Here is a 115,343-nt window from a genome sequence, read left to right on the forward strand (position 1 = left end):
TTAGCAGCAATAACAGAAATGCCAAACGGTATCGAGCATATGATTGATAGCTTTAACTCAAGGAGAGAAATCCTTACTAACGGTATCAACCAAATATCAGGCTTGAGCATTTGCCCACAACATGGGGCATTCTATGCCTTCCCCCTTCTTGATGCACATCTACCAAACTCATTAGATTTTTGTAAGACTGCTTTAGAAGAAGAAGGGCTAGCTCTAATACCTGGGATTGCTTTTGGGGATGATCGTTGTATTCGTATATCATGTTCAGCATCTAGTGCAATTATTACTGATGGCTTAACTAGGTTGAATTCAGTTGTAAAAAGACTCAGTTGAATAGATGATAGATGCTTAGTTTGTTAAAATGAAAATGCTTCATATACAAAAAAAAATAAAATCAACAACAATAATACTAATAGTATTAGTGCAATTGCTACTTAGCGGCAATGCTTTCGCTAAAGAAAGGCTAGTAATAAGTGCCATCCCTGATCAGAATCCTGAGAAACTTAATAGGTTATATTCATTGCTAGCGCAAGAACTCTCAGAAAGCTTAGGTATAAAAGTCATTTATAAGCCTGTAGTTAATTATCAAGCAGCAGTAAGTGCCTTTCGAACAGGAGATTTAGATTTAGTATGGTTTGGGGGCTTAACAGGTGTGCAAGCTAGGCTTCAAAAGCCTGGTTCCAAGGTAATAGCACAAAGAGATATTGATGCTAATTTTCGTAGTGTTTTTATTGCAAATACAAAAAGTAAAATAAAATCTATAAAAGATATTTATCAACTAAAGGCTCTAGGAGGTAGACGATTCACATTTGGATCTGAAAGTTCAACATCTGGAAGATTGATGCCACAATATTTCCTGAATAAAGCAAATGTAACCATAGCTGATTTCAAAGGAGGAAAAGCAGGTTTTAGTGGTAGTCATGATGCAACTATAGCTTTAGTTAAAAGTGGCTCATATGAAGCCGGAGCACTAAACGAAGAGGTTTGGAAAGATAATCTAAGGAGTGGTCGTGTCTCAGAAAACAAAGTCATAGTGATATGGAGAACACCTCCATATGCCGACTACCATTGGCTTGCTCTACCAAATCTCGATAAAAGATTTGGTAGAGGCTTTACCAAGAAACTAAGAACTAATATTTTAGGGTTTAACCTAAAGAACCCTCGTCAAGCAAAGATATTAACTTTGTTTAATGCTAAAAAGTTTATTGAAGCTAATGAGCATCAATACAAGAATATAGAGAGTATTGGGAGGGAACTAGGGAAAATCAGATGAATACTTTGCTCGAAGCTAATGGTGTTAGTGTTAAAGGGATGACTGGGTTTAGGCTAAAGGATATAAATCTCAAAATAGATTTAGGAGATAAAGTAGCTCTTATAGGAAAAAGCGGATCTGGTAAAACAACATTATTAAACGTTCTTAATGGAGCACTAACTTGTGACGGTGACGTATTATTTAATGGGCAACATGTGAAAGGATTAAAAAGAAAGTATAGACGTAACATTGCAACATTTTGGCAGGATTTAAGACTTATCGAAGAACTATCTGTTGGTCAAAATATAAATTGCGGAGCATTAGGAAAACACAATCCAATTTGGGCACTTAGAAATTTAATGGGGGAAATAGGAACAAAGAAATGTATTACCTGCATGGACGCTGCTGAGTTATCCATAGATCTTATAAATGAAGATATAACTAAATTATCTAGTGGTCAAAGAACAAGAGTAGCTATAGCAAGACTTTTTAGGCAAGAGTCGGAAATAATTCTGGCAGACGAGCCGTTTTCTCATCTTGATAAAGTCTTAACTAAAAAAATATTGAACACCTTCTTACATTTAAAAAGCTACCAAGATTTAAATATTGCTAATACTTATTTAATAAGCATTCATCAACTAGAATTACTAGATAAATTCACTCGTGTTATAGGATTAAAGGGAGGAGAAATTGTGTTGGACTATCAAGCTACTCAAATCAAAACAGAAGATATCGAGAATTTGTACAAATAGTATTTTGAAATCATATCTGATTAGAAAGCCTGTAATTACGTTATTACCTGTATTAGGAATAATCCCTGTGGTTATTCAATTACTCCATGGTCTACATATTGGTGGCCTTAATACTTTATCTAATTTCTTTTTATCTGCGTTTCAACCATCACTAGAAAAAAGCGTACTGATTAGCAGCTGGCATGGTATTCAAGTTACTTTCGGTATAGGGTTAATTTCATGGAGCATTAGTCTCTCAATCGGTCTTATTCTTGGCATTGCCACTTCATATACATTTAACAGTATTGTAGAGATACCAGAAATTATACCGACATCCCTTAGGCGAATACTAACTATTCCTAGAGCTACACATGAATTGATTTGGGGATTACTACTTTTACAGATATTTGGACTAGCCCCATGGATTGCCATTCTTGCTATTGCTGTTCCATATTCATCTTTAATGGCAAGAGTATTTTCAGAACAGATTGACAAGATTAATTCTAAAACGTTAACTGCAATAAATCAAACTGGATGCAGCAAATTTTCAATACTCTCTACGGCTTTGTTCCCAAAAATAATTCCAATAATTGGAACATATGGGTTTTACCGTCTTGAATGTGCGATACGAGGTGCCACATTGTTAGGTGTTTTTGGGCTTGGTGGTATTGGCACTGAATTACAATTAAGCATAATGTCATTGCAATTTAATGAGGTCTGGAGCTCTATGTGGATGTTGGTTATAGCAATATTTCTATTAGAGAAAACATGCAGATGGTTACAGAATCCGGAATTATATGTTCGGAATATAGGTATGTATTCTATAGGGATATCATTGTTAATAATATTATCCTCTGCTATAAGTCTAATATGCCTAGATAAGTTAGGAGTAGAGATATTTAGTGCCTCACGTTACCATTCGTTTAACTTCCCAAGTATAATTCATCTAAAATCAGCTTTGATAAATTTACCTTGGTTTAAACTTATTATAGAAACAATAAGCTTAACATTGATTGCATCACTAGTTGCGACAGGGGTGCCCCCGCTCTTATTGATGCTAGGACCAAGTAAGATTGCCCAAAGCCTTATTAGTTTTATATGGATTTTCTTTAGAATAATACCACCACCACTTACATCAATGTTGTTATTATTAAGCACAACGCCAACAATATCTGTCGCTGCTCTAGCATTAGCAATACAAAATATGGCTGTACTTGGTAGACTATTAAAGGATAGAATAGACCAGAGTGATGATAGATACCTTAATTCTATAAAAGCCACGGGTGCTAATGATCATATTTCTTGGTTCTATGGCAAGTTATCATCAGAAAGCACTAATTATTTAACCTATGCCCTATATAGATCAGACGTTATTTTACGTGAAAGTATAGTCGTTGGAATGGCAGGAGGAACAGGTTTGGGATGGCAATTAAAAGAGTCCATAAGTTCTTTTGCATGGGAAGAAGTTATGCTCATTACAATAGTATTTATAATAATTACACTAATAGGCGAAACAGTAAGCGAAAGACTTCAAAAACGTCTACTTTACGACGAACATAAAGAAATGCACTTAATATCATAATAGACTAACCATAATGACAAATACATCCATAAGACAGTTAATAGTATTCGGCGACAGCACAGTATATGGATGGGGTGATATTGATGGAGGAGGTTGGTGTGCAAGGCTTCAACGATATTGGATGCAACTAGAAGATAAGCCGACCATTTATCAACTTGGTATTAGAGGAGACGGACTTGAAAAAGTTGCACAGAGATGGCATAGAGAATGGGAATGTCGAGGTGAGTTCAGAAGAGCTAAGCCTACAGGGTTGCTATTATCAATAGGTCTAAATGATACTGCCAAGGTAGGTAGAGAAGATGGGCGTCCACAATTATCTAAGGATGCGTTTAGATTCGGATTAGAAGAGCTTCTTAAAAAGATTAAAAAGGAAACCTACGTAATGGTTATGGGTTTAACTCCTGTCGACGAAAGTAAAATGCCATATGCCAACTGTCTCTGGTATTCCAATCAAGATTGTTTAAGCTATGAAAGACTTATCGAAGAATGTTGCTTAGAATTAGATATTCCTTTCTTGCCAACATTTCAAGAGTTGAGGAAGGAGACTCTGTATGAGGAATGGATAATGTCCGACGGCATTCATCTTAATTCACAAGGTCATCAATGGCTTTTCAAGAAGGTATTAGCATGGCATCCATTAAGCAAATGGGCATCCGAATAAGATAAGATTAACTATAAAGTGGTTACTATTAATTAATATTTATAAGTAATATAGCTATTAGCATAGAAAGTAAAGCGGCAAACAATGTCTGGATGAAATTAACGACCTCATTAGTAAGCCACGAAATACGTTGCTGAAATACCGCGCCAAAATAACTTTCCATAATCGTTGCTATAAAGCCACTTGTAATAACTATAAAAAGAGATTGAAGAGAATTAATGAATGACAATAGGAACATTACTAGTCCCATAATGAGACTGCCAAAAAAGCTTGCATATGTACCCTCAAGACTTATTGCTCCATCAGTACCTGCTTTCGCACGCTTGAGGTTAGTAATCAAAAAAGTCTTCCTGCCATATCTTTTTCCTATCTCACTTCCAAATGTATCTGCTAACTTTGCCGAGAAGCTAGAAGAAAAACCTATAAATATAAAGTATTCACCATATCCACTAAAGAGCTGATAAGCAATAGCCAAGATAGCACCTGTAGCCGCAGAGCCCCAGACATTCTCAGGTCCACGTCTACCACCACGCCCCTCAGCTATACCTCTAGACTTCTTATATGAAAATCCAATTTTAGTTACAAGAGTTCCAAGTAATAAGTAAAGAGCTACTGCAAACCAACCTGACCACCCTAAACAAGCTAAAAGTATTGTTCCTAATATTCCAGCATGAAGCCAACCTGTGTTGGTAAGGAATGGAAATCTCTGAGCAATTGCAATAATTAGAAAATTGATACAAAATGCCCAGGCCCAAGAATTATAAATAGATGGCATGGTTAATCATGCTTTGAATATTTAATATTCTATTAAAAAAATGGTCGCCGAAACAAAAGTTTAAACATTTAAGGTTCTCCATGAAGACATAATTTGCGTTGATACTACTGCAGCCGTTGAAGACCTGAGAATAGAGTTTCCCATAGTAATATTTATACAATGATGTTTTTCAGCCAATTCAATCTCATCGTCAGTCCAGCCACCCTCTGGGCCTATTGCAGTCCATATTTCATCAACATCTGTAGATGTCTTTTCTAATAATAGCTCAAATGGTTGAGCCTTATCAGTTCTGGTTGTACCAATAGTTACAAGCATACCTTGAAACGAATGCTCTAACCAATTAGAGAAACAAATTAATTCTCTCAACTGAGGTCTCCATAATCGTTCTGATTGTTCAACAGACTCATTAAGAATCACATTCCATCTTGAAAAGCGTTGAGAGGATAAATGAGTAACCACAGATCTATTGGAAACAAGTGGTTGAATAATATCTATACCTATTTCACAAGACATCCTAATTACATCATCCATTCCATATTTAGGCATGACAATCGCAAGGCAAGTTTGAATCTCAGGTCTAGAAGAAGATTCAATAGGATTAAATGCATTCGTTGTTAAGACAAGATAGTCATTATTAACAAGATTTGCATTCCAAAGGCGACCTAAGCCATCAATAACAGCTAGCTGATCATCATCTCGTAATCTAAGAACACGAGTTATATAATGTTTCTCCTTGGTAGTAAGTTTTATAAGATTATTATTTTGAAGGGAGTCTTCTATACGCTTAGATGAAATTAACAAACGCCTGTACTCAGACATAACTATATTAGGTATTGGGAAAGATTGCATCTGGATGGTCATCAACAGGCCAATCATCATTTACTCCACCTATTACCAGTTCTTTAAGTTCAACAACATCTCCATTTATTTGGATTAGACAATTGATCAATATATCAAATGCCATAGCATCTGAAGTTCCCAAATCAACCCAGCATCGTCCCCATTCATTTTGATATTCCATCGTGCCTAAATTATGCATTAAAGCGGGCATGCAAGATTCTTCTTCGTAAGTTATCCAACTGAGTTCTGCTGCAGCGTCATGAGCCTGTAGATTTTCAGAGTTAAATCCTCCTAATTTGCCGATTACATACCAACTGTCAAAAAGTCCGTCTATATATTTTTTTTCACCTTCACTAGGTGGATGAGCAAATTTGAGCCAAATCCAACAGTTAAATGGATCTATCTCTCTAAAATTAATGTCCATAAAAAAATAAAGATATTCACACCTTTAAAAAATAATGCCAGATGGTACCTTTTAAAAAGATAAATGGAGAATTCAACTAGCATCTTTATCATATATAGTTGCTGGCTATTAACAACAGAATGCTTGAACTAAAAAGAATCAATTATCATCCAGCAACTTCGGAGTATCCAGTCCTTAAAGAAATAACACTTCAGGGTACAAAAGGAAGACCCCTAATTATTTCAGGTCCTAGTGGTAGTGGTAAAACAAGTTTAATTGAAGTAATTAGTGGAATAACAGCTCAAAACAATGGGAATATCTTTTGGAACAAAATTTTAGTAAATGAAAGACAGCGTAAAAGGATATCCGGTGTTGTATTCCAGTTCCCAGAACGTCATTTTATAGGTTTAACTGTTGCTCAAGAATTACGAATAGGGCTTAGAAGATTATCCGGTGATCTTCAAACAGAAACATTAAAAAAAGTAGGCTTGGAAAATATAAACATTACAGACTCCCCTGAAAAATTGAGTGGCGGCCAGCAAAGAAGAATAGCAATAGCTGTCCAACTAATAAGAAAACCTCAAATACTCTTATTAGATGAACCAACAGCAGGGCTAGATTGGTCAGTACGAGACGAGATACTTAAATTAATCAAATTACTTTCACAAGAACAACTTTTGATTATTGTTACTCATGAACCTCAACTCTTTAAGGCTTGTGATTCAAAGAAGTATCAATTAAACAATGGGGTCCTTAATCAACTTACCAAATAAATGCATGAATGATTTACTTGTAAGAGCAACTGCTGCCAATGGAGCCATAAGACTCGTAGCCGTAACAACGACAGAAACTACCAAAGAAGCAAGAAGACGCCACTCCCTTTCCCATTTGACAACAGCACTTTTAGGAAGAGCAATGGGGTCAGCTCTAATACTTGCAAGTTCAATGAAAGTAAAGCATGGAAGAGTGACAGTAAAAATTCAATCTGACGGACCTATCAATGGACTATTTGTAGATGCTGGTAGAGATGGAACTGTTAGAGGATATTTAGGGAATCCTGATTTAGAACTTGATTTAATACTGACCAAAACCAAGAAGCATTATTTCGATTTTCAAACTGCTACTGGCAGAGGATATCTAAATGTCACAAGGGATAACGGCAAAGGAGAACCATTTTCAAGTACTGTTGAATTAGTAAATGGTTGTATCGGCGAGGACATCGCCTCATACTTATTCCAATCAGAGCAGACTAAATCTGCGGTTTTTGTAGGAGAAAAGATTAGCAATGGAGAACTTGTTTGTTCAGGAGCCTTAATAGCACAAGTATTGCCAAAAGAAGTTGATAACGATAGCCTTCTAGATTTCGTAAATAAAGAATGCTTTAATATTGATAATTTCAGTGAAGAACTTTATAGATGCAAAAATAATCTGCCTAATCTATTTAATTCATTATTTCCAAAATTAAACCCATATGTTATAAAGGATAGAGACAATTTTCAAAATATTAGTTTTAAATGTCGTTGTTCAAGATCACGAAGCATCTCGGCACTAAAACTGTTAGGCAAGAAAGAAATATTAGATATATTAAACACAGAAAAAGAGTCCAAACTTACATGCAAATTTTGTAATACTGTATATTCTATAGATGAAAAAGAACTAATGCGTATTAGCGATGAAATAGGGTAGACATATTAATTTAATACTAAGGAGCCTATCCATAATAAAATCAATGCGGGCAAAGCCTCAATCTTATCTATGGAAATAGGCATTATATTTTGTGAGTTAATTGCAAGATTAGTTACGACTAGACCGCCAAGGATGTAACCACATGAAAGAAATACAACACTCCATCCTAACGATGGCAAAATCTTTTTACCACGTTTTACTTGACTAATTACTAAAGCAAAAGTTGATAAAGAAAGAATAATTTGAATATTTTGATCAGGTGCTACTAAAAGCAAGACGATGATAAACAGTCCTAAGCAAAGTCTTATAGTTAGGCCCTGTCCTTCAGGAAGATTTAAAAAGGAATTTTCAGTTTTATCAGAATTAACAGAATCATAATTCGTAAATGTATTGATTTTTGTTAGCAATGAGCCTTTAAGATTAGTTAAATTATTCCCAAATGAATTGTTCTCTTTCTGAGAAGCATTTATAGCCTCATTACTAACTTTACCTAAACGTCTTGCCTTAAGAGAATCCATTAGTAACAGATCATATGATGATTCAATCTTTGCTTTAAGAATGAGGTCATCACCTGCTTCTTTTAATCTAATATCTCTAGCTTTCTTAATTTCTTCATAAGTAGAACCTGGTTGAATTCCTAGCTGTGAAAAAGCATCTTTAGGATCTTGCTGGTTACCAAAGTTTGTATTGGTCACAATTTAACTTATGGTTGTTTAATGAGCGTAAGTGCGAAAGCAACTTTGGTAAAGCAAAAATATTAAAGAGTTATAGGGTCAATACCACTTATAACTGGTGCGACAGAAGATAATCCAAAAGATGGTTGATCCTCTTCTAGCTGATTTAAGTTCCATTTGTTCTTAAAAAGTAGTACAGGCCTTTGCCATGAATCCTGAACAGTCTTGCAATTAAAGATTCTTCCAATCTTATCCAGCGAATCCCATCCGCCCGTTACCCAACGGGCCAATTGAAAGGCCATTGGCTCAATAATGGTCTCAACTGAATATTCACTTTCAAGTCGATGCTGCACAACCTCAAGTTGCAATTGCCCCACAGCTGCAAGTATCGGATCTCTTTTGCTTTGGTCTACATCATAAAGAATTTGGACGGCTCCTTCTTCTCTCAATTCATTGACCCCTTTTCTGAAATTCTTGAACGCAGAAGGATTAGGGTTCCTTAACCAGCAAAATATCTCTGGACTAAAGCAGGGTATACCTTCATATTCAGTACGTTCTCCTGCATACAAAGTATCTCCTATAGAAAACATACCTGGGTTATTTAGCCCAATAACATCTCCTGGGAAAGCATCCTCTACTACAGCTCTATCTTTAGCGAATATTTTTTGCGGTCTAGAAAGTCGTATTGATTTGCCTGTCCGTGCATGATATACATTCATATCCTTTTCAAAACGACCACTACAAACACGGACAAAGGCAACCCTATCTCTATGACGAGGATCCATATTTGCCTGCAATTTAAAAACAAAACCAGTAAAAGTACTTCGTAAAGGGTCTACAGGTCCATCAATAGCATTACGTGCTACAGGTCCTTGAGCCATGTCTAAAAAGCTATCTAAGAATGGCTTGACACCAAAATTAGTCATTGCCGAACCGAAAAATACAGGGGTAAGTTCTCCTTTCTTGATAAGATTTAAATCTAGGGATGAACCAGCAGCTTCTAAAAGCTCTAATTCTTCTTTAGCTTTTTCCAAGAGATCTTGTTCAACTAATTCTGATAAGAGAGGATCATTAATTCCTAGTCGTTGCTCATTTGATTGCTTACCGCGCTCTGCTCTTGAGAATAGTATGACGTCTTTGGTTTGACGATCAATAACACCACGGAACAAATCACCACTACCAATAGGCCAGTTAACTGCAAATGTCGAAAGATTTAGTTCTCTTTCAATTTCATCTAAAAGAGATAATGGTTCTTGTCCTGGACGGTCCATTTTATTGATAAACGTAAATATAGGTATGTTCCTCAGGCGACAGACCTCGAATAGTTTCCTTGTTTGAGGCTCTAAACCTTTTGCCGCATCCTCCAGCATGACGGCATTATCTGCTGCAGATAGAGTACGGTAAGTATCCTCAGAAAAATCCTGATGACCAGGAGTGTCTAAAAGGTTTACTGTGATGTTCTTGTAATCAAATTGCAAAACAGTTGAGGTAATAGAGATACCTCTTTGTTTTTCTAATTCCATCCAGTCTGAAGTAACTTTCCTTTGTTGTCCTCTGGCTTTAACTGCTCCAGCCTGCTGAATAGCTCCTCCATATAATAGAAGTTTTTCCGTAAGAGTTGTTTTCCCAGCGTCAGGATGAGAAATAATAGCGAAATTTCTACGCCTATCTACCTCCCTCTTTAATTCCTCTGTGGAACTATTGTCATCAGATGATCTTAAAGAATTTGTACCATTTGAAGAAAATGAAGTCATTGAAATAATTTTATGATTGATGTTCAGATTTCAAATGATCAATTGGAAGCAAGAAAGCACCCCTTCTAAATCTAACCGCAGCTACATCGTTAGGTAACAGAGCTATTATTTCACCTGTTTCCTCCAAAGAAACTAAATCTGGTGGTCTTAGCATCGGCATAGGGTCACTGGTTTTTAAATATGGCTGTGAAACTCTTAAATAGACTCTTTCTCCAACAGTAAATTTCATGAAAATGGAATCTCATATTAATGTATCAGTTCTTTAATAGTAAATGAAATAGCGCTCATTAATCGATTTAATTTTACTTACATATAAAGACTAGTCACTTAACAAGTACGAAGATTCTTTTTAATATTCCTATATAGCAAATAGTAAAAACCTTGAGAGCTATAAATACTTTAGTTTCATCACTGGCAAGCCTGCTTCTTATCATAGTTGGAGGAATGCTCCCATCAGCAATATTATCATTAGGAAGTGGCTATAGCCTCAAGATCTTAGACCTCCAAAGTTCATGGCAAATTCCATCAGTTCTTTTATCTGCATTAATCTGTGGACCACAATCTGCATTAATAGCAACTATTGCCTACTTAACGATAGGGTTAGTATATCTACCAGTCTTCCAAGGTGGAGGGAGTATTGGATATATGGCAAGTCCAGCGTTCGGATATCTAGTCGGTTTCGTTCCAGCTGTGTGGATAACAGGAAACTGGGCAAAAGTAGAAACGAAGAAATCAATATTTAATTTCTTTACGATCGCATGTACAGGATTGGTATTAATTCACACAATCGGAATCATAAATATAATCATTGGTACTATCACCTTAAGATGGGATAATTCAATTTTAGATCTGTTAATTAAATATAGCATTACAACATTTCCAATACAGCTATTGCTTTGTGCACCTACAATATTATTAGCCAAAACATTCAGAAGGGCACTTTTGATTAGATGAAGCAAAGACTATTTAGACGTAGCCATATATTTCTAACATCCAGTATTGTTATAACTTTGGATCAACTAACAAAGCTATATCTATCAGCCTATCCGAATTACCAAGGACATACAATAATACCAACCTTAATTAAAATCAATATTGTTAGAAACTATGGTGCAGCTTTTAACATATTTAGTAATTACACATTTTCACTAGGTGTTTTAAGTCTTATTGTTGCCATCGTATTGATACGCTACGTCACAAATAAGTTGACATATAATATATACCAGCTCATTGCATTTTCATTTTTAATTGGTGGAACAATAGGCAATGGTCTGGATAGATGGAGACTAGGATATGTCATTGATTTTATTCAACTTATACCAATAACCTTTCCTATTTTCAATATAGCTGATATCGCAATTAATCTAGCTCTGATGTTCATATGCTTAGACTACGCAAGCAGCCGGAACAATTAGCCCATAAGGGTATTGACATCAATTTTATAATGAGATTATTTATCATTCTAAAATCAGATTAATATATTCATATGCAAAATAAAAGGAAGGTAATAGGATCATTACTGTTACTAATGATAGTAGCAGCATTTCTCAGCCTGATTGGAGCAATAATTAAACTTATAAACTTACAGACAATAATATTATCAATTATACTATTAACTATTCTTACAAAGAAGAACCTAAGAACATTAATACAGAGGATATTACGTAAATTAATTTTTTCGATTAGAACTGATAATATCACAAAAAACCTTCCAAAAGATAGAAGCGATGCAGCAATTAAGAGTTTAGATAGCATAGATCAGTTAACCCAACTTATACAAGATAAGATTGCTTCTGAGGGATTAAGGCATGAAAAAAAACGAGTAGAAAAGATGCTCTTAAGAGGTGATTTAGTCGTTGTAGTATTTGGCACAGGATCAAGCGGTAAGACTTCATTAATAAGTGCTCTTCTTAACAGAATAGTAGGGGAAATTGATCCAAGCATGGGTTCTACTAAACGTACAGGTTCATATCGGCTACATCTCAAAGGCCTTACAAGAGGGATAAAGATAATAGATACTCCAGGCATACTTGAAGGAGGCGAGGATGGTCGTCTTCGCGAACAAGAAGCTCTTCTAAAAGCCAGTAGAGCCGATTTAATAATCTTTGTTGTAGATTCAGATTTAAGAGCATTTGAAATGAAAGTAATTACCAATCTTTCTAAGGTTGGTAAAAGACTAATAATTGCACTAAACAAATGTGATCTACTTAGTGAAAGAGAAGAAATGAAGCTAATATCCTTAATAAGGAATCATTGCAATGGGTTAATAGAGCCTCACGATATAACTACTATCTCTGCATCACCTCAATCAATACCGAATACAGGTAGTCGACCTTTACAGCCCAAGCCTGAGATAAATCAACTTATAAAGCGTATATCATTTGTTTTGCATAGTGAAGGAGAAGAGCTAATAGCTGACAATATTCTTCTTCAGTGTAGAAACCTTGGTGAATCAGGGAGAAAATTATTGAATAGACAACGTTTCATAGAATCAAATAGATGTGTAGATAAGTATTCTTGGATCAGTAGTGGAGTTGTTCTTATAACACCTTTACCTGGAGTAGATTTAATAGCTACTGCAGTTGTTAACAGTAGAATGGTAATGGAAATAGCAAGAATATACGGCGTAGAATTAAAGAAAGATGGAGCTAAAAACCTAGCAATATCAGTTAGCCAAACTATTGCTGGCCTCGGGATAGTAAAAGGAGGCGTATCCCTCATAAGTAATTCATTAACCTTACATTTACCTACGTATTTAATTGGAAAAACCATTCAAAGTATTACCGCCTCATGGCTAACAAAAGTTGCAGGTGAAAGTTTTGTCACATATTTCCAGCAAAACCAAAATTGGGGTGATGGTGGAATCCAAGAGGTTGTTCAATATCACTATGACTTAAATCGAAGAGAAACCAACCTAAGGGAGTTTATTAGAATTGCAATAGATAGAGTTGTCCAACCGGTTGATATGAATAAAAAGAAAAAACAACTTCCACCATACTCAAGGCTTCAGGAGGAGGAGGGAGCATAGGCCCTCTAGAATCTAATATTGTTATAATCAGCAAATATAGAGCTCCAATTAAAATAGAAAAGATACCAGTAATAATTGCCACACACTTACCACGATCCTTGTTCATGAGATTTCAAGGGGGTGATTAATGAGTTCTGCTAAACTATCAATGTGACTAATTTTAGTATGTGGATTACCCATTACAGCCTTTAGATAAGTACGGTTCTTATAACATGGCTTCGATAGCATAAAGCCATGCTCTAGTAATTTTTTTCTTAATTTTATAGCCCATACCTCTGCATCTTGTTTGGAGATATCATTAGGAGTAAAAGCTATTAAATGCAATGGGCCGGTTATAATATCAAATTTGGATTTATCAAGTCTCTCATAAAGAGAACGTCTACGATCAATAGACTTATCTAGTAAAGACTGAATACCATTAGCACCCAATTGTCTTAGTCCAAGCCATAATTTAATAACTTCTGCAGGTCTTGTACCTTGTAATCCAAGTTCACCTCCCTGATAATCGTTTCCATAAGATGGTTCTAAATATGGATAACCAGTAGAAAAGCAGGTAAAAAGATCCTTAATATCAGACACTAATAATAATGAGGAGGTCTTTGTAATCCCAAGAAGTTTTTGCGGATTAACAGTAACAGAATTAGCCCTAGAAATATCCTTCACGAGGCTTGCAGTGGATGATGACAAGCCAAAAGCTCCTCCTATTGCAGCGTCAGCATGCAGCCATATTTTTTCTTTGTGACAAAAATCAGCAATTTGAGTCAAGGGATCTATAGATCCTCGTACAGTAGTACCTGCTGTTGCTACAATCGCAAAGCATTTTTTCTCTTGAGATTTTATATTATGAAACTGTTCAGTTAAAGATTTAATAGACATACATCCAAAATTATCGGTAGGAACCCTGACTAATGCCTCTGGAGGGAGTCCCATAACTGATATAGCTCTCGCTATTGAGACATGTGCCTCTGTACTAGCTAAGACGACAGCTTTAGGATCACATAACAGATTGGCATTAGACCTTGCTACTAACAAGGCCATTAAATTAGTTAGACTTCCACCACTAACAGCAACACCACCAGCAGTCTCTGGCATCTCAAATTTATTTGCAATCCATTTACATAGACTTCTTTCTAATTTAGTAATGCTAGGTGAAAGCTCCTCAGCCAACAAATTATTATTAAGTCCAGCAGCTATCAATTCTCCAACAATTGAAGAAGTAAGAGGCGGTGGGTCTAAATGAGCAAGTGCTCCAGGATGAGATGGCTGATATGATCCGGCCATAATTTTTTGCAAATCATCTAACATCTCAGAAGAAGACAATCCATCTAAACGTGGTCCTATATCAGGCAACTCAAAATGAGATGGTAAAGGGCCTCTATTAGTTGTAGAAGACAACCACTCACAAAGATCACTAGAAGCCCCTTCTAAAAATGACTTAAATTTAGGATCAGTGCGATCAGGAGGTGCAAAAAATTCCAATGGATTTCCCTTTCAAATATTTATACCAAAGAGTTAACAAAGAACGATATTCATTATGTTCAAATTAAAAAGGTTGTTCTAGAAAAATGCAATTTTATCAACCGGTAAAACTTAAGGATACACAAACAGAAAGATGGATGGAAATTCTGCTTGAAAGAGCTAATAGAACTGGCTCTCAAGGTGAGGTACCTGTTTCAGCTGTTATCTTGAATGAATACGGGCATTGTATAGGCCATGGAACAAATACAAGAAATAAATATTTCAATCCCCTTGGCCATGCTGAATTAATTGCTCTTCGGCAGGCTTCCTGGATAAAAAGAGATTGGAGATTTAACGAATGTACATTGATAGTAACGCTAGAGCCATGTCAAATGTGTGCAGGTGCTCTTATACAAGCAAGGATGGGCAAAGTTATTTTTGGTGCCGTGGATAAAAAAAGAGGTGGACTAGGAGGCTCATTAGATCTCTCAAAACATCAAAGCGCTCATCATAAAATGTCTATTGAAGGAGGGATTTTGAATGACCAAGCTAAAGAAGCATTGTCTAAGTGGTTTGCTGATAGAAGAAATGAAATAACTAGGACTTGAATTTAGGCAATTGTGTCTCGAAAAGGTTCAAGATTCTTTCAACATTCTTTGATTGAGAGTTGTAGCCCATAAGACCAATTCGCCAGACCTTACCTGCTAATTCACCTAATCCACCACCAATCTCAACGCCATGCTTATGCAATAAATGAAGTGTGAAAGCTTTTCCATCAATGCCATCAGGTATTTTAACTGTAGTAAGAGTAGGAAGCCTTAGATTTTCATCAACATGTAATTCAATACCAAGTTGGGTTAAGCCAGTCCATAGGCTATTTGCATTTTCTCTATGGCGTTCCCATGAGTTCTCCAAACCCTCTTCAACAATAAGTTTAAGTGCTTCTCGGATTCCAAAATTCATATTTACTGGTGCAGTGTGATGGTAAACACGGTCACTACCCCAATATTTATTTAACAGGGACACATCAAGATACCAATTAGATACTTTGCTTGTCCTTGCATTCAATTTGTCTTCTGCCCTTTTATTCATAGTAAAGGGGCCTAAACCTGGAGGGCAACTTAAGCCCTTCTGACTACAGCTATAAGCAAGATCCACCTTCCATTCATCTAAAAACAAAGGGATACTTCCAAGTGATGTAACAGTGTCTAAAATCAACAAGCAATTATATTTTCGACATAAATCGCCTATTCCATCCATAGGCTGACAAACACCTGTAGATGTTTCTGCATGTACTAGAGCAAGAACAGCAGGCTTATGTTTGATTAAAGACTCTTCAAGTTCATTAAGAGAAAAGGCTTGTCCCCAGGGTTTTTGAATTGTCTGAACATTTGCCTTATACCTTGAGGCCATGTCAGCCAATCGATGACCAAAGTAGCCTTTAATGGCAACAAGGACAGTGTCCCCAGGTTCAACAATATTTGCAATTGTTGCCTCCATTGCTGCACTACCAGTGCCACTCATTGGAAGAGTTAATCTATTTGTTGTCTGCCAGACATGCCGTAATAGATTCTGAACATCAGCCATTAAATCAATATAAAAAGGATCTAAGTGACCAACAGGCTGATTGGACAGTGCTTGCAGCACTAAAGGGTGAGAATTAGAAGGTCCTGGACCTAGTAATAGCCTCTCTGGAACCGAAAGAGCTGATAGTGACGTGTCAAAAGTTTTCAACATTTCAGAGTTAGCTTTTGTTGTCGCCAAGACCTAAAAAGAATAATTACTTAACCAAGAGCCTATACATCTATAGGTATGAACGTGAAATTAATTTTAGGTATTGCAATGCTGACAACCAAGGTGAAATAGCTTCTAATAACCAAATAAAAATTAAAAAGTCGCACAAACATTAGGAATTAAAGGGAAATAGTGCGAAAAAGTACTTATTGATACAAAACTAGATTGCTATGGTAATTACTTTTGTTGGAATATATCTATAAAAAAATCCATGGGCAAATCTCCACAGGATGTACTTAGACAAATTAAAGATGAGGGTATTGAGCTCATTGATCTTAAATTCACTGACATCCACGGTAAATGGCAACATTTAACCGTTACATCAGACATGATCGAAGAAAGCTCTTTCAAGGAAGGGCTAGCCTTTGATGGCTCTTCCATAAGGGGATGGAAAGCCATTAATGAGTCAGATATGTCAATGGTCCCAGACGCTACAACTGCATGGATAGATCCCTTTTATAAGCACAAAACACTTAGCATTATTTGTTCAATACAAGAGCCAAGGAGTGGGGAGCCCTATTCAAGATGTCCAAGATTTTTAGCTCAAAAAGCACTTTCTTATTTATCTTCTACAGGTTTAGCTGATGTAGCTTTCTTTGGACCAGAACCAGAGTTCTTTATTTTTGACGACGTAAGGTATGACTCAAAAGAAGGCACTTCCTTTTATAGCGTAGACACTATTGAGGCCCCTTGGAACACAGCAAGGTTAGAGGAAGGTGGCAACCTAGGATACAAAATACAATATAAAGAAGGATATTTCCCAGTAGCTCCAAATGATACTGCTCAAGACATGCGTTCTGAGATGTTACTTCTCATGGGTCAACTAGGAATACCTATAGAGAAACATCATCATGAGGTTGCAGGACCAGGTCAACATGAACTTGGAATGAAATTTGCTTCACTTATAAACGCAGCAGATAACGTAATGACATATAAATATGTTGTTAGGAATATTGCCAAAAAATATGGCAAGACAGCAACTTTTATGCCAAAACCTATCTGGAATGACAATGGAACTGGCATGCATGTCCATCAAAGTCTCTGGAAGGATGGGCAACCACTTTTCTTCGGTGAAAATACATATGCCAACCTATCTCAAACTGCCAAATGGTATATAGGTGGCATTCTTAAACATGCACCTTCTTTCTTAGCCTTCACAAACCCAGGAACAAATAGCTATAAACGATTAGTACCAGGGTTTGAAGCCCCAGTAAATCTTGTTTACTCCCAAGGTAATAGATCAGCTGCTATTAGAATTCCTTTAACAGGACCAAGTCCAAAAGCAAAAAGGTTAGAATTTAGACCTGGTGATGCTATAGCAAATCCCTATTTAGCCTTTAGCGCAATGCTAATGGCTGGAATTGATGGTATTAAGAATCAAATAGATCCAGGCGAAGGAGAAGATCGTGATCTATTTGAACTTCCCTCAGAAGAACTTGCCAAGATTGCAACAGTTCCATCATCCTTAAATGATGCATTGGATGCACTAAATAGAGATAATAATTATTTAACTGAAGGTGGCGTGTTCGATGATGACTTTATAAATAACTTCATCGAAATGAAGTATGAAGAAGTTCAGCAATTAAGGCAAAGACCTCATCCTCATGAATTCTTTATGTACTATGACGCATAATAAATAAGCCTATTTATACATTTTTTCAAATTAAACATTATAAAATAAGCAAGGTTATATACTATCTTGCTTATTTTCTAATATGAATATTATCAGCAATCTTAGATTTATAAAAAAAAAGGTATATAAATATAAAATTATACCTATTATATTTTCATTAATAATTATAGTCCTATCAATAAAGGGGAAAGACTTGCCAAAAGACTTTAACAAAACCTATATAAATAAATTCAATAAGATGATGGTTAATATTGAAAGTAAATTAAATAGAAATGATCTTTCTGGTGTTTGTTCAAAAGCTAAAGATATAGATAAATTCATTCAAAAGGATATCAATCAATTAAGAGAAGCTGAACCAAATTATTCATGGGATGACATACAAGCTCTAATGAAGGAAATTCCCAACCAATTATGTCCCGATCAATGAAAATATTGCTTGATATACAAAAATATAATTCTCTTAGCAACAGAAAATATTTAATTCTCTCAGTTGGCTTAAAAATCTGTTGAAATAGATAAAACTTGAAAAGGTTTATGGCTCAGCCAAGCCTAGCAAAAATTGCATATAAAACTCTTCAGCAAGGCAAAGGTCTTGTTGGGATAGTACATAAGGAGATAAGTACAAAGTTGATGGAGGTTATAGCACCTGAAGCCATTCCAGAAACATCCCCAATTTCTACGGACTTACTACTTAAATTAAGACAATCTATTAAAGAGCTAGAAGATATTGACTGGCTAGAAGCAGAAAAGGGCTTTTATCCTAAGAACCTTCTTTTTGAAGCCCCTTGGATAGAGTGGTTTGCAAAGTACCCACTAGTATGGTTAGACATGCCATCAACTTGGAACAGAAGAAAATCTAGAAAATTTCAAGACATACCAAAATCAATTAATAAAGATAAATACCCTGATTATTATTTACAGAATTTCCATCATCAAACTGATGGTTATCTTAGCGATCACTCAGCAAGTATTTATGATATTCAAGTGGAGATACTTTTTAATGGAACTGCTGATGCCATGAGAAGAAGAGTTATATCTCCTATAAAAGATTGCCTTCAAAATAGCTTTAAAGATACAAGTTCATCAGAAATAAAGATTCTTGATGTAGCAACTGGAACAGGAAGAACTCTTCAGCAACTTAGATCGGCCTTCCCTTATGCAGAGCTTACTGGCTTAGATTTATCTTCTTCATATCTTAAGCAAGCAAGTAAATATTTAAATAATAGCGGGAGTGAATTAGTTCAATTAATCAAAGGAAATGCAGAAAATATATCTCTAATAGGAGAATCATTTAACGCAATAACATGTGTTTTTCTTTTTCATGAATTACCAAAACAAGCTAGGCAGAATGTTATTTCAGAATGCTTTCGTCTTTTAAAACCAAATGGAAAGTTAGTTATTGCAGATTCAGTTCAAATACAAGACTCCCCTCAATTCACACAAGTCTTAGAAAATTTTCATCGAATATTCCACGAGCCTTATTATAAAGATTATATAAAAGACGACATCACTATAAGACTTACAAATTCCGGATTTGAATCTATAAAAACAAACTCATTTTTCATGACAAAAGTTTGGTCGGCCACTAAACCATCTACCTGAATTAAACACATAAGCAAAAGAATTATTTATCTAATTTAAAAGAATATGAGAAAAATTTAAAAGTCTATAAGCTCTTCCTATCTCCTTAATTCATCCAAAACATTTCTATCTTCCAAAGTACTTGTATCTCCTATGACCTCTTCACCAGCAGCTAAAGACCTAAGTAGTCTGCGCATGATTTTTCCACTTCTTGTTTTAGGCAATGCATCAGTAAATCGAATTTCATCTGGTCTTGCTATTGCTCCTATTTCTTCTGAGACATGATTCCTTAAATCCTGCATAAGAGTTTGATCTGATACTTTTCCACTTTCTAAAGTCACAAAAGCAACTACTGCTTCTCCTTTAATCTCATCTGGTCTCCCAACCACAGCAGCCTCTGCCACATAAGAATGACTTACTAAAGCAGATTCTATTTCCATAGTTCCAAGTCTATGGCCAGAGACATTAATCACATCATCAACCCTTCCCATGATCCAAAAATATCCATCTTCATCTTTGCGAGCTCCATCACCAGCAAAATAAACAAGTTTATTATCAATAGGTTCTAGATACTCCCAATAACTTTGCCTAAATCTTTGAGAATCTCCATGAATAGTCCTCATCATTCCTGGCCATGGCCGCTTTACCACTAAATATCCACCTTGATTTGCTTCAACTGACTGGCCATCTGCCGTAACAATATCTGCTTCAATTCCAGGCAAAGGAAGGGTAGCTGAACCTGGCTTTGTAGGTATTGCTCCAGGCAATGGACTGATTAACACACCACCTGTTTCTGTCTGCCACCAAGTATCAACAATAGGGCAATTACCACCACCTATTACTTGCCTATACCACATCCAAGCTTCTGGGTTGATAGGCTCACCAACTGTTCCCAGCAATCGTAAGCTTGTTAAATCATACTTTTCAGGAATTGATCTCCCTGATTTCATAAAAGCTCTTATTGCTGTAGGAGCCGTATAAAAAATATTAATTTTATGTCTTTGAATAACCTCCCAAAACGCTCCAGGATTCGACGGTCTTGGGACACCTTCATACATAACTGTTGTAGAGCCATTTGATAAAGGTCCGTAAACAATGTAACTATGACCTGTTATCCATCCAACATCAGCTGTACACCAATATATCTCTTCTTCACGTACATCAAATATCCATTTAAAAGTCAGGTGAGCCCACAAATTATATCCTGAGGTTGTGTGAACAACTCCTTTTGGTTTACCTGTTGATCCAGATGTATAAAGCACGAAAAGTCTATCTTCACTATTCATTTGCTCTGGCAAACATTCAACAGCTTGATGAGAAATCAGCTCATCCCACCAGTAATCTCGACCATTGATAAAAGTTACTTTTTGAGAAGTACGTTTAACGATCAAAACAGATTCAACACTGGGACAACTATTTCCATCTAAAGCAGAATCAACTGCATCTTTTAAAGAGATAATCTTGTCTTTACGAAAACCTCCATCAGCTGTAATTACCGCTTTCACTTGACCATCATTAAGTCTGTCACGCAAAGCTTCAGAGGAGAATCCACCAAAAACGACAGAATGTGGGGCTCCAATTCTTGCGCAAGCAAGCATTGCAATTGCAGCCTCAGGAATCATCGGCATATAAAGCGCAACTAAATCACCCTTGGATATCCCGATGCTTTTCAATGCATTTGCAGCCCGACATACTTCTTCAAAAAGTTCTTTATAACTAATTCTCCTGATTTCACCTGGCTCCCCTTCCCAAATTATCGCGATCTTTTCTCCCTTCCCGTTGTTAACGTGTCTGTCCAAACAGTTATAAGAAACATTCGTTTTACCTCCATCAAACCATTTAGCAAAAGGTGCATTAGACCAATCAAGGACAGAATCAAAAGGTTTAAACCAATGTAGCTCTTTTAAAGCGGCATCTCCCCAGAACTTATCAGGATCATTCTTAGCAGAATCAACCATGGCTTGATATTGATCGAAGCCTCTTATAGTGGATGCCTTAACAACTGAAGAGGGAGGCTCAAAAATCCTTTCTTCATGTAATACTGTGTCTATCTTTGATGATGAATCAGAACTCATAGAAAATAATTTTTTGTATTAGTCTAATTCAAGCCAATTATCTACAAAGTAGGTGAAATGCTTATTAAAAAGAAAAGCATGCATTCGCAATGATATTACCCAAAGCATTTTTATTTGATCTTGATGGAGTCCTTATAGATAGTGAGCCATTAAATAAATTAGCCTGGAAAAAATTAGCTAATCAATTTGGTTTAAATATAAGCGATAAGAAACTAAATAAATTACTTGGCAGAAGAAAGATCGAATGTGCAAAGATTCTACAGATATTGATAAAAGAACCTGTTAGTATAGATAAATTACTGAAATACCATAGAAAGATTCATACAGAAATACTTAAAGATGTTAAAGCAACCAAAGGAGCAGAACAAATAGTAAGATGGCGTTACAAAAATAACATTAAGACAGCTCTGATAACAAGTAGCACCGAGGAATCAGTTGCTTATAAAACAAGGAGATACGACTGGATAGATTTGATACAAACAAGAATATATGGTGACAATCCCAAACTTCAAAATAGCAAGCCAGAGCCAGATCCATATATATTGGGAGCAAAGTTATTAAATGAGAATCCAAACTCATGCTGGGCAATAGAAGACTCTGAAATAGGTGTTACATCTGCACTAAAAGCTGGTTGTGTAGTATGGTTGATAACAAATAAATATATAAGTATTGAAAATATAGCAATAAAATATCCAAAAAATAATTTACATATTGTGCAAAGCTTAATTGATGTACTAAATGAAGCCGAGATAGCTAGTAAATATTAATAAAGTCTTCTAAGAACATAGTCTGGTAGGGCCAATAAAGCATCTTTTGAAGGAGATTCAGGAATCCAACGAATAGAATCAGATGCATTCTTGGCAAATTCTTGAGCCAACTCTCTGGTACGACCAATTGAATTGGAATCTCTTACAAGTTCTAAGGCTGTATCGAGATCACCATCATATGAAAATTCTCTTTTAACTAATTCTGAAAGCAAAGGCTTTTCTTCAAGGGCGTAAATAGCTGGAGCTGTTAAATATCCACTAGCTAAATCATTGGCAGCTGGCTTGCCTAATTGAAGATCACTTGCTGTGAAATCAAGGATATCATCAACAACTTGAAAGGCAAGTCCTAACTGTTTGCCAAAATTATAGAGGCATTTTAATTCTTCATCAGAAGCATTACTTAAGACTCCAACAGCTTGTGCACTATTAGCGATCAAGGAAGCTGTCTTGCAATAACTCTTCTCTAAATAAGTTTCTAAAGTTTGATTTGAATCATATTTATAAAGACCCTGTTTAACCTCTCCTTCAGCTAGATCCATTATCACTCTACTTAAAAGCTTGACGACAACTAGATTATCTAAATTTGCCAAATGCCAACTAGCCTGGGCAAAGAGGAAATCTCCTGCCAAAACAGCAGTCTTATGATCAAAAAGACTATGTACTGTTTGAACCCCACGACGTGTTGCAGCCTCATCAACTACATCATCATGCACAAGAGATGCTGTATGGATCATCTCGGTTATTTCAGCTAGTCTTCGATGTTTTGGGGAGAGTTTCCCTTCTACTGATAATGCCTTAGATAAGAGCAGTACTATCCCAGGCCTTATACGTTTGCCTCCAGCAGTAAAGAGATGTTCGGCAGCTGCCTGCAATATAGGATGCCCTGCTCCAATCAAGACACGGAGATCTTTGAGGAGATACTCAAGATCCGTATCAACTGGCTGAAGCAAATCCGTTACCGTGGCCATAAAATCCTTGCTATAGAGATATTAGTAGACGCAGGACTTGGAATGAAGAGAAACTACCTCAACCTGAGGTTTAATTTCTAACATATGAGCGACCCGAGAAGTGAAATTCATAGGGTCAGAAGTAACACAGAATTGGATGTCAACACTGTTGTCTAATGAATCTAAGGCTATTTTAGAGAAATTGAAAAAGGGATCCATTTTTTTTGCTAATCCTGACGCTGGGTTTATTACGGAGATGTGAGAAGGGATCAATTTACGTATAACCGGTTTTATGAGAGGGTAATGACTACAGCCAAGGACAATTGCCTCTACATCTGCTTTCAAAAGTGGGGCTAAATGATCATAAACTTTCGTAGTAATCTCAGGGGAATTTAAATTACCTTTTTCAATGATAGGTACAAGGTCTGGGCAAGCTTCTTCGATAACATAAGTACTTGGACTAAAGCTATGGATCTCTTTTGTATAAGCCAATGAATCCACTGTTAAAGGTGTTGCCAAAATACCAACTTTAGACACTTTTAAGATTCCAGAAAGTGATCCTATTAGATCAAATACAGGAACATTTACATTTTGCTTAATGACATCTAGGGCCAGAGAATTAGTTGTATTACATGCAACAACCACAGCATTTACATCTTGGCAATGCAACCATTGAGATATTTTAAAAGCTATGTCACGAATTTCACTAGGGGTTTTAGACCCATAAGGAACTCTAGCGGTATCAGCTAAATAAATTGCATTAAAATTATTATGACGTTCCTTAATGCTCTGTAGTACAGATAAGCCACCAAGTCCACTATCAAAAAGAGCTAAGCGTAATTTCAATAGGACTCCTTTAGATAATTTAGAATTCCCTTTGAAATTGCAAAAGCAATTTTCTTTCTATAAGCTTTTTGCGAAAGCAGCTTTGCATCGAGCCTACCAGTAAGAAAACCAACTTCTATTAATGCAGCTGGCATATTTGTATTTCTAATAACAAAAAATCTACTCTGTCTAACCCCACGATCAGGGCTCCCACCAGGTACGTCAAGAAGGGCTTTTTGGATGTGTTCTGCTAATTTCCTGCCGTATATACCAGCAAAGAAATAACTTTCTATACCACTAACTTCTCTTTTAAAACCTCGAGTAGCATTGGCATGAATGCTTATGAACGCATCTGCGTTTGAGTTATTAGCAATTCGAACTCTTTTAGCTAAACCTAAGTCAACTTCTCTATACCTCGTCAACTGAACCTTAATACCTTTTTCTCCAAGAAAACTTGATACATATTTTGAGATCTCAAGAACAACATCGGTTTCTTTTAATCCATTAATGCCAACAGCTCCAGAATCAGGTCCACCATGACCAGGGTCAATAATTACATTAAACCTTCCTCTCTGGACACTTGGCAGAGAGGAAAGATCATATTGTTCAAATCTATCTGTTGAATTAATAGCAGGTGTTCTTAAATAATTAGAAGCCTTGTAAGGCTTTAACAAATTGCCTTCACCAATACTTGTGAAGCCAATGGGCTTAAGGCCCACTAAACGTAATTCCCATAAGTTAGGCGATGTTCCTAACAATCTAAGGTTAGATGGATTAAGCGATACTGATGGATTAAATTCAACAACTAGTCTTGTATTGCCTTTATATGGTTTACCAAGCCTTATTTCCTTAATTGGTCCATTTCCATTTAGTTTTCTAGGTTTAGCCAATTCGCCAGGAAAATCTATCCAAACCCTGTCGCCTTTATTCCCATATCCAGCCTGAAAGTAAGCATCTAAATGTATACCTGATGCCGTTCTTAACTTCAATATTCCATCTGAAGTTAATATCCATGCTGCGAGAGCACTGGCTGCATTAGCAGAGCCAACATTAAATAAAAATAAAAATGCGTATAAAACAAAACCAAACCTTAAGCCAGCTTTATTTGACCACATAAATTTCAGAATAATTCCTTCTTTCTATGTTTTAAAGAAGGCATTTGATTCCTAATGCTCTGAACTCTTGAAGTAACGATTGGCGCAATCGCTTCTCCTGGTTGCACGCCAGCGTCAGCCAACACAGTTCCCCAAGGATCGATGATCATGGCATGTCCATGGCTTTGCCTCCTACGATAATGAATTCCAGTCTGTGCAGGGGCGACAACATAAGCTGTATTTTCTATAGCTCTAGCCTGAAGCAAAACCTGCCAATGATCCTTACCTGTAAATGCCGTGAAAGCAGCAGGAATCATTAATAATTCAGCTCCTTGCTCAACTAAAAACCTATATAATTCAGGAAATCTAACATCGTAACAAATAGATAATCCAACTTTGCAGAATCCAGGTATATCTATTACTGAGGGCAATTTCTGGCCAGAAATAATTGTTTCAGATTCTCGGTATTTATTTCCATCTGGCAAATCAACATCAAAAAGATGGATCTTGTCGTATCTGCCAAGAAGCTGTCCATCTTTGTCAACAATTTCAGATCTATTTAGAGTCCTACTACCATCACCAGCAGGTACTGGGAAACCACCTCCCAATAAAACGACTTGATAGCGACGTGCCATGGTCACTAAAAACTTACTGCATTTTTGAGATAATGTTGAAGCAATATTCAGCCTTTCGTCATCCGGTCCTATAAAAGCAAAATTTTCTGGTAATCCAATAAGTTCAGCTCCTCTTCTACTGGCAATTTCTATTTGTTCTTCTGCTATGGAAAGATTCGCCTCAAAGTTAGAGGTACTTGTCAACTGAATTGCTGCCGCTAGAAAATCCGACAATGGCTTATACCAATTTAGTAATGAGATGAATCAAAGAGAGAAAAGGTTAGTTTTACCTCTTTGTATTGGAACAATATCTATAGTATCTAGTTCTGAACAACATAGGAAATCATCATCATGATTTCCAAGTCTCTCTAGTCTTTGACCATGAGTAGAGTTACGTAAACATTTTTGTATATTGTCGCGCCATTGAGACCATAGTGACATAGCCGCAATAAGTTCATCATTGATAATTTGACAGGATGTTGTATCAGAATCACATAAGAATGATGCTAGTGCTCCTGCTGCTAGTGAATCCTCTAAGGAATATGATCCTTCCCATCCACTTCCAAGAATTAATACATCCTCTGGATCATCTAATAATAATTTTTCGCCAACAGCTCTTCTATTTACTAAAGACATTGTATAAAGATTGAGTGAATGTTTAACTCGCTCTAAAGAACGAGTCCCATTGGTTGTGCTCATAAATAACCTTTTACCAGATACAACCTCTGTACTTACATCAACAGGGGAGTTCCCCAAATCAAACCCCTCAAGCTTCTTGCCTCCGCGCTCACCTAAAAGCAACCGTTTAGAGGATGGCCAAAATGAAGATTCTTTCCTAAGTTCAATTATGTCAGCAAAAGTTTGTACAGCCTCTGCTCCATTATTTAGCGCACAAGCAATTGTGGTTGTAGCTCTTAGAACATCTATAACAATAGAAGTTTTTGGCTTAGCATCAAATGGAACATTATCTGCAACATGAAAATAAGAAAGCCTCATGGTCCTAATCTATGAAAACCTCAGTAAGAGTAACTAAATCACTCAACATAATGCGAGGAAAATAATGAATTTCTTTCAAAAAGTTCCTTCATCAAAAGATATGAGGGATTTTCTAAGTCTCCTTGAAGAGAAAGGGCAACTTAAAAGAATTGATAAACCTATTGATCCTGACCTAGAACTAGCAGCAATAAGTGATCGTGTACTAAGCCAGGGGGGCCCCGCTTTATTGTTTGAAAATGTAATTGGGTCATCTATGCCAGTTGCTATAAATCTTCTGGGAACAATAGAAAGAGTTGCATGGAGCATGGGTCTAAATTCAATAGATGAACTTGAAATGCTTGGTGAAAAATTATCGACTCTTCAGCAACCGGAGCCTCCAAAAAACTTAAAAAAGACCATAAAATTTGGAGGGCTTTTATGGGACATCATTAGGGCTCAACCAGATTTAGATCTACTACCACCTTGCCGTCAAAACATATTAAAAGGAGAACAGGTAAATTTAAATAATCTTCCATTAATTAGACCCTGGCCAGAAGACGCAGGAAAAATAATAACGTTCGGTCTTGTCATAACAAAAGATCCAGAGACAAAAACCCCTAACGTTGGCGTGTATAGGCTTCAACAGCAGTCTTCAACTACAATGACTGTCCATTGGTTAAGCGTTAGAGGTGGTGCAAGACATTTAAGGAAAGCAGCTGCTTTAGGAAAGAAACTTGAAATAGCAATTGCAGTAGGCGTTCATCCAATACTATTAATGGCTGCTGCAACTCCTATACCCGTAGCTTTAAGTGAATGGCTTTTCGCTGGTTTATACGCAGGCGAGGGCGTTCGTTTATGTAAATGCAAAACATTAGATCTTGAAGTTCCTAGTCATAGTGAAATCATCCTAGAAGGAACGATTACACCGGGTGACGTTATGAATGATGGCCCATTTGGAGACCACATGGGATTTTATGGAGGAGTAGAGGCGTCTCCACTTATAAAATTCCATTGCATAACTCACAGGAATGATCCTATATACTTGACAACATTTAGTGGAAGACCACCAAAAGAAGAAGCAATGCTAGCAATAGCATTAAATAGGATATATACACCAATCCTACGTAGACAAATAACTGAGATAGTCGATTTTTTCCTTCCGATGGATGCACTTAGCTATAAACTAGCGATAATTTCAATTGAAAAGGCTTATCCAGGTCAGGCAAGAAAAGCTGCTATAGCATTCTGGAGCGCGTTGCCTCAGTTTACATATACCAAGTTTGTTGTTGTTGTCGATTCTACTATCAACGTAAGAGATCCAAGGCAGGTTGTCTGGGCAATTTCAAGTTTAGTTGATCCACAAAGAGACCTTTTGATAATGGAAAATACTCCTTTTGATAGTTTGGATTTTGCCTCTGAGAATATTGGCCTTGGAGGAAGACTAGCAATTGATGCTACGACTAAAATCGGTCCAGAAAGAAATCATCCATGGGGTAAAGCTCTTGTTCATGATGAACAGCTCTCTAAAAACATTGAAGATAAATGGGATGATCTAGGCCTGTCAAATACAAAATCTACTGATCCTGATCAAAGCTTATTTGGCTACGTAATTAATGAAGTTATCAAGTTAAATCAAATCACAAATTAATAACTGCACATAAATTAAGTTTATTTATAAACGGATAGGCTAATAAGATTTAAAGAATAAAAATAAACTCAGAACCTTGAGCCTAAATAAGTGCCAGTCTTCAATACGTGAAATTAAATCAGGAGGAAGCCTTATAGGCAAAGTAAAAGTTCCAGGTGACAAATCAATATCACATCGTTCTCTATTATTTGGTGCGATAGCCGAAGGGGAAACAACTATAGAGGGCTTATTACCAGCAGAAGATCCCATGAGCACTGCAAAATGCTTAACATCAATGGGGGTACAAATTAGTCCGATTAAAAAAGGGGAACTTGTAAGGGTTCAAGGAGTTGGCTTGGATGGATTGAAAGAGCCCATAGATGTTCTTAATTGCGGCAATTCTGGTACTACGATGAGATTGCTGCTGGGTTTAATTGTGGGGAAGAAAGGACGTCACTTTGTCCTAACTGGGGATAGTTCATTAAGTAAAAGACCCATGCAAAGAGTAGGCAATCCATTGAAAATGATGGGGGCCAATGTAAATGGGCGTTGCAACGGAAATTTTGCACCTATTTCTGTCATAGGCCAAGAACTGCATGGATCAGTAATAGGGACTCCTGTAGCAAGCGCGCAGATAAAATCTGCAATTCTTCTTGCAGCATTAACAGCAGAAGGTTCAACAACTGTAATTGAACCTTCCAATTCTAGAGATCACACAGAACGAATGCTTAAAGCCTTTGGAGCAAATATTGAAATAAGCGGCGAAAGAGGTCGGCACATAACACTCAAGCCTGGTGCAAAATTAACAGGTACTAATGTTGTTGTTCCAGGAGACATAAGCTCTGCAGCATTTTGGTTAATAGCAGGAGCTCTATTACCAGGGTCCGATATAACAATAGAAAACGTTGGCCTGAACCCAACAAGAACAGGAATAATTGAAATTCTCGAAAAGATGGAAGCAAATATCAAAATATTAAATAAGAAGGAGATAGCAGGCGAACCTGTTGGGGATATAAACATAGTACATTCATCAAAACTAAAGTCATTCAGTATTGACAATCAAATAATGCCTAGATTAATTGATGAAATACCAATATTTGCTGTTGCCGCATGTTTTTGCGATGGAGTAAGTCTAATTTCCGGCGCCAATGAATTACGAGTAAAAGAGACTGATCGACTAGCAGTTATGACACGGCAACTAAAGAAAATGGGTGCTAAAATTGAAGAACAACCAGATGGATTAAAAATATATGGTGTGGGCAAACTATATGGAGCAGAGTTAGATAGCGAAACTGACCATCGTGTAGCCATGAGTCTCGCCATAGCGTCCTTATTAGCCGATAACAAGTCAACTATATCAAGAAGTAATGCCGCTTCCGTTTCGTATCCAGATTTTTGGAAAGACCTTGAAAGACTTAGAAGTTAATTTAAGCCAAATACCTGACAGTTCAGATGATCTAACAATGCATCAGACTGAAGATGGAAGCATAAGCCTTAATAGCAAATTCTTTAATGAATCATTTCATAATTCGTCTGGTGCAATAATGGAGGCTAAAGAAAAGTTTTTAAACCCGTCAGAAATTGAGCTTCATGCAAGAGATACTATGGTATTTGCCTTGGATATTTGTGTAGGAATGGGCTACAACACAGCATTACTTATCGAGTCGATAATAGCCAATAAATTGTCTCTTAATTGGTGGGGACTAGAGATAGACAAGAGACCAATCAAAATTGCATTGAAAAATCCAACATTCACCAGCCAGTGGAATCATGAGATAATTAAGTGCTTACAAATGATTCTGAAAACCAACGCCTGGAACAACTCTTTTAGCAAAGGCAAGATGCTATGGGGAGATGCAAGAGTAAGGCTAAATGAAATCCCAGAAGAGATAAAATTTGATCTTATTTACCTAGATGCCTTTTCTCCACAACACTGTCCCGAACTTTGGTCTGAAGAATTTTTAGCCTCACTTTCAAAAAGGCTTTCAAAGAAAGGAAAATTAATTACATATTCTAGAGCAGCAGCAGTGAGATCAAGTTTAAGGAGAGCTGGCTTGGAAATTAAATCACTTATGCCAAAAAAAGAAGCCTATAATGAATGGAGTCGTGGAACAATAGGTATCAATACCAAAAACAATGAAATTCAAAAAGACAAAAAGGCTTTATGGCAATGCCTCAGCAAAATGGAGGAAGAACATTTGAAAACTCATGCAGCCGTTCCATACAGGGACCCAACTGGGCAGTCATCCTCAAATGAAATATTAACAAAAAGGATATATGAACAGAGTAATAGCAATCTCAAAAGCACTAGCTTATGGAGAAAAGAGTGGTTACGGACAAATAAATGAATAAAAGCAGTAGATTTAAATTAAATAAATATTTGACATGTTAGCAATTGCAATATTAGCGGCGGGGAAAGGGACAAGGATGCAAAGTGCCCTTCCCAAGGTTCTTCAAGAACTCTCAGGGATCACCTTGATAGAAAGAGTTATAAATAGCTGCAAAGACATTCAAGCAGACCGGTACATCATTGTTATAGGTCACGAAGCTAAAAGAGTAAGGGATAGTCTAAAGAACATAGAAGGTCTTGAATTTGTTCATCAAAGTCCTCAAAAAGGGACAGGCCATGCAGTACAACAACTAATACCTATGCTAGGAGACTTTAATGGAGATTTGTTAGTACTTAATGGAGACGTACCTTTGTTAAGACAAAATACACTTAAAGATCTAATACGCAATCATCAATCTTCCAATTCAAGTGTTTCATTATTATCGGCAAGGCTTTCTAATCCCCAAGGATATGGACGAGTCTTCACTACAAAAGATAATTTTGTACAAAAGATAATCGAAGATGCTGACTGCTCCGATGCAGAGAGAGAGAATAATCTAATAAATTCTGGAATCTATTGTTTTCGTTGGAATGATTTAAAAAATGTACTTAACAATCTCTCTTATAAAAACAGTCAAAAAGAACTTTATTTAACTGATTCAATAAAAATTCTTCCAAAAGCTATCCATGTTGAGCTTGAAGATACAAATGAAATAAGTGGAATAAATGATAAGCTGCAGCTAGCAGCTTGTGAATCAATTCATCAAGAACGTTTACGAAATATACTAATGAAAAATGGAGTTAAATTTATAAATCCAGAAAGTTCAACGGTTAGTGATAAATGTAAAATAGGCAAAGATGTCACAATTGAGCCTAATACTCATATACGTGGTAAAACAGTTATAGGAGACAATTCTCATTTAGGTCCTAACAGTTTCATAGAAGATTCAATAATCGGTAGAAATGTTACTGTATTTTATTCTGTACTAAAGCAATCACATATAGGAGATGATGTAGATATAGGACCATATTCTCATATAAGACCAGAAACAAATATAAAAAATAATTGTAAGATAGGGAACTTTGTTGAGTTAAAGAAAAGTAATTTAAATGAAAAAGCAAAAGTGAATCACTTGAGTTACATAGGTGATTCAGATATTGGAGATTCAGTAAATATTGCGGCAGGGACAATAACAGCTAATTATGATGGGACTCAAAAGCATAGAACAATAGTAGGGGCAAATAGTAAGACAGGTGCAAATACAGTTCTTGTAGCGCCTCTAGTAATTGGGGAAGGAGTTACTATTGGTGCAGGCTCAACAATAACTAAAGATGTGCCAGAGAATTCTCTTGCAATAGGTAGAGCAAAACAATTTATAAAAGCTAACTGGTTAAAGAAATCTCATGAAAGTCAATAATATTCCACTAAGAGTGGCAGCAATTTCTCTAAAGAAACTTTCCGACTAGCTTTAAGTAATAAATGATCCCCTGTTTTAAGCCATTTTTTTAAATACTTAAAAGCTTCCTCAGGTTTAGAAACAAGCTCTACGTATTGCAATGGTTTTGCAGCAAGATACATCTCCTTAGATTCAGGAGCTGTAGCACAAATAACGACTCCCTTTAATCCAATTCGAACAGCATGCTTTACTACTAATTTATGATAGTCAATACTATGATCACCCAATTCATACATTTTGCCTAATACGGCAAAATGACGACCTGGCTTAGTAACCAATAGATCTAAGGATGCTATAACAGATTCGGGAGATGCATTATAAGTCTGATCTAATACAGTGATTCCACCTATACGTAAAATTGTATTACGACCAGTAGGAAGCTCAACATTAAGTTTGTTTATCCTTTGAAAAGGTAGATTAAACTCTTTAACAACAGCCATTGCCAACATGAAATTCTGGGCATTATGAAAACCTTCTAAAGGAAGAATAAAATTATTATCATTACATGTCATACTCCAATTATCTACGTTCAATAAGCCTAAGTAATCAGCATTACTATCTTGATATTCATGCATAGATATATCAACTTCAGAAGAAGTTGATCTTGCTTGAACCCCTACCCGAATTATGCGCCCTTTCCATTTGGATTTAAGAACAACTTCAAGCAAATAGTCTCCTTCTGGAATAATAACAACGCCATTAGGGTTAAGGAATGAAGTGATTTCACACTTTGCTAATGCTATATTCTTACGACTACCCAAGAGTGCTATATGAGCAGTCCCAATATTGGTAATAATTGCAATGTCTGGTTGAGCACATTTAGATAATCTTTCTATTTGTCCACGACCGCGCATCCCCATTTCAACAATAATAGCCTTATCAGCCTTAGTTGCTTTAAGCAAAGTCATGGGGACCCCGAAATCATTATTATTATTTTCTGTTGTTGTAATAACACTTCCTAAAGAACGAAGAGCCGAATGAATCATTTCTCTAGTAGTCGTTTTACCTACTGAACCAGTAACTGCAACTACCGGAATACCTAAGGATTGTCGATGAAGTAAAGCTAATTCTTGAAAAGCTTGCAAAGTATCTTGAACTCTCCAATATAAAAAGCCATCAGGAATAGGGGAAGCGCAATCATTAGAAATAACTGTTGCTTGAGCTCCTTTCAAATAAGCCTCTTCTAGAAAAGCATGTCCATCAAAATTTGCTCCTAGCAATGGAACAAAGAAATTCCCTTTAGCCAATTTTCTTGTATCTGTAACTACTTTGCCTAAGGAATCATCAAGCGAAAAGGATTCATAATTATAAGGCTCACCCCAAATATCATTAAGCTGTCTTAGTGAGATCTCCATAAATGATTGAGAAGGGCATCCATTTAAAATGATTAAATAATAGTCATTTTAAATCACTTGTTTTTCCGGTTATTTTCAATGATGGGTCTGCCGCCTGACCTACTGAAAACTTTTCCACTTCATTAACATCTGGAGAAGGCTCTTTAAAACCACTAACTTCTTTATACATAATTTCATAATCATTTGCAGATTGATCCCAACTATAAGTTTGGGACATAGCGCGTTTCTGTAGCGAAACCCAACTATTCTTATGTCGAAACGCCTCCCAGGATCTAACTAAGGCAGTATAAAAATCTATTGGCTCAAACCTATCGAAACAAAAGCCTGTCCCTAACTCATTAATTGGATCGTGTGGGGTAACTGTGTCAACAAGGCCTCCAACATTCCTAACAATAGGTATAGACCCATAGCGCATGGCTAGTAACTGACTTATTCCACAAGGCTCAAACCGGCTAGGCATTAAGAATGCATCACTACCGGCATAAATAAGTCGGGAAAGAGAATCATCATAAGTTAGAAAAACCGCGAATCTTCCAGGATGTTCAATTGCAAGTTGCCAAAGTGCTGATTCTAAAACCTGGTCACCTGTTCCAAGAACAACGATTTGAGAATCGGTATAAGCCAATAATCTTCTTGATACTTGTAAAAGTAAGTCAACTCCTTTTTGATCAACCAATCGCCCAACCATACCAAGTAAATATTTGTCAGGATTTATTTCAAGCCCCATTTGTGACTGAAGAACCTCCTTGTTTTTGAAACGACCAGCAAGATCATTTGAAGAAAAATTGGCAGGTATTGAAGAATCCGTAAGTGGATCCCACTCTTCTAAATCAATCCCATTAAGGATGCCACGTAATTTACTGGAAATATAATTTAATAAGCCATCTAAGTGTTCTCCATATTCAGACGTGCGAATTTCTTTAGCATAAGTAGGTGATACTGCATTTACTCTATCCGCATAGAGCATTGCAGCAGCCATAGTGTGATCGCCACTCATATACCACGGGCACCATGTCATGCGATCTAGCTTCCATCGCCAAGGCCCTTGATATTTAAGATTATGAATAGTAAAAACGGTACTAATATCAGGGTCTTGATGCATCCATACAGGAATCATTCCTGTATGCCAATCATGGCAATGGAGAACCTGAGGTTTCCATGAGTTCCATGCGAATTCTGCTGTTGCACTAGCAAAAAATGTAAACCGCCAATCCTCATCCTCACCACCATAAATTCGTTCAGGATCAAAAGCAGGGTGACCTACTAAATACAAAATAAGGCCATTAACAGGATGCTTAGTCTGATAAACAGAAAAATCAGATCCCATTGTTTGGGATCTAAAAACAGGTTCCTCTGGAACATCAAGTAAAGTCCAAAGCTTGCTGTATCCGGGAATTATTAAGCGAACATCGTGGCCAAGCTTTGCAATTGCTGGGGGCAAAGAGCCAACAACATCGCCCATTCCGCCGACCTTTATCATCGGTGCGCATTCAGCAGCTGCAAAAAGAACGCGCATTCCAGTCATTGTATAGAGCAATATTTAGTCTTTAACTGATATTAAATGGTCATGGCAACCAATCAAATTTAGAAAAGTCAGGCCTTCTTTTTTGTAAGAAAGCATTTTTACCCTCCTGAGACTCTTCTGTCATATAAAAAAGGTGTGTAGCTTGACCAGCCAGCTCTTGTATTCCAGCAAGGCCATCTGTCTCTGCATTAAAGGAAGCTTTTAAGCAACGTATGGCGGTTGGACTATTCTGAAGTATTTCTTTAGCCCATTTAACACCTTCGTTCTCTAATGTCTCAACTGATGTTACAGCGTTAATTAGGCCCATCTTCAAGGCATCGTCAGCGCCATATTGCCTACACAAAAACCATATTTCACGAGCTTTCCTTTGTCCTACTACCCTAGTGAGGTAACCTGCTCCAAAACCTGCATCGAAACTACCTACTTTTGGTCCAGTTTGTCCAAATATTGCATTATCTGCTGCCAAGCTTAGATCACAAATAAGTTGTAAAATCTGTCCTCCACCAATTGCATAACCAGCCACGAGAGCAATAACGACCTTTGGAAGACTTCTTATGATTCTCTGTAACTCAAGTACATTTAATTGAGGTAGACCATCATCGTCTATATAACCACCATCACCTCTAACTTTTTGGTCACCACCTGCACAAAAGGCATAACCGCCATCTTTAGCCGGTGAAACACCAGTAAATAAAACTACGCCAATATTTTTATTATCTCGTATTTTTCTGAATGCATCGCATAGTTCCCTAATGGTTAGTGGTCTAAAAGCATTTCTTCTCTGAGGTCGATTAATGGCAACTCTTGCTATACCCTCCTGACTTATATCGAGAAAAATATCTTGATAATCACCCCAATTTTCCCAAGAACATGAAATCAGCCCTGGCAAAACTCTTCTTGCTGGAATTGAAGAATTCAATTTATTAGAAGTTGATTGATTGATTAAATATTTTAATAATATAAAACTAAATTATAAGTTTATTCAACTCTTTAGTAATATTTTTTCTAAGTAAATTATCCGCTCGAGAATCTGTGGCTATATGAATTAAGACTGGTCCACGATGTTTCATACACCAATCAAATGTCAATGAGAAATCTTCAAAACTTAAGAGATGCTTGTATGGAATAGAATAAGCCTTTGCTAAAGATGATAGTTGTACTGATTGAGGCATGATAAATAGCTTATCAACATTACCTTTGGTTGGCTTATCTAGGTTTAATTGGTTAAAGATACCACCTCCTTTATTATCAATTAAAAATATTATCAATGGATGGTCTCTTGGCTGCTTCAACAAAAAAGCATTGCTATCGTGAAAAAATGAAAGGTCACCACATATTAAAACCAATGGGCCAATGGCAAGAGAAAGGCCTATTGCCATAGAAATATTTCCATCAATACCAGAAGTTCCTCTATAACTAAAGCATCTTCTTGCAAATGATGAAGAGCCTGAAAAAGTAAAGAAGTCTCTTATAGGTGAACTTGCTGAAAGCATTATTGGCATTTTAGCTGGTAAAATATTAGAAATATTATGTGCTATCTTAGGCTCATTAATAATACCATTACTTGAGAGTTTCTTATCAAGATATGAGTGGATTTGATTATTTTTAGCCATTAAGGAATTTAATAATTCTAGATTTTTTATTGAAGAATGATTTTGCAGATTTACATGTTTAGAAATAAATACTTTCAGCCAGGAATCGAAGCCAAGTGAATATTGTTTTGCCATATGAAGAGGGTCAAGAGGTCGCTTTTCGCCTTCTGTTATTAATATGTGATTCTTGTTAGACAAACTCTTGATAAATCCCTCAAGATTCCTACTAGCAGTCAAAGGACCTAATCTAAGTATTTGTAAATCTTGATCAGAATTAATATTGTTAGTTGCTATTAATAATTCCCAATAATGAATTAATCCAGGCTGATCTTTCATCAAGCCAGAAAGAGGATCTGCAAAAATTGGCCATCCAGTCAAAGCTTGAAAAACCTTAACAGAATTTCTAAAAGCTCCTATATTTTCTGGTTTCCCTCTCCATGGTCCGACTAAAATAATACCAAAGAGCAATGGGTCTAAATCTTGGAAAGGCTCAGATGTTCTCTCCAAAGGATTATGAATTAAATCAGGCTTATTATCATTATCAAAAGAATCTAACTCCCATCCCAACCATGCTTTTTTTTGTTCAGTAGTAGAAGGATGCAATGGTTCTTCTATAGGCAAATTTAAATGAACTGGTCCCGGGAAAGCATGTGCTTCATTCCAAACATTGTTTACGAGCGATATTAATGATCTATTAGTAAGGGTATGTATTCCCTTAGAAGGGGCTTTGATTACAGAACGGCAAACTGACGTTAGGAATTGTTCTTGATTAACCGATTGATTGGCTCCACAATTTTTCAGTCTTTCTGGTCTATCAGCTGTAATAAAGATTAGTGGAACACATGATTTATCTGCCTCTACTGCAGCTGGCAAAAGATTACTAACAGCAGTACCAGAAGTGGTTATTACAGCTGTAGCTTTGCCTGTTGCAGTACTTATTCCTAAAGCCATAAAAGCAGCAGACCTTTCATCAATTGCTGTATAAAGGTTGAACTGTAAATCTTCAGCCATTCCACCCAAAGCCAAAGCCAAAGGTGCCGACCTACTACCAGGGCAAAGGACTACATCTAAGAGTCCTTTATTGTATAAAGCTCTTAAAAGCTTTATAGAAATAAAAAAATTAATAAGTGATAATGACAGAGAAAGAAAAGTAACTAACGTAATCTTCTCAAAAAGAAGAATCTTTTGGGGAATTCAGTACTTTATTAAATGACAGATTCAGGAGCAAACAAATTAAATACCAAGAATTCTGGATGGATAAACCTAATCCTATGGATACTTCTTGCACTATTTCTTAGATGGTTAATCCTAGAGCCACGTTGGATACCCTCTGGCTCTATGCTCCCAACATTTCAAATTAAAGACAGAATACTTATAGAAAAAGTAAGTCCAAAAATCAATAAAATCTTTCACAAAAGCCCTGTAAGGAACAAGATAGTGATCTTCAATCCACCTAAAGCTATTACTGATCAAGGATATACAAGCAATCGAGCCTTAATAAAAAGAGTAGTTGGTATACCTGGAGATAAAATTGAAATTCATAATGGAAAGCTAGTCAGAAACGGAAAAGTTATAGAAGAGCCTTGGGTTATAGAAACAATCAGATATGAAATGGAAGAAATTGTAGTTCCGTCAGATTCTCTCTGGGTATTAGGGGACAACAGAAACAACAGTTTAGATTCTCATATTTGGGGACCGCTATCAGTAAAAAACATTATTGGCACAGCGGTTTTTAGATATTGGCCATTTAAAAGCATAGGTCGTATACGGTTCCCCGCCAAAGAAGTATTATCTTCTTTGCACATATTGCGATAAGGTCTATGTATATATAGAGCTCATTTGGATGTTTAACCCAGAGTTTCTTGCTACAGATAACAATGATGGCAACAGCAATGGTAATGACCTAATTCAATATCTACAGGAACAATCCCCTGATGTTCTTCAAAGAGTTGCCAAGTCTGCTAGCACTGATATTCAAGATATTATTCGACACAACGTACAAGGACTATTAGGGATGCTTCCTGGAGAACAGTTTGAAGTAAAAGTAACATCCTCAAGAGATAATTTTGCTAATCTCCTGGCTTCTGCAATGATGACAGGCTACTTTCTAAGACAAATGGAGCAAAGGAAAGAACTTGAAGAGTCACTCTTAACAGATGAAGAGATGTCCATCGATCCAGATGATCTTAATCTCTAAATTTCTTCAAAGGGTCCTTAGGAATTATTCCTTTATTGAATAGGGTTTCATCTACAAAACTAAGAAAAGACCAGTTCTTATTAGAAGGTGACCACTTAGTAAAATTAATGCTTGACCTTAAAGTGACACATTCTGCTTTTGTGAACTTTATTGGAGCTGAGTAATGTGCAGGGATGAGACTCTTCATACCTTCTAGTTCTTTCAATTCATCTAACCATCTAAGAATCTCAATTTTGGCTCTTGGGAATACTAATCTTTGTAAAACCGGTGCCACCTGCAAAAGGGGTTTGTTTATTCCAATAATCTCACGCGCAGATGATTCCCAGTCTTTATGCCAGAGAAAAGGGTAAATCCCAAAATGAGACTTCCAATTACGAAGTCCAGGTTTAAATGCATTCTTAAAGATAGTCAAAAGTGGAGGGATTTTTAATTGATACGGTTTTAAATATGACGCAAATAAAACCAATCTGAACCATCCTTTCCTTCTTAATTCTGGTGAATCATTGAGAGGTTCATAGCCATTATCTCTTGCATGAAATAAAAGAGCAGTTGGATCTAAATCAAATAGCTGAGGCGGTTCTGATTCAACACCAATTAAGGCATCAGTAACTATCAAAGATTGGGATTGTTTGTGATAGCAGGAAACTTCTTGAAATCGACCAAGACCAATATCAATAGGTCCTAAAGAAATCCACTGACAAGCCTCCTTATGAGGCAAGCCATCAGCAAACATAATTCTAGTTCTACTCTTAGGAAAACCTAACCAAGATAAAGGCAAAGAGAAAGGATAACTCCACTGACCAGGGCAAACCCAAAGAATTGCTTTGGAAAATATACGAGAAATCGCTGGCATTGAAATTTTGTGCTCTAATCCTGAGGCTGTAGGAAGAACAATTGAACGAATAGGTCCATATTTATTCTCTAAAATCCTTAATTGTTTAATTAAATCTATTGTCGGTGGCAAAGGGTTGATCAACATCAATCCTTTTGGGACTTTTACAACAGTCATTCTTATAGGTACTGCGACATAATAGAGACCTTGAAGTTGTTCAAAACTCCATACCAAGTCGGGTACCAATTCAGTAAAAACAGTGTTACGAGAACCGTAAGGATAAAGGGGGAATAAAGGCCACCAAAACCAGTTGTTATTCTCTCCTAAATTGTACTTAATTAGATTGGATGCCATATTTATTCTTTAGTAGTAGAGTTATTAATTTTCAAGATTCCATATCTTGGGGCAAAAAGAAAAGCAATTAAGAAGATTGTCGTTTGGACTAGAACAATAGATCCACCTGTCTCAATATCTGACCAATAACTGATATAAACACCTAAAATACTGGAAATCACACTACTTATAACTGCCAATATAGTCATTTTATCAAACCTATCAGTAAGTAAATAAGCTGTTGCGCCAGGTGTTATTAACATTGCTATGACTAAAATTATGCCAACAGTTTGCAATCCTGCCACTGCAGCTAATGACAATACTGATAACAATAAGTAATGTAATAAACCTGTATTTATCCCTATAGATCTTGCATGAGTAGGGTCAAAACAATACAGCATCAAATCTCTTCTAAATACAACTAATAGAAAAACAACAATAAGACAAATAAATAATGTTTGTCTTACATCAGAATCTGATATTCCTAATGGACTCCCAAAAAGTATATGCATTAAATCAATATTACTTTTAATCTTTGAAACTAATACTAAGCCTAGGGCAAAGAAACCAGTAAAAACTAATCCTATAACTGTATCTTCCTTAACTCTAGATTTCTGTTTAACGAAACCAATTAAAGCGACTGATCCAACACCAAAGACAAAAGCTCCTAAAGAGAAAGGCAAGCCTAAAGCATAAGCAACAACAACTCCAGGCATTACTGCATGAGAGACAGCATCTCCCATCAATGCCCAACCCTTAAGAGTCATATAACAAGAAAGCAAGCCACAAACACCTCCAACAACTGCACTAATAAGCAAAGCTCTTCTCATAAACTCATGAGCAAGAGGATCTATTAATAACGAATACGGAATTAAAGAGATAAAGGAATCATGCATATCTACTCATTAAAAGAAATTGACCCAGAAATAGGGTCTGGCATCATGCCTCCAAATGTCATTGACAGGTTTTCTGAAGTAAAAACTTCAGAGGTATTTCCATACGCAAGTACTGTTTTATTGATAAGTACAACAACATCACAAAAATCCCTTACATGGCTGAGGTCATGAGTTGATATCAATACAGATCGGCCATCCTGACGTAATTGCAGAAATAATTCCGCCATCAACTTCTCAGTCCTAATGTCTACACCAGTGAATGGCTCATCAAGCAACAAGACAGAAGCTCTCTGAGCAATTGCGCGTGCAAGAAAGGCTCTTTTTCGCTGACCTCCAGAAAGAGATCCTATTGGCCTATCAGACAATCCCAACAATTCGACCCTTTCAAGAGCATGGACTACTGCTTTTTTATCTGATTCTCTAGGGACTCTTAAGAAGTTCATTGACCCATATCTGCCCATCATCACTACATCCCAAACGCTTACAGGGAATGAGAAATCAACACCTTCGTTTTGTGGAACATAAGCTACAGCTTGATCCTTCTGAGCTAAACGGACATTACTTCCATTAATTAATATTTTCCCTCTAGAAGGTCTAACAAATCCCATTAAGGCCTTAAACAAAGTTGATTTACCAGCGCCATTCATCCCAAGAAGTCCACAAATGCAACCTGCTTGTACTTTCAAACTCGCGTCATATAATGCAACGGTACCGTTGTAATCAACGCAAATTTGATCTGCATGAATCCTTATATCTGTATTTCTAAAAGATTCCATTTGTCATTCAGTTAGTAATTAATTTAGAAAACCCATTAAGGATCAAATCCACATTGTGGCGTTGCATTTCCAAAAAGTTTGGTGCAGGTCCATCAGAAGTAGAAAGTGAGTCAACAAAAAACTTACCACCAAAAGTAGTCTTAGTAATTCTTGCTATTTCCAATTGAGCTTTTTCACTAACAGTAGATTCACAAAATACTACAGGCACTTGCGTTTTGTTAACAGTTTCTATAAGAGATTTCATCCTCCTAGGAGTAACCTGACTCTCTGCATTAACAGGCCATAAAAAGGCTTCCTGAAAACCGTAATCATCTGCAAGGTAAGAAAGGGCTCCTTCACATGTAACTAATATGCGCTTATCTGCAGGAATTGTTTTCAAAGCATTTCTTAATTGGTTATCTAATTCGTTCAATTTGTTTTTATATAGATTTCCATTCCTTATATAAAGATTCTCACCTTGAGGATCTATTGCAATAAATGCTTTAACAATCTTTTCTACATAATGAATTGCCCTCTTGGGAGACATCCATACATGAGGATTTGGTTTGCCCTTATATAAATCACTATCTATAAATAATGGTTTGATTCCATCAGATAATGTAATTCTAGGTACATTATCTGTTGAAGATGTAAATCTACTAGCCCATCTTTCTAATCCAAATCCATTTTCTATAATTAAATCTGCTTCAGAAACTCTAATCAAGTCACTTGGTGTTGGCTTATACCCATGAATTTCTGCACCAGGCTTAGTAATAGACTCAATAATTAATCGATCTCCAGATATGTTTCTAGCTATATCTGCAAGAACAGTAAAAGTTGTTATAACTTTAAGCTTTGAAGAATCATCTTTTACATTTGATTCGTAGATATTATTTCCACAAGAGATTAAAAACAATGCTATAAGAGTGGTAAAAAAAACTCTTATATTTGTGATATCAAGTTGCTTTGTATTTTGCAAAAAATTTACCTTAAAATAGTTAAGTTAAAGCCTAAATAAAGAGATAAGTAAACTAAAGTTTAACTAAATTTTGGTTTTATTTGATTAGAATCATTACTAACTTGCTCAGCAATCCAATTTTTAGATTGATCAACAAAACGTGACCAATCAACTTTTTCCTTTTCCGCTGCATTGGCTATTAACTGCGGTGCTTGAATTTTTAGCAACTCCAAGTCAGGTTGAGTTACGCCATTGTTTAAAGCCATCCAATCAGCCATTGAGGTGCCTACAACTCTAGTCATATAAGCTGCACTTAATGCTTGCATAGCTCCAGCTGCTAGCCAGGTGCCTCCATGTAATTTCGCTACGCCTAATAACGCCTGTCCACTCCACTCAACTACACCTTGCGCAAGTGCAGCGATAGCGAGTTGACGAGCTACTGCATTTAATAATTCAGGCTTTATATCACATGACCAAAGACCTCTCATCTCTTGAATCATCAAACCATTTACTACAGCTACAGATAGCAAATCAGTAGATGGTACTGGAGAGGCAAAAACAGCTCCAGCGACTAGCCATTGTGAGCGATTTTGAATGTTCCTGAATTCTTGTCTTCTTAAAATTTCTAAATCACTTTGCCATTCGCTATGGAGTCTTGAAAGTAATCTCTGACGAGTGAAATCAATATTGCGCTTAGGTTGGTTTAAACAACGTCTAACTGGACTCAAAACGTTACGCAAATCTTCATTAGACTTATCCCATTTCAGAATTCGATTCGTCCATCTATCTGGTAATTGAGATTGAAGAGCTTTGTATTGATTAGACCATTGAGCTGAATCTTCTATAGAGATTAATATCCAGGAAGCCAAATCAGCGGGTAATCTTTCCAGCCAGATCAGATCAACAGCTCTTAGCGGTACTGGTAAATAATAAATAATTAAATCCTTTTCGAAAATCTTATTAGGTAATTCCCAGGTTTCATTATTTATCGGCAGCGAAGAAGACAATGAGAGGTTGAAATCATTTGAGGAGAATGTTGCTGATTTAATAGAGTCTATATCAGGTAAATCGACACCCTCTGTGCTTATGACTGAAATAGACTGAGGTTCTTCTCTCGAAAGGATCGATTGAAGAGCATTAGTTCGCTCAGATGTTTTTTGAAAATGAACTGATGAATCTTCTAAGGCCTCAAATTGATTAAGGACAGACTTACATCGTTTAACCCAACCTTTAACTGATTCTGGTGCCTTAAAAGAGGAGGAAGAAGTTTTAGAAAAGATCCAAACACCAGCACCAGCTGCTATAAGCGCCATTCCACTTGAAGGAATATGAACGAGATCATTAAGGACCCATTCACCAGCAATTAGCGAACCAAAAACGAAACCGATCTTGCCAACTGGTAAAAATTTCTGAGTTAAAGTTGAAATAGGATTTTTCATAAAACTAGTTAAGTTCTACTTAGATAACTCTATAAATTTATTAAAGCAAACTTAATCAGTTAAAAAGCAAGCAGAATCGACGATTTGAGACAAAAATTCTCATAAAATAAAATTGACAAGATAGGAGTTGAAAATAAGAAATAATCCAAAAAGTGTGAATCTACTCAACGAGTTGCTTTAAACCTTTTCAATAAGGCCACTTATGCGGCAAAATTAAATTTTGATATATCTAGATGTCATGAGTGATTCTTATGAAAATAAACAATTTAATGGGCCACGCGATGGAGGAAGAGGAGGATTTAGAGGAGGAAGGGGTAGTAACAATCGTGATGGTGGAGGCTTCCGGATACGCCTAAGTGATAATGAAATGAGAGCCTCACGTGCAATTCAAGAAGCCTTTAACCTTAGATCAACAGTTGCAGTTTTAGGTTTTGCAGTTAGAACATTAGGTGAGATGTTAGAGCAAGGAAAACTTGACGATCTAATATCGCAATACAAATCGCAAGCACCAAGTGTGCCTAGCAATAGAAATCAATATGAAAGGGTAGCCAACAGAGACAAAAACCACTCATCCCAGAGCCTTAAAGCAAACCCCTTTGCAAGACCTGCTAAACCAGAAACTAAAACATTAGAAACCAATCATGAAAATACAGAAGAAGAAAATATGAAGACTGATTTAGGTTCAACAGAAGCCAATCCAGAGACTACAGCCAAAGTTGATAAAGACAATACGGACAATTTAAATAAAGAAGACGACAAAAAATCTAATAAAGAATAAAAATCTGTGGCCAGCAAGAGAATTCTATCAGGGGTTCAACCAACAGGATCCCTACATATAGGTAATTGGTTAGGAGCTATTCGTAACTGGGTAGATCTACAAAAACAATATGAAACTTTTGTCTGTGTAGTTGATCTCCATGCAATTACTGTTCCGCATAATCCCAAAAAATTAAAAGAAGAAACTATTTCAACAGCAGCACTTTATTTGGCTTGTGGGATGGATCCAAATGAATGCTCAATATTTATTCAAAGTCATATACCCGCTCACAGTGAACTTTGCTGGCTACTTAACTGTGTAACCCCCTTAAATTGGATGGAAAGAATGATCCAATTCAAAGAGAAAGCCTTAAAACAAGGAGACAATGTATCTATAGGCCTACTTGATTACCCTGTTCTTATGGCGGCAGATATCCTCTTATATGATGCTGATATAGTCCCCGTAGGAGAAGACCAAAAGCAACATCTTGAACTGGCTAGGGATATTGCTCAACAAAGAATTAATTCACGCTATAAGATTAGCCAAAATGACAAAATACCTATACTAAAAGTACCAAAGCCACTAATACTAGGAGAGGGTGCAAAAATAATGAGTCTTATCGATGGAAATAATAAAATGAGCAAAAGCGACCCTAATGAGAATAGTAGGATCTCACTATTAGACCCTCCTGAAATTATTAGTAAGAAAATCAAAAAGGCAAAAACAGATCAATACATGGGGCTAGAGTTTGGAAATTCAAATAGGCCTGAGGCTGATAATCTTTTAGGAATTTATTCACTTGTAAGCAATAAAAAACGAGCAGAAGTCGAAAAAGAATTTGCTAATATTGGTTGGGGAAAATTCAAACCAATCTTAGCAGAAGCAATTATATCTTCACTTGAACCAATACAATCTAAATATAATTTACTTATGAAAGATCCTAATACAATAAATAACATCTTAACTGAAGGTACTAGCAAAGCAAAAGCAGTTTCTGAGATAACTCTGAAAAGGGTTAAAACTGCACTTGGTTTTTTTCAAAATAATTAATATAATGCCTATAATCACATTACCTGATGGAAGTCAAAAGAAATACGATTATCCAGTTACTATTGATGAAATAGCTACAGACATAGGGCCTGGGCTAGCCAGTTCAGCTTTGGCTGGCAAAGTAAACGGCCAATTAATAGATACATGTATTCCAATTAATTTTGATGCAGAAGTCAATGTAATTACATCTAAAAGTAAAGAGGGTATTGATATTATTAGGCATTCATTTGCGCACTTAACAGGTCATGCAATAAAACAATTATATCCAACAGCCAAGATGGCAATAGGACCAGTAATTGAAAATGGTTTTTATTATGATATCTCTTACGACAAACCATTCACTCCAAATGATCTAACAAAAATAGAAGCAAGAGTAACGGAATTAATTAATCAAGACTATCAGGTCGATGTAGAGATCGTTTCAAAAGAAACTGCTCGAAAAGTTTTTAAAGAAAGGAACGAACCTTACAAAATCGAGATAATAGAACAAATAAAAGAAAACGAAATAATTAAGCTATATAAACATCAAGAATATATAGACATGTGTCGGGGACCTCATGTTCCTAATACCAAACACTTAAGAATATTTTCATTAATGAAAGTATCTGGGGCTTATTGGAGAGGAAACTCTAACAATGAAATGCTTCAAAGAATATATGGAACAGCATGGAGAACATCAAAAGAATTAAAAGAATATAAAACAAGGTTAGATGAAGCTGAAAAAAGAGATCATCGTAAATTAGGTAAAAAGCTGGATTTATTTCATACTCAAGAAGAAGCACCTGGTATGATTTTTTGGCATCCAAAAGGATGGGCTATATACCAAGTTCTAGAAGGATATATACGCCAGGTATTAACAATTAACAACTATCAAGAAATTAAAACGCCTCAAGCCGTTGACCGTTCGTTATGGGTTAAATCAGGTCACTGGGAAAAATTTAAAGAAGATATGTTTACTACAACTTCCGAAAACAGAGAATATGCAATTAAACCAATGAATTGTCCCTGTCATGTTCAGGTTTTCAACCAAGGTCTTAAAAGTTATAGAGATTTACCAATAAGACTTGCTGAATTTGGTTCATGCCATAGGAACGAACCTTCTGGAGCTCTTCACGGTCTAATGAGAGTAAGGAATTTTGTACAAGATGATGCACATATCTTTTGTACTGAACAACAAATACAAGAAGAAGTAAGCAGATTTATAGATTTAGTATTTCAAGTTTATAAGTCCTTTGGATTCAGTTCGATTATCATAAAACTATCTACAAGGCCAGAGAAACGCGTTGGGACAGATGATATTTGGGACAAGTCGGAAAAAGCACTTGCAGATGCTTTAAACATCAAAAAGCTTGATTGGTCATATCTACCTGGAGAGGGTGCATTCTATGGTCCCAAAATTGAATTCTCTCTAAAAGATTGCTTGGGAAGAGTATGGCAGTGTGGCACAGTGCAAGTAGATTTCTCAATGCCAGGAAGACTTGGGGCATGCTATATAGATGAAAATAGCCAAAGGAAAGAACCCGTAATGCTCCACAGGGCAATACTTGGATCTTTTGAAAGATTTATAGGAATTTTAATTGAAGAATATGAAGGGAAATTTCCACCCTGGTTAGCACCTGTTCAAGTATCAATTCTAGGAATAACAAATAGGAATACAAAAAGATGTGAGGAAATATCTGATTTACTAGTTGCAAAAGGTTATAGGTCTGTAGCCGATATAAGAAATGAAAAGATAGGTCTTAAAATACGAGAGAATACCTTACAAAAGATACCTTATTTATTAATAGTAGGTGATAAAGAAGAAGAAAATAAAACTGTTTCTGTAAGGACTCGCAATGGAAATGACCTTGGGAATATGAATTTAAATGATTTTGAGGATATACTTAGTAAATCAATATCACTTAAATCAACATCTGAATTTGAAAAATCAACAAAGTAAATTAATAAAACTATTAAACATAATATGAACTTATTAGCTGCTGATGTTGGAGGAACAAAAACACTCCTTGGCATATATGAGTTTAAGCAAAAACTTAATCTCATTAATTCTAAATCCTATAAGTCTAAAGAGTGGGATGGATTAGATTTAATTCTTAATCATTATTTGTCAAATTTATCTAGCAAGATATCGCAGCCAAAATATGCTTGCATTGGTTTAGCTGGTTATGTAAGTAATGGTTCAGCAGAGTTAACAAACCTCGGTTGGAAAATCAATGAGGAATTATTAAAGCAAGAAATAGGGGTGGAAAATATAACTATTATTAATGATTTTTCATGTTTAATATATGCAATCCCATTTTTAGAAAAGAGTCAATATGAAATAATTCAATACTCCAAAAACAAAGACCCTAAAAATATTACACCAAATATTTATGCAATTCTTGGCGCTGGTACAGGACTTGGTGTGGCAAGAGGATTAATTACAAGCACCGAAATCAAAGTGCTACCCAGCGAAGGCGGACATAGAGAATTTGCGCCAAGGAATGATAGTGAATGGGAACTAAGCAAATGGCTAAAAATAAATCTAGGACTTAAGAGACTTTCAATAGAAAGAATTGTTAGTGGAACTGGCTTGGTGAATATTGCAAGATGGAGATTGACAAAAGAGGATGCAAAATTCCATCCTCTTAATAGATTAATTAAATCAACATCATCTACCATTGATACAAAAACAGACTTAGCAGAAACGATAAACAAATCAGCTGAAGAAGGAGATCCTGTCATGAGAGAAGTATTGGACATATGGATAAGTGCTTATGGATCAGCGGCAGGGGACATAGCTCTTCAAGAGCTATGCAATGATGGTTTATGGATTGGGGGTGGTCCCGCTGCTAGACATATCGACAACTTTAAATCAGAAAGCTTTTTAAAATCATTAAGGAACAAGGGTAGATTCTCTAATTATCTTGAGGGAATTCCAGTCATGGCAATAACCGATCGAAATTGTGGACTATTTGGAGCAGCATGTAAAGCCCATCTAATGGCCTGCAGAATGCCAAACTTATTGAGGAGATAAAGTTAATGATGCAGCCTCCCTTAGGCAAAAAAGTTTTAGTGGAAGTACCATCCACAACAGCGAACCTTGGGCCAGGTTTCGACTGTCTAGGTGCCGCATTAGGTTTAAAGAATCATTTCTCAATAATGCGTATTGATGGTGATAGTGAAAGGTTCGAATTAATCATGGAAAGCACGGAAGGAAATCATCTTAGAGGGGGTCCAGAAAATCTTTTTTATCGTGCTGCACAAAGAGTTTGGCAGACTGCTCAAGTAGAACCATTTGCCTTAGAAGCAAGGGTAAGACTTGCAGTTCCGCCTGCTAGAGGCCTTGGTAGCAGTGCTACTGCAATAGTTGCGGGTCTTGTAGGTGCGAATGCACTAATCAATGATCCTTTAAGCAAGGAAAAGCTTCTTGAGCTAGCTATCGACATAGAAGGTCACCCAGATAATGTTGTCCCATCACTTCTAGGCGGTTTATGTTTTACAGCAAAAGCAAAATCAAAAAGATGGAGAGTGGTTAGATGTGACTGGGACCAATCTATAAAAGCTGTAGTTGCTATCCCGTCTCTAAGGCTTAGTACTAGTGAAGCAAGGAGAGTAATGCCAAAAACAGTTCCAATATCAGATGCTGTAATGAATTTAGGATCACTTACTCTTTTATTACATGGCCTAAGGACGGGTAGAGAAGACTTGATTACCGATGGCATGCATGATCGTCTACATGAACCATATAGATGGAAATTAATAAAGGGAGGAGCTCACGTATGCGAAGCTGCCATGGCAGCAGGAGCATTTGGATGTGCAATAAGCGGAGCAGGACCGAGTATTCTTGCCTTATGTAAAAAAGAAAAAGGCAAGGACATTAGCCAAGCCATGGTAAAAGCTTGGGAAAGCGAAGGAGTGGCAAGCCGTGCTCCTTTGCTAGACCTTCAAACTTCAGGCTCCACTTGGAAACCTGGCCTAAATTGAGTAATTTTACTCACCAAATGGAACAAAAGCTGATAAAGTCAGATTCCATTCTTTAAAAAATAAAGATGATGGACGCAAATTTAATAACACCAACAGCGTCCAACGCAACGATTCCCTGGCTATCGCTAATAGTCCTACTGCCGTCCTTAGGTGCTTTAGTAATTCAATTTCTACCTCAGGGACAAGAAGAAGGGGATTTTTCCATTAGGAACTACGCCATTGGCTTCCTTGCAGCTGATTTCTTGCTAATAATAATTGCTCTAACAAGCGTGTTTGACAGCCAAGAAAGTAACTTACAACTAATAGAAAGGATAACGTGGCTTCCATCAATAGGACTTGAATGGTCACTAGGACTTGATGGGGTGTCTGCTCCATTAATTGCATTAAGTGGATTAATAACTCTTCTAGCAGCACTTGCGAGTTGGAAAATAACAAATAAACCAAAATTATATTTTTCTTTATTACTAATTCAGGCTTCAGCGCAATCTTTAGTTTTCCTATCACAAGATTTTCTTCTCTTCTTCCTTGCTTGGGAATTAGAACTAGTTCCAGTATATCTGTTGATTGCAATATGGGGGGGCAAAAGAAGATTATATGCTGCCACAAAGTTTATATTATACACTGCACTTGCCTCACTATTAATTCTGATTAGTGGTCTTGCACTAGCACTTTCAGGTGATACTTTCACTTTAAACTTATCTGAGCTTGCAACAAGATCGCCATCTGGGACCTTTGGTTTATTATGTTACTTAGGCTTTTTAATTGGTTTCGGAGTTAAATTACCAATATTCCCTTTACACACTTGGTTGCCAGATGCTCATGGGGAAGCAAATGCACCTGTATCAATGTTATTAGCAGGTGTATTATTAAAAATGGGTGGTTATGCACTTATAAGATTTAATGTGCAAATGTTTCCACAGATACATATTCAGCTAGCTCCAGCTTTAATAATAATAGGTGTGGTAAATATAATATATGGGGCTTTAAATGCATTTGCTCAAGACAATGTTAAACGAAGAATTGCATGTAGTTCAGTTAGTCATATGGGTTTTGTTCTATTAGGAATAGGTGCAATAAATACACTTGGAATAAATGGAGCAATGCTGCAAATGGTAAGTCATGGATTAATTGCAGCAGCTATGTTCTTTGTTACGGGTTCATTTTATGAAAGAACTAACACCCTCTCAATACCAAACATGGGTGGTCTAGCAAAAGCACTTCCTATAACCTTTGCACTTTTCCTTACTAGTTCATTAGCATCATTAGCACTACCAGGGATGAGTGGATTTGTAAGTGAAATAACAATATTTTTAGGGATCACAAGTCAAAATAGCTTTACATCATTATTTAGATCAATTTCTCTGTTAATTGCTGCAATTGGACTAGTACTGACACCAATCTATCTTCTGTCAATGTGTAGAAGAGTATTTTTCGGTCCAAGGATACCCGCATTGGCAATGGTTAAAGAAATGGGATCTAGAGAACTTTTTATAGCAATAAGTCTTTTAGCCCCTACATTATTAATAGGTTTTTGGCCAAGAGTAGTAACTGACTTGGTTGGAAATTCAACTAATGCAATCGCTAATCATCTTATAGCGTAGAGACTCTTAGCTGCCTTTACGGAAACACTGATTTTAGGTTAAATACTTACTATGAAAAACACATCACCACTACTAGTCGGTAAAGGTTTACCTGATTTTACATCGATTACACATAAAGAAATAGATCATGCAATTCCCCACCTATTAAAAGGATTGAAAAAGGATTTTTCATTACTAGAAAAAAATATAGATATAGCCATGAAAGATGGCCTAGATCTAAAATGGCAGGAAATTATAGGTCCTTTGGAAGATATCGAAGAAAGGTTTCGTTGGAGCTGGGGTACTGTATCTCATTTAAATAGTGTCTCTAATTCCCCAGAATTAAGAAAATCCTACATTAAACAACAACCTGAGATTGTTCGTTTCAGCAACCTTCTCGGTCAAAGCAAAGTTCTCTTTAATGCATTATTAGCTTTATCATCTACTGATAATAATTTATTGGACAGCACACAAAAGAGAATTTTAGAATCAGAACTACTCTCAATGAAAAACAGAGGGGTGGGCTTAGTTGGAGAAGCAAAAGAACAATTTAATAAAAACAGTGAGCGTCTTGCTGAATTATCAACTTTGTTTAGCAATAATGTTTTAGATGCCACCAACGAATGGAAACTATTACTAAAAGAAAAAAAAGATATAGAAGGTCTGCCCACAAGAACACTTGAAACAATGGCAAAAGCAGCTAATGACTTAGCTATGGCCAACAATGACTTAAATGTGGAGAAAGAAGGAACAGCAGATACAGGTCCATGGCTCCTAAGCCTAGACATGCCAAATTATATATCCTTCATGACATATTCTGAAAACAGAGGTTTACGTGAAACCATCTACAAAGCCTTTATCAGTAGAGCTAGTAAAGGGAAATTAAACAACGAGCAATACATTAAAGAAATTCTTATCTTAAGGAAACAGCAAGCTAAATTACTTGGTTATCAAAACTGGGCTCAAGTTAGTCTTGCCAGCAAAATGGCAGTCAATGTTTCTGAAGTAGAACGATTATTAGAAGAACTTAGAGAAGCGGCAATGCCAGTAGCCAAAGCTGAACTCCTAAAACTCAAACAGTTTGCATCTAATTCCATTCAGTCTGAGGAAATAGAAATTGCTCCGTGGGATCTTACATTTTGGTCTGAAAAACTTAGAGGTCAGCTTTTCGATTTAAATCAAGAAGCACTGAGACCTTGGTTCCCTTTACCACAAGTTCTAGATGGATTATTTAAATTATGCGAAAGGCTTTTTGATATACATATTGAATTAAATCCAAATAATTATCCTGTATGGCATGAAGATGTTCAATTATTCAATGTGTTAAATAATGATGGAGAGGAAATTGCATCGTTTTACTTAGATCCCTATTCCAGACCAAATAGCAAGCGAGGAGGCGCATGGATGGACGAATGCCTAATCAAACGTAAACAATCTGATGGCGAGGATATTTTGCCAGTTGCATACCTAATCTGCAATCAAACGCCTCCTATAGGAACTACGCCTAGTCTTATGAGCTTTGAAGAAGTTAAAACACTATTTCATGAGTTTGGCCATGGCCTTCAGCATATGCTTACTACCGTTGAACATTCAAAAGCAGCAGGCATTAATAATGTTGAATGGGATGCAGTTGAATTACCTAGTCAATTCATGGAAAACTGGTGCTTAGACAAATCAACTATTAAAGATATTGCAAAGCATTGGCAAACAAAGGAACCACTACCTGATAACGAATTCAAAAAACTACTTAACAATCAAACTTTTAATACAGGAATTAGCACTTTAAGACAAATACACTTTGCTTTAACAGATATAAAGCTTCATAGCTATTGGGACAACGACTTGGGCGTTGAACCTGATGAACTCAGAAGAGATATCGCCAAGACAACTTCTGTAATAGAGCCAATTCATGAAGACAAGTATCTGTGTGCTTTTAGTCATATATTTGCAGGCGGATATGCAGCAGGTTATTACTCGTATAAATGGGCTGAGGTCTTAAGCGCAGATGCATTCTCTGCCTTTGAGGAGGCTGGTCTTCAAGATGAACAACAAATTAAGATTATTGGCAATCGTTTTAGGAATACAATTCTAAGCCTTGGAGGAAGCAAACCTCCAGCTGAGATATTTAAACTCTTTAGAGGTAGGCCTGCAAGTACAAAAGCCTTAATAAAACAATGCGGACTAAATACAGTCAGTTAACAAATCTCTGACAAGCAATTCAACCGCCATTGAATTTGTAACCAACGCTTTATGGTATAGAACTGGCACTGATATAGAAGGGCCCATAGGTAGAACTCCACAAGGTCCAGGTAATACCATTAAATCAAAGGGACAATAATAACTTCTACAATTAACTCTCTGAAGTTTTCTTGATTGTTTATTTAAAGTCTTAATAAAACCACTTCCTACTTTCATTTCAGCTATACCAGGAAATAAGAAATGTGGCATAGGTTGAGCTGTAAGGGTTCCATTATGAGGGCTACCTATACTAAAAAATCTTCTCGTTCTTCGGAATCCTCCAAGTTCCTGCAACCATACTCTACTAACTAATCCACCCATAGAAAAACCAAGTAAATCTATCTGATCTGTAGAGGCAAATTGTTCGTTTATATAGTCGTCGAGATTCCTAGCCAATTCTCTGATATTGACTCTTCCTGAGCCATGGGGTAGATAAGGTGTAAACAGAAGTGACTCAGGTTGTTGCATTCGCGTTAGCAATACTCTGAAAATCTTTTCGTTATTCCATAAGCCATGAACTAGTACTAAAGGGCGTTTCAATAGTGACATTAAATTACTACAGCAAATTGGAATATCTGTCCCTTTCAATTGAAACGCTTCCAGTAAAACCATCTATTGGCGGTGAACATTTTCGTAATAATATATGCATTGGAATACGTCCATATAAGCTCTCGATTGTATTAAGTATTTGCTCGCTAAAGCATTCTATTGTGAAGCATTCTATTTTAAGTGCAAGTTCCTGAATGCTTATAATAGCTAAGGAGTAATCAGTAGATTTTAAAAGGTCATCTTCTCTACCAGCTTCTTCTACATCAACCCAAATAGAAATATCTAAAAGAAAGGATTGACCTAACAGACGTTCATCTTCTAGTACTCCTACATGCGACCAAAGATTGATCGTCTCGATGTTTATACGGCTCAAGTTTGATCGACTTGACATGATTATAAATCTTTATGAGTAAAGGACCTTTTACCCGAAGAAAAATCTGCAGCTATATGACCATCACCTTCTAGAAAATATTTATAAGTAACCAAGCCCTCTAGTCCAACAGGTCCTCTTGGGGGTAATGTTTGTGTGCTTATACCAACCTCGGCACCAAAACCATAGCGAAATCCATCTGCAAAACGAGTTGAACAGTTGTGATAAACACCTGCACTATCGACACAAGACAAGAATCTCTTGGCTGTATTTTTGTTTCTAGAGGCAATAGCATCTGTATGCCTAGACCCATACTTACGTATATGAGTTATTGCCTCATCTAGATTAGATACAACTTTTATAGAAAGCTTTAATTCAAGATATTCAGTCGACCAATCTTCTTCAGTCGCAAGATTTGGTATTCCATATGAGTGAGACAAACTATCTCCTAAGAGCGTCACTCCTAAATTTTGAAAGGCCGGTAAGGCTATCTCTAAAAAGGAATCTGCTATACCTTTATGTAAAAGCAATGTTTCAATAGAGTTACAAGCAGCTGGATATTGACATTTACTATCAATAGCAATATCTAATGCCTGCCTTAAATCAACATCTGAATCAATATATAAATGACATATTCCATCTGCATGGCCTAAAACAGGAATCCTTGTATTGTCTTGTATAAACTTTACAAGCTCATTACTTCCTCTGGGTATGATTAGATCAACAATTCCTTCTAGGCGAAGCAGACTCAAGCTTTCTTGACGGGTTGTCAGTAAGCATAAAGATTCTGGTTGTACATCTGAATTCTTCAGTCCAAGCTTTAGAGCATTAATTATCGCCTCATTTGTATTTTTAGCCTCACTACCTCCCTTAAGGATGGCACCATTGCCAGATCTTACAGCAAGTGCTGCAATTTGAATCGCTGCATCCGGACGAGATTCAAAAATCACTCCAAGCACACCTAAAGGTACGGTAGTCCTATATAGAGTTAGTCCTTTGTCTAGCTCTCGACTTAGTTGACATAGTCCTAATGGATCTGGCAAGGATGCTACTTGTCTAACGCCTTGAATAGCAACATCAAGTTTTTCATGATCCATTTTCAATCTTGCTAATAAAGGTTTACTAAGACCAGATTGCTCTGATCTAGAAAAGTCTTCTTTGTTAGCCTCGGTTATTTGCCTTGTATTAGAAGCCAGAGCATCTGCCATTGCCATTAAGGCACCTTGTCGTTGGTCATTAGTACATTGAGCCAAAGTTATAGAGGCATTTCGTAAATCAATAGAACGTTTGATTAAATCGTTCGATGGGTATGGGACTGATGTGTTCTTTTCCATTAATTCTTAATGTCCTGTATTTATACTGCCTTAGAAATTGTAAGGAAAGTGACAATTATAAAAGTCATTAATACATAAAGCAAAATAGTGACGTGTCAATTATGAGAATAAAAAATAGAAGCATCTTCAATTAGTGAAAAAGAAGGCTTAGCAATAAGTGATATTGTCCTATGCAGCCTAGCTTCAAGCCATTTAGCCAAAGGTACATCTATCCATCCAGGCCATAAAGCACAAGAAATAACCTTCTTATCACAATCATCTAAAATTCCTGGTATAGCAACAGTAACGAAACCTCTTAGCGAATTTTCGTCTATAGATTCAATGATTTCACTTAGAAATATGGTGAAAGCACCAGGTGATTGGGGGGGTGAAAAAACATAGTCTTTTTGATCACATTCAACCTCAGAATGAAAAAGATATGTCTTAATAAAAGAAAAGCCAACATCAATTCCAACATGTGAATGTGGATCCATTGTTCAATTTAATACCTCAAAAATAACTGTAATTGACTCTGCCAATTTCCATTATTATCTATTGCCCCTGATACTCCAACACTTGGGTTGAATTGATATGTGATAGTGCCCTGAGGGGGGATATCCTTTCTATTTGGTGTTGTTTGAATAGAGAAATTAATTTTTTCAGATAAGTCAAGTCCAATCTCCGCTATCCAAGCTTGTTGAGGTGATAAATTTTCCTGCTCAGAATCACTATTAGTTAATTCATTATCTTCAACGACATCACCTTCAGTATCAAAGTTCTCCTTGCCTGCAACAAAGGCAGGGTATAGAGAAAGTTGTATTCTGTCGCTGAAAGCATCACTTAAATTACCTAAGGCAGGAGTCAAGAATGATCTATTCAATAAATCTACTAACACTTCTCTTTCACTACCAGTCATGAGCATTGTCAATGAGTTCCCTCCAATAAGATCAAGTAACTGATTTCTTGGCAATGCAGGAGTACTTCGCAATTGGAAGCTCTCTGATACACGATCAGCAGGACCAGTTGCTATTAATTTAATTTTTACAAATCTTGAGCCACCTATGCCTATAGAACCCGAGCCATTTTTAGCGAAATCATTGGTAGTTTCCAATTGGCTTGGATCTTGAATAACATCAGGTACTTTTGTAGATAATGTTATATCTAAGTATGGAATTAAACCCATTGACGGAGCAAATAAAGCAATGTTTGGTTCACTCTTATCAAGGTCAAACGTTGTAGTGAAAAGATTAACTCTCCCTTTCGTAAGTCGGACAAGGCCACGTAAATCCAAGCTTTCATTTAACGGTCCATCAAGAACCAAAGTCCCTGAAGCATTAAAACTGGCAATTGGTTGATAAGCAATTCGTAAGTCTGGCCCTAAACGCAGTCGCAAGGAGTCGAAACCTATAAAAGATAATTGTCTAGGCAATCCAGATTTAAGAATTTTACTTGCTGAAGAATTCTGGTCCTGAATAAATAAAGGCAGAGGTCTTTTATAGTCCCAACTTTGTTCTGGAAAAGTTCTTGGTGGAAATCGATTCTGGTTAGAAGGAACTCCTTGTCGACTATTGTTTATGGCCTTATTTTGACGAGGATTAGAACGTCTAGCTGATATAGATCCTTGATTAATAATTGTCTCCCCCCCCAGCAATGGTTTAACAACTGATCCGGTTAGATTAAGCTTAGAGGATATATTAAAAGTAGTAGAATCTTGACTAATTTCTATATTGCTAGCTTCAACATAAAGGCTCTTTTCATCATTTAAACTGTCACGAAACAAAGAGATTCTACCATTAGAGTTTATTATTCCCTCTTCCCCAATATTTGCTTGTAGATTGTGAACATACGCTTCATCAAAGTCAAAAAGAATTTTAGTTTCAAAGTTCCTTAGCTTCATATCATTTACAGTAAAGGAGGCATTTTTTATATCTAAGTATCCATTAGCAATAGGTTTCTTCAAAGTGCCTTTAATTAACAACTTAAGGTCGGCATCACCTGCATCCCAAGAAAAAGCCTTGTTAGACAAACCATCCAAGAAAGAAAGTCCATCTCCATGACTTTGAATATTTAGATCGAATGGTGCATTGGATGACAGAGGAACTTGTCCAGAAATCAAGATAGGGTTTGTTGATTTCCTTTCCTTAAAGGATATATTTGTCTTCAAATATGACTTTGTAATATAGATTTCACCTTTCTTTAAGGTGATTTCCTTCTCTAAAATACGAGCATCTTTCAAGACAAGTTCAGTATCTAATTCAGGAAAATTATTCTTGAAATTATATTTACCAGTGACACCAAACATTCCCGTCACGGAAGAAGGTGAGCTAAAGAACAAAGACAAAATTGAAATAGGTAGATTTAGAAATGAAAACTCCCCATTTTCTTTTAAGGATAATGATTTAAATGTTGCAGTAAAAGGCTTTATGGCTACTGGATTAATGTTATTACCTCTAGTCCATACCTTACCTGAAGCCATAATATCAAGTTTCAAATCCGACATCCCACTACCCTCGAGATGGGCCTCTCCATCTATGCTCCCAGAAAGATCAGAAGGGGTAATAATTCTCTTCGTAACATTGTTCCTCTTGTATTTTTCGACAAATACACGTGAAAAATCCCAATTAGACATCTGATCATCTAATGATTCTTTAGGAGAAAGAAGAGATAGCCCAGTCAAATCATCAGCTGAGCCACGAGCAAGTCTTGGTTTCAAATTAAATTGAGAAATTTTCAAACTGCTATCTGCCAACCACTGAGGAGTAATTCCTTTAGCGATGGCTTTCAATTTAAAGAACCCACCAATGCTGCCATTAGCGTTAAATAATATTTCACCTGTATCTGACGGGACAATCTGACCACTTATAGAATATTTATTCATGGAATAACTACCATTAATCGTTACCTCCTTTAAATTGACTCCGAGTAATCTAGGGAATCGGTATAATATTGAACCGTCAACAATCAATGGTGATGTTTTAATAGTTCCTTTTCCAGCTAATTCTCCAAAAGTACGTTTAAAGCTTTTCTCAGGAGGCAGTGATAGTTCAATGCGATCAAGCCTGAAATCATCAAGATCCCATCCATAACCTTCATTGGTTTGCATTAGAGAAAATTTGCCACTCAATCTATTCAAATCAAAAGATTGTAAAGACCAATTTTTGTTTAATTTGGCCTCAAGTATGCCAGGCACTGCTCCCTCAACAGAAGACATCTTGAGAGTGCCGCCACCAGTTGGCAAGCCAATAAAATCTCCTTGCCACTTTTCTTGAAGCCTTACCGGGCCAAACTGGGGATTATTTAATTGAACAAAAAGGTTAGTAGTAAGAGAAGAAAGTGGCCCAGATATAGTGCCATTGGATGAAAGAGTACCAGCTAGATTAGTCCCAATTATTGATTCCAAAGATGATAATGGAAGTGCTTTAAGACTTAGCTCTGCATTTAATTCACCAAGAGACAAGAGTTGATCATCAAACAATAAAGGCAACGAAGCATTCACATCCAAAACGGAATTAGTCGCATCCCTTGGACGTAAAGACGAGAATAGTGTCATGTTATATAATGATTTGTTTTTAATAGGCATATTCGCACTTACGTCAACTTTCCAGCGGCCATAATTCAAAGCAGTTTTTGGTATAATCACTACATTATTCCTACAATTAATAGAAGTAGTTTTTGAAAAAAGAGTTTGCGGCTCAGGAGAACGTCTAGTCACATTCAAGTTCTCCAATAGGATCCCACCTTGACAATGAATATCAGAATCCTTCATGCCTAATTTTAGATTTGCATTTACTTTCCCTTTAGTAATTAAATCGGATCCACTAAAGAAGATTGACTGAAAATTATCTAAGTTTAAATTATTAACTTTAGCTCTACCTTTAAAATCAAGCACATCCCAGCGAGTATTTCCTCTTATAGATAACGAGCCATTATCAACAAAAAACAATGCAAAATATCCACTAACTTTTTTACTTGAGAGATCGAAAGATGCTCTTGCACTAGCCTTAATTTCATCCTTTGATGAATCCAAAATTAAACTTGATGAATCATCCAATCTGATCCTCAAATTTAACTTTGGTGGACTACCATCTTTTTGCTGACCTAATATCCAATATTTACCATTCTCATTGGCTTTCAAATTAATTCTTGCCTCTTTTGGACTTAATATCAAAACAGGCTTCCACTTCAAGAAGCTAGCAAATGGAGCAAATTGGATTTTTAAGCCTTGAAAAGTTGCTGTAGATGCGTCTTGAGAACCCTCCAAAAGCTTAGATCTTCCTACAGCAAAGCCCCATGGTCTCAAGCCTTGATACGGTCCTATTAAAGCAGGATGGCCTAATTGCTTGGATAATTTCTTTTCAAAATCAGGCCTAGAGGTTTCAATGTATTTTGTTAAATACTTATCAGTTGAACTATAAATCGTGTAGCCACCAAGAATCAACAAAGACCCTAAGAGTCCCCATTGTCTGATTTTCTTGAGTTTAAATGTCACTCCTTTAGAACTTTGTGTCTTTTAGGGAGCAGACGAACTATAAGGAGTGAATGAAGTCTTAACCAGTAAATGTCAATTTCTCAATTTCTACCAGAGGCAATTAAATGGCTTGCTTGGCTTGGTCTAGCCTTCGGACTGTTCACAATAATTGCCTTTCTCTTTAGTTTTGGAGTGAGGTTTCGCCTATTAGGAGCAACAATATTCACACTATTACTCTCTGGTAGTTGCTGGGCCTTTAAAGAAAGCTATAACCCTCCCGTAACAATTGAAGGCGCTCTATATGTTCCTGTTGTTTATGATAACGGCTCAAATCTTGTTGTAGCACAAGCGCCAGAAGATTTTCCAAAAGAAGCAATTGCACCATCTTTGGAACAGATTGCAAAGAATCTAAAAGGTGGCGGCAGGAATGGGGCCAAAGTAAAAATACGGATTCGTAAAATAGAGAGCAAAGCCAATGGGATAAGCACGCCGATTGTTTTAGGAGAAGCAATAAAAGATTCAAGCACTAACAAACTATTACCTATAGAACAAAAGATTTTAATTAAACAAACCCAAAAAGAAGACCTAGGCAATACAAGTATGAATGTATTAAAATCAAATGACGATGAAGAGATGAATTTGGATTTGGATTTAGCTCAAAATAGAATTCAACTTACAGAGGAAGAAATTTAATGCTGGGGTATTAATATAAAATAAGCGAATAAAGATTCCTAACGCTGAGCCATTTAAAGTAATGTTTAATTTAAAATATAAAAAATTCTAATAAAGATGAGATATTTAATTACATTATTTCTACTAACCCTCTCTTCAATCGAGATAGCATATAGTCAATCTACATTACTAGAAAATGTGAAAAGGAATCCTAAAGAAGCTATAGCATTTTGTAGGAAATTTGAATCACTCAACTCTAAAGGAATTTCATCCTTTTCTAACGAAGTAATGGATGAAATCAGTCTTACGAAAAACCTAAGTTCAAATGATGCCCAAATCCTAACTATCTACATAATTGGAATGCATTGTCCAGAAATATATTAATTGAACAATGTCGAATAAAATTACATTTAAAGATAAGACTCTAAAACTTAGAGATGGAATAAAGCTTCGAGCAAAGCTCTGGATCCCACATGGGAAAGGCCCTTGGCCAGCTCTTGTCATGAGACAACCTTATGGGATGGATATAGCATCAACTGTTACCTATGCCCATCCATCATGGTGGGCTAATAATGGTTACCTGGTAGTTATTCAAGATGTTCGTGGGCAAGGAGAATCAGAAGGTGTGTTCAAAGGATTTAACCAAGAAAGAGCTGATACAACAGAAACTCATAAATGGGTGCGAGAACTCCCCGAATGCAATGGACTTTTAGGCACGTTTGGTTTTTCATATCAAGGTCTTACACAACTTTTAGCTGAGCCAGGCACTCCTCCTCCAGAATGTCTTGCACCAGCAATGACAGGAATCAATGAAAGAGATCATTGGTGCTCAGAAGGTGGAGCATATTGGTGGCATATAGGTATATCTTGGGGGCTCCAATTAGCAGCACAGAAACTTCGCAAATCTAATAACTTAAAGGGATGGGAAGAAATAAGGGAGAGTATCGAATCCAAAAGCTATCTACGATATGGAAAAGAGCTTTTGAAAAAATATGATTCAAAGGGGATGGCCTATCAATGGCTAAAAGCTTCAAGCCAAGGAAATAATCAATGGATGGTTCATAAACCTTTAGATAGCTGGATAAAACAACCAATACTTTTAATTGGTGGTTGGTGGGACCCACACTTAAATGGAATTATAGAAATTTATAAAAGATCGATTGAAGCAGGAGGCGATCCTGAGATTCATATAGGACCTGCAACTCATCTTCAATGGTGGGAAGGATCAAATCAGTTGCAATTAGAATTTTTCAACCGTCACTTAAAAAAATCTCACACTTTGAAAGATAAGCCTCATATAAACTTATGGAATTTAACCAACAAAAGCTGGGATGCAAAATCAAAAGCAGAAGAAATCTTCTCTACCCCAGAGCAATGGTCTGCTCAAAGTAATGGACTTGCATGTGCATCAACTAAAGAAGGAAAACTAGTAAGCAATAGAATAGGCAAAGGAAATATAATACTAGTCCACGACCCATGGAGACCTGTACCAGCAATAGGAGGTCACTTAAGTCCTACTCCTGGCGAAATTAACAGAGAACAAATTGATACCCGGGGTGATGTGGCAACATTTACAACTGATATATTTAATAAAGAAAAGTTTATAAATGGTCATCCAATATTTGAATTAGAAGCAAATTCAAATACCAAAGGCTTCGATTTGTTCATTTCTTTGTCGATAATATATAAATATGATTCTTCAGTAAACCAACTTTCGACGGGGGTTTGTCGAATATTAGGAAAAGATGCAAAGATCAAAACGAAAAGACAAGTAATCCTTCAGCCAATTCATGCTGTATTTCCTAAGGGTTCACAAATGCGTATATCAATATCTGGTTCAGCATGGCCAGCAATTGCTATCAACCCTGGTTTGGCAGAAAAGCAATGTGAGGCACCAAGTCCTAATTGCCTAATAACAACAATTTTTTTAGATCTCTCTAAATCAAAGCTGAAGCTCAATCATATTTTTGACAAATAAATTCCCAATACCACCTTCGATCAGATAAGCTCCAGAGTCTATATCCTTATTCGTTATGTCAGCCGGCATTAGTATTGACTGGATGGTAGACGAAGGGAAAAAGCTTGCAGAATGCAAGAATGATAATCCATTAGGAATACTTGGTCCTCAACCTTTTGAAGCGAAATGGGCCCTTAGAGTATGGATGCCAGAAGCTGATCAAGTCACACTAATTTTAAACAATCAAGAAATTCCTTTAACAAATCCAAATCACCCTTGGGTTTTCGAAACATTGCTTGAAGAAAATCCTGGAAGCAATTATGAGGTAAAAGTTGAAAGAGGAGGTATCACACATTCTCAAAAGGATCCTTGGGCTTTTAGACACGAATGGATGGGAGAGATTGACAGGCATCTCTTTGCAGAAGGTAATCATCATCACATCTGGAGAAGGATGGGTGCTCACTCAACAACATTGGAAGGAATAGAAGGGGTAATATTTTGCCTTTGGGCCCCTAACGCACGAAGTGTTTCAGTTATAGGAGACTTAAATTCATGGGATGGCAGGCATCATCCAATGCAACGCCGACTCGGTGGTATTTGGGAACTATTTATACCAGGCTTGAAAACAGGAGATTTATATAAATATGAAATTCGTTCACAAGAAGGCCATTGTTATCAAAAGGCTGATCCTTATGGCTTCCAACATGAAGTTAGGCCTGCGCAAAGCTCAGTTATATCTTCTCTTGATCAATTCAACTGGAAAGATAAAAAATGGATGGATAAAAGAGACAAGACTGATCAACTTAACAAGCCAATATCTGTTTACGAAGCTCATTTAGGAAGTTGGAAGCATGCTTCAGTCAATGAGCCTTTTATTGATAAGAACTCAAACCCCAGAGAACCAGTACCTGCAGCAGACCTAAAACCAGGGAGCAGGTTCCTAACATACACAGAATTAACAGAACAACTTATTCCCTATGTAAAAGCTAGGGGTTTTACTCATATTGAATTAATGCCAATCTCAGAACATCCTTTTGATGGCTCTTGGGGGTATCAAGTAACAGGTTGGTATGCACCTACAAGTAGATATGGCTCACCAGATGAATTTCGCGCCTTTGTAGATAAATGTCATTCAGAAGGTATTGGAGTGATTCTTGACTGGGTACCAGGACATTTTCCCAAAGACGAACATGGCCTAGCATTCTTTGATGGTTCTCATCTATATGAGCACTCTGATCCTCGTATAGGCGAGCATAAAGAATGGGGTACGTTAATCTTTAATTACAGTCGTAATGAGGTCAGAAACTTTCTTGTAGCAAATCTGATTTACTGGTTCGAACAATTTCATATAGATGGCATAAGAGTTGATGCTGTAGCTTCAATGCTTTATAAGGACTATCTAAGACCAGAGGGCGAATGGATACCCAATGAAGATGGAGGAAATGAAAACTTCGAGGCAGTTAATTTTTTACAACAAGCAAATCATGTTCTCTTTCAACATTTCCCAGGAGCACTATCAATAGCGGAAGAATCAACTACTTGGTCAGGAGTTACTAAGCCCACAGACATGGGTGGACTTGGATTTAACCTAAAATGGAATATGGGTTGGATGCACGATATGCTCGATTATTTTGAAATAGATCCTTGGTTTAGACAATTTCATCAAAATAATGTCACTTTTTCAATTTGTTATAACTACACAGAAAATTTCATGCTTTCTCTTAGTCATGACGAAGTTGTTCATGGGAAAAGCCATCTTCTTCATAAAATGCCAGGTGATGACTGGAAGAAATATGCCAATACCAGGGCATTACTCGCATACATGTGGACGCATCCTGGCAAAAAAACAATATTTATGGGTATGGAATTTGGCCAACGCCAAGAATGGAATGTATGGGACGATCTTCAGTGGGATTTATTAGAATACGATCCTCATAGAGGCATTAGAAATCTAATAGATGATCTTAATTTATTATATAAATCTCAACCAGCATTATGGAGAGATGACTTCAAGGAATATGGATTCCAATGGATTGATTGCAAAGATAATAGCAACTCTGTTATTAGTTTTATGAGGAGAGAAAACTCAACAGGGCAATGGCTTATCATAGTTGCTAACTTTACTCCAGAGACTCATTCCAACTATAGAGTTGGTGTGCCTATGGAAGGATATTACGAAGAAATATTCAATACTGACTCAGATAAGTATGGCGGATCAAATGTTGGAAACCTAGGAGGAAAGCAAAGTGAGCAATGGAATATACATGATTATGAAAATGCCATTGAATTATCCTTACCTCCTTTAAGCGTCATTGTTTTTAAACATACAAAAAAACAACAACAAAAACAGCTTCGATGACTCCCTCAAAATATATAAATCATGCAAGAAAGACCAAAAGGTGTGAAGAAGATGACCTTTAATCACTTTTCTTTAACTTTTAGAGCTGGCTGTAAAGTAAGTTTTGGGACTAACAATATCAAAGATGACTGACTCTCTTCCATTGTTGCTCCGTGCTGCTCGGGGTGAATCAGTAAGCAGACCTCCTGTGTGGATGATGCGTCAAGCAGGAAGGTACATGAAAGTCTATAGAGACCTAAGGGATAGGCACCCTAGCTTTAGGGAGAGATCGGAAAACCCTGATCTATCATATGAAATATCAATGCAACCTTTTCGTGAGTTCAAGCCAGATGGAGTAATACTCTTTTCAGACATCTTGACTCCACTTCCAGGAATGGGTATAGATTTCGACATCGTGGAAAGTAAAGGTCCAATAATTAACGACCCAATACGTAATAAAGACCAAATCAATTCATTGAAACCCCTTGAACCAGAAGTTAATCTTCCATTTGTAGGAGAGGTATTAGGAAGGTTGCGAGAAAGTGTTAAAAATCAAGCTGCTGTTCTAGGTTTCGTTGGCGCTCCATGGACCCTTGCTGCATATGTAGTTGAAGGAAAAAGCAGCAAAAACTATTCGATAATAAAAGCAATGGCATTTCAACAGCCAGAACTTTTACATGAATTATTAACTCATTTTGCAAAATCTATTGCCACTTATTTGAGATATCAAATTGACTCAGGAGCACAAGTTGTTCAAATGTTTGACTCTTGGGCTGGACAATTAAGCCCAATAGACTATGACACTTTTGCAGCTCCTTATCAAAAAATGGTTATAGAGCTTGTCAAGCAAACGCATCCTGATACACCAATGATCCTATATATTTCTGGTAGTGCTGGTGTTCTTGAAAGGATGGCGGCCACTGGAGTTGACATAATTTCTTTAGATTGGACTGTAGACATGGCAGATGGGTTATCTCGACTACCTACAAATATAGGCATACAAGGCAACGTAGATCCTGGTCTGCTTTTTGGATCCCCAGATATCATTCGCAAAAGAATTGTTGATACAGTGTTGAAAGCAAAAGGACGCCGTCACATATTAAATCTCGGCCATGGGATACTTCCAGGTACCCCCGAAGAAAATGCAAGAGTATTCTTTGAAGCTGGGAAAAATGTAAATGAATTAATATCGAAGATTTGAAAGAAACTAAGATTCTAATTACTGGAGCAAGTGGTTGCGTAGGCCAATATGTCTGTAATTGGCTTTTAAAAAATACACAAGCTGAATTACTTTTATGGCTAAGGGATCCAACTAAACTATCAGCTATAAATCCTAAGGACTCAAGAATTAAGCTATTAATAGGAGATTTAAGAAATCCTGAGATTTTCTCGACTTATTTAGCTCAAGCAACACATGTTGTTCATACAGCAACCGCATGGGGAGATGTAAAAAGAGCAAATGAAGTAAATTTAATTGCCGTTAATAAACTTATCTCATATCTCAATCCAGATGTTCTTCAAAAATTTATCTATTTTTCGACAGCTAGTATATTAAACAAAAAACTTGAGCCACTAAATGAAGCAAGCAAATTTGGAACGGAGTATATACAAACTAAAGCAAGATGTCTAGAACAACTAGAAGAAAACTACTTATCTAATAAAATAATTGCTGTTTTCCCAACCCTTGTATTTGGTGGCAAATTTGATAGCTCAGGAATATTCCCTGCCAGTTATTTAACTCAAGGTCTGAAAGAAGCCGTTAATTGGCTTTGGCTCGCAAAATGGTTTAAAGCCTATTCAAGATTTCATTTCATCCATGCTGAGGATATTGCATTTATATGTGGTCAATTATTGAAAGATGAATCATTGCACTCATCAAATGAAAATGGGAAAAGCATTAAAAAATTTGTTCTTGGTCAACCCTATTTGTCAATAGATCAGGCAATTTACACATTATTAAAATGGAGAGGGCAAAAAAGAGTATTTTCGTTCCCTTTATGGGCATGGTTAATTGAATTATTGGTTGGTGTACTACCTCTTAAAATTACAAGCTGGGATCGTTTCAGTATCAAACAACGGCATTTTATTCACGAACCAGTTACTAGTCCTGAGGACTTTGGTGGAAAAAGTTTTGCAAAGTCATTAGATGAAATCCTTATGCATTCCGGATTACCAAAAGAAAAAAACCGATTTTAAGGTAATATAGTTATAGAGATGAAAAACCACATGTTTTCAATGATTCGATCGTTAATTGCAGCAAGCTTCGCTTTCCTTTTAGCACTTGTGTTTGGAGTAAGTTCAGTTCAAGCTAAAACAGTCGAAGTTAAGCTTGGAACAGATGCAGGAATGCTTGCTTTCGAACCCAGTTCAGTGACTATATCCACTGGTGATTCAGTCAAGTTTATAAACAATAAGCTTGCTCCTCACAATGCAGTATTTGAAGGTCATGAAGAATTAAGTCATCCTGACCTTGCTTTTGCGCCTGGTGAATCATGGGAAGAGACATTCTCAACAGCAGGTACCTACAACTATTATTGCGAGCCACATAGAGGCGCCGGAATGGTAGGCAAGGTTGTTGTTAATTAATTAATTTCAAATACCATAAAGAAGCTGGTTAATTTCTATTAACCAGTTTTTTTATGCAAAATCAACGTAATGACTTTTCAACCAATAAATTCTTGAATAACAGCATTTAAGTCTGAAAGGCAATTGTTTATATATTCGTAAAGAAAACCGAACTAATAGAAGTTTTCCGATCAATACGTATCGGTTTACCCAATATATAAATTCTATCAAACGAAGATAATCAGATTAAACATGTATTTTATATTATGATTGAAATAAAAACAGAGAATTTTACAGATTCAGCTTGGGCTTGTATAGTTTCTGCCCAAGATAAAGCTATAGGATCCTTTCATCAATATATTGAGACTGAGCATCTATTATCAGCAATACTTTCAACAAGTGAGCTCGCCAGTAAAATTATAGGGATAACTTCTACAAAGAAATTAATTGAAGCAATAAGTGATTTTATAAAGTCCCAACCAAGGATGAAAGATAAGCCTAAGGAGTTATTTATTGGGAAAGCACTTCAAAAAACAATGAATATTGCTAACGAAATAAAAGTATCCTTCAAAGATGATTTCATATCAATAGAGCATCTAGTACTTTCTCTATTAAAAGATGATAGATGTTGCAAAAACATGTTCGCTAATGAAAAAATAGATGAAAATCATTTAGTAGAAAAAATTCATGAGATCAGGGGAGAACATAAAGTGACTACAAAAAACCCTGAAAACAATTATGAATCCCTTAAAAAGTATGGACGAGATTTAACAAAGGAAGCAAGAGAAGGATCACTAGATCCTGTAATAGGAAGAGATGAGGAGATTCGTCGCACAATACAAATACTAAGCAGAAGAACAAAAAACAATCCTGTACTTATAGGAGAACCTGGGGTTGGCAAAACTGCAATAGTTGAAGGGTTAGCGCAAAGAATAATAAACAAAGACATCCCATCTGCCTTGCAAAATCGTCAAATCATCTCCCTTGACATGGGTTCACTTATTGCAGGAGCAAAATACAGAGGGGAATTTGAAGAGAGATTAAAAGCCGTTTTAAAAGAGGTAACTTCATCTCAAGGACAAATTATTTTGTTTATCGATGAAATTCATACAGTTGTAGGAGCTGGTGCAACTGGGGGTTCTATGGATGCCAGCAATCTTCTAAAGCCAATGCTTGCAAGAGGAGAACTTAGATGCATAGGAGCAACAACAATCTCAGAGCATCGTGAACACATTGAAAAAGACGCAGCTTTAGAAAGACGCTTCCAACAAGTACTTATAAATGAACCTTCAATTGAAGACACAATTTCTATACTTAGAGGCCTTAAAGAAAGGTATGAAGTTCATCATGGAGTAAGAATCTCAGACAATGCTCTTGTTGCAGCTGCAGTTTTGAGTAATAGGTATATATCAGAAAGATTTCTACCTGACAAAGCTATTGATCTGATAGACGAATCTGCCTCAAAATTAAAAATGGAGATTACTTCTAAACCAGAAGAAGTTGATGAGATAGATAGAAAAATAATTCAATTACAAATGGAAAAGCTCTCTCTAAATAGAGAATATGATTCGACAAGTAAAAACAAACTTATTGAGATAGAGGAAGATTTAGAGGGCTTAATCAAAGCACAGGATTCTTTAACGAAGCAATGGCAAAAAGAGAAGGCCTCTATAAAGGCCCTTTCAGAAATTAAGGAGGAAATAGAGAGAGTTCAACTTCAAATAGATAAAGCAAAAAGGAATTACGATTTAAATTGTGCAGCAGAACTTGAGTATGGGAAATTAAGTTCCCTACAAAAGAAATTAAATCAAACAGAAACTAATTTACTTGCTGATGATAATAATAGAGGGAGGAAATCTCTACTCAGGGAAGAAGTAACAGAAAACGATATAGCTGAGGTTATAGCAAAATGGACTTCAATCCCTGTTACAAAACTCACCACTTCTGAATCACTAAAACTATTAAATCTTGAAGAGACTTTGAATCTAACTGTCATAGGACAAGAGGAAGCTGTAAGAGTAACTTCAAACGCAATTCATCGCTCAAGAACAGGTGTTGGAGATCCTGAAAAACCAATAGCAAGTTTCTTATTTCTTGGGCCCACAGGCGTAGGAAAAACACAATTATCTAAATCATTGGCTTTTGAATTGTTTGATAGCAAAAAAGCAATAATTCGAATTGACATGTCTGAATATATGGAAAAGCATTCAGTAAGTAGACTAATTGGAGCTCCTCCTGGATATATTGGTTACGAATCAGGAGGTCAATTATCTGAAGCTGTTAGAAAAAACCCTTATTCAGTAATCTTATTTGATGAAATTGAAAAAGCACATGGAGATGTTTTAAATATACTTCTACAAATTCTAGATGAAGGGAGGGTTACTGATAACCAAGGCAAAGTAATAAATTTTAGAAATACAATAATTATCCTTACAAGCAATATTGGAAGTCAAGAAATATTAGAAATGCAAGAAAACAAAAAACAATCAATTGAACTAGAAAGAGCAATAAGATCAAGATTGAAAAAGTCATTTAAACCTGAGTTTCTGAACCGATTAGACGAGCAAATTATATTTAAAAGTCTAAACAGAGAAGATCTATTTAAGATTGTGGAATTACAGTTAAAAAGAATAGTCAAAAGATTAAGTAAGCTTGACTTGAATTTAACCTTCTCAGAGGAATCTGTATATTGGATTAGCAAAAAAGGCTATGATAATATTTACGGAGCAAGGCCTGTTAAACGTGTTATTCAAACAGAAGTAGAAAATCGTCTGGCTAAAATACTACTTAGAAACAAAGCTATAGCTAATAATACAATTAGAATAGATGTAATAAATAATAAGCTAACTCTTATATAAAAACTAATTTTTATATCGTAGCTCTTAAGAAGGCAAGATATCTAGACTGAATCTATAGCCCTGTTGACGAACTGTTGTTATACCTCCACCATCACCAAGACCAGCTTGTTCTAGTTTTCTTCTTAATGTAAGCACTTGAGTATCCACTGACCTTGGTCCCCCACTAAATGGTGGCCAAGCCATTCTCAAAAGTTCATGTCTGCTACGAACCATTCCTGGGGGCATGAGCAAAGCACATAGAAGTGCGAATTCCCTAGGGCTAAGCTCAACGGGCTTTTCTCTTAATGTCACTTGTCTAAGCAACAAATGAACCTCTAAGGGGCCAACTGTTACTCGTTCTTGAAGACCTATACGTCCTCTCTTTAATAGAGTTCTACAGCGTGCAGCCAACTCTTCAAGGCCAAATGGCTTCCTCATAACATCATCAGCACCATCATCCAAAAGGCCAACCAATGTTTCTACTCCTGTCCTGGCTGTAAGTACCATTACTGGGCAGCCTAATTGTTGACCTAAATTTAAAGCAGAACTTTTTTCTAGCAATTCTGCACTTACTAAAAGATCAGGAGATTGATCTCTACATAAATCAATAGCTTCAACAACTGAACCTACCGCCGCGGCTAGATGTCCATCTTGTCTAAGTCTCTGAACAAGAACTGTCCTTAGTGTGGGATGAGGTTCTACTACAAGAATTCGTGAAGGGCTCTGTGCAGTTGGCTGGAGGGGATTAGCAGCTAATGAGGGCTGCGCACTTTGCTCATCAGAAAGTAGATCTGGAGTTAATGTCACAGGCCAAAATGAATTTGAATTAAGATAACGAATTAAGCGTCCAACTGTAAGAAATACCTAAATATCATCGCAAAATGACATTACAAGAATTTCAGGACCCTGCATCTATAAGACATTTTCAGTCAATATGTGATGCATGTCAGGAACTTATTAACAGTTTTCATACACCTACAGAATTGAAATTCTATACGGATGGGTACTTACACGCCTTAAGAAAAGCAAGAAGTATTCCCCTGAAAGACCAAGAAACACTAGAAAAGCTTGTGGAGAGATGGGTTCTTGATCCCTCAAGCTTCATAGGGCCAGATGGTGATATGAATAACCTCTATCACCCAAAACAGAAGTGATTTACTTAAGAAGCTAGAGCAATTTCAATCTTTTCTCTTAACTCTCCAGAGTTATACATTTCAATCAAAATATCAGATCCTCCTAAAAACTCCCCCTTCAAATAGACCTGAGGGATAGTTGGCCAATTTGAATATTCTTTTATTCCTTGTCTGATTTCACTATCAGAAAGAACATCAAAAGTTTCAAATTGAATGCCAAGCGAAGTTAAAATCTGTACTACATTATTTGAGAAGCCACATTGAGGCATCAATTTATTACCCTTCATAAATACCATTACTGGATTTGAATTGATTAATTCTTCAATTCTTGAAGGTGTGTCCATATTCATGAAAATCATCCAGGTGTAGAGGTTTTCAAAGCCAATGCATGAATGGCTTCACTGGCAAGCTCTTTTTGAAGAGCTTTATAGATCATTTGATGTTGCTGGACTCTAGATAATCCTACAAAAGCCGATGAAACAACATCAACTTGCAAATGATCTCCACCCCCACTTATATCCTCTACTCTAACTTGAGCATCTGGGATAGAGTCTTGGATAGAAGAAACTAATTCGTCAGGGTCAACCATAAAAAAATCATACCTCCTAATAAAAATTAAAATCAACTATTAATTAAAATCATCTTTTTGATCGACGAAAAGGAGTGTCAACAAATCCCAATTCGAAAAGAGCTTTATAAGCCTGCTGCCCTTCTGTACTAATTGGATTAGAGACACTGCTAACAACCTCAACCAACAAAGGGACTGCTAATGCTGGTTGATTAGTTTTTCTAAAAAGAGTTGCCAGTTTTAGATTGGCCTTTGCTTTTAATAAAAGGACCTTTCGACTATTAGAGTCCATTTCCCTAGGTATACGAGCATCAAAACCTTTAAAAGAACCACTTAAAGCACCATAAAAACCTAGCAACAAATCCCCCATTTCTCTTGCCTTGTCATACTTTTTTCTGGCCCGATCAAAGTCTTTTTTTAAAAAATAAGCATCTCCATCACTAATAATTTTCTCAATTGCAGTAACAGACAATCCAATTTCTTCTTTTGCTAAAACCCTATATTGATCTGAAGAAGGTTCTTTTGCAAAAGCTGGAGTGTTTATAAAAAAGCATCCTGCACTAAGAGCAAAAACAGTAAAAGGGATGCGCCAACTCATCGTAATAAAAACAAATTTACTTAAGACTTTATATGGATTAGGAAAATCGGCCAACTGCTAAAAGGGCTTCTTTCTCAGCTCTATACATTTTTTCTGAAAGTTCTAAATCAAATTGTTTAGAGGCTTGCTTACCACTTTCAGATATTTTTATAGGTTTTCCAAAGCAAATAGCAGCTCTTCCTAGAAACCTTGGATTAAGATCGCTATAACCAAGACCAACTGGTACCACTTGAACATTAACACCATTTCTATGAGCAAGTTGAGATAACCTAATTAAACCTTTTTCAATTTTTATAGACTTTCTATTTAAGTTGATTTGCCCTTCTGGGAAAACAACTAACTGTTTTCCTGCAACTAATAAATCGACAGAATACCTAAGTGAAAGCAATGAAGGTTTAAGTTTATCCACAGGAAAACAGCCTAGTCGATTTAAAAACCAACCTTGAAGACCTTGCATTTCTGACAACGTAACCATAAAACGACAATCTCGTTTTGTTACTCTGCGGCCAGCCGCCATGGTAAGCATAAGAGCATCCCAACGTGAACGATGAGTAGGTGCAAGTACAACTGGACCAACAGAAGGTAAGTTTTCCTTTCCTAGTACAATCCTTTCTTTAAAATAGTTGTTTAAAACTATGTCCTGTGTAACTATCATCGCAAGTTTTCCCAAAAAGGGATTTACACCTCTACATAAATCTGCTTCTCGTTTAACAAGCGCCAAGGAAAAGTGAACTATTTAAAAATTTAATAAGAACTTAGCCTTCAAAAGTATCTTTTTTCTTAGTGCATTGGGCAGTTAAGTCAGCGGCTAATAGCTTTGGAACCCGTATCGCAATAAAATTACTAGTAAATAGCTCTTCTAAATGGCAAGTCTTGGTGTAAATATTGACCACATTGCAAATGTGCGTCAAGCCCGTCTTACAAATGAACCTGATCCTGTTCAAATGGCGTATTTGGCAGAACTAGGTGGTGCCGATGGCATAACAGTTCATTTAAGAGAAGATAGAAGGCATATTCAAGAAAGAGATTTGCAATTGTTAAGGCAAACAATCAAAACACGCTTAAATCTTGAAATGGCCGCAACTGAAGAAATGCTTGATATTGCATTACAAATTAAACCTGATATGATCACATTTGTACCAGAAAGAAGAGAAGAAATAACCACTGAAGGAGGATTGGATGTTCAAAAAAATAAATCAAAAATAAAACCTTTTATAGATAGATCTCAATCAGCAGGAATTCCAGTAAGCCTTTTTGTGGATCCAACACCTATACAACTTGAAGCATCATCAGATCTTACTGTTCGTTGGGTTGAGCTACATACAGGTTCTTATGCCACATCAACATGGAATAATCAGGCAGTTGAATTTTCAAAAGTTAAAGAAAGTGTAAACAAAGCAAGACATTTAGGTTTACGTGTAAATGCTGGCCATGGATTAACTTATCAAAATATAGAGCCAATTGCTTCTATTAAAGGAATAGAAGAACTGAATATTGGTCACACAATAATTTCAAGAGCATTAGCAATTGGTCTAAAAAAGGCGGTTAGAGAAATGAAAGATATGATAGTAAATCCACGTAAGGAACCTTTTTTTGCGTCTTAGCAAAGATTTTCATTAAAATTCCAAACCTTGTTAACTGTTTACAGAAGCAATAGATCCGAATGGTTAGCTGAGTTGCTTGCTGAACAGCTCAGGGTTAATCCTCCAGGGCCTTTAGAGACCGTAGAGGTGATGGTAAACACATGGTCTACAAGTAGATGGCTATCTGAAAAAATTGCAACTGTTAATGGAATATGTGCGGAAGTTGATTTTCCTTTCCCTAATACATATTTACGGAAGCTTATACAACTCTACCTAGGGTTAGAATTATCAACTGAAGATCCATGGCAAAAAAATAAGCTTGCATGGTCAATAATCGATGTCCTTCCAGAGCTTCTTAAGAACCAAGAGGCAAGTTATCTTTTAAATTGGATCAATACTGATTTTTCAGATTCAGGCATACTTAATAAAAAGCAGTGGAAGTTAGCTAATAAATTAGCAACAACATTTAATGATTATATTTTATATAGACCTAGATTGATTTCTGAATGGTGGAATATAGGCGATTTAACTGACAAATCAAAATACAACATAAACAACCCAGAAATTAGATGGCAGCTAATACTATTTAATTTACTAAGAAACAAGATTAAATCAGAACCATTCAATATACAGGTTAACAAGGCCATAAAAGCTCTTAAGCGTAAAGATAGCTCTAGGAATAAACTCCCAGTTCAATTGCATGTTTTTGGTATAAGCAGTATGGCGCCTATTCAGATAGAACTTATACAGGCATTTTCTTCTATTTTAGACGTTAAAATGTTTATAACAACACCATGCCAGGACCTATGGAAACGTTGTAGGGATAGAAGAGAAACTCTTGGAGATGATTGGGAAGACCCTGTTGATGGATTTTGGTTATTAAAAGCACCCAGAATTGAAGCAACTCTTGGACGAATGGGAGCAGAGTTTCAGCAATTACTTGAGGGGAGTGGAGAATATCAATTAGGTGAATGGAATGAACAAGATTTATTTTCCATGCCTGTAAAAATTGCATTAAACAATTCACGTACACCATCTCTAATAGAGCAATTACAAGAAAGTTTGTTGGACAGTAATACAACAAATCAATTGAATAGAAATCTTGATGATGATTCGCTCGTGTTCTTGCGTGCTCCTGGAGCAAGAAGGCAAGTACAACTAATTCGTGATCAAATAATCCAGTGGTTTGCTGCAGATAACAACTTACAACCCAAAGACATCATAATTATGACTCCTGAAATTGAAAAGATAGCTCCACTAATAGCTTCTATCTTCAATGATGTCTCAGCAACAGGAGTTAATATTCCTTGGACAATTACTGATCGCACCCAACATCAAAAGCCAGGTCCAGTTCAATTCATCCTAGAGATTATTGAGATAGCTTCAACTGGACTCACATCAATTAATTTAGAACACCTACTTAGATACAAATTTCTCAAAGATCGATATGGCCTGGATTACGAAGATATAGAGAAAATGATAGAGAGTTTAAATAGAACAGGCTTTCGAGGGGGAATTGACGAAAATGATCGCAATGGTGATGAAACACATAGCTTAAAATGGTGTCTAGAAAGATGGTTGCTAGGAATAGTTATTTCTAAAGGGAGTGCTATAGCTAGCCAAGGAATAGCACCCTTTTCAGAGAATCGATCTGTAAATGAAATTAGCAACTGGCTAATATTGCTAACAAAAATCAACAAGTACTTACAAAAGATAAGGGTGGCTAAAGATTGTAAAAGCTGGGTTGAATTACTAAAAAGAATCCAAATTGATTTCTCTCATCAAGAGACTTCCTTATCATGGGAGCTCGAATTGTTTAATTTACATATTGACGACTGGTTAAAGATTGCAGGCGATAGCTCTTTAAAACTAGAGCCATCCGTTGTATGGGAAATTCTCAAAGAATATTGCTCTCTTGAAAGCGGGAGGTTTGGTCATAGAAGTGGCAAAATCACAATAAGCGCGTTAGAGCCCATGAGAGCAATCCCTCATAAAATAATTATCCTTATGGGACTTGAGAATTCAAATTATCCTCACCATGAAGATCATCCTAGCTTCAATTTATTGACAAAAGAACGTCTACTTGGAGACCCTAAAAGCAGTGACAAGGATCGCTATGTGCTCCTAGAATCATTAATTTCATGTCGTGAGAAATTATTAATAGCCTGGAATTATAGAGATGAAAAGACAGGAGAGGAACTTGAAGCGCCTGGACCAATTCATCAATTAATTGAATACATTAGAGGCGAGTTGAATGAAAACACAATACCTGGCCTGATAAGAACAGCCCCACCAAACCCTCTGAGCAAAGAGAATTTTGTTTCTAATGATTTTCAACCACCAATTAGCTGTGACATTCGCAACTTAAAAGCACGAACATTACTCGATAAAGAATCTAGTCCAAAGGCTTTAGCACTTGGACTGCCAATAAAATGGAGTGAGAATCACACAAACAAAAGCAAAGGAATTCCAAATCAAACAATTAAAAGCTGGTTAACAGCTCCACAACTAACTTGGCTTAATCAATTTAACTTAAAGCCAAGAAATGAAATGTATACAATAGATAGCCTAGAGCCTATTCATCTAGAGGAACTACAAAGATTTAATCTGCTGAAAAAGCAGTTTTTATATGCAAAAGAAATACTAATAAAACAAAAAGATATCTCTGCATTCAACGAAAAAATCGATTGGCAAATAAAACTAATGGGACAAGGCATACTCCCGCCAAGAGCAGCCGCAGAAACAGAGTGTGAGATTTTACAAGCCAGGTGGGAAAGTCTATCGGTTAATATAAAAACAATGGGTCAATTAGAGGAGAAACAATTATCTATTGGAGAAGAGACCATAAAGGTGCTTTATGCAGGAATAAACTCAATAGTTATTGATATAGGGAAATTAAAGGCCAAAACAATTATGACAGCATGGCTACAACATCTACAAGTTTGTGCTTATAGTGATAATACATCTAAAACATATATTTTATCTAGAGCTAATACACCAAAGAAGCGAGATCAATATCACTTATCTGCACATTTCGCCAAAATAGATAAACAGGAAGCAAGAAACTATCTTAAGGACATCTACTCAATTGTAGATCAAGGACTAGAGCAATGTTGGCCTATACCACCAGAAAGTGGTTGGGCCCTATCTAAAGCAAAATATGAAAATAGAAGCAATGCTAAAGGAATATTCAAAAGAGTCTGGACTGGTGACTTTAAGAGGGTAGGCGAACGAGAAAAAGAAGAAATGCGAATTTCCTTCGGAGAAGATTGTAATTCAGAAATATTTTTTGGGAATAAAATATTTGAAGATTGCTTAAAGACACTTTATGGTCCTTTATTAAATAGTCTTATTATATAAAATACACCTTATGAATTCATCCAAGAAGTCACTTCTCAAAAGCTCTTCTAAGTTTAACTTAGTAAAATCATATCTAGGCAATAACAAATTTATAAAAAGCAGCCCCGGTGCATACTTGATATTCATTCAAATACTTGTTATATCAGCCCATTTAATTCCAAAATGGCCCTCATTAGAAAATTGGCCATTCATTTTAAAGTTATTGGCAATTATTATATTGATTAAAGGTATTTATCAAGTAATATATGCAATACTAGATCTAGGCAAATGCTTTAGTATAAGTCCATATCCTAATAAAAATTCTATTTTAGTAACCTATGGAGGTTATCATAAGTGTAGACATCCTATTTACAATGGTATTTGCCTGATATCATGTAGTATTTTTATATTTAATGGAAGTATTATACATTTATTTTTATTCTCTTTGTTAAGCATTATCCTCATAAAGAAAGCAAGATTAGAAGAAGTTAGGTTGAAGTTAATCCATGATCAATACACAAGCTATATGAAGGATACACCAGCAATATTTAACCGAATAAAATACTTTGATTGGAGAGATTGAAAGATGGATAAACATACTAACTATAACTTTAAGGAATAATGAATACTAAGAAATTTACATTTAAGCCAAATCATTACCCACTCGAACCAGGTATGCGTCTATTGGAAGCAAGTGCTGGTACAGGGAAGACATTCTCTTTGTCACATCTTGTCTTGCGTCTACTTACTGAAAAAGAATACTCAATGGAAGAGATTCTTGTTATTAGTTTTACAAAAGCAACAGCTTCTGAAATTCAAGCCAAGATATCTAGTCGATTACTTTTAGCACTAAAAGGACTCGAAAACATAAAAACCAATTCAAAAGTCGGTACACTTGATCAAGTCTTAATTGAATGGTTAGAATTAAACGCAAAAAAGAAGTCAACCAGATTGCGTTTGGCTGGCCAAATATTAAAAGCACTAGAAAGTATTGATCATGCAGATATAACAACCATTCATGGATTTTGCCGTCGAACTCTTCGGAGAGAATCCATTGCAATCGGATGTGATATAGACCCTGAGCAAATTTCAGAAGAAGATAATGAAAGATTAATGCATGAAATAATACATGAATACTGGAAAGAGCATATTTTAGGAATTAATCCATTACATTATAAAGGGCTACAAATGGCTGGCTTATCATTAGACAACCTATTTAGTAGCTTATCAAAAATTGATAATGATCCTAGTGTAGACTTTATAGTAGACGATCCGAAGATTAATAGCTCAACCGAACTATCTGATCAATTTGAAGGTTGGTTTAAAGAATGTTGGGAAAAATTCATTTTTCATTGGAATAAAGGAGGAGTTGATTTAGAAAAATACATTAGAAATCAATCATTGATCTGGAAAGAAATGGGTGTAGCAAACATAAAGCCCTTCTCTCCTAAACCTAGAAGAGATAGAGTATTAGAAATTACAGACTGGATTCTTAAATACACTATTTTTAAAAACAATCAAGAAACTAAGTTAACTCCAAGCTATTATGTTGTTCGGAGCAATCTATTACTTAAAGATTACTTTCACCCTGGTAAAATATCAGAAATTGAAGCCCGTAACGACCTTAAACAATCAATATCGCCATACTCTACTTTGCAATGTGCCATAGCTGAACTATGGGATAAGCCAGCGGAAATGACATGGAAACATGCATTAAGCTGGTGTAATCACAAACTAAAAGAAAGAAGGAGCAATTCCGGTATTATAAGTTATAGTGATCAACTAAAAGCTTTAGATCCGGGGGCAAATCAATTAAATGATATAACTAAAAATCAAATAACAAAGAAATTACAAGAAAGATATAAAGTAATCCTTATTGATGAGTTTCAAGATACAGATCCAGTTCAGTGGCGAATAATCAGTGAGGCCTTTAGTAAAAGCAATAATCATGTCCTCATTCTAGTAGGCGATCCAAAACAATCGATCTATAGATTTAGAGGTAGCGATCTTTCTACCTACTTAAATGCTAGAAAGAATGTAGATCGTATTGATTCATTATTGACAAACTACAGAGCAATCCCTGAGCTTGTAAGTGGTCTTAATACTCTAATGAAATGTGGCCTAAAGAATTCAAGTCTAGAAGTACCAACTTTATCATCCGCGACCAAGGCGAAAGAACATACCGCAACTCCTATTGAGATTCTTAACTTTGACGTTACGTCATCCACTACTAATAACTCAGGAGAAGAATTGCCATCGAAATCACTGGTAGAAGAATCTATCCCATCGATTGTAACTACTACTATTCTAAGACTTTTAAAGAACGAGGCATTGACAACTAATCTAGACGATATATGTGTTCTTGTTAATCGACATGATCAAGCGGAAAAGATACGCGATAATTTAGCAAAAGCAAATCTTCCAAGTAGACTAATAAATCAGGGTGATGTGCTAGAAAGCTTAGCCTCAGAATGTTTACAGATTTTTTTGGATTGCCTAGCATACCCTACTAAAATAGCTAATATAAAAAGATTAGCTGCCTCACCATTATTACAATGGGGACTGACTAAAATTCAATCATCAGATGAGAATGGTGATATTGATCAACTAGTAATTAAATGCAAGGACTGGGCACAGGGATTGCAAACAAAAGGTCTTCCTAATTGCTTGTCAGAACTTTTAGAAGGGGAGAATATAGCTAATTTATCTGAAAGGGGGAGACTGCTAGGGGATCTTCAACAATGTGCCGAGATTGTCCAAGAACAGATCCATATTGAAGGCTTAGATGCTCACCTAACTGCAAGGTGGCTAAGGCAACAATGCAATCGAGATCTAAAACATATACCAGAACTACGTCGACCTAATAGCGACATAGCAGAATCGGCTATAACAATAATCACCGTACATAGGAGTAAAGGACTTCAATACAAAACTGTAATCTGTCCATACCTATGGCAGGCTCCTCCTATTCCTAAAGGACCAATATGGCGTATCAAAGGTTCAGAAACCTGGTATTTCTCTCTTAACACAGATGGGGATAAGATGAAAACCATTTTAGAGAACTCAATCAATGAGTCAATAGAAGAATCTGAAAGGATTGCATATGTAGCCCTTACTCGTGCTCAAAATAAATTAATCGTAATCTGGAGCATGGCAACAAATCAAGCAAAGAATCCATTAAGATATCTATTCTTCGGAAAGGAAGAAGAAAATTACAACCAAAAAGAGCTTTCGATTAAAACCATGCAAAAATGGATAAAAGATCAAGATAAAAATATTACTATCAAGAACATAGAAATAAATAAAACTAATGATTTTTGGTCCTCAACCAACAGCTCTGAACAATTAAGTATTGGTCCAACTCCAGAAAGAGCATTAGATCAAAGCTGGGGAAGGTATAGTTACTCAAAATGGATTTCGTCTGCTACAGACAAATATGCTTATCCTCAAAGCCCTAGGATATCAGAAGAGGGTAAAGACACAGAGCAAATTGAACTCAGAGCAAAAGATGTAGACAGTAATCAATTCGTCTCACAGTTAGTAGATGTTAAATATTCACAGAGTCCACTGGCAGAGTTTCCACGTGGTCCAGTAGCAGGCGACTGCCTCCATAGAATACTTGAAAAATTAGATTTCTCGCTTCCTATAACAGATCCTAAAACAGCGAGCTTGATTGAGGATGAACTGCGCAAGAGTTCAATAAGCATTGATATGAAAAGCAATGTAAAGGATGCATTAAAGAGAGTCTTAAGTGTGCCTCTTGGAGGAGCCCTAGGTAATCTTCAATTAAAGCAACTTAATAGCAATAGATGTATTAGCGAGCTGAAGTTTGATCTCTCTCTATCGATTAATGATAATGCCATCAAGTCAATTGACATATATAAGGCATTTAGAAAGAATCCTGACTCCAAATTTGGGAAAATTTATCCTAAAAAGCTTATTGACTTAAATATATCAAGCAAGGGTTTCTTCACAGGTTCAATAGATCTAATTTTTTACGATAAGGATAACTTTAAAGAAGCTCGTTGGTGGTTAATTGACTGGAAGAGCAACTGGATAGGTAATGATATGGAAGATAGTAAATCAATAAATTGCAGTCCTGATAACTATAGTCAAAAAAATATGTATAAACAAATGATTGAGCATCATTATCCTCTTCAGGCACACCTATACTTAGTAGCATTACACAGATATCTTAATTGGAGGTTAGTTGATTACAATCCCTCCAAACATTTAGGTGGATATGTCTATATCTTCCTAAGAGGAATACCGAAGACTAAAGAAATCTCAAGTTATAATTTAAAGAGCAAGGTTCCAGGTATATTTCTGGAAGAGGCACCTATCGAAAGAATATTGGCATTAGATAAATTAATGGATGGTACAAAATAATGATCAATACTGAGTTAAGCAGTTCACAAGAAAATTTAACTAATATGATAAGTGAAGTTCTGAAATCCAGAATTCCACCTAAGAATCCCTCTGAATATAAATATTTACAAGATTTTATCAGATTATTGATGGAAGCACTTGATAGAGGGGAGCTATCTATAGCAGTAAATGAACAGACAATTTGTAGAGAACTAAACACTAAGGGGGGGGCAGCTAAACACCTCAAGGCATTACAAAATAGCGGTTGGATTGAAGGAGATAATTCTCCAATGGTATTCCATGACAATCGACTAAGCTGGAGACGTTGGCATGAAGAAATGCATAGTGTTATAGACAATCTAAAATCCAGATCACATAAAACACCTTTTTATAGTTTAAATAACAAACAAACAATCATTTCTGAGGATTATTCAACGCTAAATTCCGAACAAATCTCTGCTGTAAAAGCTATAGCTAATAATAATTTGATTCTCCTTAGTGGCGGTCCAGGGACAGGGAAAACTAGCACCATTATTCAAATGTTGATTAAGGCACTATTAATCAAGTGCGATTTAAAGATTGGTTTAGCTGCTCCTACAGGGAAAGCAACTAGACGATTAGAAGAAGCCATACAAAAAGCTGGCCTTAGTTTAAAAAGCAATCTCAAAATCAATTTGTCAAGAATACCATGCTTAACTCTTCACCGATGGCTTCAGGCTATTGAGAGTGGGTTCTTGAAATGCAAAACAAATCCATTGCAATTAGATATTTTAATTGTAGATGAAATGTCTATGGTAGATCTTTCATTAATGCATGGCTTGCTAAATGCGCTGCCAGAAGAAAGTCAGTTAATTTTAGTTGGAGATCCAGACCAATTACCACCTATAGGGGAAGGCGCAGTATGGCATACATTACATGAAAAGGATACTTTAAACAGATTTAATCATTGCTCAATCCATCTAACAAAGCTTTACCGAAACAAAGGTGTACTAGCTGATTTAGCAATTAGTGCAAGAGGGAATGAATTATCTACTTTTTTAAATAATCTCATAAACCTACCACCTTCAACGAAGCTAAAAGTCATCTCATCAACGAAAGAGAGTATCCCTCTACATATAATCACTACAATACGTCAGCATCAAAATCAATTAAGTGAATTAACTAAAGAATTAGATTCAATTGATACATCGAACACTCAAGTCCCTGTTACTTCAACAAGCTATAAATATGCAGAAGATCTACTTGGCTATCTAGAAAAGTTAATTGTTTTGTCTCCTAAGCGATATGGATTATGGAGTGTTGATCATATCCACAAAACACTATTAGGAAACAGATTGGGTGAGGGAGTGCTTAGTTGGCCTGAGGGGACGCCAGTAATATGCACTCGAAATCAGTATGATCTTAACCTAGCAAATGGAGACATTGGTGTGATTATTGGTACTAATGAGAAGAAACGTCTTTTGTTTAGAGTTAATACTAATGAAGGGAAAAACAACTTAAAATTGATTCATCCATTAAGGGTAACAAAGATAGATCCAGCTTTAGCCATAACAATACATAAATCTCAAGGGAGTGAAGCCAACCATGTTATCTGCCTATGGCCAAATACAATAAACACCAAAAACGTCCATAAAAGCGAATTTATGATCAATGAAGATTACGAAAGAAAATTAATTTATACAGCCATCACAAGAGCAAAAGCTAGATTAGATATTGCTATATGCCATGAAGATACAGAAGATAATAAGAATGAAGTGGATTCTAGGACTGACAAAATGATAGATTAAAATGATCCCTTTAATAAGGTGAGTCAACAAAGTGCGGTTAATGCCGATTGGAGGTTGTCTGCCTGATTTTCAAGGGATATCAGGTGTGCAACTTATTTAAATGACTAAACCCAATCCTAATGATGAATCACCCTCTTCAAATATTGAAGAAGAATCACAAAATACATTCATAAATGAAGGGGAAATTCTCAATAGTGAATTAGATGATTCCCTAAAAGCATCAAATAAGAAGAAAAAAACTTCTGATGGTTTTAACTGCTTTGGGTTTAGTGAAGATCTAATAAAAACCTTATATAACAAAGGTTATAAGGAACCAACCCCTATACAAAAAGCTGCAATACCAGAATTAATGCTGGGGCGTGATTTACTTGGGCAAGCCCAAACGGGTACTGGTAAAACTGCTGCATTCGCTTTACCATTGCTAGAAAGAATTAATAACAAAGAAAGAAATCCACAGGTTTTGGTTCTGACTCCTACTCGTGAACTTGCTATGCAAGTAGCAGATTCATTCCGAGCATATTCAGAAGGACATCCCAATATAAATATACTTGCTCTATACGGAGGGTCCGATTTTAGATCACAAATCTATTCGCTTAAACGAGGTATAGAAATAGTAGTAGGAACTCCTGGGCGAGTTATGGATCACATTCGACAGGACACATTGAGACAGGAAGGACTTCAATGCTTAGTACTAGATGAAGCAGATGAGATGTTAAGAATGGGCTTTATTGATGATATCGAATGGATTCTTGAGCAGTTGCCAAATGAACGTCAGATGGTTTTTTTCTCTGCGACAATGCCGACAGAAATAAGAAGGCTTTCTAAAAGATACCTGAAAGATCCAGCCGAAATTACTATTAAGTCAAAAAAGAAAGAAGCACAACTTATAAAGCAAAAATATATTATTGTTCAAAATAGCTATAAACTTGAGGTATTAAAGCGTGTACTTGAACTAAGTTTTGGTGAAGCTGTGATAATTTTTGCCAGGACCAAAGTAATTACTTTAAAGCTCGCAGAAAGCCTAGAGGCCTCCAATCATAATGTGGCTGTGCTCAATGGGGATGTGCCCCAGAATCTTAGAGAAAGAACGGTTGAAAGGCTAAGGCAAGGGGGAATAGATGTTTTAGTTGCTACTGATGTGGCAGCTAGAGGCTTGGATGTAGAGCGGATAGGACTTGTCATCAATTATGATATGCCTTTTGACTCTGAAGCATACGTACATAGGATAGGACGTACTGGTAGGGCCGGCAGAAGTGGAGAAGCGATTCTTTTTATCAATCCTAGAGAAAGATCCTATTTAAGCAATCTAGAAAGAGCCGTAGGACAAACCATAGAAAGGATGGAAATCCCTACTAACGACATTATTAATAAACATAGAATCAAAAAAATCAAGAGTGATCTAATCGAAAAAGCCTCAAAGGAAAGAAATGCTAATGAGCAAGACATTATGATAAAAGATATTTTTGAAGAAATCGAGAATGAACTAGAGATAACACCTCAAGAAATTGCACTAGCTGCTATAAATCTTTCTTTAGGGGAGACTCAATTATTAGCAGATACAGATGAGAGTTGGATATATCAAGCCGACAAACATCGTAGTACACATGATCGTCGCGATAGTCGAAACAAAAATCAACGAAGAAATAATCGAGATGTCAGAGCAAATGATAAAGATAAAGAACGATTCAGGGTAGAAGTTGGTCATCGTGACAGAGTAAAGCCAGGAAACATCGTGGGGGCTATTGCAAACGAGTCTGGTTTAAATGGTCGGATGATTGGTAGGATTCAGATTTTTGATAGCTATAGCCTTGTTGATTTACCAAAAGGAATGCCTACGAATGTATTCAACAATCTCAAAAGAGTAAAAGTTATGAATAAAGAGCTAAACATTGTTCGTCAGCCATAGCCAGTGCAAGTTGAATATCAATGAATATAGTCAAGTATAATGATTAAGCTTTTACTTAATATAATAGTTGTTTATGCTTCTGGATTTCACCAACAAGTTTTAGCAGAAGACTTAAACTTAATTATAAAGAAATTTTGCATGGAAAGTTTCAACCAAGAGATGATAGCTTCTGGGTATCAAGAAAACAAACAAGTAGGAAGTCAAATATGCAATTGTTTTGTATATGAAATAAACAATGGGAATACTATCGGTCAAGCACGCAAGACGTGCAAAGAGGATGCTCTTAAAACAGTTGATTTACAAAAAACAAATTTGCTATGAACAAGAAGCCTAATAAGAAATTAAATAGCAATCCATTGTTTAGACTTGCCAGGAACCAATCAAAGCAAAAACAATTAATCATATATGCAATTATATGTTCAGTTCTAAATAAGTTATTTGATCTTGCACCACCAGTCTTAATAGGCGTATCTATAGATGTAGTAATAAGAGAGAAAAATTCATGGTTAAGCAATTTTGGCTATCAAGCTGTACCTTCTCAACTGGCAATACTTGCTATTGCTTCATTCCTTATATGGAGTGCAGAATCATTCTTTGAATACCTCTATGGATTGCTATGGAGGAACCTTGCCCAAAGCACTCAACATAATCTAAGAATACAAGCCTATAATCATCTACAAAAACTAGAGATGTCATTCTTTGAGAGTGATAGTTCGGGCAGGTTACTAGCGATATTAAATGATGATATTAACCAATTAGAACGATTTTTAGATCATGGAGCAAATCAATTGCTCCAATTGGTTGTAACTGTGATTACAGTTGGTACTACAATGGCATTTCTAGCTCCAAATGTTGCAATATTTGCTTTTATACCTATCCCAGTAATCCTTTTTGGATCTATTAAATTTCAAAAGAAATTAGCTCCTAGATACAAAGATGTTAGGGAAAAAGCTGGAGACATAGCAGCTCGCTTAAGCAATAATCTTGGCGGGATTTTAACTATTAAGAGTTTCACAACTGAGTCATGGGAAGTTGAGCGTCTGAAATTAGACAGTTATGCATATCAAAAGAGCAATACTGAAGCGATAAAGTTTTCTGCTGCGTTTATACCATTAATTCGCTTCGCGATTTTATTTGCATTCCTTGCAATTCTAATTATTGGAGGCTTACAAGCCTGGCAAGGGACCCTAGAAGTTGGAATTTATAGTTTTCTAGTATTTATAACCCAAAGACTTCTTTGGCCATTAACGACACTGGGGCATGTACTAGATGAATATCAAAGATCTATGGCATCTACTAATAGAGTCCTAAATCTAATAGATAAACCAATTACAATTTCTGGAGGAAATCTTAGAATTAGCCCCAACCAAGTAAAAGGCGAAATAAGTTTTAAAAATGTTTATTTCAAGTATAGAGATAGGGGATCCCTTCTTAATAACTTCAATTTAAATATATCTGCCGGAAGCACTATAGGGATTGTAGGATCAACAGGTTCTGGCAAAAGTAGTTTAGTTAAATTAATTCTAAGATTGTATGCAATAAACTCAGGAACCATAGAAATTGATGGAGTTGATATAGAGAAAATTAATCTTAATGACTTACGTAAATTAATATCCCTTGTGAGTCAAGAAGTATATCTTTTTCATGGAACAATTAGAGAAAATATTTCATATGGAAATGACAAAGCAACATTAAGTCAAATCATAGATGCAGCAAAACTATCAGAGGCATCTGAGTTTATTGATAAACTTCCTGATAGATATAATACCCTTGTAGGAGAAAGAGGGCAAAGATTATCAGGAGGGCAATGTCAAAGGATAGCATTAGCTAGGGCTATTCTAAAAAATGCACCAATACTAATTCTAGATGAAGCAACAGCTTCTGTAGACAATGAAACAGAAGCAGCCATTCAAAGATCATTATCAAAAATAACAGCTAATAGAACAACTTTAGTTATTGCACATAGACTAAGTACTATTAAGAATGCAGATCAAATAGTTGTTTTAGAGAAAGGCAAGATTGTGGAATCAGGAACTCATGAGTCTTTATTGCAAATGAATGGGGTTTACTCTGAGCTCTGGAATGTTCAAGTCGGTTGATTTATATGCCAAACTAATATTCTGTCTTTTAAAGGGTACTTTCCTAAATAAAAAATCTAAAAGAAGTTATTACACGTTGGAATAAACGATCAACTTTATTCCAACGAAGATCATTCGTACCAGCTGCAAAAGTAAATAATGAGCCTCTATCAACAACAACAGTAGCAATTTCATGCCGGTCTTTATCTGGAAGGTGAATTAAATATTCAATATCGTAAAAAACATGATTACCCTCGTCCCGTGATCTTGCATCAAGTAGCTCAGCCTGTCTTTCTCCACCATTAGGTGCTAATAATTCATTCATCAATCTTTCTCCAACTTCTAAAGGAGTACCAATATTTTCCAGCTCAATATCAGAAGAAACATCTGATACAACCAAACTCAACGTTTCATCGCTATTAATTAGATCATGAAAGACAATTTCAGGTCCGCCTTGAAGCGCAATGCGTGTCCATCCTGTTGGATAAAAGAAGCCATATCGACCATCACTGCTTTGAAAGCCTTCTAAGCCAGCTGTCCCATTGGAACTACAAGCTCCTAAGGAAAAAATAACAACTAGCAATAAGAGTGCTCGTAAGAAGGGTTTGAAAAAAGCTCTCATTGATTTTTCTTTAATTAGAAACCTTTGTGAACAATGTACTTACTTACAGAAGAATTAGTAAATTTCACTTAAATGACGTAAGAGTGTTTAAATTCTATATATCTGCCTTAAAACTCTGAGCAATTTCACTAGACCGCTTGCTCATCTTATAGATCAATTCGAACAACTTCCAGGAATTGGCCCTAGGACAGCACAACGACTTGCTTTGTATTTACTTCGTCAACCTGAAGACAAGGTAAAGGTTTTTGCAACGGCCCTATTAAGTGCCAGAAACAAAGTAGGAGAATGTCAAAAATGTTTTCATCTCACAGCAAACAACGAGTGTGAAATTTGTCTTAATTCACAAAGGGACTCTTCTTTAATATGTGTCGTAGCAGATTCAAGAGATTTACTTGCATTAGAAAGAACACGTGAATTTAAAGGGCTATACCATGTCCTTGGAGGGCTTATATCTCCTATGGATGGTATTGGACCGGAATTATTAAATATCTCTGCATTAGTTAAAAGAGTTTCAAGTGAAAACACAAAAGAAGTCATACTTGCACTTACGCCTAGCGTTGAAGGTGACACAACAAGTCTTTATATATCACGACTCCTAAAAGCTTTTGTAAAAGTCACAAGAATTGCATATGGTTTACCAGTTGGCAGTGAACTTGAATATGCTGATGAAGTAACTCTTACAAGAGCCATAGAAGGTCGCCGTGAGATAGAATGAATACATTAAAGAAATGACTAGAAGTTCTAAACCAACTAGATATACACAAATCAAACCAAAAGAAAGGTTGCCTGAATGGATACAACCTTCTATAGGGAAAGCCTCTCAATTAGAGAATGTTCAAAACTTAGTTAAAAAATATAGGTTACACACAATATGTGAGGAGGGACGTTGTCCTAACCGAGGAGAATGCTATGCATCAGGAACCGCGACCTTCTTACTTGGTGGATCGATTTGCACCAGAAGTTGTGCTTTTTGCCAAGTAGAAAAAGGTCTCTCACCAGAAAGAATTGATCCACATGAGCCAGATCGTATAGCTCAAGTGGTATTTCACCTAAAACTAAAGTATGTAGTTCTTACCTCTGTAGCAAGAGACGATCTTAGTGATCATGGTGCCATATTATTTACAAAGACAATTGATGCAATAAGAAAATTATCTCCGAAAATATCTATAGAAGTTCTTACGCCTGACTTTTGGGGTGGATATGTAGACGAGCTAAAAGCAGTAGAAGCACAAAGGCATAGACTTAAGACAGTACTTAAAGCTAAGCCTGTTTGCTTAAATCACAATATTGAAACTGTAGAGCGCTTACAAAAAGAAGTTCGCAGAGGGGCAACTTATAAGAGGTCTCTTGATTTACTTCGCACTTCTAGTGAGATAGATAAAAACATACCAACTAAATCAGGCTTAATGCTCGGCCTAGGCGAAACCCGTGAAGAGATTATCAAAGTCCTTAAAGACTTACGTTCAGTCAATTGTCAACATGTAACCATTGGTCAGTACTTACGACCTTCTCTTTCGCATTTACCTGTACAAAGATATTGGCATCCCCAAGAGTTCCTGAATCTCGAAATAATTGCAAAGGGACTTGGCTTTAGCAAAGTAAATAGTGGGCCATTAGTAAGAAGTAGCTATCATGCAGATCAAGGCTAGTTGATTGATCCCAAATTCAAACTACTCTCCCAAAGTGTCTTGCTATGTTTATAAATATAAGCACAATCTCCAACCATTAGGCTGCCAGCTCCTCCCCAAACCATTCTAAAAGGTAAATCCAAAGCAGAGCTCCCAACCTCCCTCGTAACACTAAAGCCTCGCATTCTAAAATACCTAAGCAATGTGTCATGTTGTTCCTTTTCATCATTAATTGCAAGTAATCTGGCTTTTCTACAAGGAGTTTCTTCAAGTGCCCAAGCCATTGTTGAAGCCCAAATTAAATTCCCAACTCCGCTTGGAGCATTCTTGCTAACTTGCATGGTGTCGAGCTGTAATCCACTGATACTGTTGTAAGCCCATCCTTTCATCTCTCCATAAAGTTTCACCTTCTCAGGAGTTACGTATTTACCTACAACTAATCTAAGAGTCCACAAATTAAGGGGGCGTCTCAATTGAACTCTTAACAAAAGCCCTGCTTTAGCAGATTGACACTCTAATGAACTTAAAAGGTTGCCAGTCATGCACTAGGCCAAATTGAATTCCCGGGTAGACGTTCTTGAAGCTGTTTAATATGTTTTTGTCTTTCCTTAAAACGATCTCTATCATCATCACTAAATACATTCTCACAATGGTGGCATTGAATCCCAGGTAAGTAGTTGGATTTTTGTCTGTCTTCTGGGGAAAGAGGCATCCCACATGCAAAGCAAAGTCTATGTTCACCTGGCGTAAGCTTATGATTCAAAGCAACTCTGTGATCAAAAACAAAACACTCACCATCCCATCGACTTTGATCTTCTGGTACTTCAGCTAAATATCGAAGAATTCCACCACGTAAATGATAAACCTCCGGTACACCTTGTTGTTTTAAAAACGATGTAGCTTTTTCACATCGGATACCACCCGTACAAAACATAGCAATCCTATTGTGCTTCTTTTCTTGTAAGAGTTTATCAAGATTCCTCCTAGCCCACTCAGGGAATTCACGGAAAGTATCTGTATGAGGATTTAAAGATCCCTGAAATGATCCTATGGAAACCTCATATTCATTACGCATATCTATCACCAATGTCAGCGGGTCATCAATAAATTCATTCCATTGATCTGGTTCTACATATTTACCTACAGTTTTTCGTGGATTAACTCCATCTATTCCCATAGTAATAATCTCTCTTTTTTTACGAGCTTTAAATCGCCTAAATGCTTGTTTAGAAGTAAAACTAATTTTTACCTCCATAGAGTCATCAAGAACTAATGAATTTAACTTTCTTCGCATGATTTGTATCCCATGAGAAGGGCCACAAATAGTACCATTAATCCCTTCTAAAGCAACGAGAATAGTTCCTCTAACATTATATTTATCAGCTATATCTACTAGCTCCCGTAATATTGTTGGAATTGTCTCATCTTCAATAGGTGAGAAACTATAAAATGCTGCAACCATTAAGCGATTGCCAACATCCTTTTCTTTTGTTTTGATAATCATATTAATTCCAGTTAGCCGAAACTCCTGCAGAAGCAAGCAACTCTTTATCAGCTATAACTGAAGGATTACTAGTCGTCAACAAAGATTCTCCGTAAAAAATTGAATCTGCACCTGCAAGTAAGCAAAGAATTTGTGACTCTTTAGTTAATTGTTCTCTACCAGCACTAAGCCGCACTCGACTTTTAGGCATAAGAATTCTTGCGACAGCAACCATTCTCACCATTTCTAGTGGGTCAATCATCTGAAGGTCTTCCAAAAGTGTTCCTTCTACAGGAACCAAAGCATTAATAGGGACACTCTCTGGATGAGGATTCATTGTCGAAAGGACCCTTAACAAAGAGGCCCTGTCCTGGACAGTCTCACCCATTCCTATAATCCCTCCGCAACAAATAGTTATACCAGCGGTACGAACTCTATTTAGTGTTTCTAATCGATCCTCATATGTTCTTGTGGTAATGATACTTTCATAATATTCAGGACTTGTATCGAGATTATGATTGTAAGCATTTAAACCAGCTTCTGCCAAACGTGAAGCTTGCGTATCACTAAGCATTCCTCCTGTTACGCATGCCTCTAAACCTAAACTCCTAACCCCCCTAACCATTTCCAACATGGCTTCAAAAGGTTTGCCGTCTCGAATTTCTCTCCAGGCCCATCCCATACAAAATCGATCTGCACCTGCTGCCTTGGCTGCCTTAGCTTGCTCCAAAACTCCCTTTACATCAAAGTCAGATTGACTAGAAACATCACTTGAGTTATGCATTGACTGAGAGCAATAAGCACAGTCCTCTTCGCATCCTCCTGTCTTAACGCTCAAAAGAGATGCCAATTGAACTTTATATCCTGGGTTAATTGATCTATGTACTATTTGTGCTTGCCAAAGAAGATCTATTAAAGGTTTTTGGAATAGATCTTCAATCTCATCTAAGGTCCAATCAAATCGGATTTGGACCTCATTGGAAATATTTAATGGAGCATCTAGCAAGGTCATGAAAAGCTAGGGTTTTGCAGTCTATGACTGTCTATCATTGAATCTACACCGCCAAAACGTCTGCTTCTTGATTGATAATCAAGAAGCGCATTTGTTAAAGAGACAGAGTCAAAATCTGGCCATAATGTGTCAGTAACATGTATCTCTGAATAAGCCAATTGCCAAAGTAAAAAGTTACTGATGCGTCTTTCTCCACTTGTACGAATAAGAAGATCAGGATCAACATGACTAGATGTGGATAATTCTCTTGCAAAAGATTCTTCATCGATAAGAGAAGGATCCAAGGTTCCATCTGCTGCTCTCTGAGCTAATCTCTGGGCAGCCATTACAAGTTCACGTCTTCCTCCATAATTCGTACAAACATTAAATTGAATACCATTATTAGCTGCTGTAAGATCTGTTGCCTCTTTTATATGGCCTTGTAATCTACTGGGAAGTTTACCTAAATCACCAAGAAAACTAATTCGAACCTTTTCTAAATTCAAAGCTTCGATTTCTTTTTTTAGTACACGCTCAAAAAGAGTCATTAAAAAATTGACTTCTTCTTTTGGCCTAGACCAATTCTCTGTTGAAAAGGCATAAACAGTCAAAACACGTATATTCCAGTCACTACATAAACGTAAGGTTCTTTTGAGAGCATCAACTCCTGCTTTGTGTCCCATTGCTCTAGGCAATTTCCTTGCATTAGCCCATCTACCATTACCATCCATAATGATGGCTATATGCTCCGGCATTCGAGAGGGGTCTAGGGTGCAAGGCAAAGGAACAACAAAAGATTGCTTATCAGTTCGAATTGCAGAAGGACTTGTCATTTCAGATATTGTTATTTTTGATCAGAAGACAAATCGGATTGAGCTTGCTTAGGGGACTCAGTCAAACTATAAGATATCGACTTCGATGAACCACTAGAAGATTGTGATTGTTTCGAAACGACTGTGCCAGATGAAGCATTCATTAGATCCTTAAGCAGATCTAACAACCTACTACTAGTAATTGGTCTTTCAAGACGTCCCTGATTAGCCAAAGACAATGTTCCAGTCTCTTCTGAAACTACTACACAAATACATCTATCAAATCTTTCTGTAATACCTAGAGCTGCAAGATGCCTAGTTCCATAACGACTGATGCTTTGTCTAGATAGAGGCAAAATTACACCTGCAGAAATAATTCTGTTGCCTTTAAGTAAAACAGCTCCATCATGCAAAGGGGTTTCTAAAGCAAAAAGATTTAACAACAATTCTGTTGAAAATTTTGCATCAATTGGTACACCTGCATATAAAAAGTCCTCTGGTCTTAAATCACTTCCCATATCAAGCACTATTAGTGCACCTCTCCTTTTTTGTGAAAGTCTTCCTGCTGCCTCAGATAATTGAGTAATTGTATTTGTAGTTGCCTGAAATTCCTTCTGAGTATTACCTAAAAGGACAGCCAACCTACCTGTTCCCAATAATTCCATCAATCTCCTCAATTCTCCTTGCCATAAAATCGCCAAAGATAATGAGCAAGCCAGAACCAATGCATCTATTACCTTTGAAGTGATAGGAAGATTTTCAAATCGTTGGACAAACCAGGCAAGTGAGACAAGAAACAAATACCCTCTAAGCAGCCAAAGGGTTCTCGGTTCTTTTACTCTTGAGAAAAGTAATATGCCAAGTGCAGAAGCAAATAATGCGTCCAGCAAAAAGCGCAGATTTATTAACCACCAAAAATTCAATCATCCTCCCCAATCCCCTCTTAACTTAACTAACCTTTTGAAATAAAGCGATCTGGGAGAATATCATTTCGCAATAGATCTTCAGGCAATTCCCTTCTGTGAATTAATTCAGCCTGATTATCAGCAACTATAATTGCAGCGGGTTTAGGGATTCGATTGTAATTTGAACTCATTGAAAAATTGTATGCACCTGTAGAAAAAACAGCTAAAACATCGCCAGTACTACAACTCGGTAAAGGGTAATTGTTAAGCAAAACATCTCCCGACTCACAATGCTTGCCTGCAATGGTAACTATTTCAGTTGGTTTATCCAGTGGTTTATCAACAAGAAGAGCAGTGTAATCAGATTGATATGTGATGGGACGTGGATTATCACTCATGCCACCATCAACTGAAAAATATGTTCTTATACCAGGAATATGTTTTTTAGAACCAAGTCTATACAAAGTCAAGCCAGCTGTTCCAACTATTGAACGACCAGGCTCACACATTAAAAGAGGTAATTCAAGGGATCTCTTCTGACAAGCCTTAGCAACTTCTAAAGCAACAACTTCTACCCAAGAACTAATTGAAGGCGGGTCATCAGATGAAATGTATCTTATTCCAAGTCCACCTCCAACATTTAAGATTTTTAGTGGGTGGCCAAATTGTCTTCCGATTTCAAGTTTTTCAGCCATAATCTCAGCCAAATCTCTATGTGGTTGAACTTCAAATATTTGGGAACCAATATGAGCATGCAATCCTATTAATTCCGCCCATTTAATATCCTTTAAATCAATGAAAATACTTTCTAATTCATCGGGGTCAAAACCAAACTTACTATCGATATGTCCTGTTTTAATATATTCATGAGTGTGGCATTCAATCCCAGGTGTAAACCTCAGCAAAAGCTTTGCTTTCTTTTCTTTTCCCTGAACTATTTCTTTTAATTGATCTATATCATATTTATTATCTATTACAATCGTCGCATTATTCTTATAAGCTAAAAGCAATTCATTCCTAGACTTATTGTTACCATGAAAAACAATCTTTTCTCCTGTTAATCCACCTCTTAAAGCTGTAATTAATTCCCCTTCAGAAACAACATCAATGCCCAAGCCCTCTGATGCAATTATGCTACTTAAAGTCAAAGAACTATTTGCTTTGGAAGCATATAAAGGAAGAGATTCCCCTGGATAGCTTTTTATTAATGACTCTCGATACTCTCTGCAGGATCTTCTTATTGTAAATTCATCCAATAAATAAAGTGGTGTCCCATATTCCTCCGCCAGTTCACTAAGCACACAACCGCCCACAGTTAATCTGTCTTTAGAGTCCAATTGAGTAGTAAGCGGGGCTATATTCTTATTAGGACTAGCTTGATCCTGATGTTTCTCAAAATTTCGCAAAGAAGGCATATCAAACAATCAATTTTGGAGTTGAATTACTAGTCTATTTACTTATAGGCTTAATCATGTAAGGCAAAAAAAAATGAATAAAAAAGAATTATATCTGGAGCCAAAGATCATCAAACTAGGACTTGAAGATCTAAATAGCTGTATCAAATTAGATTTAAAAACCTTTAATGGTATTTGGAATGCTAAGCAGTGGAAGAATGAATTGTCAGATCAAGAAAGAATCTGCTTAGGTGCAATTAATGGAAAACAATTGATAGCATTAGGTTGTGCTTGGCTAGTATTAGATGAATTAAACATCACTCTAATAGGAGTTGACCCTTTTTATCAAAGGATGGGGATAGGCACCTTAATAGTTTCTTCATTACTAAAAGCAGGACAAGATGCCGGTGCAAATCAAATATTTATAGAAGCAAGAAAAACGAATATCTCAGCTAAGTTATTTTACAAAAATCTTGATTTTACAGAAGTTGGCTATAGGCCAAATCTATATAAAGATGGAGAAGAGGGGAGGCTTTTTCATCGAAATTGCAAAATTGATACTTAAATCCTGTATAAAAAACCACAGGATTTTATACCTTTCAAAGAAATTAAACGGATTCTAAAAGCTCATATCAAATTACGGTTTATACGAAAGCTAACTACTCACACATTCTCATCTCAATACTGATAAATTAGAGTTAAATGCATCTGGCCTAGATCACATATGTTCGAAAGGTTTACCGAAAAGGCCATCAAAGTAATCATGTTGGCCCAAGAGGAGGCTAGGCGCCTTGGCCATAATTTTGTTGGGACTGAACAAATCCTCTTAGGATTAATAGGGGAGGGAACTGGTGTTGCAGCAAAAGTCTTGAAATCAATGGGTGTCAATTTAAAAGATTCAAGAGTAGAAGTTGAAAAAATAATAGGTCGAGGTTCAGGCTTTGTAGCAGTGGAAATTCCATTTACACCACGTGCGAAAAGAGTTTTAGAACTTTCATTAGAGGAGGCCAGACAACTAGGTCACAACTACATAGGGACAGAGCATCTATTACTTGGTCTTATTAGAGAAGGTGAAGGTGTTGCCGCAAGAGTTATGGAAAATCTTGGCGTAGATCTTACTAAAGTTAGAACGCAAGTTATAAGGATGCTTGGTGAAACAGCTGAAGTTGCAGCAGGAGGAGGAACTGGGAAAAGTTCAGCAAAAACAGCAACTCTTGATGAATTTGGAACAAACCTAACTAAATTAGCTAGCGAATCTAAGCTTGATCCTGTTGTTGGCAGGCATGACGAAATTGATAGAGTTATACAAATTCTTGGCAGAAGAACAAAAAACAATCCAGTTCTTATAGGTGAGCCTGGCGTAGGCAAAACTGCAATAGCAGAGGGCTTAGCACAACGAATTCAACAAGGAGATATACCAGATATACTTGAAGAAAAAAGGGTTTTAACTTTAGACATAGGGTTACTTGTTGCAGGGACTAAATATCGAGGTGAATTTGAAGAACGACTAAAAAAAATAATGGAAGAAATAAAATCTGCAGGAAATGTAATTCTAGTTATAGACGAGGTTCATACTCTTATAGGAGCAGGTGCAGCAGAAGGAGCTATAGATGCTGCTAATATTCTTAAGCCTGCATTGGCAAGAGGCGAACTTCAATGTATTGGTGCTACAACTCTTGATGAATACAGAAAGCATATAGAGAGAGATGCTGCACTGGAAAGACGCTTCCAACCTGTAATGATAGGAGAGCCTTCAATCGAAGACACAATTGAAATCCTTAGAGGACTAAGAGAAAGATATGAACAACATCATCGACTTAAAATAACTGATGAAGCTTTAAATGCTGCCGCCAACCTCGGTGATAGATATATATCAGACAGATTCTTACCTGACAAAGCAATAGACTTGATTGACGAAGCGGGAAGTCGTGTCAGACTTCTAAATTCAAAACTCCCACCAGAAGCCAAGCAAGTTGATAAAGAATTAAGAAAAATACAAAAAGAAAAAGAAGAAGCAGTAAGAGAACAAGATTTCACACAGGCTGGTGAACTAAGAGAAAAAGAGGTTGATTTAAGGAATCAAATAAGATCAATTTTAGATAGTTCAAAGCAAGAAAATGTTGCATCTAATAAAGAAACTTCCACACTATTAACAGAAACAAAAACTGAAAATATTGAATCGAAAGATACTACTTTAGGAAATAATATGCCTCTAGTGAATGAAGAAGATATTGCTCATATAGTTGCATCTTGGACTGGTGTACCAGTTCAAAAACTTACAGAAAGTGAATCAGTAAAATTATTAAACATGGAAGAGACGCTTCATCAAAGGTTAATTGGACAAGACGAGGCAGTAAAATCAGTTTCTAAAGCAATAAGAAGAGCAAGAGTCGGTCTTAAAAATCCTAATAGACCTATCGCTAGTTTCATATTCTCTGGCCCAACTGGTGTTGGTAAAACAGAGCTCACCAAGGCTTTAGCTGCATATTTCTTTGGCAGCGAAGAGGCGATGATTCGTCTTGACATGTCAGAGTTTATGGAAAGACATACAGTTAGCAAACTAATTGGATCCCCTCCAGGATATGTAGGTTTTAATGAAGGTGGACAGCTAACAGAAGCAGTTAGAAGACGACCCTACACTGTTGTTTTATTTGATGAAATAGAGAAAGCACATCCAGACGTATTTAACCTTCTACTTCAATTGCTAGAGGAAGGTCGCCTAACTGACTCAAAAGGAAGAACAGTAGATTTTAAGAATACACTCATAATTATGACTTCAAACATAGGTTCAAAAGTCATTGAAAAAGGTGGTGGCGGCCTAGGCTTTGAACTTGATGGTGAGAATCCTGAGGATAGTCAATATAATCGAATCAAATCCCTTGTAAATGAAGAGCTCAAGCAATATTTTAGACCAGAGTTTCTAAACAGATTGGACGAGATAATTGTCTTTAGGCAATTAACTAGAGAAGAAGTGAAAGATATAGCAGAAATAATGCTAAAAGAAGTCTTCTTAAGAATAAAAGATAAAGGAATCACTCTTTCTGTATCAGAAGCTTTCAAGGAAAGACTCGTAGAAGAAGGGTATAACCCTTCTTATGGAGCTCGTCCACTAAGAAGAGCTGTTATGAGATTGTTAGAAGATAGCCTTGCAGAAGAATTCTTATCAGGGAAAATTAAAGATGGTGATTACGCGGAAGTTGATATAGATGAAAATAAGAATGTAGTTGTCAAACATATTGACGAAAATACTATTAAACCCCAATTAGCAACAGCAGGTATATAAAAATCAAACCAAACAGATTATATATATAAATAGACATGCAAGATAAAAACTATTTGCATAATATTTCGCCCGAGAAAGTAATTAGAGGGGAAAGTGCATGGTCAGAAGCAAAAAATCTTATCCCTAGTATATGTAAGAGACCACTTTTGTTAGGAAGAAGTAAATCAACATCCTCAATAAGAGAATCAATTGCATCGGATTTAAAATCAATTGGAGTAGATGTTTATCAAGAAGAGTTAGCATATGATTGCTGTGAAATTGATATAAAAAGAATATGCCAAATAATTTTAACTATGGATTGTGATGGGATAATTGCTTCAGGAGGAGGAAAAGTACTTGATGCTGGAAAACTAATTGCACATAACATAAATATACCTTGCATAACCATTCCACTTAGCGCTGCAACTTGCGCAGGCTGGACAGCACTAGCAAATATTTATACAAATGATGGTGCATTTATAAGAGATCAAACTCTAACTTCCTGTCCAAAATTGTTAATTTTTGACTATAAATTAATTAGGAAAGCACCTAGAAGAACTCTTGCGAGTGGAATTGCAGATGCCTTAGCTAAATGGTATGAATCATCAATAAGCTGTGCTCAATCCACAGATGCTCTTGTTCAGCAAGCTGTTCAAATGGCAAGGGTATTAAGAGATCAAATATTAATAGATGGAGTAAAAGCATTACAAGACCCTAATAGTTTATCTTGGGTTAGAGTTGCAGAAGGATGCTCTCTAACTGCAGGTTTAATTGGTGGGATTGGTGGTGCAAAATGTAGGACAGCTGCTGCACATGCTGTGCATAATGGACTTACACAATTAGATTTCTCCGAGAAACCTCTTCATGGAGAATTGGTTGGTTTTGGCATACTTGTTCAATTAAGGATTGAGGAATTAGTATCTGATAATCAATTAGCTTTTCAAGCTAGAAATCAATTAAATAAGCTACTTGATGATTTAGATCTACCTACAAGCCTTGAATCTCTAGGGCTAAGTAACATAACACAAGCACAGCTAGATAAAGTATCTACATTCTCTTGTAGAAAGAATTCTGATATACATAACCTACCATTTAAAGTTGATAAACATACTTTAATAAAAGCTTTAATTGATATAAGCACTGTAGAAATTAATTCAAATCAGAATAGAGCTAAGGAATTAGCTATTAAAAACCTTAAGTAATCCACAAATTGACAACTTCTAAAGAATCGCTTGAAAAGGTAAGTAAGTTTTTAATTGATCCTCTTGCTATTAAACTAACAGAATCAATTAGATGGTTGAAATTAGATAACATATCAACTGATCAAAACGATCTTTATCCAATTGCAATTTTAGGCAAAGGCAAGCCTATTTTACTTCTGCATGGTTTTGACAGTTGTTTCTTAGAGTTTCGAAGATTAATCCCTTATTTGCAAAATAATTTCAAGTTAATTATTCCTGATTTATATGGATTTGGATTCTGTCCAAGGCCACATGACAATAATTATGGAAAGAAAATGATTATTAATCATTTAGAAAATCTCTTAAAAACTCTAAAAACAAGCAAAGGAGTTGGAGTAATTGGAGCATCTATGGGTGGAGGGATTGCAATAGAATTAGCTAGATCCCTTCAAGTTGATATAAACAAATTGTTGCTATTGTCACCCGCTGGTTTGATTGGCAATCCAACTCCAATCCCTCCTCCTTTAGATGTTATAGGTGCATGTTTCTTAAAGCAAAATTTTGTACGAGACGAGCTTTGTAAAAAAGCTTTTTCCAATCCAAAAGATGTAGGCCCCCCTGAAAAACAGATAGCCTCTATACACGTAAACGTAGCTGGATGGAAAAGGTCACTTGCTGCTTTTGCCAGGGGAGGTGGTATAGCAAATTGCGCTTTGCCATTGCCGAATCAACCAATGAGTGTTCTATGGGGACAAAATGACAGAATTCTTAGCGAAGGGTTGCGTAAAGAATCTACAAATATCTTAAATTGTCCTTGTAAGGAGCTTGAAAATTGTGGTCATCTCCCCCACATCGATCAACCAGAATTAGTAGCAAAACAATGGAAGACAAATTTTTAATTAGGGAAACGGTAAAGAAGCCAAAAACATTAGCAGGAATAATTGAAATAGGTCTAAGTTATTGGCTAAAGATACAGTGCCAATCGATCAAAAATCTAATATTAGAAATACATGATTTAAAAATAGGTTTAATCAATCATGAGATATCATCTGTGTCATTAATTGCTTCAGATATTATTTTCAAAGGTTTATTTATTGATCATTTAAAATTAAAATCAGATATGATTAGGGTTTCTATAAATTTAATAAAAAAGAATAGCATTCTATCAATAAAAGATAGTTTCATTGTAAATGCAAAAGTGACATTAAGTCAAAAAGATATAAATAGTATAATAACTTCAAAGGACTGGTCTTCAATATCAGAATGGATTTCTAACAACTTCTTTAATAAACGAAGAGTTGTAGACATCATAGTTAAGCAAAGCCACCTAATCATATACTCCTCTGACACAATATTTAATCAAGAAAGTTTAGAGTCTAAAAAATTTTTATTAAGAGCAATTGACGGGAATTTGATATTTCATGACAAAGATAACTCAACAGAAAAGATTTTTCCTATTGAGAAATCAATATATATAAAAGACATCCTATTTAATGAGAACTTTTTATCTTTCTTTATAGAGGCAAAGGTTAAAGTATAGTTAATTAACTATAGGAATTATAATTTTAATTAAGTAATAAACAATAGAAGGAGTAAAGATATAACTGTCAATCCTGTCAAAGATTCCTCCATGTCCAGGCAATACATTGCCTGAATCTTTAATACCAGCATCCCTTTTCAACATTGATTCAATTAGATCACCAACTATCGCCAACAATCCTACAAGAGCTCCTAAGAGTGAGCTTAAAAGAAATCCAAAAAAATCTAAATTAAGTATATAACTAGTTAAAATACCAATAAATATAGAGCAAAATATTCCTAAAACAGCTCCTTCTATTGTCTTAGATGGCGATATAGGCGTAAGAGGTATCTTGCCAAATATTCTACCAAAATAATATGAGCCAATATCTGATGCAACAATCATAAGGCATGATACAAGTGTGATAATTAGACCAGGGGTAAATAACTCCGAATTATTATTTATTAATTCATTTAATGGTAAAGAATCGATGTCAATAAGATTACGAAGCCTAATCCAATAACTGGGCAAATAGCCTAAATAAAAGAGGCCAAATATTGATGCTGCAATATCAGAAATAGAGCCTGTAACAGGTTGCAAAAGTAGCCATAAACAAATCAGTGCTCCAGACAAAGCCAAGACCGCACTAGCAAAATCCCCACCAAAGAAACCTTGACTGTCACAATAAGTCGTTATTAAAAGAATTTGACAAGCAAAAAGAGTTGTTTTAGTTGCAGGTTTAATACCAGCAAATTCAGCCATCCTAAAGTATTCAATAAGAGCTAAATGAACTATTGAACAAAGTGCAAAAGTAAAGAAAACACCCCCTATACCAACTACTAACAAGCCAAAAAGGCCTGCACATAAACCACTAACAATTCTCTTACTATAAAGTAGTGAAGCCATTAATTAACAACTCGTATTTGTGAAGATATTTGTTGAGGCCATATTTTTTTTTGTATAAGCATCCACTCCACAAGCTCACTGGTCAAAATCTCCCCTGGAAAAAGCAAAGGGATGCCTGGGGGATAAGGAGAGATTAAGTCAGCAGATATTCGGCCAACACTTTTGCTTAAAGGCACTATTTCACTATCGCCTCTGAAGGCTGATAAAGATGACGAACTTAGGGCTTTTACAAAAGGATTAGGAGGTTTCTCAAAAGGAGGGTAAGAATCCATTGGGAGGCCTGAGCTAATAAGCTTATCCCAATTGTTTTTTATAGACCTTACGATACCTTGATGTCTTGCAAAACCGAGGCAGAAAGTTATTGTGCCAGGTTCTGGAAGCTCTCCTACAAGGCCTCTATTAATAAACCATGGATCAGCATCAATACCACTAATTCCTTGGGCTGCAGTATGAAGAATAAGCTTTAAAGGATCTTGATTATCTAGCAGAGGAACTCCTAACTTACGAAGACGGTCATTAATAAATCTTGCTTTTAATATTGCAATCTTAAGTTTCTCTAGAGCATATTCACTTCTGAGTTCATTCAAAGCCGCCTCACAAGAAGCAAGAAGCAATGCACTTGGACTACTTGTTTGAAAAAGATGGATACATCTCTGAACAATATAAGGGTCGACCATTGATCCTTGCCACCAAAGGGCTGCAGTCTGTACTAATCCATTAGCTGATTTATGTAAAGAGTGCACAACAAGGTCTGCTCCAGCTTTTAGAGCAGATTGAGGCAAATCGCTATCAAGACAGGAAGAAAAGTAAGCCCCATGAGCTTCATCAACTACAACTGGCAAGTTTTTATTATGAATAAGAGTGATTAAAGGTCTTAGATTTACTGAATAACCTTGATAAGTAGGGTTAGTTAGAACAACAGCAGAGATAACAATATTTTCTTTTTCAAGTGCATTCAAAACATCTTGAAACCAATCGACATCTGCGGGCTTATAATGACCTCTATCTTCTAAATAGGGCAAGTCGAATAGTACAGGGTTTATATCTCCAAGAATGCATGCATGAATTACACTTCTATGAATATTGCGGGGCATTAATACATTTTCTTTAGGCTTTGCAATAGCAAGTAAAGAAGCTTGTAAAAGTCCTGTAGCACCATTAACCCCAAACCATCCTTTTTTCGCACCAATAGACGATGCACATTCTTGCTGGATTATTTCAATAGCCCCCTCAGAAAGGCCTAGGCCTCCAATATCTGGTAATTCAGGTAAGTCCCATAGTCCAGGTTTGTTTTTCAGCAATGCTTTAATTTCCATTGGTAAAGCATTTCCTCTACCATGTGCAGGCAAAAAAAGATTCTTTCCTCTTTTTGTTGTTAACAGGGCAGTTAGCCTCATGAAATCTCCGAGTTCTTTCCTACAGGAAACTCATTACCTTGTGTTTGGCGCCAGTGAAAAACACTCATAAGGATAATAAAGAAGCTATCACAATGGTTTATAACGCCAAACGAGATTTAATTTGGCTTATTTTAAGGCCATGGATATTGATACCTAGAATAATTCAAATAATTTTTATTATAATTAAATTTATAATAAGGTTTCTATTAGAAGCCAACAGTGAAGATAAAAATGTTCAAAAGGGGTTAGCTGAATATCTATTAAATACAATCTCAAAGCTTGGTCCATGTTTTATTAAACTAGGTCAGGCTCTATCAACAAGGCCAGATCTAATTAAGCAAGAATGGTTAGATGAATTAACAAGGCTACAGGACGATTTGCCGCGCTTTGATCATAAAATAGCTTTAAAAATTTTTGAAACCGAAATTGGCCAGCCAGTAGATAAGATATTTACAGATTTCCCAAATGAGCCAATAGCTTCTGCAAGTTTAGGGCAGGTATATAAAGCTAAATTAGATAAAGATTATACAGTTGCAGTTAAAATACAAAGGCCAAATTTAACTTATATAATTCGACGAGATCTAGTTATAATAAGAATAATAGCTGTTATATCAAAACCTTTCTTACCACTAAACTTGGGCTTTGGTATTGGGGAAATTATAGATGAGTTTGGGATAAGTTTGTTCAAGGAAATTGATTATGAACAAGAAGCTAAAAATGCAGAAAGATTTGCTGCTTTATTTTCAAATAATAAAACAATTGTAGTTCCTAGAGTAGAGAACATAATATCATCCAAAAAAGTAATTACAACAAGCTGGATAGAAGGAATAAAAATGAAAAGCAGAGGCGAACTTATACAAAATGGTATAGATCCAACAGCAATAATAAGATCAGCTGTTACGAGCGGCATACAACAGCTATTGGAGTTTGGATATTTTCATGCTGACCCTCATCCTGGAAATCTTTTTGCTTTAAAAGGAAAAACAATAAATAGGGGGCATATTGGTTATGTTGATTTTGGAATGATGGATTATATTAATGACAAAGATCGAATAACACTAACTGGTGCAATTGTACATTTAATTAATAATGATTATTTATTATTGGCCAAGGACTTTCAGCGCTTAGGGTTTCTATCAAGTGATCAGAACCTAGATGAAATAGCTGTAGTTCTTAAAGAAGTTCTTGGTGGAGTCATAAACAAAGATGTTAATTCTCTGAACCTAAAAACAGTAACAGATAAATTCTCTGATTTGATGTTTGATTATCCATTTAGAGTACCATCAAGATTCGCACTAATAATTAGAGCTGTAGTTAGTCAAGAAGGATTGGCCATAAGGTTAGATCCGGATTTTAAAATAATTAGGTTTGCTTACCCATATATAGCTAAGCGACTATTAACTGATCAGAGCGAAGAATTGTTAGAAATACTTATGGATATTATTTTCGATAAGCAAAATAAACTAAGAGTTGACAGATTAGAGTCTCTTTTAGAAGTAATCGAGGAGAGTTCGAATCAACCCATATGGGATTTACTACCTGTTGCAAGAAATGGTGTCAAGCTATTAGTTAGTAGTAAAGGATCTAATATAAGAAAAAAACTACTTATGTCGTTAATAAAAAATGATGAATTTAATATTGATGAAATGAAGGAGCTATTAAAATTAATATCTAAAAAATTTGATCCCATGGCTATCGGAACACAATTCATAAAGAATTAGCATTTATATGTATTACAAATATTAATTTTTAAGTATAGTTGATGAAAGGTTTAGAGATACAAATAGTTTACATACGTTTCAATCAAATCTATTATGCAAGAGAGACTTCAAAAAATAATTAGCAGAGCAGGGATTTGTTCAAGGCGTAAAGCTGAGCAATTATTGTTAGAAAAAAGAATTTATGTAAATGGTTCTATAGCAGCTATAGGTGAGAAAGCAGATATTACTAAGGATAAGGTTTCTATTGATAACTATATACTTACAAACAATATAGAATGTAGAGTCATCCTTCTAAATAAACCATCTGGTGTTATTTGCAGCTGTAGAGATACACATTCGAGGGAAACGGTAATAGATCTTCTACCTAACAAATACAAAAAAGGAATGTATCCAGTTGGCAGACTCGATAAAAATAGTAGAGGCGCTATATTAATTACTAACAATGGTCTTTTAACTTATCAATTAACTCACCCTAGTTATGATCACAAGAAAGTATATGAGGTATTAATTTCTGGCCAACCCACCAATGGAACATTAAGCTTATGGCGTAAAGGTATTAAAATTGATGGGAAGTTAACAAAAACTGCATTAATAGAGATTCTTGCTAAAAAGGGGAGCAACACATTACTAAAAGTAGTATTAACTGAAGGGCGCAAAAGACAAATCAGAAAAACAGCTGCCAAATTTGGCCATAGTGTCATTGATCTAAACAGAGTTGAGATCGCTAGTATAAAATTAAATGGTCTTAGAGAAGGGCAATGGAGAGAGTTAAACCAAGAAGAATGGCATTTATTGCTAAAATAATTACGTTAAGGAATATGCTATTAAAAAAAATTCTATCTAAAGATAATTCAAAGGTACATGAAAACAATATAAGAGAAACACATAAAACTTCACTAATAAATGCTGGGTTAATACTAAAAGAAAAAAGAGAAAGCTATGGATTTTCAAGAGCTGAGCTTTCATATAAAACGAGAATATCTGTAACAGTCATAGAAGCCATAGAAAATGGATGGTCAAACAACTTACCTGAACCAGCATATTTAATACCCATGTTAAAAATCATTGAAAATGAATTAAAGCTTGAAAAGAATATTCTAAAGGTTATATCATCTCGAAGTTCTGAACCTTTAAGTCCAAATATCAATACGGCACCTAATGCTATATATAATGATTTTTTACAGAAATTATCCTACAAGGTTCTTTATATTATATGTATATTAACAAGTATTCTTTTATTAAATAGATATCAAATCATCCTTTCACAGAAAAATTCCAATACAATAAGTCCAATACTCACAAATAACTCTAATCAGTTTAAACAATTAGAATCAAAAGATTAAACTAAAGACATGGTAAATAGATGAAATCCGTTTAAATAAGACAATGAGCTAAATTACTTAAACTAGCTGTTACATATTGCCGAGAATATCATGTGCATTATAAAAAGATCGTTTACATGATTCTGATAAGATTCCATATTTATTTATTGCAAAGGACAAGTTTTCATCGATTTCACTAAGCTTCCATTCCCAGTTTCCATCTATGGTCCCCGGCTTATTAAACCTAGCATTATCATCTAATGAAAGTAAATCCTGAACTGGTGAAATAAATAAAACGGAATCAGTTTTCATACCTATTTCTATTAATGCCCAGGAAGGAGAACTGAACAAACCCTTGTATCTATTACTAACCATATCTTTAACATCATCATTTATATAGTTCCACCAACCATTAGTTGTGGAATTATCATGGGTGCCTGTATAAACAATCCATTTATAACCTTTAATATTTTCAGGTAAATAAGGGTTATTTTCATTACCATCAAAAGCAAATTGAAGAATCTTCATGCCAGGGAAACCAAAATAGTTCCTTAGACTATCTACACTTTCAGTAATAACTCCTAAGTCTTCTGCAATTAAAGGGAGACTGCCACCATAATCATTCTTTAAATAGGCTAATAATTCCAAACCTGGAGATGGCAACCAACATCCATTCTGAGCAGTTTCTTCATGTCCAGGAACTGACCAAAAAGAATCAAGGGCTCGGAAATGGTCTAATCGCAAAAGATCTAATTGTGACCATGATCTTTTAAATCTTCTTCTCCACCATTTAAAATCTTCGTTCCTATGCTTTTCCCATCTGTAAACTGGAGTACCCCAAAGTTGACCAGTATCGGAAAAATAATCTGGCGGAACACCACTTTGACTATAAAGATTTCCTCCAGTAAAAACAGAGAAAAGTTCTCGATTAGCCCATACATCTGCACTATCTCTTGAAACATAGAAAGGCATATCTCCAAATAAAAGGACTCCATTTTCCTTTGCTATTTCCTTTAACAAATCCAACTGAAGACTCAAATGCCATTGAAGTAAACAATGCTCAAGCAAATTATCTTTATAATTTTTCTTCCAATCATTTAGCTTACTAATATCATGAGAAGAATATTTCTCAGGCCATTTCCACCAAGGCAATCCTTTATATTGACGTCGCAATTCCATAAAACAAGCGTGATCATCTAGCCAAATCTGGGAAGAACTCCAACAATCAAATTCAACATGTCTACTATGATCTTGGTTATTCCAATTCATTCTTAAAGCCTTACCTAAGTAATAACTTCTTTGATCAGCTATCTTAAAATCAACTTTTTCAATATTTTTATCAAAAAACCCATTAGGAAGTTCATTAACAGTTTCTTTAGTGATAAAACCTTCTTTAGCAAGATCATGTGCATCTAAGAACCATGGATTCAAAGCAAAACTTGATGGTGAACTATAAGGGGAACCCGTTGAATCTGTAGGTGCTAATGGTAGGAATTGCCATACACTTACATTATTACTAGAAAGTAATTTAATCCATTTACGAGAAGCCTCACCAAAAGTGCCACAGACATCATCGGTAGGTAGTGAAGTTATATGAAGCAGCAATCCCGTAAAACGAGGCTTAGGATTCTCAATAATGCTAAATTTTCCAATTAAAACAAAATTAGCAAAAATTATTTACTTTTCGATTTAATCTCAGAGTTTCAACAATAATAGAGATGTGATAAATACTTTTCTCCAATGAAAGTAAGATATCCAGGGATATTTATACATTGTATAGGTATGATTTTTGCTGGCTTTTGGTTCTTCAGAACTACAATTAATAACCAGTGGGATACAGCAATATCTAACGAATTAAAATACCATCAAGAACAAGACATCCACCAAAGTTCAGATTAATCCTATTTGGATACCATGTATATTATCTGATTGAATAAGGTAATATACAAGATATTTTGATCAAGAGACAATAAAGAATTATAATTTTAAAGAAGAAATCTTATATTTCAATTTACAAGTAATGTCTTCTAAAAAGAGAACATCTTCAAGATCTAATTTGTCAATATCTAAATTGTTAATAAGCAATCGATCCGGAAGATAACCACACCAGGGAAGGCAATCGAGCTTTCTTTGTCTAGCATCCCAATTTCCTCCTAATTGGATAATCCCAATCAACTGAACAGAGAGCATTTTACATAGACTTACGTAAGCAGAAGCAAGCCCAGGAATTGAACCTGTCGAAAGAGGGGTCACCATCAAGATAACTGGAATCTTCCATCCAGCCAATGCTTCCAACCAACTAATCCCTGATTCATGGAGCATTGCAGCATCTCCAATAAGGTGGTTAAGTTGTTCTTTTTGTTCTAAATCTTTAAGGACATCATTTGGGTTGCTTATACAAGGAATCTCCAAAACACTCTTTCCAAAAAATCTAGATACAACAAGAGATCCCGCTTGAGCAACCAAGGGTGACCTTTCACTAATATCAACAATGAATGGCATATCAAAAATCATCGATAGGCTACAAGAATCAAAAAAGATTTGGATTCATGAGCTTGGAGCATTACGATCAATCATAAGGGTTAATCATTGCGGCAAAAGTGACTAGTTTTATAACCGCATCAGCTGACTTGAGCTTAAACGCCAACAATACTCAGCGACTAAAATTAATTAGTGGCACATCAAACACTAGTCTTGCAAATGAGATTGCAACATATTTAGACCTTGAGAATGTTCCCCTAGTTTGCAAGAGATTTGCTGATGGAGAACTATATATACAAATCCAGCAATCGATAAGAGGTTGTGATGTATTTCTAATTCAACCAACTTGCGCACCAGTCAATGACAGCCTAATGGAATTGATGATATTAGTTGATGCTTGTAAACGTGCTTCTGCAAGACAAATTACTGCAGTCATTCCATACTTCGGCTATGCAAGAGCAGACAGAAAGACTGCCGGTAGAGAATCTATTACAGCAAAGCTAACAGCGAATCTTTTGGTTTCCTCTGGTGTAGATAGAGTTTTAGCTATGGATCTTCATTCTGCTCAGATACAAGGATATTTTGATATCCCTTGTGATCATATATATGGTTCGCCAGTCTTAATTGATTATCTATTAACAAAAAAACTTGATGAGATTGTTGTAGTTTCTCCTGATGTTGGAGGTGTTGCTCGTGCTAGAGCCTTTGCAAAGCAAATGAAAGATGCACCTCTTGCAATTATTGATAAAAGACGAGCTGCCCACAATGTCGCACAAAGCCTTACTGTTATTGGAGATGTAGCTAACAAAACTGCAATTTTAATAGATGACATGATCGATACTGGTGGCACAATCTGTGCAGGTGCAGAACTTTTAAGAAAAGAAGGTGCTAAAAGGGTTATTGCTTGTGCATCTCATGCTGTTTTCTCACCACCTGCTTATGACAGATTATCTATAGAAGGACTTTTTGAAGAAGTTGTAGTTACTAATAGTATTCCTGTCCCAGAAGAGAAATACTTCAATCAATTAAAAGTACTTTCTGTTGCCAATATGCTAGGTGAAGCAATCTGGAGGATTCATGAAGAGAGCTCTATTAGTTCTATGTTTAGATAATTAATAAAAGGTTTTTATTTCTTTTTATTATTCTTCTTTAATTCCTTCAAGAATTTCTTAACTTCTTTTTTAGTTTCTTTTGGGACCTTGTCAGGACAAAATTCAACTGTTGCTGGCAGCAAAGCATTATTTGCTCCATATATCAATTCTTTTCTAGAAAACTTTTTATCACCAATCTCTTTTATCCGAGCCCCATGTCTTCCTTCTAGTAAATTTACATAGGTAATTGCAGCAATTGCTGCTGCTTTCGAAAACTCTATATCAGCTTCACGTGCAACACATATATAAGTTGCTCCTATAGCTCTATACAAAAAAAGATCTTCTTCAGTTGCTCCTGGCTTTTTAGGATCTTCTTTTGCAATGGCAAAGCCTCCTATAAAAAAAGGCAAGAGAAGCAAGCTAAAAGCGACTTTCCTGAATAAAGCTAGAGATTCTCTCAAAGGACCAAACTAAATAGCATTAAAATAAGCATAGACTAAAATATGCTTTTTTGACATAATAATTGATTTTCCTGTTAGTTCTAAGTTACATGTTCTTTAACTGTAAATCTATTTAATTAATTTATTTTGTTCAATCAATCTGAATTCAATTATATATTTTTTCATTAGAATAAAGAGTTTAAACAAAATATTATCTTCTAAATAATTCTATTAAAGCTTTAATTTAAATCCTCTATATATCTATCTCGTTGGGAATTTCAGCTATTAGAAATAAAAATACAATAAAGATATCTTAGTTCTAATAAATACACTTTCTTATAAGGTAAAAGAGTTGGGCAATTAAATACTCAATTTTATTTAGAAGGATAAACAAGATCAAAGTGTCAGTTTTTTATTATTGGGAGTCTTTTTATACCTTGACTAGCAATGATTACTACCAATGAAATTCCATCAAAGCGTATTTATTAATTAATAACATTCCTCTAATGGGCCTCTTGGTCGCTTAAGGTATATAAAAGATCAATGAAGTTCAAGCTGTGAATAAAAATACAGCTAATGAACCCAAAAGATTAGACCTTCTTCTTGTTGCAAGCAAGAATCACCTATCTCGTGCGGATCTAAGATCTCTTATTAGATTTTTAAAATCAGAAGATTGTAATTTTGATGTAAACCTTCATTTCTCAGACCCTAAAAAGGAACCTGAATTATTAGAGCTTCACAAGTTAGTTGCCTTGCCTGCATTAATTAAACTTGAGCCAAAACCTAAGCAAATTTTCGCGGGAACCAGCATATTTCAACAAATTCAAGCCTGGATGCCTAGATGGGAGAAAGAAGAAGTTCTCAATAGGGGCCTAGGTATAAATATCAAGCAAGTCGAGAAAGATATTAGTCGAACCAGAAAGAGTTTGCTTTTAGAAGATGAGAACCTTGTTCTAAGGCAAGAGAATGAAACCTTGGCCGATCAAATAGAGGCTCAAGAAAGGCTTCTCCGAATGGTTGCTCATGAGTTAAGAACTCCTCTTTCAGCAGCAAAATTAGCCCTTCAAAGTCAATCACTTGGTCAAATTAATGTAAATAAACTGCAAGAAGTTATTAAAAGACGTTTAGAAGAAATCGAATCTCTTTCAAATGACCTCCTTGAAGTTGGTACTACAAGATGGGAAGGGCTAGTCAACCCTCAAAAAACGAATTTAGCAAACATTGCTGCGGAGGTGATCTTAGAATTGGAAAAGTATTGGCTTAAAAGAGGTATCTCTATAAATACAGATATCCCATCAGATATCCCATATGTCTTTGCTGATAAAAGAAGAATGAGACAAGTATTTCTAAATCTAATTGAAAATGCCCTGAAATACTCCCAAAAAGGAGATTTCATTCAAATAACAATGCTTCATAGAACAGATCAATGGGTTGAAGTGAGTGTTAGTGATAAAGGGCCTGGTATTCCAAGCAATGAATGTAAAAGGATATTCTTAGATAGAGTTCGGCTACCTGAAACTTCTAATGAAACGACAGGTTTTGGAATTGGATTATCAGTATGTCGAAGAATAGTTGAAGTACATGGGGGGAAGATTTGGGTTGTTTCTGAGCTTGGAGAAGGATCATGCTTTTATTTCACTGTTCCAGTTTGGAATAAACGCAACAACTCATTTGAGGCCTTGACGCAGGGCTAGGATTAACCGTAGCTTTCAAATGTGATTGTTATCACATTTGTGTATGATCACGGCCATGGCCCCATCGTCTAGAGGCCTAGGACACCTCCCTTTCACGGAGGCGACAGGGGTTCGAATCCCCTTGGGGCTATTCCTTTAAAGGTTTTTAACTTCAGTACTAATTTCAAATGCAGCTTTCTCAACTGCTAAGAGGTTTGTCGTAAGATTTTTTCTTAAATGTTTTTCAATTAGAGCCACTGGCATGCCAAAACAGCCTTGGACAGTTAACTCATATATAAGTGAAGTTTTTTCAACAAATGAAGATCTTGAAATCTTCCACGAACCTTCAAATCTGCGAAAATCTCCTTTAATTAAATTAAAGCTAATTATTCCTTTTTCTCTATCTTCTATTAATTTCATAGATAATTCAGCAGAAAAACTTAAGCCTAAAAACTCCTGAGATCCAACTTGTTTTAAATAAATTTCATTTTCATTCCTTGATAAAACTTCACTTGAGAAAAGGTTCGGTATCAATTCACTCAAATTGTTGTAATCGGTTAAAACGGCCCAGAGATTATCAAATTGTATTGATGTGGTTAATTGAGCTGCAAGTCTTCTACTTCCCCCTGGCAGAACTTCCATAGTCTGCTCAATTGTCCTGCTGCCCTTTTGAAAGCTCTGGTAACTCATAGGTTTAAGTTCAGTCAAAGCTTAGTGATGACAGTAAATTAATTGAAATCGGGGTAAGCCCAATTTCAACAAAAGATATGGTGGTCTTCCAATGAACAATACTTAAAAGTTTAAAAGTTTGCGTTTTCTAATAATGTTCAGAGTTGTGCCAATCTCAAAACGTGCCCTTTTAAAAGGGGTATATCTACAAATAAAGTCGAGATATTGGTAATCTTCTAGCGGTTTTAAATTTTTAATGGCTTATTCGGAAACAACAGTACTGGCCGGTGGACTGGCTCATATTCCAATTTTAATTGGATTAGTTGGTTTTTTTGAAAGATTTCGCAACGCTATTAGTAAAAAAACTGGTAAAGCAAGCGTTGAAGAGAAGAAGTCCGTTCAGCCCCCTGCTTCGCCTCCTGAAAAGCCTTCTTCAACTACAAAGGCAATTAAGAAGCCAGTACATCCAAATGTTCCAGTAAATACTTATAAGCCTAAAGCCCCTTTTGAAGGGACTGTTAAAGAGAACTACAGCCTTTTAGGCGAAGGCGCAATAGGAAGAGTTCAGCATATTACCTTTGATCTTGCTGGTGGAGATCCTCAACTTAGATATGTAGAAGGGCAAAGTATAGGAATAATTCCTGCAGGAGAAGACGCAAAAGGAAAACCACACAAAATACGACTCTATTCAATAGCCAGTACAAAGTACGGAGATGATTTCAATGAAAACACTGTTTCCTTATGCGTTAGGCAGCTTCAGTACGAAAAAGATGGTGAGACCATTGATGGGGTCTGCTCTACTTTTCTTTGCAATCTAAAACCTGGAGACAAAGTAAAAATAACTGGTCCAGTAGGTAAGGAGATGCTTCTTCCTGATGATGAAGATGCAAATATAATTATGTTAGCTACTGGTACTGGAATAGCTCCAATGAGAGCTTATCTAAGGAAAATGTTTGAAGCAGTAGAAAGGAAAAAGAACAATTGGAACTTCAAAGGAAAAGCTTGGTTGTTTATGGGAGCTCCCAAAACAGCTAACCTTTTATATGACTCAGATTTTGAACAATATAAGTCTGAATTCCCTGAAAACCTTCAATATACAAAAGCTATAAGTCGTGAGCAGCAAAACACCAAGGGTGGAAGGATGTATATACAAGACAGAGTTCTTGAATATGCAGATGAGATTTTCTCACTTATTGAAAATCCCAAAACTCATATATATCTTTGCGGGTTAAAAGGGATGGAGCCCGGTATCGATGATGCAATGACAGCAGCAGCAGATGCTAAAGGGCTTAACTGGTCAGAATTAAGACCCCAACTTAAAAAAGCTGGTAGATGGCATGTAGAGACTTATTAACCAAATGAATCATTACTAGCACCATTCT

General features: G+C 36.1%; 104 protein-coding genes and 1 tRNA gene (1 of these 105 cut by a window edge). 59 read left to right on the forward strand and 46 right to left on the reverse strand.

Annotation, left to right across the window (positions count from 1 at the left end; all coding sequences use genetic code 11):
* The 5 genes in view from EV07_RS04795 to EV07_RS04815 are tightly spaced (at most 34 nt apart) and all read left to right on the forward strand, a layout consistent with a single transcriptional unit that may run on beyond the window.
* A protein-coding gene (locus tag EV07_RS04795; protein ID WP_036917816.1) for a pyridoxal phosphate-dependent aminotransferase crosses the window boundary here: on the forward strand, positions 1 to 333 show its end. It extends 849 nt beyond the left edge of the window; 333 of the gene's 1,182 nt are visible here — the last part of the coding sequence; its start codon lies off the left edge, out of view; it ends in the stop codon at positions 331 to 333.
* 34 nt (positions 334 to 367) lie between these two features.
* Positions 368 to 1,273, forward strand: coding sequence for a putative selenate ABC transporter substrate-binding protein (locus EV07_RS04800; protein ID WP_052043918.1), 906 nt, complete (start codon positions 368 to 370; stop codon positions 1,271 to 1,273).
* Positions 1,270 to 2,004, forward strand: coding sequence for an ATP-binding cassette domain-containing protein (locus EV07_RS04805; protein ID WP_036917817.1), 735 nt, complete (start codon positions 1,270 to 1,272; stop codon positions 2,002 to 2,004). The genes EV07_RS04800 and EV07_RS04805 overlap by 4 nt, the downstream gene beginning before the upstream one ends.
* 4 nt (positions 2,005 to 2,008) lie before the next feature.
* A complete protein-coding gene (locus EV07_RS04810; RefSeq protein WP_036917819.1) occupies positions 2,009 to 3,565 on the forward strand; it encodes a PhnE/PtxC family ABC transporter permease in 1,557 nt (518 codons plus the stop codon).
* 13 nt (positions 3,566 to 3,578) lie between these two features.
* Complete coding sequence (locus EV07_RS04815; protein ID WP_036917821.1) at positions 3,579 to 4,226, forward strand: GDSL-type esterase/lipase family protein; 648 nt, start codon at positions 3,579 to 3,581, stop codon at positions 4,224 to 4,226.
* Positions 4,227 to 4,254: 28 nt separating this feature from the next.
* On the opposite strand, the gene EV07_RS04820 is transcribed toward EV07_RS04815, so the two are convergent.
* From EV07_RS04820 to EV07_RS04830, 3 genes are read right to left on the reverse strand one after another with little or no spacing between them, the layout of a single operon-like run.
* The gene (locus EV07_RS04820) at positions 4,255 to 5,001 is read right to left on the reverse strand and encodes a TIGR00297 family protein (RefSeq protein ID WP_036917823.1); all 747 of its coding nucleotides are present in this window, start codon (positions 4,999 to 5,001) and stop codon (positions 4,255 to 4,257) included.
* A 60-nt stretch (positions 5,002 to 5,061) separates the two neighbouring features.
* Positions 5,062 to 5,850, reverse strand: coding sequence for a 16S rRNA (uracil(1498)-N(3))-methyltransferase (locus tag EV07_RS04825; protein WP_206537151.1), 789 nt, complete (start codon positions 5,848 to 5,850; stop codon positions 5,062 to 5,064).
* The gene (locus tag EV07_RS04830) at positions 5,828 to 6,265 is read right to left on the reverse strand and encodes a DUF3531 family protein (RefSeq protein WP_036917824.1); all 438 of its coding nucleotides are present in this window, start codon (positions 6,263 to 6,265) and stop codon (positions 5,828 to 5,830) included. The genes EV07_RS04825 and EV07_RS04830 overlap by 23 nt, the downstream gene beginning before the upstream one ends.
* A 119-nt stretch (positions 6,266 to 6,384) precedes the next feature.
* Here EV07_RS04830 and EV07_RS04835 point away from each other — a divergent pair, with 119 nt between their 5' ends.
* Positions 6,385 to 7,017, forward strand: a complete 633-nt coding sequence (locus EV07_RS04835) for an ABC transporter ATP-binding protein (RefSeq protein ID WP_036917826.1) — start codon at positions 6,385 to 6,387, stop codon at positions 7,015 to 7,017.
* Positions 7,018 to 7,021: 4 nt separating this feature from the next.
* Complete coding sequence (hslO, locus tag EV07_RS04840; protein ID WP_036918280.1) at positions 7,022 to 7,930, forward strand: Hsp33 family molecular chaperone HslO; 909 nt, start codon at positions 7,022 to 7,024, stop codon at positions 7,928 to 7,930.
* Positions 7,931 to 7,935: 5 nt separating this feature from the next.
* On the opposite strand, the gene EV07_RS04845 is transcribed toward hslO, so the two are convergent.
* The 3 genes from EV07_RS04845 to EV07_RS04855 form a co-directional block, all read right to left on the reverse strand.
* Complete coding sequence (locus tag EV07_RS04845; protein ID WP_081936944.1) at positions 7,936 to 8,625, reverse strand: CPP1-like family protein; 690 nt, start codon at positions 8,623 to 8,625, stop codon at positions 7,936 to 7,938.
* 62 nt (positions 8,626 to 8,687) lie between these two features.
* Positions 8,688 to 10,358, reverse strand: a complete 1,671-nt coding sequence (locus tag EV07_RS04850) for a peptide chain release factor 3 (protein WP_036917830.1) — start codon at positions 10,356 to 10,358, stop codon at positions 8,688 to 8,690.
* 10 nt (positions 10,359 to 10,368) lie between these two features.
* Positions 10,369 to 10,587: a DUF3148 domain-containing protein gene (locus tag EV07_RS04855; RefSeq protein WP_036917831.1), complete on the reverse strand. Its 219-nt coding sequence runs from the start codon at positions 10,585 to 10,587 to the stop codon at positions 10,369 to 10,371.
* Between the two features lie 152 nt (positions 10,588 to 10,739).
* On the opposite strand from EV07_RS04855, the gene EV07_RS04860 reads away from it, so the two are divergent.
* The 3 genes from EV07_RS04860 (at position 10,740) to EV07_RS04870 (ending at position 13,386) form a co-directional block, all read left to right on the forward strand.
* Positions 10,740 to 11,312, forward strand: a complete 573-nt coding sequence (locus tag EV07_RS04860) for a biotin transporter BioY (RefSeq protein WP_036917832.1) — start codon at positions 10,740 to 10,742, stop codon at positions 11,310 to 11,312.
* A complete protein-coding gene (gene lspA, locus EV07_RS10190; RefSeq protein ID WP_036917833.1) occupies positions 11,309 to 11,773 on the forward strand; it encodes a signal peptidase II in 465 nt (154 codons plus the stop codon). Before EV07_RS04860 ends, lspA begins: the two co-directional genes overlap by 4 nt.
* 113 nt (positions 11,774 to 11,886) lie before the next feature.
* Complete coding sequence (locus EV07_RS04870; protein WP_241433996.1) at positions 11,887 to 13,386, forward strand: YcjF family protein; 1,500 nt, start codon at positions 11,887 to 11,889, stop codon at positions 13,384 to 13,386.
* Between the two features lie 102 nt (positions 13,387 to 13,488).
* Here the strand turns inward: EV07_RS04870 and EV07_RS04875 are convergent, their stop codons facing one another.
* Positions 13,489 to 14,865, reverse strand: coding sequence for a pyridoxal phosphate-dependent decarboxylase family protein (locus EV07_RS04875; RefSeq protein WP_036917835.1), 1,377 nt, complete (start codon positions 14,863 to 14,865; stop codon positions 13,489 to 13,491).
* A gap of 86 nt (positions 14,866 to 14,951) precedes the next feature.
* Here EV07_RS04875 and EV07_RS04880 point away from each other — a divergent pair, with 86 nt between their 5' ends.
* The gene (locus tag EV07_RS04880; protein WP_081936946.1) at positions 14,952 to 15,452 is read left to right on the forward strand and encodes a nucleoside deaminase; all 501 of its coding nucleotides are present in this window, start codon (positions 14,952 to 14,954) and stop codon (positions 15,450 to 15,452) included.
* On the opposite strand, the gene EV07_RS04885 is transcribed toward EV07_RS04880, so the two are convergent.
* Entirely contained in the window at positions 15,442 to 16,581 is a 1,140-nt protein-coding gene (locus EV07_RS04885; RefSeq protein WP_193742723.1) for a pyridoxal-phosphate-dependent aminotransferase family protein, read from the reverse strand. The genes EV07_RS04880 and EV07_RS04885 overlap by 11 nt on opposite strands.
* Before the next feature lie 268 nt (positions 16,582 to 16,849).
* Here EV07_RS04885 and glnA point away from each other — a divergent pair, with 268 nt between their 5' ends.
* The 3 genes from glnA to EV07_RS04900 all read left to right on the forward strand — a co-directional run bounded on the left by glnA (position 16,850) and on the right by EV07_RS04900 (position 19,873).
* Positions 16,850 to 18,271 carry a type I glutamate--ammonia ligase gene (gene glnA / locus EV07_RS04890; protein WP_036917837.1) on the forward strand — a complete coding sequence of 474 codons (1,422 nt, stop codon included), beginning with the start codon at positions 16,850 to 16,852 and terminating at the stop codon, positions 18,269 to 18,271.
* Between the two features lie 193 nt (positions 18,272 to 18,464).
* Positions 18,465 to 18,698 carry a hypothetical protein gene (locus EV07_RS04895; protein ID WP_152557847.1) on the forward strand — a complete coding sequence of 78 codons (234 nt, stop codon included), beginning with the start codon at positions 18,465 to 18,467 and terminating at the stop codon, positions 18,696 to 18,698.
* A 107-nt stretch (positions 18,699 to 18,805) separates the two neighbouring features.
* Complete coding sequence (locus tag EV07_RS04900) at positions 18,806 to 19,873, forward strand: class I SAM-dependent methyltransferase (RefSeq protein ID WP_036917839.1); 1,068 nt, start codon at positions 18,806 to 18,808, stop codon at positions 19,871 to 19,873.
* Between the two features lie 77 nt (positions 19,874 to 19,950).
* Here EV07_RS04900 and acs read toward each other — a convergent pair whose 3' ends face one another.
* The gene (acs, locus tag EV07_RS04905) at positions 19,951 to 21,927 is read right to left on the reverse strand and encodes an acetate--CoA ligase (RefSeq protein ID WP_036917840.1); all 1,977 of its coding nucleotides are present in this window, start codon (positions 21,925 to 21,927) and stop codon (positions 19,951 to 19,953) included.
* An 89-nt stretch (positions 21,928 to 22,016) separates the two neighbouring features.
* Between acs and EV07_RS04910 the strand changes: the two genes are divergently transcribed.
* Complete coding sequence (locus EV07_RS04910) at positions 22,017 to 22,694, forward strand: HAD family hydrolase (RefSeq protein ID WP_036917841.1); 678 nt, start codon at positions 22,017 to 22,019, stop codon at positions 22,692 to 22,694.
* On the opposite strand, the gene sds is transcribed toward EV07_RS04910, so the two are convergent.
* The 5 genes from sds to EV07_RS04935 are packed head-to-tail and all read right to left on the reverse strand — an operon-like array spanning position 22,691 to position 27,170.
* Positions 22,691 to 23,662 (reverse strand): solanesyl diphosphate synthase, encoded by a 972-nt coding sequence (gene sds, locus EV07_RS04915; RefSeq protein WP_036917843.1) that lies wholly within the window; start codon positions 23,660 to 23,662, stop codon positions 22,691 to 22,693. The genes EV07_RS04910 and sds overlap by 4 nt on opposite strands.
* Positions 23,663 to 23,683: 21 nt before the next feature.
* Positions 23,684 to 24,487 (reverse strand): glutamate racemase, encoded by an 804-nt coding sequence (gene murI, locus EV07_RS04920; RefSeq protein ID WP_036917845.1) that lies wholly within the window; start codon positions 24,485 to 24,487, stop codon positions 23,684 to 23,686.
* The gene (locus EV07_RS04925; protein ID WP_152557549.1) at positions 24,484 to 25,581 is read right to left on the reverse strand and encodes an N-acetylmuramoyl-L-alanine amidase; all 1,098 of its coding nucleotides are present in this window, start codon (positions 25,579 to 25,581) and stop codon (positions 24,484 to 24,486) included. The genes murI and EV07_RS04925 overlap by 4 nt, the downstream gene beginning before the upstream one ends.
* Positions 25,582 to 25,586: 5 nt before the next feature.
* Complete coding sequence (locus tag EV07_RS04930; RefSeq protein WP_036917848.1) at positions 25,587 to 26,408, reverse strand: carbon-nitrogen hydrolase family protein; 822 nt, start codon at positions 26,406 to 26,408, stop codon at positions 25,587 to 25,589.
* Between the two features lie 30 nt (positions 26,409 to 26,438).
* Entirely contained in the window at positions 26,439 to 27,170 is a 732-nt protein-coding gene (locus EV07_RS04935; RefSeq protein ID WP_036917850.1) for a 2-phosphosulfolactate phosphatase family protein, read from the reverse strand.
* Between the two features lie 64 nt (positions 27,171 to 27,234).
* On the opposite strand from EV07_RS04935, the gene EV07_RS04940 reads away from it, so the two are divergent.
* From EV07_RS04940 to glmU, 4 genes are all read left to right on the forward strand, one after another.
* Positions 27,235 to 28,797, forward strand: coding sequence for a UbiD family decarboxylase (locus EV07_RS04940; protein WP_036917851.1), 1,563 nt, complete (start codon positions 27,235 to 27,237; stop codon positions 28,795 to 28,797).
* Positions 28,798 to 28,873: 76 nt separating this feature from the next.
* Positions 28,874 to 30,202: a 3-phosphoshikimate 1-carboxyvinyltransferase gene (gene aroA, locus EV07_RS04945; RefSeq protein WP_036917852.1), complete on the forward strand. Its 1,329-nt coding sequence runs from the start codon at positions 28,874 to 28,876 to the stop codon at positions 30,200 to 30,202.
* Positions 30,183 to 31,124, forward strand: coding sequence for an MnmC family methyltransferase (locus EV07_RS04950; protein ID WP_052043889.1), 942 nt, complete (start codon positions 30,183 to 30,185; stop codon positions 31,122 to 31,124). The genes aroA and EV07_RS04950 overlap by 20 nt, the downstream gene beginning before the upstream one ends.
* A 37-nt stretch (positions 31,125 to 31,161) precedes the next feature.
* Positions 31,162 to 32,523: a bifunctional UDP-N-acetylglucosamine diphosphorylase/glucosamine-1-phosphate N-acetyltransferase GlmU gene (glmU, locus tag EV07_RS04955; protein WP_036917854.1), complete on the forward strand. Its 1,362-nt coding sequence runs from the start codon at positions 31,162 to 31,164 to the stop codon at positions 32,521 to 32,523.
* On the opposite strand, the gene EV07_RS04960 is transcribed toward glmU, so the two are convergent.
* The 4 genes from EV07_RS04960 to menD are packed head-to-tail and all read right to left on the reverse strand — an operon-like array spanning position 32,517 to position 38,228.
* Positions 32,517 to 33,917, reverse strand: coding sequence for a UDP-N-acetylmuramoyl-tripeptide--D-alanyl-D-alanine ligase (locus EV07_RS04960; protein ID WP_036917857.1), 1,401 nt, complete (start codon positions 33,915 to 33,917; stop codon positions 32,517 to 32,519). The two genes, glmU and EV07_RS04960, sit on opposite strands and share 7 nt — an antisense overlap.
* Before the next feature lie 43 nt (positions 33,918 to 33,960).
* Positions 33,961 to 35,433: a glycogen synthase GlgA gene (gene glgA / locus EV07_RS04965; protein WP_036918286.1), complete on the reverse strand. Its 1,473-nt coding sequence runs from the start codon at positions 35,431 to 35,433 to the stop codon at positions 33,961 to 33,963.
* A gap of 49 nt (positions 35,434 to 35,482) precedes the next feature.
* A complete protein-coding gene (menB, locus tag EV07_RS04970; protein WP_152557550.1) occupies positions 35,483 to 36,361 on the reverse strand; it encodes a 1,4-dihydroxy-2-naphthoyl-CoA synthase in 879 nt (292 codons plus the stop codon).
* 46 nt (positions 36,362 to 36,407) lie between these two features.
* On the reverse strand, positions 36,408 to 38,228 hold the full coding sequence (gene menD, locus EV07_RS04975) for a 2-succinyl-5-enolpyruvyl-6-hydroxy-3-cyclohexene-1-carboxylic-acid synthase (RefSeq protein ID WP_081936948.1): 1,821 nt from the start codon (positions 38,226 to 38,228) through the stop codon (positions 36,408 to 36,410).
* A gap of 15 nt (positions 38,229 to 38,243) precedes the next feature.
* Between menD and lepB the strand changes: the two genes are divergently transcribed.
* Both lepB and EV07_RS04985 read left to right on the forward strand, forming a co-directional pair.
* A complete protein-coding gene (lepB, locus tag EV07_RS04980; RefSeq protein WP_036917862.1) occupies positions 38,244 to 38,849 on the forward strand; it encodes a signal peptidase I in 606 nt (201 codons plus the stop codon).
* A 28-nt stretch (positions 38,850 to 38,877) separates the two neighbouring features.
* On the forward strand, positions 38,878 to 39,231 hold the full coding sequence (locus tag EV07_RS04985) for a DUF760 domain-containing protein (RefSeq protein ID WP_036917864.1): 354 nt from the start codon (positions 38,878 to 38,880) through the stop codon (positions 39,229 to 39,231).
* Here the strand turns inward: EV07_RS04985 and EV07_RS04990 are convergent.
* The 5 genes from EV07_RS04990 to EV07_RS05010 are packed head-to-tail and all read right to left on the reverse strand — an operon-like array spanning position 39,221 to position 44,444.
* On the reverse strand, positions 39,221 to 40,417 hold the full coding sequence (locus tag EV07_RS04990) for a DUF4336 domain-containing protein (protein WP_052043891.1): 1,197 nt from the start codon (positions 40,415 to 40,417) through the stop codon (positions 39,221 to 39,223). The genes EV07_RS04985 and EV07_RS04990 overlap by 11 nt on opposite strands.
* A gap of 2 nt (positions 40,418 to 40,419) precedes the next feature.
* Positions 40,420 to 41,292 (reverse strand): metal ABC transporter permease, encoded by an 873-nt coding sequence (locus EV07_RS04995; protein WP_036917866.1) that lies wholly within the window; start codon positions 41,290 to 41,292, stop codon positions 40,420 to 40,422.
* Positions 41,293 to 41,294: 2 nt separating this feature from the next.
* Positions 41,295 to 42,068: a metal ABC transporter ATP-binding protein gene (locus EV07_RS05000; protein WP_036917868.1), complete on the reverse strand. Its 774-nt coding sequence runs from the start codon at positions 42,066 to 42,068 to the stop codon at positions 41,295 to 41,297.
* A gap of 7 nt (positions 42,069 to 42,075) precedes the next feature.
* A complete protein-coding gene (locus tag EV07_RS05005; RefSeq protein WP_081936949.1) occupies positions 42,076 to 43,026 on the reverse strand; it encodes a metal ABC transporter substrate-binding protein in 951 nt (316 codons plus the stop codon).
* Positions 43,027 to 43,085: 59 nt separating this feature from the next.
* Positions 43,086 to 44,444: a YcjF family protein gene (locus EV07_RS05010; RefSeq protein ID WP_036917871.1), complete on the reverse strand. Its 1,359-nt coding sequence runs from the start codon at positions 44,442 to 44,444 to the stop codon at positions 43,086 to 43,088.
* A 238-nt stretch (positions 44,445 to 44,682) separates the two neighbouring features.
* Between EV07_RS05010 and EV07_RS05015 the strand changes: the two genes are divergently transcribed.
* The 7 genes from EV07_RS05015 to EV07_RS05045 all read left to right on the forward strand — a co-directional run bounded on the left by EV07_RS05015 (position 44,683) and on the right by EV07_RS05045 (position 53,996).
* Positions 44,683 to 45,222, forward strand: a complete 540-nt coding sequence (locus tag EV07_RS05015) for a hypothetical protein (RefSeq protein ID WP_036917874.1) — start codon at positions 44,683 to 44,685, stop codon at positions 45,220 to 45,222.
* 6 nt (positions 45,223 to 45,228) lie between these two features.
* Positions 45,229 to 46,251: a tryptophan--tRNA ligase gene (gene trpS / locus EV07_RS05020; protein ID WP_036917875.1), complete on the forward strand. Its 1,023-nt coding sequence runs from the start codon at positions 45,229 to 45,231 to the stop codon at positions 46,249 to 46,251.
* A 4-nt stretch (positions 46,252 to 46,255) separates the two neighbouring features.
* A complete protein-coding gene (gene thrS, locus EV07_RS05025) occupies positions 46,256 to 48,190 on the forward strand; it encodes a threonine--tRNA ligase (protein ID WP_036918294.1) in 1,935 nt (644 codons plus the stop codon).
* A 24-nt stretch (positions 48,191 to 48,214) separates the two neighbouring features.
* Positions 48,215 to 49,267, forward strand: a complete 1,053-nt coding sequence (gene glk, locus EV07_RS05030; protein WP_036917878.1) for a glucokinase — start codon at positions 48,215 to 48,217, stop codon at positions 49,265 to 49,267.
* A gap of 5 nt (positions 49,268 to 49,272) precedes the next feature.
* Positions 49,273 to 50,217 (forward strand): homoserine kinase, encoded by a 945-nt coding sequence (gene thrB, locus EV07_RS05035; RefSeq protein ID WP_036917881.1) that lies wholly within the window; start codon positions 49,273 to 49,275, stop codon positions 50,215 to 50,217.
* A gap of 68 nt (positions 50,218 to 50,285) precedes the next feature.
* Complete coding sequence (locus EV07_RS05040; RefSeq protein ID WP_036918296.1) at positions 50,286 to 51,818, forward strand: NAD(P)H-quinone oxidoreductase subunit 4; 1,533 nt, start codon at positions 50,286 to 50,288, stop codon at positions 51,816 to 51,818.
* A 51-nt stretch (positions 51,819 to 51,869) separates the two neighbouring features.
* A complete protein-coding gene (locus EV07_RS05045) occupies positions 51,870 to 53,996 on the forward strand; it encodes a M3 family metallopeptidase (protein WP_036917884.1) in 2,127 nt (708 codons plus the stop codon).
* Here EV07_RS05045 and EV07_RS05050 read toward each other — a convergent pair.
* The 5 genes from EV07_RS05050 to EV07_RS05070 all read right to left on the reverse strand — a co-directional run bounded on the left by EV07_RS05050 (position 53,979) and on the right by EV07_RS05070 (position 60,756).
* Entirely contained in the window at positions 53,979 to 54,584 is a 606-nt protein-coding gene (locus tag EV07_RS05050; RefSeq protein ID WP_036917886.1) for an esterase/lipase family protein, read from the reverse strand. The two genes, EV07_RS05045 and EV07_RS05050, sit on opposite strands and share 18 nt — an antisense overlap.
* A 7-nt stretch (positions 54,585 to 54,591) precedes the next feature.
* A complete protein-coding gene (locus EV07_RS05055; protein ID WP_036917888.1) occupies positions 54,592 to 54,975 on the reverse strand; it encodes a dihydroneopterin aldolase in 384 nt (127 codons plus the stop codon).
* A gap of 2 nt (positions 54,976 to 54,977) precedes the next feature.
* Positions 54,978 to 56,288 carry a glutamate-5-semialdehyde dehydrogenase gene (locus EV07_RS05060; RefSeq protein WP_036917890.1) on the reverse strand — a complete coding sequence of 437 codons (1,311 nt, stop codon included), beginning with the start codon at positions 56,286 to 56,288 and terminating at the stop codon, positions 54,978 to 54,980.
* Positions 56,289 to 56,383: 95 nt separating this feature from the next.
* Positions 56,384 to 56,761, reverse strand: coding sequence for an ROK family protein (locus tag EV07_RS05065; protein ID WP_036917892.1), 378 nt, complete (start codon positions 56,759 to 56,761; stop codon positions 56,384 to 56,386).
* 8 nt (positions 56,762 to 56,769) lie between these two features.
* Complete coding sequence (locus tag EV07_RS05070) at positions 56,770 to 60,756, reverse strand: translocation/assembly module TamB domain-containing protein (RefSeq protein WP_036917894.1); 3,987 nt, start codon at positions 60,754 to 60,756, stop codon at positions 56,770 to 56,772.
* Positions 60,757 to 60,825: 69 nt separating this feature from the next.
* Here EV07_RS05070 and EV07_RS05075 point away from each other — a divergent pair, with 69 nt between their 5' ends.
* From EV07_RS05075 to clpB, 8 genes are all read left to right on the forward strand, one after another.
* Positions 60,826 to 61,428 carry a Ycf51 family protein gene (locus tag EV07_RS05075; RefSeq protein ID WP_072013324.1) on the forward strand — a complete coding sequence of 201 codons (603 nt, stop codon included), beginning with the start codon at positions 60,826 to 60,828 and terminating at the stop codon, positions 61,426 to 61,428.
* 177 nt (positions 61,429 to 61,605) lie between these two features.
* Positions 61,606 to 61,791 carry a hypothetical protein gene (locus EV07_RS05080; RefSeq protein ID WP_241433997.1) on the forward strand — a complete coding sequence of 62 codons (186 nt, stop codon included), beginning with the start codon at positions 61,606 to 61,608 and terminating at the stop codon, positions 61,789 to 61,791.
* 7 nt (positions 61,792 to 61,798) lie between these two features.
* Positions 61,799 to 63,385 carry a CocE/NonD family hydrolase gene (locus EV07_RS05085; RefSeq protein WP_036917897.1) on the forward strand — a complete coding sequence of 529 codons (1,587 nt, stop codon included), beginning with the start codon at positions 61,799 to 61,801 and terminating at the stop codon, positions 63,383 to 63,385.
* 55 nt (positions 63,386 to 63,440) lie between these two features.
* A complete protein-coding gene (glgB, locus tag EV07_RS05090; RefSeq protein ID WP_036917898.1) occupies positions 63,441 to 65,723 on the forward strand; it encodes a 1,4-alpha-glucan branching protein GlgB in 2,283 nt (760 codons plus the stop codon).
* Between the two features lie 124 nt (positions 65,724 to 65,847).
* The gene (gene hemE / locus EV07_RS05095) at positions 65,848 to 66,903 is read left to right on the forward strand and encodes a uroporphyrinogen decarboxylase (protein WP_036917899.1); all 1,056 of its coding nucleotides are present in this window, start codon (positions 65,848 to 65,850) and stop codon (positions 66,901 to 66,903) included.
* Positions 66,900 to 67,898: an NAD-dependent epimerase/dehydratase family protein gene (locus EV07_RS05100; RefSeq protein ID WP_036917901.1), complete on the forward strand. Its 999-nt coding sequence runs from the start codon at positions 66,900 to 66,902 to the stop codon at positions 67,896 to 67,898. The genes hemE and EV07_RS05100 overlap by 4 nt, the downstream gene beginning before the upstream one ends.
* Positions 67,899 to 67,937: 39 nt before the next feature.
* Positions 67,938 to 68,288, forward strand: a complete 351-nt coding sequence (gene petE / locus EV07_RS05105) for a plastocyanin (protein ID WP_036917902.1) — start codon at positions 67,938 to 67,940, stop codon at positions 68,286 to 68,288.
* Positions 68,289 to 68,536: 248 nt separating this feature from the next.
* Entirely contained in the window at positions 68,537 to 71,125 is a 2,589-nt protein-coding gene (gene clpB / locus EV07_RS05110; protein WP_081936960.1) for an ATP-dependent chaperone ClpB, read from the forward strand.
* Positions 71,126 to 71,149: 24 nt separating this feature from the next.
* On the opposite strand, the gene EV07_RS05115 is transcribed toward clpB, so the two are convergent.
* Positions 71,150 to 71,911: a response regulator transcription factor gene (locus EV07_RS05115; RefSeq protein ID WP_036917904.1), complete on the reverse strand. Its 762-nt coding sequence runs from the start codon at positions 71,909 to 71,911 to the stop codon at positions 71,150 to 71,152.
* A gap of 74 nt (positions 71,912 to 71,985) precedes the next feature.
* On the opposite strand from EV07_RS05115, the gene EV07_RS05120 reads away from it, so the two are divergent.
* Positions 71,986 to 72,258 (forward strand): DUF6761 family protein, encoded by a 273-nt coding sequence (locus tag EV07_RS05120; protein ID WP_036917906.1) that lies wholly within the window; start codon positions 71,986 to 71,988, stop codon positions 72,256 to 72,258.
* 5 nt (positions 72,259 to 72,263) lie between these two features.
* Here the strand turns inward: EV07_RS05120 and grxD are convergent, their stop codons facing one another.
* Genes grxD through EV07_RS05140 form a run of 4 tightly spaced genes read right to left on the reverse strand, consistent with a single transcriptional unit; the run spans position 72,264 to position 74,124 of the window.
* Positions 72,264 to 72,587: a Grx4 family monothiol glutaredoxin gene (gene grxD / locus EV07_RS05125; protein ID WP_036918300.1), complete on the reverse strand. Its 324-nt coding sequence runs from the start codon at positions 72,585 to 72,587 to the stop codon at positions 72,264 to 72,266.
* A 5-nt stretch (positions 72,588 to 72,592) separates the two neighbouring features.
* Positions 72,593 to 72,826, reverse strand: coding sequence for a BolA family protein (locus tag EV07_RS05130; protein ID WP_036918302.1), 234 nt, complete (start codon positions 72,824 to 72,826; stop codon positions 72,593 to 72,595).
* 49 nt (positions 72,827 to 72,875) lie between these two features.
* Positions 72,876 to 73,457 carry a hypothetical protein gene (locus EV07_RS05135; RefSeq protein WP_241433998.1) on the reverse strand — a complete coding sequence of 194 codons (582 nt, stop codon included), beginning with the start codon at positions 73,455 to 73,457 and terminating at the stop codon, positions 72,876 to 72,878.
* On the reverse strand, positions 73,441 to 74,124 hold the full coding sequence (locus EV07_RS05140) for a lysophospholipid acyltransferase family protein (RefSeq protein ID WP_036917910.1): 684 nt from the start codon (positions 74,122 to 74,124) through the stop codon (positions 73,441 to 73,443). Before EV07_RS05140 ends, EV07_RS05135 begins: the two co-directional genes overlap by 17 nt.
* 142 nt (positions 74,125 to 74,266) lie before the next feature.
* Between EV07_RS05140 and EV07_RS05145 the strand changes: the two genes are divergently transcribed.
* From EV07_RS05145 to EV07_RS05180, 8 genes are all read left to right on the forward strand, one after another.
* Entirely contained in the window at positions 74,267 to 75,007 is a 741-nt protein-coding gene (locus tag EV07_RS05145) for a pyridoxine 5'-phosphate synthase (protein ID WP_036917912.1), read from the forward strand.
* Positions 75,008 to 75,034: 27 nt separating this feature from the next.
* On the forward strand, positions 75,035 to 78,346 hold the full coding sequence (locus EV07_RS05150) for an exodeoxyribonuclease V subunit gamma (RefSeq protein ID WP_036917913.1): 3,312 nt from the start codon (positions 75,035 to 75,037) through the stop codon (positions 78,344 to 78,346).
* Positions 78,347 to 78,356: 10 nt separating this feature from the next.
* Positions 78,357 to 78,908, forward strand: a complete 552-nt coding sequence (locus tag EV07_RS10195; RefSeq protein WP_036917915.1) for a methyltransferase family protein — start codon at positions 78,357 to 78,359, stop codon at positions 78,906 to 78,908.
* A 38-nt stretch (positions 78,909 to 78,946) separates the two neighbouring features.
* A complete protein-coding gene (locus EV07_RS05160) occupies positions 78,947 to 82,714 on the forward strand; it encodes a UvrD-helicase domain-containing protein (protein ID WP_036917917.1) in 3,768 nt (1,255 codons plus the stop codon).
* Positions 82,714 to 84,480 carry an AAA family ATPase gene (locus tag EV07_RS05165; RefSeq protein WP_052043892.1) on the forward strand — a complete coding sequence of 589 codons (1,767 nt, stop codon included), beginning with the start codon at positions 82,714 to 82,716 and terminating at the stop codon, positions 84,478 to 84,480. Before EV07_RS05160 ends, EV07_RS05165 begins: the two co-directional genes overlap by 1 nt.
* Before the next feature lie 100 nt (positions 84,481 to 84,580).
* Positions 84,581 to 86,386, forward strand: a complete 1,806-nt coding sequence (locus tag EV07_RS05170; RefSeq protein WP_036917918.1) for a DEAD/DEAH box helicase — start codon at positions 84,581 to 84,583, stop codon at positions 86,384 to 86,386.
* 138 nt (positions 86,387 to 86,524) lie between these two features.
* Positions 86,525 to 86,707, forward strand: coding sequence for a hypothetical protein (locus tag EV07_RS09630; RefSeq protein ID WP_152557552.1), 183 nt, complete (start codon positions 86,525 to 86,527; stop codon positions 86,705 to 86,707).
* Entirely contained in the window at positions 86,704 to 88,485 is a 1,782-nt protein-coding gene (locus tag EV07_RS05180) for an ABC transporter ATP-binding protein (protein ID WP_036917921.1), read from the forward strand. Before EV07_RS09630 ends, EV07_RS05180 begins: the two co-directional genes overlap by 4 nt.
* Before the next feature lie 43 nt (positions 88,486 to 88,528).
* On the opposite strand, the gene psbP is transcribed toward EV07_RS05180, so the two are convergent.
* Positions 88,529 to 89,086 carry a photosystem II reaction center PsbP gene (psbP, locus tag EV07_RS05185; RefSeq protein ID WP_036917922.1) on the reverse strand — a complete coding sequence of 186 codons (558 nt, stop codon included), beginning with the start codon at positions 89,084 to 89,086 and terminating at the stop codon, positions 88,529 to 88,531.
* Positions 89,087 to 89,201: 115 nt separating this feature from the next.
* Here psbP and recR point away from each other — a divergent pair, with 115 nt between their 5' ends.
* Entirely contained in the window at positions 89,202 to 89,801 is a 600-nt protein-coding gene (gene recR, locus EV07_RS05190; protein ID WP_052043893.1) for a recombination mediator RecR, read from the forward strand.
* Between the two features lie 13 nt (positions 89,802 to 89,814).
* Complete coding sequence (gene lipA / locus EV07_RS05195; RefSeq protein WP_036917924.1) at positions 89,815 to 90,735, forward strand: lipoyl synthase; 921 nt, start codon at positions 89,815 to 89,817, stop codon at positions 90,733 to 90,735.
* On the opposite strand, the gene EV07_RS05200 is transcribed toward lipA, so the two are convergent.
* From EV07_RS05200 to lysA, 6 genes are read right to left on the reverse strand one after another with little or no spacing between them, the layout of a single operon-like run.
* Positions 90,732 to 91,256, reverse strand: coding sequence for a hypothetical protein (locus EV07_RS05200; protein WP_036917925.1), 525 nt, complete (start codon positions 91,254 to 91,256; stop codon positions 90,732 to 90,734). The two genes, lipA and EV07_RS05200, sit on opposite strands and share 4 nt — an antisense overlap.
* On the reverse strand, positions 91,253 to 92,218 hold the full coding sequence (gene trhO, locus EV07_RS05205; protein WP_036917926.1) for an oxygen-dependent tRNA uridine(34) hydroxylase TrhO: 966 nt from the start codon (positions 92,216 to 92,218) through the stop codon (positions 91,253 to 91,255). The genes EV07_RS05200 and trhO overlap by 4 nt, the downstream gene beginning before the upstream one ends.
* 1 nt (position 92,219) lies before the next feature.
* Positions 92,220 to 93,209 (reverse strand): biotin synthase BioB, encoded by a 990-nt coding sequence (bioB, locus tag EV07_RS05210; RefSeq protein WP_036917927.1) that lies wholly within the window; start codon positions 93,207 to 93,209, stop codon positions 92,220 to 92,222.
* Entirely contained in the window at positions 93,206 to 94,021 is an 816-nt protein-coding gene (locus tag EV07_RS05215) for an isoprenyl transferase (RefSeq protein WP_036917928.1), read from the reverse strand. The genes bioB and EV07_RS05215 overlap by 4 nt, the downstream gene beginning before the upstream one ends.
* Before the next feature lie 11 nt (positions 94,022 to 94,032).
* Positions 94,033 to 94,923: a diadenylate cyclase CdaA gene (cdaA, locus tag EV07_RS05220; protein ID WP_036917929.1), complete on the reverse strand. Its 891-nt coding sequence runs from the start codon at positions 94,921 to 94,923 to the stop codon at positions 94,033 to 94,035.
* Positions 94,924 to 94,952: 29 nt separating this feature from the next.
* Entirely contained in the window at positions 94,953 to 96,320 is a 1,368-nt protein-coding gene (gene lysA, locus EV07_RS05225; protein ID WP_036918306.1) for a diaminopimelate decarboxylase, read from the reverse strand.
* Positions 96,321 to 96,393: 73 nt separating this feature from the next.
* Between lysA and EV07_RS05230 the strand changes: the two genes are divergently transcribed.
* From EV07_RS05230 to EV07_RS05250, 5 genes are all read left to right on the forward strand, one after another.
* Positions 96,394 to 96,864 carry a GNAT family N-acetyltransferase gene (locus EV07_RS05230; protein WP_036917930.1) on the forward strand — a complete coding sequence of 157 codons (471 nt, stop codon included), beginning with the start codon at positions 96,394 to 96,396 and terminating at the stop codon, positions 96,862 to 96,864.
* 159 nt (positions 96,865 to 97,023) lie between these two features.
* Positions 97,024 to 99,582: an ATP-dependent Clp protease ATP-binding subunit gene (locus EV07_RS05235; protein WP_036917931.1), complete on the forward strand. Its 2,559-nt coding sequence runs from the start codon at positions 97,024 to 97,026 to the stop codon at positions 99,580 to 99,582.
* 35 nt (positions 99,583 to 99,617) lie between these two features.
* Complete coding sequence (locus EV07_RS05240; protein ID WP_052043894.1) at positions 99,618 to 100,763, forward strand: iron-containing alcohol dehydrogenase; 1,146 nt, start codon at positions 99,618 to 99,620, stop codon at positions 100,761 to 100,763.
* Positions 100,764 to 100,771: 8 nt separating this feature from the next.
* Positions 100,772 to 101,641, forward strand: a complete 870-nt coding sequence (locus EV07_RS05245; RefSeq protein ID WP_036917933.1) for an alpha/beta fold hydrolase — start codon at positions 100,772 to 100,774, stop codon at positions 101,639 to 101,641.
* Positions 101,623 to 102,282 carry a hypothetical protein gene (locus EV07_RS05250; RefSeq protein ID WP_036917934.1) on the forward strand — a complete coding sequence of 220 codons (660 nt, stop codon included), beginning with the start codon at positions 101,623 to 101,625 and terminating at the stop codon, positions 102,280 to 102,282. The genes EV07_RS05245 and EV07_RS05250 overlap by 19 nt, the downstream gene beginning before the upstream one ends.
* Here the strand turns inward: EV07_RS05250 and EV07_RS05255 are convergent, their stop codons facing one another.
* Entirely contained in the window at positions 102,283 to 103,167 is an 885-nt protein-coding gene (locus tag EV07_RS05255; RefSeq protein ID WP_036917936.1) for a phosphatidate cytidylyltransferase, read from the reverse strand. It abuts the gene before it with no gap.
* Positions 103,167 to 104,564 carry an aminotransferase class I/II-fold pyridoxal phosphate-dependent enzyme gene (locus tag EV07_RS05260; protein WP_036917937.1) on the reverse strand — a complete coding sequence of 466 codons (1,398 nt, stop codon included), beginning with the start codon at positions 104,562 to 104,564 and terminating at the stop codon, positions 103,167 to 103,169. Before EV07_RS05260 ends, EV07_RS05255 begins: the two co-directional genes overlap by 1 nt.
* Before the next feature lie 92 nt (positions 104,565 to 104,656).
* Between EV07_RS05260 and EV07_RS05265 the strand changes: the two genes are divergently transcribed.
* The 3 genes from EV07_RS05265 to EV07_RS05275 all read left to right on the forward strand — a co-directional run bounded on the left by EV07_RS05265 (position 104,657) and on the right by EV07_RS05275 (position 107,628).
* Positions 104,657 to 106,285 carry an ABC1 kinase family protein gene (locus EV07_RS05265; protein ID WP_036917939.1) on the forward strand — a complete coding sequence of 543 codons (1,629 nt, stop codon included), beginning with the start codon at positions 104,657 to 104,659 and terminating at the stop codon, positions 106,283 to 106,285.
* A 93-nt stretch (positions 106,286 to 106,378) separates the two neighbouring features.
* The gene (locus EV07_RS05270) at positions 106,379 to 107,089 is read left to right on the forward strand and encodes a pseudouridine synthase (RefSeq protein ID WP_152557553.1); all 711 of its coding nucleotides are present in this window, start codon (positions 106,379 to 106,381) and stop codon (positions 107,087 to 107,089) included.
* On the forward strand, positions 107,044 to 107,628 hold the full coding sequence (locus tag EV07_RS05275; protein ID WP_081936950.1) for a helix-turn-helix domain-containing protein: 585 nt from the start codon (positions 107,044 to 107,046) through the stop codon (positions 107,626 to 107,628). The genes EV07_RS05270 and EV07_RS05275 overlap by 46 nt, the downstream gene beginning before the upstream one ends.
* A gap of 69 nt (positions 107,629 to 107,697) precedes the next feature.
* On the opposite strand, the gene malQ is transcribed toward EV07_RS05275, so the two are convergent.
* Together malQ and EV07_RS05285 are read right to left on the reverse strand one after the other, a co-directional pair.
* A complete protein-coding gene (gene malQ, locus EV07_RS05280; protein ID WP_342626386.1) occupies positions 107,698 to 109,284 on the reverse strand; it encodes a 4-alpha-glucanotransferase in 1,587 nt (528 codons plus the stop codon).
* A 300-nt stretch (positions 109,285 to 109,584) separates the two neighbouring features.
* Positions 109,585 to 110,109, reverse strand: a complete 525-nt coding sequence (locus tag EV07_RS05285) for a hypothetical protein (RefSeq protein ID WP_193742764.1) — start codon at positions 110,107 to 110,109, stop codon at positions 109,585 to 109,587.
* A 98-nt stretch (positions 110,110 to 110,207) separates the two neighbouring features.
* Here EV07_RS05285 and EV07_RS05290 point away from each other — a divergent pair, with 98 nt between their 5' ends.
* A complete protein-coding gene (locus EV07_RS05290; RefSeq protein ID WP_036917946.1) occupies positions 110,208 to 111,200 on the forward strand; it encodes a ribose-phosphate pyrophosphokinase in 993 nt (330 codons plus the stop codon).
* A 14-nt stretch (positions 111,201 to 111,214) separates the two neighbouring features.
* Here the strand turns inward: EV07_RS05290 and EV07_RS05295 are convergent, their stop codons facing one another.
* Positions 111,215 to 111,589: a hypothetical protein gene (locus EV07_RS05295; RefSeq protein ID WP_193742712.1), complete on the reverse strand. Its 375-nt coding sequence runs from the start codon at positions 111,587 to 111,589 to the stop codon at positions 111,215 to 111,217.
* Positions 111,590 to 112,176: 587 nt separating this feature from the next.
* On the opposite strand from EV07_RS05295, the gene EV07_RS05300 reads away from it, so the two are divergent.
* Positions 112,177 to 113,313: a histidine kinase gene (locus EV07_RS05300; RefSeq protein ID WP_036917949.1), complete on the forward strand. Its 1,137-nt coding sequence runs from the start codon at positions 112,177 to 112,179 to the stop codon at positions 113,311 to 113,313.
* A gap of 57 nt (positions 113,314 to 113,370) precedes the next feature.
* Positions 113,371 to 113,443, forward strand: a tRNA-Glu gene (locus tag EV07_RS05305).
* 5 nt (positions 113,444 to 113,448) lie between these two features.
* On the opposite strand, the gene EV07_RS05310 is transcribed toward EV07_RS05305, so the two are convergent.
* A complete protein-coding gene (locus tag EV07_RS05310; RefSeq protein ID WP_036918310.1) occupies positions 113,449 to 113,982 on the reverse strand; it encodes an SRPBCC family protein in 534 nt (177 codons plus the stop codon).
* 235 nt (positions 113,983 to 114,217) lie between these two features.
* Between EV07_RS05310 and EV07_RS05315 the strand changes: the two genes are divergently transcribed.
* On the forward strand, positions 114,218 to 115,315 hold the full coding sequence (locus EV07_RS05315; RefSeq protein ID WP_036917951.1) for an FAD-binding oxidoreductase: 1,098 nt from the start codon (positions 114,218 to 114,220) through the stop codon (positions 115,313 to 115,315).
* Positions 115,316 to 115,343: the final 28 nt, after the last annotated feature.

This window comes from Prochlorococcus sp. MIT 0603, from assembly GCF_000760215.1.
Classification (GTDB): Bacteria; Cyanobacteriota; Cyanobacteriia; order PCC-6307; family Cyanobiaceae; genus Prochlorococcus_E.

Excerpts from the sequence above, each read along its gene's own strand:
- EV07_RS04805 (WP_036917817.1), top strand. The coding sequence starts at position 1,270 with ATGAATACTTTGCTCGAAGCTAATGGTGTTAGTGTTAAAGGGATGACT.
- EV07_RS04870 (WP_241433996.1), top strand. The coding sequence starts at position 11,887 with ATGATAGTAGCAGCATTTCTCAGCCTGATTGGAGCAATAATTAAACTT.
- EV07_RS04940 (WP_036917851.1), top strand. The coding sequence starts at position 27,235 with ATGAATTTCTTTCAAAAAGTTCCTTCATCAAAAGATATGAGGGATTTT.
- glk (WP_036917878.1), top strand. The coding sequence starts at position 48,215 with ATGAACTTATTAGCTGCTGATGTTGGAGGAACAAAAACACTCCTTGGC.
- EV07_RS05085 (WP_036917897.1), top strand. The coding sequence starts at position 61,799 with ATGTCGAATAAAATTACATTTAAAGATAAGACTCTAAAACTTAGAGAT.
- acs (WP_036917840.1), bottom strand. The coding sequence starts at position 21,927 with ATGAGTTCTGATTCATCATCAAAGATAGACACAGTATTACATGAAGAA.
- EV07_RS04825 (WP_206537151.1), bottom strand. The coding sequence starts at position 5,850 with ATGCAATCTTTCCCAATACCTAATATAGTTATGTCTGAGTACAGGCGT.
- EV07_RS04925 (WP_152557549.1), bottom strand. The coding sequence starts at position 25,581 with ATGTGGTCAAATAAAGCTGGCTTAAGGTTTGGTTTTGTTTTATACGCA.
- EV07_RS04815 (WP_036917821.1), top strand. The coding sequence starts at position 3,579 with ATGACAAATACATCCATAAGACAGTTAATAGTATTCGGCGACAGCACA.
- EV07_RS05045 (WP_036917884.1), top strand. The coding sequence starts at position 51,870 with ATGAAAAACACATCACCACTACTAGTCGGTAAAGGTTTACCTGATTTT.
- EV07_RS05075 (WP_072013324.1), top strand. The coding sequence starts at position 60,826 with ATGTCAATTTCTCAATTTCTACCAGAGGCAATTAAATGGCTTGCTTGG.
- EV07_RS05285 (WP_193742764.1), bottom strand. The coding sequence starts at position 110,109 with ATGCCATTCATTGTTGATATTAGTGAAAGGTCACCCTTGGTTGCTCAA.
- EV07_RS04960 (WP_036917857.1), bottom strand. The coding sequence starts at position 33,917 with ATGGAGATCTCACTAAGACAGCTTAATGATATTTGGGGTGAGCCTTAT.
- EV07_RS05235 (WP_036917931.1), top strand. The coding sequence starts at position 97,024 with ATGTTCGAAAGGTTTACCGAAAAGGCCATCAAAGTAATCATGTTGGCC.
- EV07_RS05170 (WP_036917918.1), top strand. The coding sequence starts at position 84,581 with ATGACTAAACCCAATCCTAATGATGAATCACCCTCTTCAAATATTGAA.
- bioB (WP_036917927.1), bottom strand. The coding sequence starts at position 93,209 with ATGACCTTGCTAGATGCTCCATTAAATATTTCCAATGAGGTCCAAATC.
- EV07_RS05145 (WP_036917912.1), top strand. The coding sequence starts at position 74,267 with ATGGCAAGTCTTGGTGTAAATATTGACCACATTGCAAATGTGCGTCAA.
- EV07_RS05265 (WP_036917939.1), top strand. The coding sequence starts at position 104,657 with ATGGTTTATAACGCCAAACGAGATTTAATTTGGCTTATTTTAAGGCCA.
- EV07_RS09630 (WP_152557552.1), top strand. The coding sequence starts at position 86,525 with ATGGAAAGTTTCAACCAAGAGATGATAGCTTCTGGGTATCAAGAAAAC.
- thrS (WP_036918294.1), top strand. The coding sequence starts at position 46,256 with ATGCCTATAATCACATTACCTGATGGAAGTCAAAAGAAATACGATTAT.
- EV07_RS05055 (WP_036917888.1), bottom strand. The coding sequence starts at position 54,975 with ATGTCAAGTCGATCAAACTTGAGCCGTATAAACATCGAGACGATCAAT.
- EV07_RS04880 (WP_081936946.1), top strand. The coding sequence starts at position 14,952 with ATGCAATTTTATCAACCGGTAAAACTTAAGGATACACAAACAGAAAGA.
- EV07_RS10195 (WP_036917915.1), top strand. The coding sequence starts at position 78,357 with ATGAATTCATCCAAGAAGTCACTTCTCAAAAGCTCTTCTAAGTTTAAC.
- petE (WP_036917902.1), top strand. The coding sequence starts at position 67,938 with ATGATTCGATCGTTAATTGCAGCAAGCTTCGCTTTCCTTTTAGCACTT.
- EV07_RS05130 (WP_036918302.1), bottom strand. The coding sequence starts at position 72,826 with ATGGTTGACCCTGACGAATTAGTTTCTTCTATCCAAGACTCTATCCCA.
- EV07_RS04990 (WP_052043891.1), bottom strand. The coding sequence starts at position 40,417 with ATGGCATCCAATCTAATTAAGTACAATTTAGGAGAGAATAACAACTGG.
- EV07_RS04855 (WP_036917831.1), bottom strand. The coding sequence starts at position 10,587 with ATGAAATTTACTGTTGGAGAAAGAGTCTATTTAAGAGTTTCACAGCCA.
- EV07_RS04800 (WP_052043918.1), top strand. The coding sequence starts at position 368 with ATGCTTCATATACAAAAAAAAATAAAATCAACAACAATAATACTAATA.
- psbP (WP_036917922.1), bottom strand. The coding sequence starts at position 89,086 with ATGAGAGCTTTTTTCAAACCCTTCTTACGAGCACTCTTATTGCTAGTT.
- EV07_RS05270 (WP_152557553.1), top strand. The coding sequence starts at position 106,379 with ATGCAAGAGAGACTTCAAAAAATAATTAGCAGAGCAGGGATTTGTTCA.
- EV07_RS05000 (WP_036917868.1), bottom strand. The coding sequence starts at position 42,068 with ATGGAATCTTTTAGAAATACAGATATAAGGATTCATGCAGATCAAATT.
- EV07_RS05120 (WP_036917906.1), top strand. The coding sequence starts at position 71,986 with ATGACATTACAAGAATTTCAGGACCCTGCATCTATAAGACATTTTCAG.
- lspA (WP_036917833.1), top strand. The coding sequence starts at position 11,309 with ATGAAGCAAAGACTATTTAGACGTAGCCATATATTTCTAACATCCAGT.
- hemE (WP_036917899.1), top strand. The coding sequence starts at position 65,848 with ATGACTGACTCTCTTCCATTGTTGCTCCGTGCTGCTCGGGGTGAATCA.
- EV07_RS04910 (WP_036917841.1), top strand. The coding sequence starts at position 22,017 with ATGATATTACCCAAAGCATTTTTATTTGATCTTGATGGAGTCCTTATA.
- EV07_RS05050 (WP_036917886.1), bottom strand. The coding sequence starts at position 54,584 with ATGTCACTATTGAAACGCCCTTTAGTACTAGTTCATGGCTTATGGAAT.
- grxD (WP_036918300.1), bottom strand. The coding sequence starts at position 72,587 with ATGAATATGGACACACCTTCAAGAATTGAAGAATTAATCAATTCAAAT.
- EV07_RS05260 (WP_036917937.1), bottom strand. The coding sequence starts at position 104,564 with ATGAGGCTAACTGCCCTGTTAACAACAAAAAGAGGAAAGAATCTTTTT.
- sds (WP_036917843.1), bottom strand. The coding sequence starts at position 23,662 with ATGGCCACGGTAACGGATTTGCTTCAGCCAGTTGATACGGATCTTGAG.
- glgB (WP_036917898.1), top strand. The coding sequence starts at position 63,441 with ATGTCAGCCGGCATTAGTATTGACTGGATGGTAGACGAAGGGAAAAAG.
- EV07_RS04995 (WP_036917866.1), bottom strand. The coding sequence starts at position 41,292 with ATGCATGATTCCTTTATCTCTTTAATTCCGTATTCGTTATTAATAGAT.
- lipA (WP_036917924.1), top strand. The coding sequence starts at position 89,815 with ATGACTAGAAGTTCTAAACCAACTAGATATACACAAATCAAACCAAAA.
- EV07_RS05015 (WP_036917874.1), top strand. The coding sequence starts at position 44,683 with ATGAGTGATTCTTATGAAAATAAACAATTTAATGGGCCACGCGATGGA.
- lysA (WP_036918306.1), bottom strand. The coding sequence starts at position 96,320 with ATGCCTTCTTTGCGAAATTTTGAGAAACATCAGGATCAAGCTAGTCCT.
- glgA (WP_036918286.1), bottom strand. The coding sequence starts at position 35,433 with ATGCGCGTTCTTTTTGCAGCTGCTGAATGCGCACCGATGATAAAGGTC.
- EV07_RS04985 (WP_036917864.1), top strand. The coding sequence starts at position 38,878 with ATGTTTAACCCAGAGTTTCTTGCTACAGATAACAATGATGGCAACAGC.
- EV07_RS04820 (WP_036917823.1), bottom strand. The coding sequence starts at position 5,001 with ATGCCATCTATTTATAATTCTTGGGCCTGGGCATTTTGTATCAATTTT.
- EV07_RS04885 (WP_193742723.1), bottom strand. The coding sequence starts at position 16,581 with ATGTTGAAAACTTTTGACACGTCACTATCAGCTCTTTCGGTTCCAGAG.
- EV07_RS05310 (WP_036918310.1), bottom strand. The coding sequence starts at position 113,982 with ATGAGTTACCAGAGCTTTCAAAAGGGCAGCAGGACAATTGAGCAGACT.
- EV07_RS04850 (WP_036917830.1), bottom strand. The coding sequence starts at position 10,358 with ATGACTTCATTTTCTTCAAATGGTACAAATTCTTTAAGATCATCTGAT.
- EV07_RS05180 (WP_036917921.1), top strand. The coding sequence starts at position 86,704 with ATGAACAAGAAGCCTAATAAGAAATTAAATAGCAATCCATTGTTTAGA.
- EV07_RS05250 (WP_036917934.1), top strand. The coding sequence starts at position 101,623 with ATGGAAGACAAATTTTTAATTAGGGAAACGGTAAAGAAGCCAAAAACA.
- hslO (WP_036918280.1), top strand. The coding sequence starts at position 7,022 with ATGAATGATTTACTTGTAAGAGCAACTGCTGCCAATGGAGCCATAAGA.
- EV07_RS04900 (WP_036917839.1), top strand. The coding sequence starts at position 18,806 with ATGGCTCAGCCAAGCCTAGCAAAAATTGCATATAAAACTCTTCAGCAA.
- glmU (WP_036917854.1), top strand. The coding sequence starts at position 31,162 with ATGTTAGCAATTGCAATATTAGCGGCGGGGAAAGGGACAAGGATGCAA.
- trhO (WP_036917926.1), bottom strand. The coding sequence starts at position 92,218 with ATGATTATCAAAACAAAAGAAAAGGATGTTGGCAATCGCTTAATGGTT.
- EV07_RS05160 (WP_036917917.1), top strand. The coding sequence starts at position 78,947 with ATGAATACTAAGAAATTTACATTTAAGCCAAATCATTACCCACTCGAA.
- EV07_RS05060 (WP_036917890.1), bottom strand. The coding sequence starts at position 56,288 with ATGGAAAAGAACACATCAGTCCCATACCCATCGAACGATTTAATCAAA.
- EV07_RS05255 (WP_036917936.1), bottom strand. The coding sequence starts at position 103,167 with ATGGCTTCACTACTTTATAGTAAGAGAATTGTTAGTGGTTTATGTGCA.
- EV07_RS05240 (WP_052043894.1), top strand. The coding sequence starts at position 99,618 with ATGCAAGATAAAAACTATTTGCATAATATTTCGCCCGAGAAAGTAATT.
- EV07_RS05315 (WP_036917951.1), top strand. The coding sequence starts at position 114,218 with ATGGCTTATTCGGAAACAACAGTACTGGCCGGTGGACTGGCTCATATT.
- thrB (WP_036917881.1), top strand. The coding sequence starts at position 49,273 with ATGATGCAGCCTCCCTTAGGCAAAAAAGTTTTAGTGGAAGTACCATCC.
- EV07_RS05275 (WP_081936950.1), top strand. The coding sequence starts at position 107,044 with ATGGAGAGAGTTAAACCAAGAAGAATGGCATTTATTGCTAAAATAATT.
- EV07_RS05215 (WP_036917928.1), bottom strand. The coding sequence starts at position 94,021 with ATGACAAGTCCTTCTGCAATTCGAACTGATAAGCAATCTTTTGTTGTT.
- lepB (WP_036917862.1), top strand. The coding sequence starts at position 38,244 with ATGACAGATTCAGGAGCAAACAAATTAAATACCAAGAATTCTGGATGG.
- EV07_RS05165 (WP_052043892.1), top strand. The coding sequence starts at position 82,714 with ATGATCAATACTGAGTTAAGCAGTTCACAAGAAAATTTAACTAATATG.
- glnA (WP_036917837.1), top strand. The coding sequence starts at position 16,850 with ATGGGCAAATCTCCACAGGATGTACTTAGACAAATTAAAGATGAGGGT.
- EV07_RS05200 (WP_036917925.1), bottom strand. The coding sequence starts at position 91,256 with ATGACTGGCAACCTTTTAAGTTCATTAGAGTGTCAATCTGCTAAAGCA.
- EV07_RS05230 (WP_036917930.1), top strand. The coding sequence starts at position 96,394 with ATGAATAAAAAAGAATTATATCTGGAGCCAAAGATCATCAAACTAGGA.
- EV07_RS04830 (WP_036917824.1), bottom strand. The coding sequence starts at position 6,265 with ATGGACATTAATTTTAGAGAGATAGATCCATTTAACTGTTGGATTTGG.
- EV07_RS05010 (WP_036917871.1), bottom strand. The coding sequence starts at position 44,444 with ATGAAAAATCCTATTTCAACTTTAACTCAGAAATTTTTACCAGTTGGC.
- EV07_RS04835 (WP_036917826.1), top strand. The coding sequence starts at position 6,385 with ATGCTTGAACTAAAAAGAATCAATTATCATCCAGCAACTTCGGAGTAT.
- EV07_RS05040 (WP_036918296.1), top strand. The coding sequence starts at position 50,286 with ATGGACGCAAATTTAATAACACCAACAGCGTCCAACGCAACGATTCCC.
- EV07_RS04935 (WP_036917850.1), bottom strand. The coding sequence starts at position 27,170 with ATGAGGCTTTCTTATTTTCATGTTGCAGATAATGTTCCATTTGATGCT.
- EV07_RS05065 (WP_036917892.1), bottom strand. The coding sequence starts at position 56,761 with ATGGATCCACATTCACATGTTGGAATTGATGTTGGCTTTTCTTTTATT.